Annotated in this window: 78 protein-coding genes, 2 tRNA genes and 2 pseudogenes (1 of these 82 only partly in view); 58 read left to right on the forward strand and 24 right to left on the reverse strand. The window is 64.1% G+C overall.

Annotated elements, in window-relative coordinates; genetic code table 11:
- From AC07VI_RS20670 to tatC, 26 genes are all read left to right on the forward strand, one after another.
- Positions 1–2430: the 3' portion of a glutamate synthase-related protein gene (locus AC07VI_RS20670; RefSeq protein WP_099375467.1), read on the forward strand. 2271 nt of this gene lie to the left of the window's left edge; 2430 of the gene's 4701 nt are visible here — the last part of the coding sequence; the start codon falls outside the window, past its left edge; it ends in the stop codon at positions 2428–2430.
- Between the two features lie 68 nt (positions 2431–2498).
- Positions 2499–3962 (forward strand): glutamate synthase subunit beta, encoded by a 1464-nt coding sequence (locus AC07VI_RS20675; protein WP_086147045.1) that lies wholly within the window; start codon positions 2499–2501, stop codon positions 3960–3962.
- Positions 3963–4202: 240 nt separating this feature from the next.
- Positions 4203–5012, forward strand: a complete 810-nt coding sequence (locus tag AC07VI_RS20680; RefSeq protein ID WP_086137632.1) for an ABC transporter ATP-binding protein — start codon at positions 4203–4205, stop codon at positions 5010–5012.
- Complete coding sequence (mlaE, locus tag AC07VI_RS20685; RefSeq protein ID WP_086147044.1) at positions 5009–5794, forward strand: lipid asymmetry maintenance ABC transporter permease subunit MlaE; 786 nt, start codon at positions 5009–5011, stop codon at positions 5792–5794. Before AC07VI_RS20680 ends, mlaE begins: the two co-directional genes overlap by 4 nt.
- Before the next feature lie 79 nt (positions 5795–5873).
- Positions 5874–6344, forward strand: a complete 471-nt coding sequence (gene mlaD / locus AC07VI_RS20690) for an outer membrane lipid asymmetry maintenance protein MlaD (protein ID WP_086147043.1) — start codon at positions 5874–5876, stop codon at positions 6342–6344.
- Positions 6341–7225, forward strand: a complete 885-nt coding sequence (locus tag AC07VI_RS20695) for an MlaA family lipoprotein (protein ID WP_492991873.1) — start codon at positions 6341–6343, stop codon at positions 7223–7225. The genes mlaD and AC07VI_RS20695 overlap by 4 nt, the downstream gene beginning before the upstream one ends.
- A 72-nt stretch (positions 7226–7297) precedes the next feature.
- Entirely contained in the window at positions 7298–7933 is a 636-nt protein-coding gene (locus AC07VI_RS20700; protein ID WP_086147041.1) for an MlaC/ttg2D family ABC transporter substrate-binding protein, read from the forward strand.
- A gap of 52 nt (positions 7934–7985) precedes the next feature.
- Entirely contained in the window at positions 7986–8333 is a 348-nt protein-coding gene (locus tag AC07VI_RS20705) for an STAS domain-containing protein (protein WP_070219654.1), read from the forward strand.
- Between the two features lie 209 nt (positions 8334–8542).
- Positions 8543–9460 carry an ABC transporter ATP-binding protein gene (locus tag AC07VI_RS20710; RefSeq protein ID WP_086147040.1) on the forward strand — a complete coding sequence of 306 codons (918 nt, stop codon included), beginning with the start codon at positions 8543–8545 and terminating at the stop codon, positions 9458–9460.
- On the forward strand, positions 9457–10218 hold the full coding sequence (locus AC07VI_RS20715) for an ABC transporter permease (protein WP_076569463.1): 762 nt from the start codon (positions 9457–9459) through the stop codon (positions 10216–10218). The genes AC07VI_RS20710 and AC07VI_RS20715 overlap by 4 nt, the downstream gene beginning before the upstream one ends.
- Positions 10219–10264: 46 nt before the next feature.
- Positions 10265–10501, forward strand: a complete 237-nt coding sequence (locus AC07VI_RS20720; RefSeq protein WP_010402134.1) for a BolA family protein — start codon at positions 10265–10267, stop codon at positions 10499–10501.
- 4 nt (positions 10502–10505) lie between these two features.
- Positions 10506–11756, forward strand: coding sequence for a UDP-N-acetylglucosamine 1-carboxyvinyltransferase (murA, locus tag AC07VI_RS20725; RefSeq protein ID WP_076569461.1), 1251 nt, complete (start codon positions 10506–10508; stop codon positions 11754–11756).
- 12 nt (positions 11757–11768) lie between these two features.
- Positions 11769–12449, forward strand: a complete 681-nt coding sequence (gene hisG, locus AC07VI_RS20730) for an ATP phosphoribosyltransferase (protein ID WP_035823105.1) — start codon at positions 11769–11771, stop codon at positions 12447–12449.
- A gap of 26 nt (positions 12450–12475) precedes the next feature.
- On the forward strand, positions 12476–13801 hold the full coding sequence (hisD, locus tag AC07VI_RS20735) for a histidinol dehydrogenase (protein ID WP_086147039.1): 1326 nt from the start codon (positions 12476–12478) through the stop codon (positions 13799–13801).
- On the forward strand, positions 13798–14769 hold the full coding sequence (locus AC07VI_RS20740) for a DNA-methyltransferase (RefSeq protein WP_492991867.1): 972 nt from the start codon (positions 13798–13800) through the stop codon (positions 14767–14769). Before hisD ends, AC07VI_RS20740 begins: the two co-directional genes overlap by 4 nt.
- Before the next feature lie 33 nt (positions 14770–14802).
- Positions 14803–15897: a histidinol-phosphate transaminase gene (gene hisC, locus AC07VI_RS20745; protein WP_086147038.1), complete on the forward strand. Its 1095-nt coding sequence runs from the start codon at positions 14803–14805 to the stop codon at positions 15895–15897.
- Between the two features lie 19 nt (positions 15898–15916).
- A complete protein-coding gene (hisB, locus tag AC07VI_RS20750; RefSeq protein ID WP_010402123.1) occupies positions 15917–16507 on the forward strand; it encodes an imidazoleglycerol-phosphate dehydratase HisB in 591 nt (196 codons plus the stop codon).
- A gap of 38 nt (positions 16508–16545) precedes the next feature.
- The gene (hisH, locus tag AC07VI_RS20755) at positions 16546–17184 is read left to right on the forward strand and encodes an imidazole glycerol phosphate synthase subunit HisH (protein ID WP_086147037.1); all 639 of its coding nucleotides are present in this window, start codon (positions 16546–16548) and stop codon (positions 17182–17184) included.
- Positions 17185–17239: 55 nt separating this feature from the next.
- On the forward strand, positions 17240–18013 hold the full coding sequence (hisA, locus tag AC07VI_RS20760) for a 1-(5-phosphoribosyl)-5-[(5-phosphoribosylamino)methylideneamino]imidazole-4-carboxamide isomerase (RefSeq protein WP_099375468.1): 774 nt from the start codon (positions 17240–17242) through the stop codon (positions 18011–18013).
- Positions 18014–18073: 60 nt separating this feature from the next.
- Entirely contained in the window at positions 18074–18835 is a 762-nt protein-coding gene (gene hisF, locus AC07VI_RS20765) for an imidazole glycerol phosphate synthase subunit HisF (protein ID WP_070290307.1), read from the forward strand.
- A 34-nt stretch (positions 18836–18869) separates the two neighbouring features.
- Positions 18870–19307, forward strand: a complete 438-nt coding sequence (gene hisI / locus AC07VI_RS20770; RefSeq protein WP_086147035.1) for a phosphoribosyl-AMP cyclohydrolase — start codon at positions 18870–18872, stop codon at positions 19305–19307.
- Positions 19304–19675, forward strand: coding sequence for a phosphoribosyl-ATP diphosphatase (locus AC07VI_RS20775; protein WP_034753849.1), 372 nt, complete (start codon positions 19304–19306; stop codon positions 19673–19675). The genes hisI and AC07VI_RS20775 overlap by 4 nt, the downstream gene beginning before the upstream one ends.
- A gap of 15 nt (positions 19676–19690) precedes the next feature.
- Entirely contained in the window at positions 19691–20062 is a 372-nt protein-coding gene (locus tag AC07VI_RS20780; RefSeq protein ID WP_086147034.1) for a histidine triad nucleotide-binding protein, read from the forward strand.
- Between the two features lie 80 nt (positions 20063–20142).
- On the forward strand, positions 20143–20379 hold the full coding sequence (gene tatA / locus AC07VI_RS20785; protein ID WP_086147033.1) for a Sec-independent protein translocase subunit TatA: 237 nt from the start codon (positions 20143–20145) through the stop codon (positions 20377–20379).
- A gap of 48 nt (positions 20380–20427) precedes the next feature.
- Positions 20428–20961, forward strand: a complete 534-nt coding sequence (gene tatB / locus AC07VI_RS20790) for a Sec-independent protein translocase protein TatB (protein WP_086147032.1) — start codon at positions 20428–20430, stop codon at positions 20959–20961.
- A complete protein-coding gene (gene tatC, locus AC07VI_RS20795) occupies positions 20958–21713 on the forward strand; it encodes a twin-arginine translocase subunit TatC (protein WP_035823092.1) in 756 nt (251 codons plus the stop codon). The genes tatB and tatC overlap by 4 nt, the downstream gene beginning before the upstream one ends.
- Before the next feature lie 84 nt (positions 21714–21797).
- On the opposite strand, the gene AC07VI_RS20800 is transcribed toward tatC, so the two are convergent.
- Positions 21798–22199, reverse strand: a complete 402-nt coding sequence (locus tag AC07VI_RS20800) for a hypothetical protein (RefSeq protein WP_157792441.1) — start codon at positions 22197–22199, stop codon at positions 21798–21800.
- A 171-nt stretch (positions 22200–22370) separates the two neighbouring features.
- A complete protein-coding gene (locus AC07VI_RS20805) occupies positions 22371–24023 on the reverse strand; it encodes a DUF885 domain-containing protein (protein WP_319017227.1) in 1653 nt (550 codons plus the stop codon).
- Here AC07VI_RS20805 and AC07VI_RS20810 point away from each other — a divergent pair.
- Complete coding sequence (locus AC07VI_RS20810; protein WP_319017228.1) at positions 24022–24279, forward strand: hypothetical protein; 258 nt, start codon at positions 24022–24024, stop codon at positions 24277–24279. The two genes, AC07VI_RS20805 and AC07VI_RS20810, sit on opposite strands and share 2 nt — an antisense overlap.
- A 119-nt stretch (positions 24280–24398) precedes the next feature.
- Here AC07VI_RS20810 and AC07VI_RS20815 read toward each other — a convergent pair whose 3' ends face one another.
- From AC07VI_RS20815 to AC07VI_RS20825, 3 genes are read right to left on the reverse strand one after another with little or no spacing between them, the layout of a single operon-like run.
- Positions 24399–24887 (reverse strand): hypothetical protein, encoded by a 489-nt coding sequence (locus AC07VI_RS20815; protein WP_492991859.1) that lies wholly within the window; start codon positions 24885–24887, stop codon positions 24399–24401.
- 52 nt (positions 24888–24939) lie between these two features.
- A complete protein-coding gene (locus AC07VI_RS20820; protein WP_492991857.1) occupies positions 24940–29121 on the reverse strand; it encodes a DEAD/DEAH box helicase in 4182 nt (1393 codons plus the stop codon).
- The gene (locus AC07VI_RS20825; protein WP_492991855.1) at positions 29118–31061 is read right to left on the reverse strand and encodes a dipeptidyl-peptidase 5; all 1944 of its coding nucleotides are present in this window, start codon (positions 31059–31061) and stop codon (positions 29118–29120) included. The genes AC07VI_RS20820 and AC07VI_RS20825 overlap by 4 nt, the downstream gene beginning before the upstream one ends.
- A gap of 200 nt (positions 31062–31261) precedes the next feature.
- On the opposite strand from AC07VI_RS20825, the gene hemE reads away from it, so the two are divergent.
- From hemE to AC07VI_RS20840, 3 genes are all read left to right on the forward strand, one after another.
- Positions 31262–32347, forward strand: a complete 1086-nt coding sequence (gene hemE / locus AC07VI_RS20830) for a uroporphyrinogen decarboxylase (protein WP_492991853.1) — start codon at positions 31262–31264, stop codon at positions 32345–32347.
- Positions 32348–33232: 885 nt separating this feature from the next.
- On the forward strand, positions 33233–34903 hold the full coding sequence (locus tag AC07VI_RS20835; protein ID WP_492991851.1) for a sensor histidine kinase: 1671 nt from the start codon (positions 33233–33235) through the stop codon (positions 34901–34903).
- A complete protein-coding gene (locus AC07VI_RS20840; protein ID WP_226936354.1) occupies positions 34903–35592 on the forward strand; it encodes a response regulator in 690 nt (229 codons plus the stop codon). Before AC07VI_RS20835 ends, AC07VI_RS20840 begins: the two co-directional genes overlap by 1 nt.
- 3 nt (positions 35593–35595) lie before the next feature.
- On the opposite strand, the gene AC07VI_RS20845 is transcribed toward AC07VI_RS20840, so the two are convergent.
- From AC07VI_RS20845 to AC07VI_RS20900, 12 genes are all read right to left on the reverse strand, one after another.
- A complete protein-coding gene (locus AC07VI_RS20845; protein WP_086147025.1) occupies positions 35596–36813 on the reverse strand; it encodes a pilus assembly protein TadG-related protein in 1218 nt (405 codons plus the stop codon).
- A 31-nt stretch (positions 36814–36844) separates the two neighbouring features.
- Positions 36845–37249 carry a TadE/TadG family type IV pilus assembly protein gene (locus AC07VI_RS20850; protein ID WP_157792440.1) on the reverse strand — a complete coding sequence of 135 codons (405 nt, stop codon included), beginning with the start codon at positions 37247–37249 and terminating at the stop codon, positions 36845–36847.
- 28 nt (positions 37250–37277) lie between these two features.
- Positions 37278–37733, reverse strand: a complete 456-nt coding sequence (locus AC07VI_RS20855) for a TadE/TadG family type IV pilus assembly protein (RefSeq protein ID WP_086147023.1) — start codon at positions 37731–37733, stop codon at positions 37278–37280.
- Positions 37723–38655 (reverse strand): type II secretion system F family protein, encoded by a 933-nt coding sequence (locus AC07VI_RS20860; protein ID WP_086147022.1) that lies wholly within the window; start codon positions 38653–38655, stop codon positions 37723–37725. Before AC07VI_RS20860 ends, AC07VI_RS20855 begins: the two co-directional genes overlap by 11 nt.
- Before the next feature lie 22 nt (positions 38656–38677).
- Positions 38678–39652: a type II secretion system F family protein gene (locus AC07VI_RS20865; protein ID WP_086147021.1), complete on the reverse strand. Its 975-nt coding sequence runs from the start codon at positions 39650–39652 to the stop codon at positions 38678–38680.
- Position 39653: 1 nt separating this feature from the next.
- Positions 39654–41003 carry a TadA family conjugal transfer-associated ATPase gene (locus AC07VI_RS20870; RefSeq protein ID WP_099375475.1) on the reverse strand — a complete coding sequence of 450 codons (1350 nt, stop codon included), beginning with the start codon at positions 41001–41003 and terminating at the stop codon, positions 39654–39656.
- A 14-nt stretch (positions 41004–41017) separates the two neighbouring features.
- The gene (locus AC07VI_RS20875) at positions 41018–42175 is read right to left on the reverse strand and encodes a CpaE/TadZ family protein (protein WP_086147019.1); all 1158 of its coding nucleotides are present in this window, start codon (positions 42173–42175) and stop codon (positions 41018–41020) included.
- Positions 42176–42186: 11 nt separating this feature from the next.
- Positions 42187–42471, reverse strand: coding sequence for a hypothetical protein (locus AC07VI_RS20880; RefSeq protein WP_086147018.1), 285 nt, complete (start codon positions 42469–42471; stop codon positions 42187–42189).
- The gene (locus AC07VI_RS20885) at positions 42464–43918 is read right to left on the reverse strand and encodes a type II and III secretion system protein family protein (protein ID WP_086147017.1); all 1455 of its coding nucleotides are present in this window, start codon (positions 43916–43918) and stop codon (positions 42464–42466) included. The genes AC07VI_RS20880 and AC07VI_RS20885 overlap by 8 nt, the downstream gene beginning before the upstream one ends.
- Before the next feature lie 52 nt (positions 43919–43970).
- Positions 43971–44810 (reverse strand): Flp pilus assembly protein CpaB, encoded by an 840-nt coding sequence (gene cpaB, locus AC07VI_RS20890; protein WP_099375478.1) that lies wholly within the window; start codon positions 44808–44810, stop codon positions 43971–43973.
- Positions 44807–45355, reverse strand: coding sequence for an A24 family peptidase (locus AC07VI_RS20895; protein WP_086148163.1), 549 nt, complete (start codon positions 45353–45355; stop codon positions 44807–44809). The genes cpaB and AC07VI_RS20895 overlap by 4 nt, the downstream gene beginning before the upstream one ends.
- A gap of 83 nt (positions 45356–45438) precedes the next feature.
- Positions 45439–45612: a Flp family type IVb pilin gene (locus AC07VI_RS20900; RefSeq protein WP_086148166.1), complete on the reverse strand. Its 174-nt coding sequence runs from the start codon at positions 45610–45612 to the stop codon at positions 45439–45441.
- A gap of 432 nt (positions 45613–46044) precedes the next feature.
- Between AC07VI_RS20900 and AC07VI_RS20905 the strand changes: the two genes are divergently transcribed.
- Positions 46045–48066 carry a primosomal protein N' gene (locus tag AC07VI_RS20905; RefSeq protein ID WP_086148162.1) on the forward strand — a complete coding sequence of 674 codons (2022 nt, stop codon included), beginning with the start codon at positions 46045–46047 and terminating at the stop codon, positions 48064–48066.
- 1 nt (position 48067) lies between these two features.
- On the opposite strand, the gene AC07VI_RS20910 is transcribed toward AC07VI_RS20905, so the two are convergent.
- Positions 48068–48958: an ArgP/LysG family DNA-binding transcriptional regulator gene (locus AC07VI_RS20910; RefSeq protein WP_086148161.1), complete on the reverse strand. Its 891-nt coding sequence runs from the start codon at positions 48956–48958 to the stop codon at positions 48068–48070.
- A 129-nt stretch (positions 48959–49087) separates the two neighbouring features.
- On the opposite strand from AC07VI_RS20910, the gene AC07VI_RS20915 reads away from it, so the two are divergent.
- From AC07VI_RS20915 to AC07VI_RS20925, 3 genes and pseudogenes are all read left to right on the forward strand, one after another.
- Positions 49088–50536, forward strand: coding sequence for a dihydrolipoyl dehydrogenase (locus AC07VI_RS20915; RefSeq protein WP_086148160.1), 1449 nt, complete (start codon positions 49088–49090; stop codon positions 50534–50536).
- Between the two features lie 164 nt (positions 50537–50700).
- Entirely contained in the window at positions 50701–51822 is a 1122-nt protein-coding gene (locus tag AC07VI_RS20920; protein ID WP_492991843.1) for an HD-GYP domain-containing protein, read from the forward strand.
- Between the two features lie 650 nt (positions 51823–52472).
- Positions 52473–52577 (forward strand): annotated as a pseudogene (locus tag AC07VI_RS20925) (FxDxF family PEP-CTERM protein); the annotation flags it as partial.
- A 3-nt stretch (positions 52578–52580) separates the two neighbouring features.
- Here the strand turns inward: AC07VI_RS20925 and AC07VI_RS20930 are convergent.
- Positions 52581–53066 carry an SRPBCC family protein gene (locus AC07VI_RS20930; protein ID WP_086148158.1) on the reverse strand — a complete coding sequence of 162 codons (486 nt, stop codon included), beginning with the start codon at positions 53064–53066 and terminating at the stop codon, positions 52581–52583.
- 209 nt (positions 53067–53275) lie between these two features.
- Here AC07VI_RS20930 and AC07VI_RS20935 point away from each other — a divergent pair, with 209 nt between their 5' ends.
- The 24 genes and pseudogenes from AC07VI_RS20935 to ahpF all read left to right on the forward strand — a co-directional run bounded on the left by AC07VI_RS20935 (position 53276) and on the right by ahpF (position 81749).
- Positions 53276–55336 (forward strand): UvrD-helicase domain-containing protein, encoded by a 2061-nt coding sequence (locus AC07VI_RS20935; RefSeq protein ID WP_086148157.1) that lies wholly within the window; start codon positions 53276–53278, stop codon positions 55334–55336.
- Between the two features lie 95 nt (positions 55337–55431).
- A complete protein-coding gene (locus AC07VI_RS20940; protein WP_086148156.1) occupies positions 55432–55914 on the forward strand; it encodes a hypothetical protein in 483 nt (160 codons plus the stop codon).
- 101 nt (positions 55915–56015) lie between these two features.
- Positions 56016–56234, forward strand: coding sequence for a SlyX family protein (locus tag AC07VI_RS20945; RefSeq protein WP_034753936.1), 219 nt, complete (start codon positions 56016–56018; stop codon positions 56232–56234).
- Positions 56235–56388: 154 nt separating this feature from the next.
- Positions 56389–58545, forward strand: a complete 2157-nt coding sequence (locus tag AC07VI_RS20950) for a M3 family metallopeptidase (protein WP_492991842.1) — start codon at positions 56389–56391, stop codon at positions 58543–58545.
- Positions 58546–58769: 224 nt separating this feature from the next.
- Positions 58770–60920, forward strand: a complete 2151-nt coding sequence (locus AC07VI_RS20955; protein WP_492991841.1) for a M3 family metallopeptidase — start codon at positions 58770–58772, stop codon at positions 60918–60920.
- A 109-nt stretch (positions 60921–61029) separates the two neighbouring features.
- Entirely contained in the window at positions 61030–61242 is a 213-nt protein-coding gene (locus tag AC07VI_RS20960) for a VF530 family protein (protein ID WP_034780902.1), read from the forward strand.
- An 11-nt stretch (positions 61243–61253) separates the two neighbouring features.
- Positions 61254–61532 carry a DUF4404 family protein gene (locus AC07VI_RS20965; RefSeq protein WP_086148153.1) on the forward strand — a complete coding sequence of 93 codons (279 nt, stop codon included), beginning with the start codon at positions 61254–61256 and terminating at the stop codon, positions 61530–61532.
- 356 nt (positions 61533–61888) lie between these two features.
- Positions 61889–64150 (forward strand): YgiQ family radical SAM protein, encoded by a 2262-nt coding sequence (locus AC07VI_RS20970; protein ID WP_216356412.1) that lies wholly within the window; start codon positions 61889–61891, stop codon positions 64148–64150.
- A gap of 289 nt (positions 64151–64439) precedes the next feature.
- A pseudogene (locus AC07VI_RS20975) lies at positions 64440–64544 on the forward strand (zinc-ribbon domain-containing protein); the annotation flags it as partial.
- A gap of 168 nt (positions 64545–64712) precedes the next feature.
- Complete coding sequence (locus AC07VI_RS20980; RefSeq protein WP_492996396.1) at positions 64713–65471, forward strand: hypothetical protein; 759 nt, start codon at positions 64713–64715, stop codon at positions 65469–65471.
- A 49-nt stretch (positions 65472–65520) separates the two neighbouring features.
- Positions 65521–66243: a hypothetical protein gene (locus tag AC07VI_RS20985; RefSeq protein WP_492991838.1), complete on the forward strand. Its 723-nt coding sequence runs from the start codon at positions 65521–65523 to the stop codon at positions 66241–66243.
- Between the two features lie 65 nt (positions 66244–66308).
- Entirely contained in the window at positions 66309–67427 is a 1119-nt protein-coding gene (locus AC07VI_RS20990; RefSeq protein ID WP_143450724.1) for a zinc ribbon domain-containing protein, read from the forward strand.
- Positions 67428–67435: 8 nt separating this feature from the next.
- The gene (locus AC07VI_RS20995) at positions 67436–68530 is read left to right on the forward strand and encodes a zinc-ribbon domain-containing protein (RefSeq protein WP_086146596.1); all 1095 of its coding nucleotides are present in this window, start codon (positions 67436–67438) and stop codon (positions 68528–68530) included.
- A 169-nt stretch (positions 68531–68699) separates the two neighbouring features.
- The gene (locus AC07VI_RS21000) at positions 68700–69581 is read left to right on the forward strand and encodes an EamA family transporter (protein ID WP_086146595.1); all 882 of its coding nucleotides are present in this window, start codon (positions 68700–68702) and stop codon (positions 69579–69581) included.
- A gap of 208 nt (positions 69582–69789) precedes the next feature.
- Complete coding sequence (locus tag AC07VI_RS21005) at positions 69790–70749, forward strand: sugar ABC transporter substrate-binding protein (protein ID WP_099375486.1); 960 nt, start codon at positions 69790–69792, stop codon at positions 70747–70749.
- A gap of 86 nt (positions 70750–70835) precedes the next feature.
- A complete protein-coding gene (locus tag AC07VI_RS21010) occupies positions 70836–72389 on the forward strand; it encodes a sugar ABC transporter ATP-binding protein (protein ID WP_086146593.1) in 1554 nt (517 codons plus the stop codon).
- A gap of 18 nt (positions 72390–72407) precedes the next feature.
- A complete protein-coding gene (locus tag AC07VI_RS21015; RefSeq protein ID WP_086146592.1) occupies positions 72408–73379 on the forward strand; it encodes an ABC transporter permease in 972 nt (323 codons plus the stop codon).
- Between the two features lie 9 nt (positions 73380–73388).
- Positions 73389–74438 carry a LacI family DNA-binding transcriptional regulator gene (locus AC07VI_RS21020; RefSeq protein WP_099375487.1) on the forward strand — a complete coding sequence of 350 codons (1050 nt, stop codon included), beginning with the start codon at positions 73389–73391 and terminating at the stop codon, positions 74436–74438.
- On the forward strand, positions 74435–75343 hold the full coding sequence (gene rbsK, locus AC07VI_RS21025) for a ribokinase (protein ID WP_492991837.1): 909 nt from the start codon (positions 74435–74437) through the stop codon (positions 75341–75343). Before AC07VI_RS21020 ends, rbsK begins: the two co-directional genes overlap by 4 nt.
- 13 nt (positions 75344–75356) lie before the next feature.
- On the forward strand, positions 75357–75749 hold the full coding sequence (gene rbsD / locus AC07VI_RS21030) for a D-ribose pyranase (protein ID WP_035823039.1): 393 nt from the start codon (positions 75357–75359) through the stop codon (positions 75747–75749).
- 146 nt (positions 75750–75895) lie between these two features.
- Positions 75896–78730, forward strand: coding sequence for an EAL domain-containing protein (locus AC07VI_RS21035; RefSeq protein WP_492991835.1), 2835 nt, complete (start codon positions 75896–75898; stop codon positions 78728–78730).
- Between the two features lie 178 nt (positions 78731–78908).
- Positions 78909–79304 (forward strand): DUF3597 domain-containing protein, encoded by a 396-nt coding sequence (locus AC07VI_RS21040; protein ID WP_086146588.1) that lies wholly within the window; start codon positions 78909–78911, stop codon positions 79302–79304.
- Between the two features lie 187 nt (positions 79305–79491).
- Complete coding sequence (gene ahpC, locus AC07VI_RS21045) at positions 79492–80055, forward strand: alkyl hydroperoxide reductase subunit C (protein ID WP_071326099.1); 564 nt, start codon at positions 79492–79494, stop codon at positions 80053–80055.
- Positions 80056–80153: 98 nt separating this feature from the next.
- On the forward strand, positions 80154–81749 hold the full coding sequence (gene ahpF / locus AC07VI_RS21050) for an alkyl hydroperoxide reductase subunit F (RefSeq protein ID WP_099375489.1): 1596 nt from the start codon (positions 80154–80156) through the stop codon (positions 81747–81749).
- A gap of 81 nt (positions 81750–81830) precedes the next feature.
- Here ahpF and AC07VI_RS21055 read toward each other — a convergent pair whose 3' ends face one another.
- The 5 genes from AC07VI_RS21055 to AC07VI_RS21075 all read right to left on the reverse strand — a co-directional run bounded on the left by AC07VI_RS21055 (position 81831) and on the right by AC07VI_RS21075 (position 84394).
- Positions 81831–82178 carry a CzcE family metal-binding protein gene (locus tag AC07VI_RS21055; protein ID WP_492991834.1) on the reverse strand — a complete coding sequence of 116 codons (348 nt, stop codon included), beginning with the start codon at positions 82176–82178 and terminating at the stop codon, positions 81831–81833.
- A gap of 134 nt (positions 82179–82312) precedes the next feature.
- Positions 82313–82939: an ATP-binding cassette domain-containing protein gene (locus tag AC07VI_RS21060; protein ID WP_086146585.1), complete on the reverse strand. Its 627-nt coding sequence runs from the start codon at positions 82937–82939 to the stop codon at positions 82313–82315.
- The gene (locus tag AC07VI_RS21065) at positions 82930–84033 is read right to left on the reverse strand and encodes a hypothetical protein (protein ID WP_226936360.1); all 1104 of its coding nucleotides are present in this window, start codon (positions 84031–84033) and stop codon (positions 82930–82932) included. Before AC07VI_RS21065 ends, AC07VI_RS21060 begins: the two co-directional genes overlap by 10 nt.
- 155 nt (positions 84034–84188) lie before the next feature.
- Positions 84189–84265: transfer RNA gene (locus AC07VI_RS21070), tRNA-Asp, on the reverse strand.
- A gap of 53 nt (positions 84266–84318) precedes the next feature.
- Positions 84319–84394: transfer RNA gene (locus tag AC07VI_RS21075), tRNA-Val, on the reverse strand.
- Position 84395: the final 1 nt, after the last annotated feature.

The following is an 84395-nucleotide window of genomic DNA, read 5'->3' on the forward strand; positions in this document are numbered from 1 at the left end:
GGCTTGAACAAGTCGCTGGTGGACAAATACTTCAAGGGCACGGCCTCGAACGTGGAAGGCATCGGCGTGTTTGAAGTGGCGGAAGAGGCGCTGCGCCTGCATGCGCTGGCCTTCGGCGACGATCCCGTGCTGATGGATAAGCTTGACGCGGGCGGCGAGTATGCGTTCCGCGTGCGCGGCGAAGACCACATGTGGACGCCGGACGCGATTGCCAAGCTGCAGCACTCCACGCGCAGCAACAATTTCTCCAGCTACAAGGAGTATGCGCAAATCATCAACGACCAGAGCCGTCGCCACCTGACCCTGCGCGGCCTGTTCGAGTTCAAGCTTGACCCGACCAAGGCCATCCCGCTCGACGAAGTGGAACCGGCCAAGGAAATCGTCAAGCGCTTCGCCACGGGCGCCATGTCGCTCGGCTCCATCAGCACGGAAGCGCACGCGACCCTGGCAGTGGCCATGAACCGCATCGGCGGCAAGTCGAACACGGGCGAGGGCGGCGAAGATCCGAACCGCTACACGCAGGAACTGAAGGGCATCCCGATCCGCCAGGGCGACACCATGGCGTCCATCGTGGGCAGCAAGCAGATCGTCGTCGATATTCCCCTGCAGGAAGGCGATTCCATGCGCTCGCGCATCAAGCAGGTGGCCTCGGGACGTTTCGGCGTCACGGCCGCCTACCTGAACTCGGCCGACCAGATCCAGATCAAGATGGCGCAAGGCGCGAAACCGGGCGAAGGCGGCCAGTTGCCGGGCCATAAGGTGTCCGAATACATCGCCAGCCTGCGCTTTTCCGTGCCGGGCGTGGGCCTGATTTCGCCGCCGCCGCACCACGACATCTATTCGATCGAAGACCTGGCGCAGCTGATCCATGACTTGAAGAACGCCAATCCGCGCGCCTCGATTTCCGTCAAGCTGGTGTCGGAAGTGGGCATCGGCACGGTGGCCGCCGGCGTCACCAAGGCGAAAGCCGACCACGTCGTCGTCGCCGGCCATGACGGCGGCACGGGCGCCTCGCCATTGTCGTCCGTGAAGCATGCGGGCACGCCGTGGGAGCTGGGTCTGGCTGAAACGCAACAAACATTAGTCTTGAACGGCTTGCGCAGCCGCATCCGCGTGCAGGCCGACGGCCAGATGAAGACGGGCCGCGACGTGGTGATCGCCGCCCTGCTGGGCGCCGACGAGATCGGTTTCGCCACGGCGCCGCTGGTGGTCGAAGGCTGCATCATGATGCGCAAATGCCACTTGAATACGTGCCCGGTGGGCGTGGCCACGCAAGACCCGGTGCTGCGCGCCAAGTTCTCGGGCAAGCCCGAGTATGTCGTCAATTACTTCTTCTTCGTTGCCGAAGAAGCCCGCCAACTGATGGCGCAGCTGGGCATCCGCAGCTACGATGAACTGATCGGCCGGGTCGACCTGCTCGACAAATCGAAGGCGATTTCGCACTGGAAGGCGCAGGGCCTGGACTTCTCGGCCATCTTCCACAAGCCGGAAACGACGGGCGAGCAAGCTTGCCGCCACGTGGAAAACCAGGACCACGCGCTGGAAAAGGCGCTCGACCACAAGCTGATCGCGCAGGCGCGCGCGGCGCTGGAAAAGGGCGAGCGCGTTTCCTTCATCTCGCCCGTGCGCAACGTCAACCGCACGGTGGGCACCATGCTGTCCGGCGAAGTGGCGAAGAAATACGGCCATGCCGGCTTGCCGGACGACACCATCCACATCCAGCTGCAAGGCACGGCGGGCCAGTCGGCCTGCGCCTTCCTGGCGCACGGCATCACGATCGACCTGGTGGGCGAGGGCAACGATTACGTGGGTAAAGGGCTGTCCGGCGGACGCATCATCGTGCGGCCGAATACGGAATTCCGTGGCTGGGCCGTGGACAACATCATCATCGGCAACACGGTGCTGTACGGCGCCATCGCCGGCGAAGCCTTCTTCAATGGCGTGGCAGGCGAACGCTTTGCCGTGCGCAACTCGGGCGCCACCACGGTGGTCGAGGGCCTGGGCGACCATGGCTGCGAATACATGACGGGCGGCACGGTGGTGGTGCTGGGCAATACGGGACGCAACTTCGCGGCCGGCATGTCGGGCGGCATCGCCTATGTCTATGACCCGGCCGGCGACTTTGCCAGCAAGTGCAACACGGCCATGGTCAGCCTGGACAAGGTCGTGTCCGCGGCGGAACAGCACGTCGACCGCGACGCCTGGCATACGCAGCACCGCGACGGCGCGCCGGAAGCCGATGAAGTGATCCTCAAGCGCCTGATCGAGCGTCACTTCAAGCACACGGGCAGCACCCGCGCCCGCGTCCTGCTCGACGACTGGGCCGCGGCGCGCGGCAAGTTCGTGAAGGTCTTCCCGAACGAATATAAGCGCGCGCTGATCGAAATGGCAGCCGACGCCGCCATGGAAGTGCAAGCCGTCGCCGCCTGAGCCAGCCAAGATCAATGATATGGGAGCGGCCGAGCCGCTCCCCGCCAGCCAAATACAAAGGAAACATCGTGGGTAAAATTACCGGCTTCATGGAATTCAAGCGCCAGGACGAGCACTATCTGGAGCCTGCCGCGCGTCTGAAGAACTACAAGGAATTCGTCTTGCACCTGTCGGACGCCCAGGCGACCGTGCAGGGCGCGCGCTGCATGGATTGCGGCATCCCCTTCTGCACCACGGGTTGTCCCGTGAATAACATCATTCCTGACTGGAATGACCTCGTGTATCGCGGCGCCTACCGCGAAGCGCTCGATACCCTGCATTCGACGAACAACTTCCCGGAATTTACGGGCCGCATCTGCCCGGCGCCGTGCGAAGCGGCTTGTACCCTGGGCATACACGAAGATCCGGTCGGCATCAAGTCCATCGAGCATAAAATCATCGACATGGGCTGGGAACACGGCTGGGTCACGCCGCAGCCGGCCTCTTTTAGTACTGGCAAGAAAGTAGCCATCGTCGGTTCCGGCCCCGCCGGCCTGGCGGCGGCGCAGCAGCTGGCGCGCGCCGGCCACGCCGTCACCGTGTTCGAGAAGAGCGACCGGGTCGGCGGTTTGTTGCGTTACGGCATCCCTGACTTCAAGATGGAAAAGTCGCACATCGACCTGCGCGTGAAACAGATGGAAGCCGAAGGCGTGGTGTTCCGCACCAGCGTGCTGGTCGGCAAGGATTTCCCTGCCAACGTGAACAACTGGGCAAAGGAAACCATTTTCCCGGAAGACCTGGAAAAAGAATTTGACGCCGTCATCATGGCCGGCGGCGCCGAGCAGCCGCGCGACTTGCCCGTGCCGGGCCGCGACCTGAAAGGCGTGCATTTCGCCATGGATTTCCTGCCGCTGCAAAACAAGGTCAACGCGGGCGACAAGCTCAAGGACCAGATCAAGGCCACGGGCAAGCACGTGGTGGTGATCGGCGGCGGCGACACGGGTTCCGACTGCGTGGGCACCTCGAACCGCCATGGCGCCGCTTCCGTGGCCCAGTTCGAACTGATGCCGCAGCCGCCGGAACAGGAAAACAAGCCGCTCGTCTGGCCGTACTGGCCGACCAAGCTGCGCACCTCGTCCTCGCACGAGGAAGGCTGCGAGCGCGACTGGGCCGTGGCCACCAAGCGTTTCGAAGGCAAGGGCGGCAAGGTGGAAAAGCTGATCGCCTGCAGAGTCGAATGGAAAGACGGCAAGATGAGCGAAGTGCCGAACTCGGAATTCGAGATGAAGGCGGACCTGGTCTTCCTGGCCATGGGGTTTGTTTCCCCTGTGCAACAAGTGCTGCAAGCGTTCGGCGTCGATACGGATGCGCGCGGCAACGTCAAGGCCGGCACGGACGGCGAAGGCTGCTACCAGACGTCGGTGCCGAAAGTGTTCGCGGCCGGCGACATGCGCCGTGGCCAGTCGCTGGTGGTCTGGGCCATCCGCGAAGGGCGCCAGTGCGCGCGCGCCGTCGATGCCTTCCTGATGGGTGCTTCCTCGCTGCCACGCTAACGATTTGAGCTGGATCAAGCCAGGGCCACGGCGTGCAATGCGCCGTGGCCCTTGTTACTTGCTCATGCCGCCGTTTGTGGGCGCGGCGCGCGTGCAGGCTCGCGTTTTTTACAATAAAATATCTGACTTTCGATTCATTAGTGTTGTATTCTCCCCCTGTCCCGGGCTGTCCAGCGGGGTGTCTCAGCAGAGATTGGTGTTTCTGCACTACAATACGCCATTAAAATAGTGAGCTTCGTCGTGCCAAATCTTGTTGAAATCCGTGATTTACACTTTGCCTATGGAGAACGTTCGATTTTATCGGGCCTTCAAATGGATTTCCCACGTGGAAAAGTTGTGGCCGTCATGGGTGGTTCCGGCAGTGGCAAGACGACCGTACTGCGCCTGATCGGCGGGCAGCTGCGTCCCAGTTCCGGCTCCGTCAATGTCGACGGCCAGATCGTGCATACGCTGGGGACGGACCAGCTATACCAGCTGCGCCGCAAGATGGGCATGCTGTTCCAGCATGGCGCCCTGTTTACGGACTTGACGGCGTTCGAGAACGTGGCCTTCCCCCTGCGCGAACACACGGACTTGAATGAAGAGCTGATCCGCACCCTGGTGCTGATGAAGCTGCACGCCGTGGGCTTGCGCAATGCGGCGCAATTGAAGCCGGCCGAGATTTCCGGCGGCATGGGCCGCCGCGTCGCCCTGGCGCGCGCCATCGCGCTCGACCCCGAACTGATCATGTATGACGAGCCGTTCGCCGGCCTGGACCCGATTTCCATGGGCGTGACGGCCAATTTGATCCGCAATCTGAACGATGCGCTGGGCTCCACGTCTATCCTGGTATCGCACGATGTAAAGGAGTGTTTTGCCATCGCTGATTACGTCTATTTTCTGTCATCGGGCAAGATTGTGGCGCACGGTACGCCGGCCGAAATGGCTGTCTCGACGCATCCGTACGTGAAGCAGTTCGTCAACGCCGAGGCCGATGGCCCCGTGCCGTTCCACTACCCGGGCAAGTCGCTGGCCGACGACCTGGGGCTGCACGCGGGAGCGGGCCGATGATCGCGGGTTTCCTGGCGGCGATCGGAGCATGGTTGCGCAATTCGGTACAAGACCTCGGCTTTGCCGTGCGTTCCTTCTTTCTCATCATCGCCTCTTCGGGGGGCTTGTGGCGCCGTCCGCACTTGCTTCTCGAGCAATTGTTTTACATCGGCAGCCGCTCGGTGGTGATCATCGCCGTGTCCGGCCTGTTCGTCGGCATGGTGCTGGGTTTGCAAGGCTATTACACGCTGAGCACCTTTGGCGCGACGCAATCGCTGGGGCAATTGGTGGCGCTGTCACTGATGCGTGAGCTGGGTCCGGTCGTCACGGCCCTGCTGTTCGCTGGCCGCGCCGGCACCTCGCTGACGGCCGAAATCGGCCTGATGAAGGCCGGCGAGCAGCTGTCGGCCATGGAAATGATGGCCGTCAACCCGATCCAGCGCGTGCTGGCGCCCCGTTTCTGGGCCGGCGTGATCGCCATGCCTATCCTCGGCGGCATCTTCACGGCCGTCGGCGTCATCGGCAGCTACCTGGTCGGCGTGGTGCTGATCGGCGTCGATGAAGGCTCGTTCTGGTCGCAGATGCAGGGCGGCGTAAATGTTTGGAAAGATATTGGCAACGGTACCTATGTCAAAAGCTTGGTCTTCGGCATTGCGGTGACGTTCATCGCGCTGTTCCAGGGTTACCAGGCACAGCCGACGCCGGAAGACGTGTCCGGCGCCACCACGCGCACTGTTGTTATTTCGTCACTGATGGTGTGGTGGCTCGATTTCATGATGACGGCTTTGATGTTTAGCAAGTAATTACAGATCAGCAAAAAAAATAGCGGCCTGGGCGGGATCTGCGCAGGTGGCGGCAAGTAAAAATTATTTAGGATTGTTTATGCAACGTAAATCTTTGGATGTCTGGGTAGGCTTGTTCGTCTTGCTGGGCGTGGCGGCGGTGATGTTTCTCGCGTTCAAGGCCGGCAATATGAGCTCGCTGTCGTTCAGCAAGACGTATACCATTACTGCGAAATTCGACAACATTGGCGGCCTCAAGCCGCAGGCGCCCGTCAAGGGCGCCGGCGTGGTGGTCGGGCGCGTGGCGGAGATCCGCTTTGACGACAAGACCTACCAGGCGCTGGTGAAACTGGACATCGAAGACGGTTACAAATTTCCGAAAGACAGCTCGGCCAAGATTCTGACGGCCGGTTTGCTGGGTGAGCAGTATATCGGCCTGGAAGCGGGCGGTGATCTGGCGAACCTGGCAGAGGGCGACAAGATCGCCCGCACTCAATCGGCCACAGTGCTGGAAGACCTGATCAATCAGTTCATCTACAGCAAGGCAGCGGAAGGAAAGGACAGCAAATGAGCGAGTCGACCATGAAATTCCAAGGCAGCCTGGCGCGTATCGGCCTGGCCCTGGCCATCGCCGCCAGCGTGAGCGCGTGCGCCACCGGCACCAATCCGCGCGACCCGCTGGAAGGGTATAACCGCGCCATGTTCAAGTTCAACGATACCGTCGACCAGGTGGCGCTGAAACCTGTCGCCACGGCCTACAAGACGGTCACGCCGTCGTTCGTGCAGACGGGCATCGGCAACTTCTTCGGCAACCTGGCCGATGTGTGGAGCGCCGTAAATAACTTGCTGCAAGGCAAGGGCGAGGCGGGCTTGCAGGACGTCGTGCGCGTCAGCATGAACTCGACCTTCGGCATTTTCGGCCTGATCGATTTCGCCTCGCAGGCGGGCATTCCGAAGCACAGCGAAGATTTCGGCCAGACCCTGGGCTGGTATGGCGTCCAGCCTGGTCCGTACGTGATGCTGCCGCTGCTGGGCCCATCGACCGTGCGCGACACGGTGGCCCTGCCGCTCGACATCACGGGCGATCCATGGCGCTACAAGGACCCGGTCAATGTGCGCAATATCGGCACGGTAACGCGCGTGGTCGACAAGCGCGCCGCCCTGCTCGACGCGACGAACCTGATGGAAGCGGCCGCGCTGGACCGCTATGAATTCATCCGCGACGGCTTCCTGCAGGCGCGCGAAAGCAAGGTTTTCGATGGCGATACGGACCGCCGCGACCGCAAAGTGCCAAAAAACGACACCAGCGATGACGCGCCCGAGTACGATGCGAAACCACAGCCGGCCCCTGCGGAAGCCCCGCCAGCCGTGGCGGCGGCCGATGTTGTGCCCGCCGGCCTCGTAACATCTGGTAGCAATACCGTGGCCGCCGAGGCCAGGCCCCAGGAGTAAACTGCGGGACAAGACCACCACGGCTGCGATCAACGCCAGCCGGTGCATAGCAACACCATGAAAGGTAGAACCATGAAATTGATGAAACAATTGCTGGCGATGGCGACCATCGCCTTTGCCACCGCCGCCCAGGCCGCCCCTGCCGTGGAAGCGCCCGACGTATTGGTCAAGCGCATCAGCCAGGACGTGATCGATACGGCCAAGGCCGACAAGGCGATCCAGGCGGGTGATATCAAGCGCGTCACGGAATTGGTAGAAAGCAAAATCTTGCCGTACGTGGATTTCCAGCGCATGACGTCGCTGGCCGCCGGCCGTTTCTGGCGCGACGCCACGCCGGATCAGCAAAAGCAGCTGTCGGCGGAGTTCCGTACCCTGCTGATCTACACGTATTCGGGCGCCTTGTCGCAGATCAAGAACGAAACCGTGGAATTCAAGCCGCTGCGCGCCGACCCGAGCGATACGGAAGTGGAAGTGCGCTCGCAGGTCAACGTGGCGCGCGGCGAACCCGTGCCCCTGAACTACCGCGTGGCGAAAACCCCGGCCGGCTGGAAGATCTATGACATCAACGTGCTGGGCGCCTGGCTGGTGGAAACCTACAAAAGCAGCTTTGCCAGCGAAATCAGCAAGGGCGGCATCGATGGCCTGATCAAGACCCTGCAGGCAAAAAACAAGGCCCTGGCCAGCCGTCCTGCCGCCAAAGCCAAATAATCGGCTATCATATAGCTCCAGACCCAGCTCCAGACCAGCGCAGCCCGACGCCATGCCCGATTCTCTCGACACCTTGCAGTCCCTGACTTCCCTGACCGTGCACAATGCCACTTCGGCATTGGAGCAGGGTCTGGACGCCATCCGCTCGGGTCAGACGAAGTTCGATCTGCGCAACGTCAAGGCCGTCGATTCGGCCGCCGTCTCCGTCATGCTGACGTGGCAACGCGCCGCGCAGGATGCGGGCGGCGTGCTGGAGCTGAAGAACCTGCCGAACAACCTGAAAAACCTCACCAAGCTGTATGGCGTCTGCTCGCTCGTCTCGAGCACCCTGACGGCTGACGACTGCGCCAGCGCCGGCGGCCACGCCGAACGCAGCCCGTCCGACCTGCATCATCATTGATCCTGTCCCACTCCCCGCATCAGCAGTAGCTTTCAAGCCGGCAAGCCAGCAGCGCCGCCGGATTGAACTCCAAGTGTTCCACGAAGTTTCCAACTATAATTGACTGTTGCGCTACCCTCCACGGAAGGGGCGCCCTGCACCGGCCTGCCGGCCTGGATTGTCCCGGCACTGGCGCATCACACCAGACGCATTACACTTGAAACAAGCACATGACCGCAATTCAAATCACGAATGTAGAAAAGAGCTATAAATCGCTCAAGGCGCTGGGCGGCGTGTCGCTGGCCATCGAGGAAGGCGAGTTTTTCGGCCTGCTCGGCCCGAATGGCGCCGGCAAGACCACCCTCATTTCCATCATCGCCGGCCTGATACGCCCCGACGCGGGCACCGTCAAGATCCACGGCCACGACGTGGTCAAGGACTTCCGCAACGCGCGCCGCAACCTGGGCGTGGTGCCGCAGGAACTGGTGTTCGACCCGTTTTTCACCGTGCGCGAAACCCTGCGCCTGCAGTCCGGCTATTTCGGCCTGCCGAACAACGACAAGTGGATCGACGAGGTCATGGAAAACCTCGACCTGACCGGCAAGGCCGACACCAACATGCGCGCCCTGTCCGGCGGCATGAAGCGCCGCGTGCTCGTGGCCCAGGCGCTGGTGCACAAGCCGCCCGTCATCGTGCTCGATGAGCCGACGGCCGGCGTCGACGTGGAGCTGCGCCAGACCCTGTGGAAGTTCATCTCGCGCCTGAACCGCGAGGGCGGCCACACGGTCGTGCTGACCACCCACTACCTGGAAGAGGCGCAAGCCATGTGCCAGCGCGTGGCCATGCTGAAGACCGGCAAGGTGGTGGCGCTCGACACCATGTCGGCGCTGATCCGCCGCATCGCCGGCTCGCAGCTGCAGCTGCACCTGAAAAACGGCAGCCTGCCGGCCGACCTGCGGCACCTGGTGCTGCACCCGGAAGAACAGCAGGCGCCGAACAAGTTCAGCCTGCGCGTCAACGAATACAGCGAAGTCGAGAAAATCCTCGCCCGCCTGCGCGAGGCGGGCGTCGAAATCGATGAAATGCAATTGCAACAAGCCGACCTGGAAGATATCTTCTTGCAGATCATGGATAAAGGTACCGTATGATTTCGACAGGATTTCGCACCCTCGTCTACAAAGAGACGCTGCGCTTCTGGAAAGTGGCGACGCAAACCGTGGCCGCGCCCGTGCTCACGTCCATGCTGTACCTGCTGGTGTTCGGCCATGTGTTGGATGGCCGCGTCGAGCCCAGCCCCGGCGTCAGCTACACGGCCTTCCTGATTCCCGGCCTGGTGATGATGAGCGTGCTGCAAAACGCATTTGCCAATTCCTCGTCCTCGCTGATCCAGTCGAAGATCACGGGCAACCTGGTGTTCGTGCTGCTCACCCCCCTGTCGCACTGGGAAATCTTCTCGGCGTATGTACTCGCTTCCGTCGCGCGCGGCCTGGCCGTGGGCTTTGGCGTCTTTGCCATCACCTGCTGGTTCGCCGACCTGTCGTTTGTCGCCCCGCTGTGGATCGTCATCTTCGCCTTCCTGGGCGCCGCCATGCTGGGCACCATGGGCCTGATCGCCGGCATCTGGGCCGAGAAATTCGACCAGCTGGCCGCCTTCCAGAACTTTTTGATCATGCCGGCCACCTTTTTGTCGGGCGTGTTCTATTCGATCCACTCGCTGCCCGCCTTCTGGCAGACGGTATCGCACCTGAACCCTTTCTTCTACATGATCGACGGCTTCCGCTACGGCTTCTTCGGCACCTCCGACGTCAGCCCGTGGCTCAGTCTTTCCATCGTCGCCGGCTTCCTCGTGATCCTGGCGCTGGCATCGATCCGCCTGCTGAAGAGCGGCTATCGTTTGCGCCACTAATTGCGGCACATCACATCACTACATTATTCAATATCAAGGACTTATCGTGACCACCACTCCAGAACTGATCCACGGCTACCTGTCGGCCGGCCTCGAATGCACGCACCTCGAAGTGGAGGGCGACGGCCAGCACTTCCAGGCCGTGATCGTCTCGCCCGCGTTTGCCGGCAAGCGCCTGATCGCCCGCCACCAGATCGTCTACGCGGCGCTGGGCGACCGCATGCGCGAGGAAATCCACGCGCTGTCGATGAAAACCCTGACACCTGAAGAATTCCAAGGATAAGCACATGGACAAGCTCCTCATCAACGGCGGCAACCGCCTGAACGGCGACATCGCCATCTCCGGCGCGAAAAACGCCGCCCTGCCCATCCTGTGCGCGGGCCTGCTGACCGCGGGCGACCTGGACCTGACGAACGTGCCGCACCTGCACGACGTGGCCACCATGCTCAAGCTGCTGGGCCAGACGGGCCTGAAAGTGCAGCAGGACGGCGACCGCGTGGTCCTCAACGGCAGCGCCATCACCACCCTGGAAGCGCCGTATGAACTGGTGAAAACCATGCGCGCCTCGATTCTCGTGCTCGGCCCCATGCTAGCGCGCTTCGGCGAAGCCAAGGTCTCGCTGCCGGGCGGCTGCGCCATCGGTTCGCGCCCCGTCGACCAGCACATCAAGGGCCTGGAAGCGCTGGGCGCCGAGATCCGCATCGAGGCCGGCTACATCTACGCCAAGTGCGCCAAACTGAAAGGCGCGCGCATCGTCACCGACATGATCACCGTCACCGGCACCGAAAACCTGCTGATGGCCGCGACCCTCGCCGAAGGCGAGACCATCCTGGAAAACGCCGCCTGCGAACCGGAAGTGACCGACCTGGCGCACCTGCTGGTGGCCATGGGCGCGAAGATCGACGGCATCGGCACCAGCCGCCTGGTGATCCAGGGCGTCGACGCCCTGCACGGCGCCTCGCACGCGGTGATTGCCGACCGCATCGAAACGGGTACCTTCCTGTGCGCCGTGGCGGCCACCGGCGGCGACATCACCCTGCGCAACGTGCGCACCGACATCCTCGACGCGGCGCTCGACAAGCTGCGCGCCATGGGCCTGACGATGACCTTCGGCGCCGACTGGATCCGCGCCGAGATGTCGGCCCGTCCGAACCCCGTCAGCTTCCGCACCACGGAATACCCGGGCTTCCCGACCGACATGCAGGCGCAGTTCATGGCCGTCAACACGATCGCCAACGGCGCCAGCCGCGTCACCGAGACGATTTTCGAGAACCGCTTCATGCACGTGCAGGAAATGAACCGCCTGGGCGCCGACATCACCATCGAGGGCAACACGGCCATCATCGCCGGCGTCAAGCAGCTGCGCGGCGCGCCCGTGATGGCGACCGACCTGCGCGCCTCGGCCTCGCTGGTGATCGCCGCCCTGGCCGCCGACGGCGAAACCCTGATCGACCGCATCTATCACCTCGACCGTGGCTACGACCGCATGGAAGTCAAATTGTCGGCCGTCGGCGCGAACATCGTACGTATTAAATAACAAGGAACGAGCATGAACGGATCGAACAACGGTGACAGCTCCCAGCTGATCCTGGCGCTGTCAAAGGGCCGCATTTTTGAAGACACCATGCCGCTGCTGGAAGCGGCCGGCATCAAGGTGCTGGAAAACCCGGAGACTTCGCGCAAGCTGATTTTGGCCACCAATGATCCGAACGTGCGCGTCATCATCGTGCGCGCCAGCGACGTGCCGACCTACGTGCAGTACGGCGCGGCCGATTTCGGCGTGGCGGGCAAGGATGTGCTGCTCGAACACGGCGGCGAAGGCCTGTACCAGCCGATCGACCTGAATATCGCCTCCTGCCGCATGTCGGTGGCGGTGCAGGCCGGTTTTGACTACGAAAAGGCCGTGCACCAGGGCGCGCGCCTGCGCGTGGCTACCAAGTTCGTGCACACGGCGCGCGAGCACTTCGCCGCCAAGGGCGTGCACGTCGACCTGATCAAGCTGTATGGCTCAATGGAGCTGGCGCCGTTGGTCGGCCTGTCCGACGCCATCGTCGACCTGGTCAGCACGGGCAGCACTTTGCGCGCGAACAACCTCGTCGAGGTCGAGCACATCATGGAAATTTCGTCGCGCCTGGTGGTCAACCAGGCGGCATTAAAGCTCAAGCGCGAGCGCTTGCAGCCGATTATCGAGGCGTTTGAACGCGCCTCGCAAACTGCCTCACAAGCCTAGACACATTCAGTAGCAGAAAGCCGATTATGCCGATACAGATACGCAAGCTCGATTCAAGCCAGGAAGGTTTCCAACAATCGCTCGATACGCTGCTGGCGTTCGAGGCGGGTACCGATGCGGCGATTGAAACGTCGGTCGCAAAAATCCTGGCCGATGTGAAAACGCGCGGCGACGCCGCCGTCCTGGAATACACCAACCGTTTCGACCGCATCCCGCATGGCGGCGCGGCGGAAATGGCGGCGTTTGATATTTCGCAAGCCGAACTGCAGGCGGCCCTGAACGGCCTGCCGTCGGCCCAGCGCGAGGCGCTGCAGATCGCCGCGCAGCGCATCCGCGCCTTCCACGAACGCCAGCGCGAGGAACTGCGCGGCTTTAGCTACACCGAGCCCGATGGCACGGTGCTGGGGCAAAAAATCACGCCGCTGGACCGGGTCGGCATCTACGTCCCGGGCGGCAAGGCCGCGTATCCGTCGTCCGTGCTGATGAACGCCATTCCCGCGCACGTGGCGGGCGTGGGCGAGATCACCATGGTGGTGCCGACGCCCGATGGCGTGAAAAACCAGATGGTGCTGGCCGCCGCCGCGATCGCGGGCGTGACGCGCGTGATCACCATCGGCGGCGCGCAAGCCGTCGGCGCGCTGGCCTACGGCACGCAGACGATCGCCGCCGTCGATAAAATCGTCGGCCCGGGCAACGCCTATGTAGCCGCCGCCAAGCGCCGCGTGTTCGGCATCGTCGGCATCGACATGATCGCGGGGCCTTCCGAAATCCTGGTGCTGTGCGACGGCACGACGGACCCGGACTGGGTCGCCATGGACCTGTTTTCGCAGGCCGAGCACGACGAGCTGGCGCAGGCCATCCTGCTGTGCCCGGACGCCGCGTACATCGCGCAAGTGGAGGCGAGTATCGCCAGGCTGCTGCCGACGATGCCGCGCCAGGCCACCATCAGCACTTCGCTGGCCGACCGCGGCGCGCTGATCAAGGTGCGCAGCATGCAAGAAGCGTGCGAGATCGCCAACAGCATCGCCGCCGAACACCTGGAAATCTCGGCGGACAACCCGCAGCAGTGGGCCGAGCAGATCCGCCACGCGGGCGCCATGTTCCTGGGCCGCTTTTCGTCCGAATCGCTGGGCGACTATTGCTGCGGTCCCAATCACGTGCTGCCGACGTCGCGCACGGCGCGCTTTTCGTCGCCGCTGGGCGTGTACGACTTCCAGAAGCGCTCGTCCATCATTCACGTGAGCGAAGCGGGCGCGCAGACCCTGGGCCGTGTCGCCGCCACCCTGGCGTATGGCGAAGGCTTGCAGGCCCACGCGCGCAGCGCCGAACTGCGTCTGAAGCCGCAGCCATGACGACGATGGCGGACCAGCCGGACTGGGTCAACCGGGTCTATTGCGAAGACGCGCTGGCGGGGCTGGCGCGCATTCCCGATGGTTCCGTGGACCTGATCCTGACGGACCCGCCTTACAACCTGGGCAAGGATTACGGCAATGCCTCGGACCAGCAGTCGGTGGCCGACTACCTGCGCTGGACGGAAGAATGGATCGATGCGGCGCTGCCCAAGCTGAAAGCCAACGGCAGCCTGTATATCTTTCTGACCTGGCGCTATTCGCCGGAGATCTTCGTCATGCTGAAACAGCGCATGGCGATGATGAATGAAATCATCTGGGACCGCCGCGTGCCGTCCATGGGCGGCAGTGTGCGCAGCTTTTCATCGGTGCACGACACCATCGGCTTCTTCGTCAAGCGCAAGGATTACTACTTCGACCTTGACGCGGTGCGCATCGCCTACGACGCGGCCACCAAGAAAGCCCGCTCGCGCTCGATCTTCATCGGCGCGAAATGGCTGGAAGTGGGCTACAACCCGAAAGACTTGTGGAGCGTCTCGCGCCTGCACAAGGAACACCCGGAACGGGCCGACCACCCGACGCAAAAGCCGCTGGAAATCATCGAGCGCATGGTCAAGGCCTCGTGCCCGCCCGGCGGCGTGGTGCTCGACCTGTTCATGGGCAGCGGCACCACGGCCCTGGCGGCCAGGCGCTGCGGACGCGATTTCGTCGGTTTTGAGCTCAATCCCGACTACTGCGCCATCATCGAGCAGCGCCTGGCGGCATTGACGCAGGAGCTGGCCGAGCCGGCCGCGCCGCAGCCTGAGAAAAAGGCGCCGGCCAAGCGCCGTGCCGCGGCGACGGGTGCCGCGCCGAAGGCCGCCAAGGCGACCGCGAAGAAGCCGGCGGCGGCGAAAAAGCCGCCCGCCGTGAAAAAAGCGCCGGCCCGCAAGGCGCGCAACGTTAGCGTGCCGGAAGACGTCGTCGTTTAGTCTCCATTAAATTTCATCAGGAGTGTTTGCAGCATGTCTTTCCTCGATCAGTTAATCAGCAACACCGTGCGCGCCGATGTGCGGGCCGTCAAAAGCTACCAGGTCGCCGACGCCAGCGGCTACATCAAGCTCGATGCGATGGAAAACCCGTATCCGCTGCCGCAGCAGTTGCGCGAGGAACTGGGCGCGCGCCTGGCCGGCGTGGCGCTGAACCGCTATCCGCCGTCCTACGCCAGCCTGCAGCAAGCCATCTGCGCCAAACTGGGCGTGCCGGCCGGCTATGACGTCATGCTGGGCAACGGCTCCGATGAGCTGATCTCCATCCTGGCCATGGCTTGCGCCCGCCAAGAGCCGGGCCAGCGCGCCGTGCTGCTGGCGCCCGTGCCGGCCTTCGTCATGTATGCCCGTTCGGCGCAGTTTGCCGGCATGGATTTCGTCGGCGTGCCCCTGCGGGCCGATTTCAGCCTGGATATGGACGCCATGCTGGCGGCGATCGAAGCGCACCGCCCGGCGCTGGTCTTCCTCGCCTATCCGAACAACCCGACGGGCAACCTGTTTGCCGGCGCCGACATCGAGCGCCTCCTGGCCGCCCTCGGCGACACGGGCATCGCCGTCGTCGACGAAGCCTACGAGCCGTTCGCGCAGCACAGCTTCATGGGCCGCCTGCCCGAATTCGAGAACCTGGTGGTGATGCGCACCGTGTCGAAACTGGGCCTGGCGGGCATTCGCCTCGGCTATATGTCGGCCGCGCCGGCCCTGCTGGCGCAGTTCGAGAAAGTGCGGCCGCCGTATAACGTGAATGTGCTGACGCAGGCGGCGGCCGAATTCGCGCTCGAGCACCTCGACGTGCTCAATGCGCAGGCGGACTTGCTCAACAGCGCGCGCGACGAACTGGCGCTGCGCCTGGCGGAACTGCCGGGCGTGACGGTATTTCCCTCGAAGGCAAATTTTCTTCTGATTCGTGTGGCTGATTCCGACGATGTTTGCGCAAAACTGCTTGCCCGCAGGGTTTTAATTAAAAATATGAGTAAAATGCATGCTGCGCTGGCCAATTGCCTGCGCATCAGCGTCAGCACCCCGGAAGAGAATTCCCTTTTTTACGATGCCTTCAAGGCATCCCTCGTTTAGCTAATCGCCAGAGCCTCCCATGAACCGCACCGCAGAAATCACGCGCAACACCAACGAGACGCAAGTTCGCGTCGCCCTCAACCTGGACGGCACGGGCCAGCAAAAGCTCAACACCGGCGTGCCCTTCCTCGACCACATGCTGGACCAGATCGCCCGCCACGGCCTGATCGACCTCGATATCGAGGCGACGGGCGACGTGCATATCGACAACCACCATACGGTGGAAGACGTGGGCATCACCCTGGGCATGGCCGTGGCCAAGGCCATCGGCGACAAGAAGGGCATCCGCCGCTACGGCCACGCCTACGTGCCGCTGGACGAGGCGCTGTCGCGCGTGGTGCTCGATTTCTCGGGCCGCCCTGGCATCGAATACCACATCCCGTTTACGCGCGCCATGATCGCCGGTTTCGACGTCGACCTGACGCTGGAATTTTTCCGCGGCTTCGTCAACCATGCGGGCGTGACATTGCATATCGACAACTTGCGCGGCACGAATGCCCACCACCAGTGCGAAACCGTGTTCAAGGCCTTTGGCCGCGCGCTGCGCATGGCTGCCGAGCTCGACGAGCGCGCGGCCGGCATCATTCCATCGACCAAGGGCAGCCTGTAAGCGCCGCGCTCGCTATATTGTAGATTCCGGGATTAAACATGAATAAAATTGTGGTGGTGGATTACGGCATGGGCAATTTGCGCTCGGTGGCGCAGGCGCTGCGTGCCGTGGCGCCGGAGGCCGACGTGCGCATTTCCGGCGCACCCGCCGACATCGACGGCGCCGACCGCATCGTCCTGCCGGGCCAGGGCGCCATGCCCGACTGCATGCGCAGCTTGCGCGAATCGGGCGTGCTCGAGGCGCTGTTGCGCGCCGCCAACAGCAAGCCCGTGCTCGGTGTGTGCATCGGCGAGCAGATGCTGTTCGACGCCAGCGAAGAGGGCGATGCGGCCGGTCTGGGCTTGCTGCCGGGCAAAGTCGTGCGTTTCCAGCTCGACGGCCAGGTGCAGGAAGACGGTTCGCGCTTCAAGGTACCGCAAATGGGCTGGAACCAAGTGCGGCAGACGGCATCCCATGCCATGTGGGATGGCATTGCCGACAATGCTTATTTTTACTTTGTGCACAGCTATTTTGCTCAGCCTCAAGTCGCGGCGCACACGGTGGGCGAGACTGTCTATGGCGCGCCGTTCGCCTGCGCCGTCGCCCGTGATAATATTTTCGCGACACAGTTCCACCCTGAAAAAAGCGCTGCCGCTGGTTTGCAGCTGTACAAGAACTTCGTTCACTGGCAACCTTGACCTTGGTTTTCCGGCTTTTTTTCCGCTTCTCACTCACTTTTAAACCACACTGACCATGCTGCTCATTCCCGCCATCGACCTGAAAGACGGTCACTGCGTACGCCTGAAACAAGGCGATATGGAACTTGCCACCGTATTTTCCGAAGACCCGGCCGACATGGCCCGCCATTGGCTGATGCAAGGCGCGCGCCGGCTGCACCTGGTCGACCTGAACGGCGCCTTCGCCGGCAAGCCGAAGAATGAAGGCGCCGTGAAAGCCATCCTCAAGGCGGTGCAGGACTTCGCCGTGGAAAACGACATCGAGGAAATCCCCGTGCAGCTGGGCGGCGGCATCCGCGACCTCGACACCATCGAGCGCTACCTCGACGCCGGCATCAGCTACATCATCATCGGCACGGCGGCCGTGAAAAGCCCCGGCTTCCTGCACGACGCCTGCAGCGCCTTCCCCGGCCACATCATCGTCGGCCTCGACGCCAAAGATGGCAAAGTGGCAACGGATGGCTGGAGCAAGATGTCCGGCCATGAAGTGATCGACCTGGCGAAAAAATTCGAAGCCTACGGCGTCGAATCGATCATCTACACGGACATCGGCCGCGACGGCATGATGGGCGGCATCAATATCGACGCCACCGTCAAGCTGGCGCAAGCCGTCAAGATCCCCGTCATCGCTTCGGGCGGCCTGCACAACATCGGCGATGTGGAAGCGCTGTGCGCCGTCCAGGCCGAAGGCATCGAGGGCGTGATCTGCGGCCGCTCCATCTATGAAGGCACGATCGACCTGGCGCAGGCGCAGGAACGCGCCGACGAGCTGACCGACGCCGCCGTTTAAGCCTGCCCGGCCGGGGCGCGCGCACACGTTCCCTGGCCTGGCGACAATCTGGAACCCATCATGCTTGCAAAACGTATCATCCCCTGCCTCGACGTGACCAATGGCCGCGTCGTCAAAGGCGTCAACTTCACGGAATTGCGCGACGCGGGCGATCCGGTGGAAATTGCCCGCCGTTATGACGAACAGGGCGCCGACGAAATCACTTTCCTCGATATTACCGCCTCGAGCGACAACCGCGGTTTGATCTTCGACATCATCGAAGCGGTGGCGTCGCAAGTGTTCATTCCGCTGACCGTGGGCGGCGGCGTGCGCGTGGTGGAAGACGTGCGTCGCCTGCTCAACGCGGGCGCCGACAAGGTCAGCATCAACACCTCGGCCGTGACGAATCCGCAGCTGGTGTTTGAGGCATCGCAAAAGCACGGTTCGCAATGCATCGTCGTCGCCATCGACGCCAAGCAGGTGTCGCCCGGCAAGTGGGAAGTGTTTACCCATGGCGGGCGCACGGCCACGGGCCTGGACGCCTTCGAGTGGGCGCGTAAAATGGAAAGCCTGGGTGCCGGAGAGATCTTGCTTACCAGCATGGACCGCGACGGCACCAAGGTGGGCTTCGACCTGGGCCTGACGCGCGGCGTGTCCGACGCCGTCAGCATTCCCGTCATTGCCTCGGGCGGCGTGGGCGGCTTGCAAGACCTGGTCGACGGCATCAAGGTGGGCCGCGCCGATGCCGTGCTGGCCGCCAGCATCTTCCACTATGGCCAGCACACGGTGCAGGAAGCCAAGCAATTCATGGCGCAGCAGGGCATTCCCATGCGCCTGGCGTAAAGGCAAGCAGTCAATATCAGCGGGATAGAAGAACATGCAGAACGGAACCATCGTAGCAAGCAATGCCAAGTGGCTGAAAAAGGTCAAATGGGACGAGCACGGGCTGGTGCCCGTGATCGCGCAGGAAGCGGGCAGCAATGACGTGCTGATGTTCGCCTGGATGAACCGCGACGCGCTGGCGCGCACGGTGGAGCTGGGCGAAGCCGTGTACTGGAGCCGTTCGCGCAAGAAACTGTGGCACAAGGGCGAAGAATCGGGCCACACGCAAAAGGTGCTGGAAATCCGCCTCGATTGCGACGAAGACGTGGTCTTGCTGAAAATCGAGCAGGCCGGCGGCATCGCCTGCCATACGGGCCGCCATTCGTGCTTCTTCCAGAAGTTCGAAGGCGACGAGAAAACGGGCGAATGGCAAGTCACCGAGCCCGTGCTGAAAGATCCCGACACGATTTACGCGGAAAGCAAGAACAAATGAGTGAAACCTTGAAACGCCTGGCCGCCGTGATCGAATCGCGCAAGCTGGCCAATGGCGGCGACCCCGCCACCTCGTATGTCGCGCGCCTGTTCGCCAAGGGCGATGATGCGATTTTGAAAAAAATCGGCGAGGAAGCGACGGAAACCGTGATGGCCGCCAAGGATGCGCGCCGCGACAACGACCCGTCAAAGGTCTTGTACGAATGCGCCGACCTGTGGTTCCATTCGCTGGTGATGCTGGCGCAGTTCGACCTGACGCCGCAGCAGGTGCTCGACGAGCTGGCGCGCCGCGAAGGCTTGTCCGGCCTGGAAGAGAAGGCGGCGCGCAAGGATGAGCTGCGCGACGCCGGCGAAACAGACAAACACTGACCTACTGGAGCGTGCGTGGATAACTGTATTTTTTGCAAGATTGCTGCAAAACAAATTCCCTCGAGCATAGTGTATGAAGACGAGGACTTGCTGGCCTTCAAGGACATCAACCCGGCCGCCCCCGTGCACCTGCTCCTGATTCCGAAGCGCCACGTGGCGACCCTGTCCGACTGCGACGACAGCCATACGGAGATGCTGGGCAAGCTGCTGCGCCTGGCGCCGAAGCTCGCTGCCGAGTTCGGCTGCGCCGTCAGCTATGACGCCGACGGCACGCCTGCCGGCGGCTTCAAGACCATGATCAACAGCGGCCCGAACGGCGGGCAAGAGGTGTACCACCTGCACATGCATGTGTACGGCGGTCCCCGCCCCTGGCGCGGCCAGCACTGATTTCGCCGTGCGCCGGGTTCGCGTGTATACTACCGGCATTGGTTGACGCTATTCGGGCACCGTCCCGCAAGGAGAATGTGATGGGTTCATTGAGTATTTGGCACTGGGTGATCGTTCTGGTTATCGTGATGCTGGTCTTCGGCACCAAGAAACTGGGCAATATCGGCGGTGATATCGGCAAGGCCGTCAAAGGCTTCAAGGATGGCGTCAAGGGCGACGATGAGGCGCCTGCCGCCAATACCCCTCCTGCTGCGCCATCGCAAGTGGCCGACAAAAGCACGATCGACGTCGAAACGAAAGAGAAAAGCAAGTCCTGATAGCGTGGCGGGGCCCTTGCCTCGTCCGGTAACAGCCCTTGTCCGCTTATGATCGATCTCGGTCTCTCTAAAATCGCCATCATCGGCGTGGTTGCGTTGATAGTCATCGGTCCTGAAAAGCTGCCGAAGGTGGCGCGCATGGCCGGCACCCTGTATGGCCGCGCGCAGCGCTACCTGAACCAGGTGAAATCCGAAGTCACGCGCGAAATCGAACTGGAAGAGCTGAAAAACCTGCAGAAGGAAGTGCAGGATGCGGCCCATTCCGTCCAGCAAAGCGTGGAGAAATCCATGCATGGCGTGGAAAACTCGATTTCCGGCAACCTGGCCGAGGTGGAAAACGCCTGGCGCGGCGATTCCAGTGCATATGACGGGCATCACGATGCCCATGAAGCCATGCTGCGCGCCACCAACGATGACCTGGCCCGCAAGGCGCGCGAATTCCGCCGCAAGAAACTGGTGCGCAATTCCGCCGTTCCCGGCTGGTACAAGCAGCGCCATGGCGGCAAGCAGCACGTGCAGTCGGCCGCCGCCCGCGTGGCGCGTTTCCGTCCGCGCGCCAGTTCCTCCTCCTTTTACTCATGAGTAGCAAATCTCCGGTGGAAGAAACCTTTATCTCGCATCTGGTCGAGCTGCGCAACCGCCTGGTGAAAGCCTCGATCGGCATCGCCGTCGTCTGCGCCGTGCTGTTTTACTGGCCCGGCCCCTCGCATATCTACGACTTCATTGCCGCGCCGATGATCGCCTCGCTGCCGGCCGGCTCGAAAATGATCGCCACCGGCGTCATTTCGCCCTTCCTGGTGCCGATGAAGGTCACCCTGGTGATCGCCTTCATCGTCGCCTTGCCCTGGGTGCTGTACCAGATGTGGGCCTTCATCGCGCCCGGCCTGTACACGCATGAAAAGCGTTTGATCGCGCCGCTGGTCATCTCGTCGTCGCTGCTGTTCATGGCCGGCGTGGCCTTCTGTTATTTCTTTGTGTTTGGCCGCGTGTTCCACTTCATCAGCGACTTTTCGCCATCGTCGATCGCGGTGACGCCGGATATCGAAAACTACCTCGATTTCGTCATGTCGATGTGCCTGGCCTTCGGCGCCACCTTCGAAGTGCCCGTGGTGGTGGTGATCCTCGTGCGCATGGGCTTGGTTTCCATCGCGAAACTCAAGGAAGTGCGCCCCTACATCATCGTCGGCGCCTTCGTGATTGCCGCCATCGTCACGCCGCCGGACGTGGTCAGCCAGTTCTCGCTGGCCATCCCCATGTGCCTGCTGTTCGAGCTGGGCCTGCTGGTGGCGCCCATCTTCGTCAAGGCCACCCAGGCGCCGGAAGAAGCGTCCTAGACGCTTTACTATACTCGCAAGCAAAAGCCGCTGACCTCCCCCGGGAGCAGCGGCTTTTTTGTTGCCAGGAAAGTGAGTGTGCGCTTACTGCAGCATCAGTTTGCTGAGGATGCCCAGGTTGAGCAGGATCAAGGTGCTCATCATCCAGTACACGCGTTTCATGTCCGCGCCCTGGCGCAAGTCCAGGCGTTCCAGGCGGGCGTCGAATTTTTGCTCCAGGGCGTCTATTTTGGTGTCGAGCCTGAGTTCCAGCGCGTCGATCTTCACCTCCAGGGCGCCAAACTTGGTATCGACCTGTTGCGACACCAGCTTGATTTCCCCCAGCAGATTGCGCTCCAGCGCCGCCAGTTCGCCATGCACGACGACGGCCGAGCCCAGCACTTCGCCCAGCGCCATCGCATGGGCCTCCGCCTGCTGCGTGGGCACGCCCGCCGAGGCGAGGCGTTTGGCGTAATCGAGGGTGTCGAACTGGATGGGCATATGCATGGACGCTCCCGAACTCACCCTAGCAGAAAAATCGGCAATTGCCAGTGAGGAGTGCGGTGGCGCCTGCCTTCCCGTCAGCTTAATCGACAGGGCGGTAGCTGGTTTGCGGCGGCGCAAACGCATGCAAAAAGGGCGCCGCAGCGCCCTTTGCAAGCTGACGGCGAGCGCCGCTTAATTCATCAATTCCTTGATGACTTTGACAGGGGCGCTGCCGTAGCTGAGGAACTGCTCATGGAAATCCTTCAGCACGAACTTGTTGCCCAGCGCCTGCTTGCGCTGTTCGCGCAAGTCCATGATTTCGCTGTAGCCGCTGAAATAGCTAGTCAGTTGCACCGAGCTCAACTGCACACGGCGCCATTTTTCCGTCGCTTCGCGCTTGGTCTGGAAAGCCTGGCGCGTCAGCAGGTCCAGCGCCTGCGCTTCCGTCATGCCCAGCACGTGCACGCTGTAGTCGAGGATGGTGTTGGTGACGCTGCGCAAGTTCCACTTCGAATACATCAGCCACATTTCCGGCGCGTTGTTGCCATAGCCCGATTCGAGCATCATGCGCTCGCCATACACGGCCCAGCCTTCGATCATGGCGCCATTGCCGAAGATGGACTTGACCAGCGACGGCGACTTGTTGGCGTACACGAGCTGCGTGTAATGGCCGGGGATGGCTTCGTGGATATTTAAAATCTGCAAGATCCAGTGGTTGTACTCGCGCAAGCTGCTTTCCGCCTGCTCCGGCGTTTCGCCGTCGAGCGGCGTCACGTTGTAATAGGTGCGGTCCTGCGGGCGGTAGGGGCCGGGCGCCTCGATGCTGGCGCCGGCCACGCCGCGCTGGTAGGCGGGCGTTTCACGCACGACCAGCGGCTTTTTCGGGTCCATCGTCAGCAGATTGTGGCTGCTCACCCATTCCTGCAATTCCGGGATCTGGCGGCGGATTTCCGGCACGAAATCGGCGGGCGCCACGTGCTTGCTCGACAACTTGTCGATCACCATGCCGATCTTCGTCGTGCGGTCCGCCGGCTTGGCCGTGCCGCCCATGGTTTTCACCCACAGCTCGTCGGACAGGCTGTCCATGTGTTCGAGCAGCTTTTCGCGGGCGGCCAGGGCTTTCTGGTACATCTGCTCGGCGCTCACGCTGGCCTGGATATCGTAGGCGAATTTCTGTTCATATAAATCCTTGCCGATGCGGAAGGAGCGCGCATTGCCGTTCTGCGCCAGCGCCGCATCCTGTTCCGTCAGCCAGGCCGCATAGCCTTGCACGGCCGTGCGGGCCGCGGCGATGCGGGCGTTGTACAGCTGCTTTTCCGCCGGCGTCAGGATGGAACCCTGTGCCGTCTTGTTCAGGTCGTCAAGCACGCTGAGCACGCCGGCGCTCTGGGCGATGGCCAGCTGCGTATGCTCGCGCGTGGGGTGATTGATACTGGCGCGCGCGGCCGCATAGTATTGCGGCACGCCGGCGATGCGCTTGAGCAAGGTGCGCAGGCGCTGCGGCTGGGCCGCGTATTCCGTGTTCAGGATGAAATCGATGGAGCCGGCCACGTTGTACTGGGCGGGATTCCATTCGAATTCGCGGAAGGTGGTCAGATACCAGCGGTCCGCTTGCAGCTTGTTCGTCAGCAGGGCCAGGTCGGTACGTTGCTTGTCGGACATCTTGCTGGCATTCAACTTGCCAAACTTGCCCAGCCATTCTTCGATGAAGGCCAATTGCTTCTGGCGGCTGGCCGCGTCAGGAATGCTCAGGTTGGCGGCGCCGTCGTACTTGCCGACCGAAATCGCGCTTTCCGGATCCAGGCGCCACAGGGCCGTGAGGAACTGGCCGCTGAGGTTATTCATGGAACGGTCGCTGCTGTTCTCGCTGGCGACGGCCGCGACCGTGGCTGCCGTCGCAGCCGTGGCGACGACAGCCTTCCTGGCGACGGTTTTCTTCTTGCTGCTGCTGGTGCCTGCCTTGCCGCTTTTCTGCGGTTTCTTGGCGGCGCTGGCCGGCGTCAGCGTAAAGGCCATCATCAATGCGGCGAGCGCAATTTTATTTCTTGTCAGCATAGTTGGTCTCTTGAATATTTGGCTGTTTGTAAAAATCAGTAAATAATAAACTGATAATATAAGTAACAAACAACTATTGAAAGGTTGGCCTTGCTTGCCTGGGCGGCCCAAAGATTAGCATTAATTGCCGCCGCTGCGCAGTTTTTTGCGCCGGGCGTTCCCGCGCTAGACGACGACGGCGCCGCCGCGCAGCATGTCCTGATGGCGCGCATTCAGGTCCGCCACGGCGTCCTTGCCGCGCGCCATGCCGGTGGCGTGGATTTCCGTTTCTTGCGTGTAGCGCTGGCTGACGCGCACCGTGTAGGACTGGAACAGCCAGCTCCAGAAGTTCGTTTCGTAGACGGCTTCATCCATGTCGCGCCATTTGACGCCCGTCAGTTTCTTTTTCCACGGCAAGATGCCGGACGCCAGCCACACGCCTGCCTCGTCGCAATACAGCTGGTAGCTGCGGATGGTCAACAGGCGGTAGCCGACGATCAGGGCCGAGCCGACCAGCACCACGAAGGCGGCCCGCGTGTTGTGCTTGAAGGCCAGCGGCAAGGCGGCAAAGAACAGCAGCACGGCGATGATGAAGGTGCTGACGTAGGCCGTCCAGGATTTGCCGCACAAAAAGGTGGCGCGCTGGCCGGCGCTGGTGGCGATGAAGTCGGTCATGGGGAAATAGGGCGAAGAAACAGGAATAATCGCATGGAACGGGACCGGCTGTTCATTTTTTCAAGCCCTCCTGCAGCATGCCCAGCATGTCATTGGCCGACATGCGCGCGGCCGCGTCGCTGCCTTCCAGCAGACTGTCGGCCAGGTCGCGTTTGTGCTGGTGCAATTCGACGATGCCTTCCTCGATCGTGTGTTTCGCCACCAGGCGGTAAATGGTGACGGGGCGCAACTGCCCCATGCGGTGGGCGCGGTCCGAGGCCTGGTCTTCCACGGCCGGGTTCCACCACGGGTCCATGTGGATCACGTAGTCGGCCGCCGTCAGGTTGATGCCCATGCCGCCCGCCTTCAGGCTGATCAGGAAAACGTCGCCGTCTCCCGCCTGGAAGGCATCCACGCGGCGCTTGCGCTCCTGCATGGGCGTGGCGCCGTCGAGATACTGGTAGCTGACGCCATGCTGCTCCAGGTGCTGGCGGATAAGGGTCAAATGGTCGACGAACTGGCTGAAGACGAGCACCTTGTGGCGGTTTTCCAGCAGACCCGACAGCAGTTCGGCGAAGGCCGCCAGCTTGCTGCTGGCCAGGCCCAGCTCGGGCGCCACCAGCTGCGGATTGCAGCAGGCGCGGCGCAGCTTCATGATTTCGGCCAGGATCTGGATGGCCTTTTTCGACGCCGGCCCTTCCACCATGGCCAGCTTTTCCAGCGCTTCGCGGCGCAAGGATTCGTACAGCGCCGTTTCCGGCGGCGACAGTTCCACCTCCAGCACGATTTCCGTGCGTGATGGCAATTCCGACAGCACTTGCGTTTTTGTCCGGCGCAGGATGAATGGCGCGATCAGGCGGCGCAGGCGCAGGCGCGCGCCGGCCGCCGCCCGCTTGTCCTGATCCTTTTCGATCGGTCCCGCAAAGCGCAAATTGAACTGGTCCAGGGTGCCCAGCAAGCCCGGGTTAATAAAACGGAACAGATTCCACAGTTCGCCCAGGTGGTTTTCCAGCGGCGTGCCGCTGGCCACCATGCGGAAATCGCCTTGCAGGGCCATCACGGCTTGCGAACGCTTGGTGGCGCCGTTCTTGATGGCCTGCGCTTCGTCGAGCACGATCGTATGCCAGCGCACGTCCGCGAACAGCTGGGCTTCCTGCTGCAGCAAGCCATAGCTGGCCACCACCAGGTCGAACGGCTGCAGGGTGTCGAGCATGTCGGCGCGGTCGCCGCTGCCGAACAGCTTCACCTTCAAGGTGGGGGCGAAGCGCTGCGCCTCGCTGATCCAGTTCATGCACACGGAGGTGGGCGCGACGACGAGGGTGGGGCCGTTCGGCGCCCGCGCCAGGATCAGGGCCAGCGCCTGCAAAGTCTTGCCGAGTCCCATGTCGTCGGCCAGGCAGGCGCCCACGCCCCAGTGCGCCAGACGCGCCAGCCACTCGTAGCCGGCCAGCTGGTAGTCGCGCAGGTCGGCCTGCAGGGTGCTGGGCAACTGCGGCGTAAAGTCGTCGAGGGCGCGCAGGCGCAGCAGGTGCTCGCGCCACAGTTTGTCGGCCTTCACGCCGCCCGCATCGTTGGCCAGCTCTTCCAGCGCGAACGCGGCCAGCGGGTGGATATGCACGCCATCGGCATGCGCCTCGCCATACGCGGCCAGTTCCGACAGGCGGCGGTGCAATTCGTCGCTGAGTGCGAGGAACTGGTTGTCGCCCAGGGCCACGAAGCGGCTTTTATTGTTCTGCATCAAATCGAGCAAGGCGCGCAAATCCATCACCTTGTCTTCGTCGATCTGCACGTCGCCGCTGGCGGCAAACCAGTCTTTTTCGCTCCTGATATTGAGGCGCATCTGGCCGCTGTCGATGCGTTTCGATACGCGCATGGTTTCGCCCTCGGGCCAGGCCAGCACGATGCCGGCAGGATCGAGCGCCTGCAGCTCGACCAGCAATTGCAGGCCCAGCGCTGGCTGGCCCAGCAGCCACTCGCCATGCTCTTCATCGGCCTCTTCCAGCACCAGGCAACGTCCGATGAGCTGGCGCTGCGCTTCGCGTTCCGCATTCAGGTCGCGCCGCGCCTGCACGGCACGCCCTGCCACGTCGGCAAACACGCTTTCGGCGCCGCTGCCGGGCGCGTAATAGGCGCCGTTGTCGTGCAGCGGCCGCACGAGAATCTGCATCTTGAGTCCCTGCTGGTAGGGCAGCAGGTGCACGTGCAGGCGGTGGTCGGCCGTGATGACTTCCGCGTCGCCCGCGCCGCCGCCGATGTCGGACTGCACGGTGACCATGGACGAGATGGCGCCGATGGCCTGCATCACCTGTTTTTCCGCATGCAGGGGTACGGACAGGCCCAGGCCCACGATGGCGCCGATGCGCCGGTGTTCGTCGAGGATGTGCACCACGCGCAGGCGCGTCGGCGTCTCGCGCTGCACCACGACGTTGCCGCCGTTGTCGGGCAGCGGCGGCTGCATGCCCAGCCATAGCTGCCCCTCGTGCGACTTGATCAGGAGCTCGGGCGCGCCGGCGATCAGTTCCACGCGCGTGTCGGGGTGATCGAGCCAGAACACGAGCGGGTGGCCCACCAGCAGCACGGCGGCCTTGTCCAGCTCGACTTCATAGCGCGGTGCCGACGAATAGTATTGCTTGAACGGCGCGATGCTGCCGGCCGCGCGGGCGTCCTGCGGCGTGAGGAAATCGATGTCGCCCGCTTCTTCCGCCAGGCGTTTGAGGCCCATGGCGCGGCCCTTGCTCCAGCCGCCGCGCGCGTCGCGCTTCTGCTCGCGCACTTCCACGGCCGTCAGGCCGAAGCGCGGGTCGAACGCCACCAGCCACACGAGGCGCGAGACGCTGCCGACGGCTTCGGCCGGCGCGTTCTGCTGCAGGTTGATCAGGGCGCTCAGCTGGCGCTGCCATGCTTCCTGGCGCTCGAACCACGGCGCCATGTCCGTCAGGCCGTGCTGCGCCCGCTTGGCCGTCGCATAGCGCTCCTGCTGCGGCTCGCTCATCAGGCCCAGCAAGCCGGCCGCCTGCGCGGCGATCAGGTCGTAGCCGGCCGCGTCGGCCTGCTGTACCAGCAATGTCAGTTGGGGTTTGCGTTCGCTCAATTGCGGCAGCGCAAGCCAGTAGTACAGCAAGGCCTGGAACAGCTGGGCCTGCAGTCCCGTTTCCCAGTTGCGCGTGGGAATGCCTTCGGCTTGCAGCACGCCGGCGCGCACCATGCGCAGCATGTTCAGCTGCTGGTAGACGATGCTGTCGTGGTTCGGCTGGGCGTGCAGGGCGATGTCGAGGTAGGTTTCCGCCGTTTTCAGCAGCTTGGCGTCGTTGCCGCGCAGCAAGGCCAGCACGTACAGGTGGCCGCCGATGCCCGTGAAACACAGCTTGCGCTTGCCCGCCTCCTTGCGCAGCCCTTTCAGGGCCGTTTCGAAGCCCGCCACGGCGTGCGCGTGTTCGCCGCGCAAGAGGGCGATGCTGCTGTCGACAAACAGCGCCTGCGGTCCCTGCTGGCCCGCCAGGTAGCGGGCGGCCGCGTCGAGTTCGCCGCACAGCAGGGCGTCCTCGGCCAGGGCCAGCGGCAGGGCGGCGCCGATGTGGTCGCCGGCCGCCGCCTGGCGCGCATGATGGGCGCGCGCATAGGCGCGGATGGCGTGCGCCGTGGCCGGTTCGCGCGGGGCGTTGCCCAGCAGCACGGCGAGGACGTCATCCTGCAGTTGCGGCATGACGAAAGACAACATTTCCGGCTCGAACGGCCGGCCGAAGATCTCGATCAGCGGATGCAGCTGCTGCGCTTCATAGCAGGCCATGCAGGCGGCCAGGATGGCGGCCACCTGGCGCACCTCGTCATTGCGCAAGAGGGCGATGCGCAGGCGCGCCACGCCTTGCCGGTAGCTGCGCAATTCCACATAGCCGTCCCAGTTGCGCCGCACGGGATTGATCAGCTCGATGGCCTGGCACAGGTCGCGGAACACCAGATGCTCGATGGCGGCACGCATGGCGGGCCAGCGCAGCTTCGCTTCGCAGGCGAAACCCCGTCCCACCACCTCGCTGGCCAGCGCCAGACGCGTCAGCCGCTGCAGCATGTTCGTCACCACCAGCAGGGAAAACGGCGTGCCGTCCGGCTCGACGACATTGGCGCGCTGCAAGTGTTCATACACGGCATGCTTGCCCACCGGCTCGCCCGTGATGGCCAGCAAGGCCAGGATCATCTGTTCGTGCTGCTCCAGGGCGGCGAATTCGGCTAGCAGGTGCTGGTCCAAATGCGGGTCGGTCATGCGGGCAGATTGGCGATATGCACGGGCGGCTCGCCGGCCGCCACGGGCAGGCCGAACACGCGCTGGTAGAAATACAGTTCCGCATCCAGCGTGCGCACGATGTTTTCCGCCTTGCGGAAGCCGTGTCCCTCGCCTTCCAGGGGCACGTAGGCGACGGGCACGCCGCGCGCCTGCAGGGCGTCAACCATCTGCTGCGACTGCTGCGGCGGCACCACCTTGTCATCGAGGCCCTGGAAGAAGATCATCGGGCGCGACAATTTATTGGTGTGGTGGATGGGCGAGCGCTCGCGGTACAGGGCATCGGCCTGCGGCTGGGGGGCGATCAGGTAGTCGGTGTAGCGCGATTCGAACTTGTGCGAATCGTCGTCCAGGCCCTTCAGGTCGGATACGCCATAGTAGCTGGCGCCGGCCTTGAAGACGTCGTGGAAGGTCAGCGCGCACAGGGTCGTCAAGCCGCCCGCGCTGCCGCCGCGCACGATCAGGCGTTCGGGGTCGGCCAGGCCGTTGGCCGCCAGGTAGCGGGCGCCGGCGATGCAGTCTTCCACGTCGACGATGCCCCATTGCCCGCGCAGCGCGTCGCGGTATTCGCGGCCGAAGCCGCTGCTGCCGCCATAGTTGACGTCAAGCACGCCGATGCCGCGGCTGGTCCAGTACTGCGTCGCCAGCTTCAAGGTATTGCTGGCCATGCTGGTGGGGCCGCCGTGGCTGATGACGATGACGGGCGGCAAGGTGCCTGCCGGCGCCTGCACCTCGTCATTTTTCGGCGGATAGAAGAAGGCGTGCGCCGTGCGGCCGTTGCTGCTAGGAAAGCTCAAGCTGCGCGGCACGGACAGGTAAGCCAGCGCGGGCAGGGCAGCGATCGACTGCGCCAGCACTTCCAGCTCGTGGTTAGCCAAATCGATGCGCGCCAGTTCCAGCGCGATGGTGGGGCTGCCACCGAGCAGCGCGACGAAGCCGGAGCCCACGCGCAGTTCGCGGATTTCCTGGTACGGGTGGGGAATCGGCTCCAGCTTGGCCGCCGCCACGCTCAATTGCGCCAGGTAGCTGATGCCGGACTGGATATACGTGCAGACGATCTCGTCGTCGGACAGGAAACCGTACATGCTGCCGCCGAAGGTCCAGTGCGGCGTGGCAAATTCCGCTTCCATCGGGCACAGCGCCTCGATGTCGGCGCCGTGCAGGCGGTACAGATTCCACCAGCCGCTGCTGTCGGAAACGAAGTGCAGCAAGCCGTTCGGTGACCATTCCGGCTGGCAAATCGACTCGCGCGCGCCGCCGGCGATCAGGCGCGGCGAGCCCAGCGTGCCATCCGCCTGCACGTCGGCCAGCCACAGTTCCGTGCCCTGCCACGGCAGGCGCGGGTGGTCCCAGCTGATCCAGGCCAGCTGGCTGCCGTCCGGCGACAGGCGCGGCGCCGCATAAAAGTCGTGGCCGCGCGCCAGCACCGTTTCGCGCCCGTCGAAGCCGACGGCGGCCAGGCAGTTTTCCGGATGCGCGTGGCCTTGCTCCGGATGCTGTTCGCGCACGGCGATCAGGCGGGAGCGGGCCGCATCGACGACGAAGTCTGCGTGGCGCGTGTTGCCGCCCGTGGTGAACGCCTCGGGCGCGCCGTCGCCGGCCACGCGGTACAGGCAGTTGTCGGCGAAATGCGAGAAATACACGCTATCGCCGGCCACGGCATAGGCGCCGCCGCCGTATTCATGCACGCGGCTGCGCACATTGAACGGTGCCGGCGTCAGTTCATCGACCCGCGCGCCGCGCTGGCGCAGCAGGGTGTTGCGGCCCGCCTCGCTGGCGCGCCCGGCCAGCCAGAACACATCGGCGCCATCGGCACCGCCCAGGGCCAGCTGCGTCAGCGGCGAGGCGCCGGCGGCGACGATGGCCGCGCTGATCGGCGATGGCCAGATGCCATAAGGGGTGCTGGATGCGGTCGAGGTCATGCGGGCTCCGTGTAGTGAGGGGATCAAGGGCCGCCAGGCAGGATCAGGGCGCGTGGCAGCGTGCATCATCATAATGGAAGGTCAGGCACAACGAAAGTCATCGCTGTGTGCGGCAAATGCTGCAAAGCGGCACCGGAATCAATGAAATGGCGGCGATTGGATGCGATAATACCGCTTCTCCCAGCTATTGATTGCCTTCCATGCCACAATTTGCTCCGCTCCAGAATGACACTTTCCTGCGCGCCCTGCTGCGCCAGCCGACCGAGCACACCCCCGTCTGGCTGATGCGCCAGGCAGGCCGCTACCTGCCCGAATACCGCGCCACGCGCGAGCGGGCCGGTTCCTTCCTGGGCCTGGCAAAGAATCCCGATTACGCCACGGAAGTGACCCTGCAGCCCCTGGAGCGCTTCCCGCTGGACGCGGCCATCCTGTTTTCCGACATCCTGACGGTGCCCGACGCCATGGGCCTGGGCCTGTATTTCGCCGATGGCGAAGGTCCGAAGTTCGAGCGCCCGCTGCGCACGGAGCAGGACGTGAAGGCATTGCAGGTGCCGGACCTGACGTCGCTCGACTATGTCTTCAAGGCCGTCACGCAGATCCGCACGGAACTCAACGGCCGCGTGCCGCTGATCGGCTTTTCCGGCAGCCCGTGGACCCTGGCGTGCTACATGGTGGAAGGCGGCGGCTCGAAAGAGTTCCACACCATCAAGAAGATGCTGTACAACCGCCCGGACCTGATGCACCACATCCTGGCGATCAACGCCACCTCCGTGGCGCAGTACCTGAATGCGCAAATCGATGCCGGCGCGCAAGCCGTGATGATTTTCGATTCCTGGGGCGGTGCGCTGGCCGATGGCGCCTACCAGGAATTTTCGCTGGCCTACATGCAGCAGGTGGTGGCGCAGCTGAAGCGCGACAAGGATGGCGTGAAGATTCCCGCCATCGTGTTCACCAAGGGCGGCGGCCAGTGGATCGAACAGATCGCCGACATCGGCGCCGATGCCGTGGGCCTGGACTGGACCGTCAACCTGGCGCGCGCGCGCCAGCTGGTGGGCCATAAAGTGGGCTTGCAGGGCAATCTCGACCCGGCCATCCTGTTCGCCAGCCCCGAGCAGATCCGCGCCGAAGTGGCGAAAGTGCTCAACGCGTTTGGCGCGCCGTCGGCCGGCTCGGGCCACGTGTTCAACCTGGGCCACGGCATTTCCCAGTTCACGCCGCCGGAATCCGTGGCAGCGATGGTGGAAGCCGTGCACAGCATGAGCCGCGCCATGCGCAGCGGCCAGTAAGCGAGCGCACGGCACCCGGCAGCGCCGCGCGCGCCCGGGCAGAAGGCAGGTTTTCCACAGGAAGCCTGCCTTTTTCTTTGGTGCCATGCAACATGCCATACCGACTTATGCACAATTTTTTTTGCTGCGGAAATAACAGGCAGTGGAAAACCCCTGCCCGGGGAGTGCCGGCAAGTAATTGATTCTTAAGAAGAAAAAAATCTTCCCCAGAGCGATCCTTGCCATAATTGGCAAGGTTGTTCTTCCGCCCGGCAGCTTTATCAGTTCATTGTCCACAAAGTTATCAACAGATTCTGTGGATAAAATTGAAAAGTAATTTGTTAACGGGGGCTTAGCGTGGGAATTCAGGTTTTACTTGAATGTCATGTTGCACCGCATGATATTTGAACAATATTTTGCGCCGACGCTGCGCCGTGCGGCTGGCCTGCCCGGCAAACGCCTATTTTGTTCCTGGGGCGTAAGAAATACATTGATTTGAGTCATGCAAATGGCGTCTATTCTTGTGTGAAAAATTCATGAATAGCTCAGTTATGCACAGACCTGGAGAAAGTCAGGTGTTTTTTTCTCTCCCGGGCAGTGATTTTTAAGGCATTGATTTTAAAGGATTAAATTTTATTTCGTGCCCCCCTTGACGGCGATCAAAATTTTCTATCCACATTATTCTGACAGTTAATTTTGCTTTGTCCACAAAGTTATCCACAGAATTATCTTCAGGATGGGGCGCTGTTTTTGCCTGGGTAAAGGAGTGCGGATTTTCCGGTAGACAAACACTAGTTCCGTGCGTACACTCGACGATTGCAAAGAAAGCAATTTTGCAGATTTGTGCACAGTGGCAAGCGTAACGCTGTGCCCTGTCTTGATGAAATCCCCTAGCGCGGAGGTGCGGTGAAGGACGAAAACGCATTCAGCGTGCAGTTGACGAGCGATACCGCCGATGCTGCCATGGTGTGCGGCATCCGCCTCTTGCTGGCCGTGTTTGCAGTCGTCATCTGCGTCGTCAATCCGGGCGGCGACGTCCATCTGAGCGACCTGGCCACGGTCGTGTGCGGCGCCTACGCGCTGCACAGTGCGGCACTATTTGCCCTCATGCAAATTCGCCTGTCCAGCATGCCGGGCAAGGCCATCTACTGGTATGACGTGGGCTGGTTCGGCCTGATCGTCTATTACAGCGGCAGCAGCAACGGCTATGTCTTCCTGCTGTTCTTTTTCGCCATCCTGGCCGCTTCGTTCCAATTCGGCTTTCGCGAAGGCTCGCGCGTGACGCTGATGTCGGCCGCCGCCCTGATGCTGGTGGCGCTGCTGGCGCAGGCCGCCGAGCAGCGCTGGCATTTGCTGTGGTGTACCAGCTTCCTGCTGGCGCTGGGCCATCTGATCGCCTACTGGGGCGGCATGGGCCTGCAGCAGAAACGCCGCCTGGCCCTGCTGCGCGACGTCAGCCGCCTGTCGAATCCCCGCTTCGGCATCAACCATTCGCTCTCGTCCATCCTGGAGAAAAACCGCGTCTTCTTTCGCGCCAGCAGCTGCATCCTGGTGCTGCAGGATGGCGACTCGGACAAATGGCTGCTGCGCACGGCGACGGCGGCCAATGCGGGCACGTCGATCGAACCGGTGCGCCTGTGCGCGAGCGCCATGCCGGCCCTGCTGGCCTTTTCCCCGGAACACAGCGTGCTGCATGTGCGCCCGCGCCTGACGTGGTGGCCGTGGATGGGCGGCACGCGCGTGCTGGGACGCGGCTGCAGCAAGTGGCGGCGTTTCGGCGGCGATGCGGGCGAGCGCCTGGTCGAGCTGCTCGAGGCGCGCGCCTTCGTCAGCGCATCCTTGCGTTTGCGCAAGGGACAGGGACGCGTGTACCTGATGTCGGCGCGGCATGGCTTCAGCAAGGCCGATGCGCTGTTTCTCAAGCATATCGTGGCGCAAGTGTTTCCCATGATGGAAAACATCGAATTGCTGGACCGCCTGGCGTCGGAAGCGGGGCAGCGCGAACGGCAGAAAATCGCCTGCGACCTGCATGACAGTACTTTGCAGCCGTATATCGGCTTGCGCCATGGCATCAGTGCCGTGCGCCAGGCGGCCGCGCCGGACAACCCCCTCATCGACGACCTCGACAAGCTGCTGGCGATGGCCACCGAAGTGGTGGGCGACATGCGCCACTTCGTCAAAAACCTGAACAGCGGGCAGTTGCGCAAGGAGCCCGAATTGCTGCTGGCCTTGCGGCGCCAGGCGGAGCAGGTGCGCCAGTTCTATGACATCGACATCGCCCTGCGCGTCTCGCCCGCCATCGAAGTGAGCGACCGCCTGGCGGCCGAAGTGTTCCAGATCGTCAGCGAAGGCATCAGCAATATCCGCAAGCATACGCGCGCGCGCCATGGCACGATCGACGTCGATTGCAGCAATGGCTGGCTGCAGATCCTGATTGAAAACGAGGGCGATGGCGCGCCGGCTGCGCCCTTCACGCCCTCGTCGATCGCCACGCGCACGGCGGCGCTGGGCGGGCGCCTGCTGGTCAAGCGCCCCGGCGATGGCGGCACCTCGCTGCAGATTGCGATTCCCCTGTGATGCCGGCCGCGAGCGCGCCCGCATGCGCCGGGCAGGCGATCCGCGTGATGCTGGTCGACGACCACAAGACCATGTTGTGGGGACTGGAAAAGCTGATCGAAGGCACGCCGGAAATGTCGCTGGTGGGTTCGGCAGGCGATGCCGAGACGGCGCTGGCGATGGCGGCTTCGCAGCGGCCGCATGTCATCGTACTGGACCTGGACCTGGGCGGTTCATGCTCGACCGATATCCTGCCCCAGCTGCTGGCCGGCGGCGGCACGCGCGCGCTGGTGCTGAGCGGCACGCGCAGCCAGGAATTGCTGGGCAAGGCCGTGCGCGCCGGTGCGCGCGGCGCGCTGGGCAAGGAAGCGCCGGCCGAGCTGCTGCTGCATGTGATCCGCAAGGTGCACCTGGGTGAACTGTGGCTCGAGCAGACCCTGCTCGGCTCCCTGCTCGGCGAGTTGCTGGCGCCCAAGGCGCCGCCGCCGCACAATCCCGAAGACGCGCGCATCGCCAGCCTGACGGCCAAGGAGCGCAAGATCGTCGGCATGATCGTCGATGGCAATGGAGCGCTGAACAAGGACCTGGCGCAGCGCGCCTTCATCGCCGAGCACACGCTGCGCAATCACCTCAGTTCGATCTATCACAAGCTCGGCGTCGGCAACCGCCTGGAGCTGTACGTGTACGCCACGCGCCACAAACTCGGTTGAGCGCTACTCCGCAATGGCCACGCGCGAGCCCTGGTAAGCCTCGTTGTACACGGGTTTGCTAAATTCCGACAGCATGCCGCCCGTAAACGACATCGTATCGGCGATCAGCATCAGGTAGGGCCGGCCCTTGAGACCGCCGCTACCCACGAGGTTCAGCGCCGAGGACGGGAAATACAGGGTGCCGGCCAGCTCGCCGCTGACGCCGCCCGTGATCTCGTTCTTGCCTGTGACCTTGTCGCGGTCGCCATAGAACAGGATGCCGGCCATGGGGCCCGTTTCCGGCGCCGCCAGCTTGAGCACGCCGCTGCCGCGGATGCTGACCGCTCCCTGCGTATAGAAGGCCACGCCGTCGCCGTGCAGGTTGACGGCGCCGTCGACCGTGAAGCCGCCCTTGAGCACATAGACGCCCGGGGTAAAGTTGACCGTGATGCCGCCCGACAGATTGATGCCGTCGGGATACACGCCGGGCCGCAGGGTGTGCGTGCCCGTGCCCTTCAGCGTGCCGTTCGCCTGCGTGGCGCCGCCCGGCGGTGGCTGCAAACGCGCCAGCGGGTCCAGGCGCGCCGCCTGGCCGACCTGTGGCGTGGGCAGGAAGGCGCTGCCGCCGTCGTGCCGGTAGCCGGGCGCCTGCACGCCGATGCTGTCGGCGCGCACGGTCATGGCGCCGCTGGCCGTCAGGGTATTGGCCGTGCTGCCATTGACGAACATCGCACAGTGTTCGCCCGTGATCTCGCCGGCTCCCGTGACCGTCATCGCCTCGCTGACGTTCTTGCCGTTGAGGGCCAGGAAACAGGTGGCGTCGGGCCGCGCGCCGGCCACCGCGCGCGCCTGCACTTCGACCGCGCGGAAGCCGAACAGGCCCATGAAATGCGTGGGCACGGCTTGCGTCAGCTGCACTTCCACATAGCCGGGGCGCGCCGCCTGGGCGCCGGCCAGGGGCGGCAGGTGCACGCTGGTGCCGCTGGCGGCAAAGCCGTTCAGGGCCGCATCCTGCTTGCCCGCCGCGACGATGTCGGCCAGGCTGGCCTGGCGCTGCATTTCCAGCGCGGCCGAGACGGCGCCCGCATCGGCCGCCGTCTGCATGCGCCGCTTGACGAGATACAGCATGCCGCTGTCGCCCGCCAGGCCGGCAAAGCCGATCAGCAGCGGCAGCAGCAGCGCCGTGGCAACGGGGATGCTGCCGCGCTGGCGGCGGGAACGCAGGGGAGTGGACAGGCGCATGGAATACCTCGCTTCGGCGGATTGGGAAATGTCATTGGGAAATCATCATGCTGGCCGAACTGCGCAGCGGAATGCTGAGCGAGCCGACCATGGCGCTGACGGGATGGAAGCGGTAGCTGGCGCTGACGGTGACGATGCTGCCGGGCGCGTTGTCGCCGCCATCCCAGCTGACGTCGATCGTGTCGAAGCGCAGGCCGACGGCGTGCGCCGCCACCCGCCGCTGTATCAGCTCGCGGGCGCGCTCGCGGCTGTAGCGGCCATCGGTATTGCCCAGGACGCTGCCATAGCGCGCGCCTTCGCGGCTGGCCTGCGACAGGGTGTTGTAGTTCCATACCGCCAGCGCCAGATTGACGATGGCAAACGTCAGCAGCAACAGCAGCGACAGGGTGAGGGCGAATTCGACGGCAAAGGAGCCGCGCTGGCGGATGGGAGGCATGGCGTGATCGTTTCCTTCAGTAGGGCGCCTAGCGCAGGCGCGCCGTGGCGCTGTGCTGCAGCCGCAGCGGCGCCGCCAGCCCTGGCAGCAGGGGATAGCCGGCATCGGCCAGCACGTAGCTGGTGCGCACTTCGACATAGGTCCACGGCGCGCTGGCATAGCCGGGACACTTGCCGTTGCCGGCATACGGGCTGCCGTCGGCGCAGCGCTGGCGTATGGTCACGTCGGGCATGGCCATGCCGGGCGCGTCGTGCAGGGCGTCGCGGCGCGCGGCGGCGGCGATGCGCGCCGTGTCCTGCGTCTGGCCGGCCTGCGCGAACTGCACGCCGGCGCGCGCCGCACTGACCAGCGCCATCTGCAGGTAGTACAGCCGGCTCATGCCCGCGATGCCGAGGAAGATCAGCATCAGCAGGGGCATCAGCAGGGCCAGTTCGACGGCCGCCACCCCTTGCTGGCGCACATGCGCGCGGGCCTTAGCCGGCATCGCGCAAGGCCGGCAGCAGCAGGCGGTAGATTTGCAGGAAGGCCGGTCCCATCAGCACCACCAGCAGCGAGGGAAAGATAAAGAAAATCAGCGGAAACAGCAGTTTCAGGGCGATTTTCGCCGCCTGCTCCTCGGCCCCCTGGCGCCGCCTGGTGCGCAGTTGTGCGGACTGCACGCGCAGCGAGGCGCCGATGCCCGTGCCGAAGCGTTCGGCCTGGATCAGCATGGTGACGAGGGCGTCGACGTCTTCCACGCCCGTGCGCAAGGCCAGGTTGCGCAAGGCTTTTTCCTTGTTGCTGCCGGCGCGCAGTTCCAGAGTGACGAGCGTCAGTTCTTCGCTCAGCACCGCGCTTTTCAGCACGATTTCGGCGGCCACGCGGGCCAGCGCCGCATCCATGCCCAGACCCGCTTCGACGCAGACCGTCATCAGGTCCAGCGCGTCAGGAAAATTTTCGAAGATGTCGCGCTGGCGCTGCTTGACCATGTGCGCCAGCGCCACGTTGGGCAGGTAATAGCCGGCGGCCATGGCGATGAGCAGGCACAGCACCAGCGTGCTGCCACCTGACTGATGCAGCAGGAAGAAGACGGCGGCCGGCAACGCCAGCGCCAGGGTCGTCTTGGCGGCGAAGAACAGCAGCGGCGCGGCGTTCGAGCGCAGGCCCGCGTGCATGAAGCGGCTGCGCAGCGGCGAGCCTTCCCAGTTTTCGGCGGGCGAGGACAATTTGCCCAGCGGTACGGCCAGGCGCAGCAGGCGCGCCAGCCAGCGCCTGCCGCCGGCCTTGCGCCCTGGCGCATGCGCTTCGGCCAGCGCGGCCAGGCGCGATTGCAGGGTCGGCGAAGCGAACGGGCGCAGCAGCAACAGCATGGCGCCGAAGGCGGCGCAAAAGGTCAGCGCCAGGAACAGCAATTGCAGAAAACTCATGACCATCCTTTCGGGAAAAATCTCAGATGCGAATGCGCGTGACCTTGCGAATTATCAAAATACCCAGCGCCATCATCACGCCGGCCGTGGCCAGCATCTTGCGTCCGCCGCTGTCCAGGTACAGCACGCTCAGAAAATCGGGATTGGTCAGCTGCATCATCAGCGCCACGGCAAACGGCATCAGCCCCAAAATCCATGCCGACATGCGGCCCTCGGCCGACAACACGCGGATTTGTCCCAGCAGCTTCAGGCGGTCGCGGATGATGGCGCTGATGCTGCCCAGCAACTCCGACAGGTTGCCCCCCGTTTCGCGCTGGATCAGCACGGCGACGACAAAGTAGCGCAGGTCGGTGCTGGGCACGCGGCTGGCCAGGTTGCCCAGCGCATCGCTCATGGCCACGCCAAAATTGACTTCATCGAAGACGGCGCGAAATTCGCTGCCCAGCGGCGCCGCCATTTCATCGCCGACCATTTTCAGCGCCGTGGGAAAGGCGTGGCCGGCGCGCATGGCCCGCCCCATCAGGTCGAGCGCATCGGGCAACTGCTGTTCGATGCGCCGGAGCCGTTGCTGCTGCGCGCGGCGCAAGTGCAGCAGGGGCAGCGCGGCGCCCAGCGCGCCCAGGCCCGCCAGCAGGGACAGGGGCAGCCCCAGCAGCGCACCCAGCAGCAGTCCGCCCAGCAGGCTGGCCAGGCACCAGCCCAGCAGCTGGGCCACCGTCTGCTGGCGTCCCGCCTGCAGCAGCAGGCGGTCCAGCACGGCCGCCGGCGGCAGCGCCTGCAGCGCGCGCTGCAACAGCGGATGGCGGGCCAGCAGGCGCTGCTTGCTGATCGACAGGGCGGGATGGCTGTCGGCGCTGCCCCTGCTGGCATTGCGCACGCGCTGCGCCACGCGCCCGGGCGCGCGGTTGCGCATGCCGCGCCAGGCCAGGTAGACGCCGCTGGCCAGCAGCAGGGCGGCGCTGAAGACCAGGGTGCCGAAGAGGAACAGGGAGGCCATCTCAGCGTCCCTGCCGCGTCGGTTCGAACAACTGGGCCGGCACCGTGATGCCGAACGTGTGCAGGCGTTCGAGGAAGCGCGGCCGGATGCCCGTCGAGGAAAAATGCCCGAGCACGGTGCCGCCGTCGCCCACGCCCGTCTGGCGGAAGCTGAAGATTTCCTGCATGGTGATCATGTCGCCTTCCATGCCCGTGATTTCCTGGATCGAGGTGACCTTGCGCTTGCCATCCGTCAGGCGCGACACCTGCACCACCACGCCGACTGCCGAGCTGATCTGCTGGCGCATGGCCTTGCTGGGCAGGCTGGCGGCGGCCATGCTGATCATGTTTTCCAGCCGCGTGATGGCGTCGCGCGGGGTATTGGCGTGGATGGTGGCCATCGAGCCTTCGTGGCCCGTGTTCATGGCGCCGAGCATGTCGAGCGCCTCGCCGCCGCGCACCTCGCCCAGGATGATGCGGTCGGGACGCATGCGCAGGGCATTGCGCACCAGCGCGCGCTGCGTCACCTCGCCCTTGCCCTCGATATTGGGCGGGCGCGTTTCCAGGCGCACCACGTGCGGCTGCTGCAGTTGCAGCTCGGCCGCGTCTTCCACCGTGACGATGCGCTCGGTGGCGCCGATGAAGCCGGAAATGACGTTGAGCATGGTGGTCTTGCCGCTGCCCGTGCCGCCCGAGATCAGGATGTTGATCTTCGCCTTGCCCAGGCCCTGCAGGATTTCCGCCATGCCCGCCGTCATGCTGTCGTAGGCCACCAGGTCGGCCAGGCGCAGCGGATCGGCCGAGAAGCGCCGGATCGACATCACGGGGCCGTCGATGGCCAGCGGCGGGATGATGGCGTTCACGCGCGAGCCGTCGGGCAGGCGCGCATCGACCATCGGGCTCGATTCGTCGATGCGGCGGCCCACGCGCGAGACGATCTTGTCGATGATTTTCATCAAATGCGCGTCGTCGCTGAAGCACACGTCCGTCAGCTCCAGCTTGCCGCGCCGCTCCACGTACACGCGCTTGTGGGTGTTGACGAGGATATCGGACACGCTGGGGTCGGCCAGCAGCAGTTCCAGCGGCCCGAAGCCCAGCATTTCGTGCTGGATGTCGCGCGTCAGGTTCTTGCGTTCGAGCTCGTTGATGACCACGGCCTCTTCTTCCAGCAGGCGCTCGACCAGCAGGCGCAGCTGTTCGCGCACCTGCTCGGGCGCGAGGCGCTGCAGGTTTTCCAGGTCCACGCGGTCGAGCAGGATGGCGTGGATGCGCTGCCTGAGCAGCTGGTAGGCGCGGTTGTCGATGGTGCCGGCGCGCTGGTGCGTGTGCAACTGGCCCAGCCGTTCGCGGATCGGGATGGTGACTGCGTTCATGGTGTTGTCCTTGCTCAGGCGCGGCGCAGCAGCCGGCCCAGCCAGCCGTCCTGCGCGGCGATGGGGGCCGCGCCGCTCAGGCGCCGGGCGAATTCCTGCAGCGCCCGCGTGATGGGGCTGGCGGGGGCCAGCTGCAGCACGGGGATGCCCTGGTTGACGGAGGCGGCCGCCGCTTCATAGTGGTTGGGCACGGTCATGTAGACATCGCTGCCGTAGGCCGTCACCAGGTCGTACACGCTGATTTCGCTGCCCCTGTCGTGGCGGTTGACGACCAGGTGGATTTTTTCCATCGGGTAGTCGAGCGACTGAAAGACGTCGAGCAGGCGCTTGCCGTCGCGGATGTAGGGCAAGGTGGTTTGCAGCACGGGAAATATCATGTCGGCCTGGTCCAGCGCGCGGATGCTGATCGCATCGAGGCTGCGGCCGATGTCGAGCACGATGAAGTCGTAGTGCTGGCGCGCCAGCCTGAGGATGGCGTCCACGTGCTCCGGCTTGACGTCGTTGGCCAGCGTGGGGTCGTCGGGCGCGGCCAGCACGCCGTAATTGGGCAGGACATTGAGCATGCTCGAGGCCAGGAACGACGGGTCGAGGCGGTGGATCTGCTGCGCCACGTCGGCCAGCGTGGCCAGAGGTTTCTGGTCGGAAACAAACAGCGAGGCGTCGCCGAACTGCAGGTTCATGTCGATCAGCGCCACGCGGCTGTCGCCCTGCGCCGCCAGCGCATAGGCCAGGTTGGTGGCGAGGAAGGTGGCGCCGCTGCCGCCCTTGCACGAGATAAAGGCCAGCAGCTTGCCGTTGGCGTCGCTGCGCCGCTGCAGTTTTTCCTCGATGCGTTCGATGGCCTGGTACAGGCAGCCGGGCGGGGCCGGATAATCGATCACTTCGCGCACGCCGGCGCGCATGGCTTGCAGCAGGAAATCCGGCGTGTGGTGGCGGCACAGCAGGATGAAGGCGATGCGCGGCTGCTGGTTGCCCAGCCGTTCCACGTTGTCGAGGTCGCCAGCTTCGATATTCGGCTGGTCGACGATCACCACGTCCGGGGCGCTGCCCGCGGGCAGCCTTTTCAGCGCGCCGGCCAGGGTGTCGACCTGGTACGCGGGGTTGCGGCTGCGCAACAGCGCGGCGATGCCGGCCAGGCTTTTTTCGTCTCTCGATATGACGGTGATGTGCACGGTGGCCCTCCCTAGCGCTTGCTGACGCCGATGGTCAGCTCCTGCGCCGGCGCCGGCGGGCTCTGGAACGAGTCCTGGTAGCGCTGGAAGGCGGCCACGCCGGCGCCGCCGTCGATGCCGCCGCGTGCGGCCAGGCGGCTTTGCTCGCGCGCGGCCGCGTCCGGCTGCAGCACTTGCCGCGCGTGCGCCTGCCGCACGCTGTCGCCGAACTGGCTGTCGAGCCGTGGTGTCTGCTGCACGCAGCCGCCCAGCGCGGCGGCGGCCAGCAGGGAAAGAAAGCGGGGAAAATCAATCATGTTGCTGCTCCGGTTGTGTTGCGGCCGCCGCCGTGGCGGGCGGCGCCCTTCCTTCCATTTTTCCGCGGATGAAAAAGTCGGCCCGCGACGGTTCCACATAGCCATCGGTGGGCAGCGGCGGCACGGCCGGCAGCGGTTTCACCAGGTGCGGCGTGACAATGAAGACCAGCTCGCTGCGGTCGCTCTGGAAGTCGCTGCTGCGGAACAGGGCGCCCAGCACGGGGATCTCGCCCAGCATGGGCAAGGCCTTGATATTCGTCGTTACATTGTTCTTGATCAAGCCGCCGATGGCGAAGCTCTGGCCATCGAACAGTTGCACCGTGGTGGCCGCGCGCCGCGTGGTGAACGAGGGCAGCAAGGCGGTGGCATTCGTGCCGCCCGCGCTCAGGCCGATGCCGTCCTTGTTCAGTTCGGAAACCTCCGGCGCCACCTTCAGGTTGATGCGTCCGCCATCGAGCACGGTGGGCGTGAATTTGACGGCCACGCCATATTCCTTTTCTTCCAGGGTGATGGTGGGCGTGCCGCCACTGTTGTTCTGGCTGACGGGAATGAAGACCTTGCCGCCGGCCAGGAAACTGGCTTCCTGGCCGCTGATGGCCATGATGGTCGGTTCGGCCAGGATTTTCACGAGGCCGTCGCGCTTCTGCGCGTCGATGCTGACGAAGTTGCCATTCTTCTTGTTGAACGCCTCGATCAGGCTGCGGTTGCCGCTGAGCAAGTTCGACAGCAGCGAGTGCGTCCAGTTGCCGACTTGCACATTGACGCCCAGGCTGGCGCCCAGCTGGTCGACGAGGCTCTTCGACACTTCGGCGATCTTCACTTCCAGCATCACTTGCTGGGGCGCGGCAATGGCCAGCATATTGATCACCTTGATGCCGGCGCCGCTGGCGGCAGGCATGGCGGCGCCAGCCGCGCCCGAGGCGCCGGTGCCGCTGGCGCGCTCCGCGTACGATTGCGCCAGGGACAAGATCTGGCTGGCCTTGACGGCGTCGGCCACGGTGCCCGACAGGACCAGCGTGTCGGCCGCCGCATGCAGGGCGATCTGCGTCTCGTCGGGGAACAGCTGCGTCAGCTGCAGGCGCAGCGCCCCCGTGTCGATGGTCACGCCGAGGTCGATGATGGTGGCTTGCTTCGCGCGGTCCCACAGGATCAGGTTGGTGGTGCCGGGACGCTTGCCCAGCAGATAGACTTCGCTGGCATTGAGCAGGATCACGTCGGCGACGGCGGTGTCGCCCACGGCCAGGCGGCTGGCCGCGAACGGCAGGCGCAGCAACTGTGATTTGCCGGCCGACAGGCTTACCAGGCGGGGCAGGATGGCGGCGGAGGCCGCTGGGGCCGCTGTCGCCTGCCGGGCCACGTCGGCCTGCGTCTTGGGCGTCCTGGCGGCGGCTGCCTGGCCCGGCAGCAAGCTGGCAGCCAGGGCCAGCAGCAGGGCCGGGTGTTTCATGATGTGTCTCAATTGCTTCCCCAATCTGTACTGGAATGCGTGTGTGGAATGGTCATCGGAGTTGCTGGGCGCTGCGCTCCAGGCCCTTGATGACTTCGATGCGCTCGCCGGCCGCGCGCGCCGGCGGCACTGGCGCGGCCGGGCGCCTGGCCGCGGCCACGGGCGCCTTGGCGGGCGGCTTGAGGTCGAGCAGGGTGGACCTGGTGGCGCCGTCCGTATTGACGGGCTTGTCTTCGATCTGGTTGCGCAGCACCAGCGACAGCGTGCCCACGCTGCGCGCCAGGTCGAGTTTTTCCGCCTGCTCCGGCGTCAGTTCCAGGGTCACCGCATTGACCACCTTGGGCTTGGTGTCGTCGCGGCTCGACTCCTGGGCGATGGCCAGCACGAGTATGCGTTCGAGCACGATCTTGGAAATGGCCGCGTCGCTGGCCTGCGTGCGTTTCTTCTCCGCTTCGTCCTGGGTATGGACCAGCACGTCGACGAAGTTGCCGGGCAGGGCGAAGCCGGCCACGCCCACCACGTCGTTGACGCGCACCGTCATGGCGCGCTTGCCGTCGCCCAGGGCGGCGGACAGGCCGCCCACCGTGCCGGCGGGGGCGAGCTTGCTTTCCAGAACCGGTTCACCGCGGCCGATATTGCTGCGCGCAACCCGTGCCTCCAGCAGCCGCGGGTCGCCGATGGCGCCCGGCGGCAAGGCGCCGGCCGGCCAGTCCACCAGCGTGATCATGTTGGGCGCCAGGCGCGCGCCCAGGCTGATGTCGGCGCTGGCGACGGCCACCTTGCTGCTGCCAGGTGCCGCTTGCGCATTGATCCAGCGCAATGCCACCAGGACGGCGGCCAGGGCCACGACGAAGGCCAGCACGATCAGCGCGATGGCGCGGGTATGTCTCATGAAAAGCTCCAGAAAAAGGACAGGGCGGTGCCGGCCGCGATGGCGATCGCATAGGGCAGGCTGCCGCTGGCGGCCTGGGGCGCATCGAGCCGGGCATTGCCGCCGCTGACGCCGCGCAGCAGGCTGTGGAACAGCATGCGGCAGCTGTTGGCGAGGACCTGGCGCAGCACGCCCGTGCAGGCGGCCACCAGCAGGGACAGCACGCCGCCTGCCAGCAAACTCAGCACGGTAGCCCACAGCACGGCCTGGGGGCCGAGAAACGCGCCCGCCATGGCCATCAGCTTGACGTCGCCGGCGCCCAGCGCGCGCAGCATGTACATGGGCAGCAGCAACGCCAGGCCCAGCGCCAGGCCGGCCAGCGCGGCCGGCAGGCCCAGGCCGCCGGCGGCGGGCGTGAGCACGGCGTGCAGCAGCAGGGCCGCCAGCGCGCCGCCAAAGACCAGGCCGTTCGGTATGCGGCGGCTGCGCACGTCATGCCAGACGGCGCCAGCCAGCAAGGCGCACAGCAGCACGGCGGGAACGGTAAGCGGGAAAAGGGAAGTCATCGGTATGCGGCGGCGTAGCCAGGTGCGGACAGGACGGGGCAGGATGCCGGCCCGGCGGGACGGCATCTGCAAAGATCGCGTGCTTACGGTTTGGCGGCGGGCATTTGCGCGCTGACCGCTTCGAATGCCGATTTGATCTGTCCACCCAGCGTCTTGACGGCGGCGGCCAGGGCCACGGCGATCAGGGCGGCGATCAGGCCGTATTCGATAGCCGTGACGCCGTCTTCGTTGCGGATGAAATTCTTGATAGCTTGCATGATGGTTCCCTTGTGGTAGTGGTGGGGTAGGTCGTCGTTGCCAGCCAAAACGCCAGGCAGATCGATGGTTTGCATGAGCGGTTCCGGCAGGCTGGCGTTGCTTTTATTGCTACAAAATTGCCGAAGCGCCCACTATAGTCGGGACCGCTTTGACGGACATCACACAAAGGTCACTTTTGGCCTGGTACATTCGGCCCCTTTTTGCGGCGCGGGCACAGGACATTCGTACCAGGGGCCGCAGCCGCCCTGGCTTTCCCGTAACACTGTTATTTTTGGTGATAATTCAGATAACTTTCATGGCGGCCGCCCGTGCCGCGCTAGGCGTTTGCGGGACAGACCAAGTATCATGGCCGGCTGGCCCGCGGGGCCGGAACCTGATGCGGCACCGCGCGCCGCGCCGCGCGCGTTTTTTTATTGAGATAGGCTAGACCGATGGCGCAGTGCATCCTGAAAATCGCGCTCGACACACCGCTGAACGCCCTGTTCGACTACGGCTGGAACGGCGACGATGCGCCGCTGCCGCAGGTGGGGCAGCTGGCGCTGGTGCCGTTCGGCCGGCGCGAAGTGATGGGGCTGATCGTCGGCGTGTCCGGCAGCACCGATGTGCCCGCCGCGAAACTGAAGGACGTGCTGGCCGTGCGCAGCCAGCTGGCGCCCCTGTCGGAGCAATGGCTGGCGCTGGCCGCCTTCGCCGCCGATTACTACCAGCGCCCGCTCGGCGAAGTGGCGCTGCCGGGCTTGCCGAAGAATCTGCGCGTGCTGACCACCGTGGCGCTCGACCGCGCCATCAAGAAGCTGGGCAAGCTGGCCGACGCGCACGACGGCACGCCGCTGAACATGCCGGCCCTGAATGCTGCCCAGCAAGAGGCGGCGGACGCCATCGGCGGCGCCCGGGGCTTCAAGCCGACCTTGCTGTACGGCGTGACGGGCAGCGGCAAGACGGAAGTGTATCTGCAAGCGTGCGCCCAGGTGCTGGCGCGCGAGGACGATGCGCAAATCCTGATTTTAGTGCCGGAAATCAACCTGACGCCCCAGCTGGAAGGCAATATCCGCGCGCGCTTTCCTGGCGTCATGCTGGCCACCCTGCACAGCAGCCTGTCCGAAGGCGAGCGCATGCTGCACTGGCTGGCCGCCCACCAGGGCCAGGCGCGCATCATCCTCGGCACGCGCTTGGCCATCCTGGCGTCCTTGCCGAAATTGAAATTGATCGTCATCGACGAGGAGCACGATCCTTCCTACAAGCAGCAGGAAGGCTTGCGCTATTCGGCGCGCGACCTGGCCGTGTGGCGCGCCTGGCAATTGCAGATACCCATCGTGCTCGGTTCGGCCACGCCGTCGCTGGAAAGCTGGCACCATGCGCAGACGGGGCGCTACCGCAAGCTGGAATTGCGCGAACGGGCGGTGAAAAATGCGGTATTGCCGCGCGTCAAGATTCTCGACATGGAGCGCGACAAGCCGAAGGACGGCCTGACGTCGCACCTGGTGGCGGCGTTAAAGCTGCGCATGGAGCGCGGCGAGCAGTCGCTGCTGTTCTTGAACCGGCGCGGCTATTCGCCCGTCATCTGCTGCGAATCGTGCGGCTGGATCAGCAATTGCACGCGCTGCACCTCGTTCATGGTGCTGCACAAGCCCGAACACCGGCTGCGCTGCCACCATTGCAGCCTGGAACTGCGCATCCCCCGCCATTGCCCCACCTGCGGCAATGTCGACCTGCAGCCGCTGGGACGGGGCACGCAGAGGGTGGAAGAGGGCTTGCAGCAATTGTTTCCGGAGGCGCGCATCTTGCGCATCGACGCCGATTCCACGCGCAAGAAGGGCAGCGCGCAGGAAGCGTTCGACACCGTGCACCGGGGCGAAGTGGACATTCTGATCGGCACGCAGATGGTGGCCAAGGGGCACGATTTCAAAAAGCTGACCCTGGTCGGCATTTTGAACCCGGACACGGCCCTGTTTTCCCAGGATTACCGGGCCAGCGAACGGCTGTTCGCGCAATTGATGCAGGTGGCGGGCCGCGCCGGGCGGGCCGCGCAGACGCAAGGCGGCAGCGTGTCCGAAGTGCTGATCCAGACGCGCTATGCGCGCCATCCGCTGTACGACGCCGTCGTCAACCACGATTACGACCACTTCGCCACCACTTTGCTGGAAGAGCGGGCCCAGGCAGCGCTGCCGCCCTACCTGTTCCAGGCCCTGCTGCGCGCCGAAGCCCCGGAGCTGGCGACGGCCATCGAATTCCTGCAGGCGGCCAAGGAATGCATGGAACACCCGCAAGTGACCATCAATGACCCGATTCCCATGAGCATGACGCGCGTCTACAACGTGGACCGCGCCCAGCTGCTGCTGGAATCGCCCTCGCGGCCGGCCTTGCAGGCATTTTTGAAAGAATGGTTACGTGAGTTGCGCGCCATGAAGACGCGCGTGAAATGGTCGCTGGAAGTGGACCCGCTCGATATCTGACTTAAGCCAGGTAGTCGCGCCCGGCCTTGATGATCTGCTCGGACAGCAGCTTGGTGAACGGCGTGTCCAGGGTCCACGCATGCCAGCTCAGCGGTAAGTCCAGGGTGCGGCCCGGCAGCAGATCCACGAGGCGGTCCGTCGCCAGCGCCGGCGCGGCCAGGCGCTGCGGCATCAGGCCGTAGGCCAGGCCATCCTGGACGCAGGCGCGGCGCGCCGCTTCCACCGGCAAAGTGTGGTGCGGAAACGGTTCGCGCATGCTCAATTGTTCCGCCAGGAAACGCGCCAGCAAGCCGTGCTGGCCCACGACGGCCGGCGCCAGCTGCACCGCCTCGGCAATAAAGCCATCGCCGAACCAGTGACCGGCAAACACGGGCGTGGCCACGCAGACATAGCGCAAGGTGCCCAGCGGCGTGACGCTGGTGGCGGCCGCCGCGTCGATCGCCGTGCCGGACTCGGCCGCCACGCAGCCGAACACGGAGCCGTCGCGCACCATCTGCAGGGCGCTGTCGCTGTCGGCCAGGCGCACGTCGAGCTGGCAGCGGGGCGGCGCCAGCAGGGCGGGCAAGGTGTCGGGGAACCAGGTGGCCAGGCTGTCGGCATCGATGGCGATGGCGATTTCCGGCATGCTGACGCTGTTGCCCAGGTCGATGTCGAGCGAGGCCTCCATCAGCTTGACGTTGCGGTGATGCACGATCAATCGCTGGCCCAGTCCCGTCGGCACGGCCGGCTGGCCACGGATGATCAGCAAGCGCCCGCTGGCGTCTTCCAGCGCCTTGATGCGCTGCGAGACGGCCGACTGGGTGATGCCCAGCGCCAGGGCGGCCTTGTCGAAACTGCCATGGCTGGCCACGGCGTCCAGCACGGCCAGCGCGCGATAATCGAGTGATCCCATTAGCTCAGCTTATAAATTTTGAAAATGATTAGTTATACTAATGCATATATTGCTGCAATGTAAAACCTTATTTTCAGCAAACGGGTAGTATCGAACGCTGTGAGCAACCTCAGTGGGATGGACAGCACTATGCAGACGATACAAGTGGATGTGGCCGTGATCGGCAGCGGCACGGCCGGCATGACGGCGCACAAGGCGGCGCGCATGGACGGCAAGCGCGTGCTGATGATCGAAAGCGGGCCATACGGCACGACCTGCGCGCGCGTGGGCTGCATGCCCAGCAAGCTTCTGATCGCGGCGGCCGAGGCGGCCCATGCGGTGGCCGCCGCACCGGCGTTTGGCGTGCATCCCGGGCCCGCGCGCATCGACGGCCGGCAAGTGATGGCCAGGGTGCGCAGCGAGCGCGACCGCTTTGTCGGCTTCGTGCTCGACGGCGTCAACGCCATTCCCGACGAGGAAAAACTGCGCGGCCATGCGCGTTTTATTTCCCCCGGTAAATTGCAGGTGGATGAGCATACGCTTGTCGAGGCCAGCAGCGTGGTGATCGCCACCGGTTCCACGCCCATCGTGCCGCCCGAGTGGCGGGCGGCGGGCGACAGAGTCATCACCAGCGACGCCGTGTTCGAATGGACGGACTTGCCAAAGTCAGTCGCCGTGGCCGGCAGCGGCGTCATCGGTCTGGAACTGGGCCAGGCGCTGGCGCGGCTGGGCGTGCGCGTGACGGTGTTTGCGCGCGGCAATAAGGTCGCGCAGCTGACGGACCCGCTGGTGCTGCGGGAGGCCGATGCCGTGCTGGCGCGCGAACTCGATATCCGTTTCATGACCCAGGTCGCGCACGTGGCAAAAACGCCGGACGGCGGCGGCATCCTGCTGACCAGCCGCGACGACGCGGGCGTGGAAAAAACCGAGCAGTTCGAGTATCTGCTGGCGGCCATCGGCCGCCGCCCCAATGTGGACCATATCGGCCTGGAAACGGCGCAAATCGAGCTCGACCGTCACGGCATCCCTCTGCATGACCCGCACACCATGCAGTGTGGCAACAGCGCCATCTTCATCGCGGGCGACGCCGACAACGCCTTGCCGCTGCTGCCCGAAGCGGCCGACGAGGGCCGCATCGCCGGCGACAACGCGGCGCGCTTTCCTGACGTCAAGCCTGGCTTGCGCCGCACGCCGCTGGCGATCGCCTTCACGGAGCCGCAGATCGCCACCGTGGGCGCGACCTACCAGCAGCTGTGCGCGAGCCATGCGGGGCGCTTTGCCGTCGGCGCCGTATCGTTCGGCAACCAGGGCCGCAGCCGCGTGATGCTGCAGAACCAGGGCCTGCTGCGCGTGTATGCGGAGTTCGGCAGCAAGCGTTTTCTCGGCGCCGAGCTGATCGGCCCGCGGGCGGAACACCTGGGCCACTTGCTGGCCTGGGCTTGCCAGGCGCAGCTGACGGTGCCCGCCATGCTCGACATGCCGTTCTATCACCCCGTCATCGAGGAAGGCGTGCGCACGGCCTTGCGCGAGCTGGCGCTGCACCTGGAAAAGGATCCGGAGCACGCACCGGGCTGCGCCGACTGCTCGCCCGGCGTCTGATGCAATTTTGATATTTACACAATTGTGTAGACAAGCTCACATGATTGCGCGATCATCGCTGCCACATTGAAATATTGATTAAAAGCAAAAAACATTTCAAATGGTTCATGCCCACGATGCCCCGATGGTACAAACAGGCAGTGGCAAGCGATGACGGAGACGATGTGAAGATTCGGCGCATTTTTGCGGGGGAACTGGCGCTGGGCCTGGCCCTGCCCTGGGACGTGCATGGCGAAACGGGCGGCTTGCTGGCCAGGCTGGGCCATGTCATCACGAGCGAGTCGCAGATCGCACTGCTGCTGGCGCGCGGCGTCATCGCCGATACCAGCGAGGATGCGCCGCGCGCGGCCAGGGAGGCGCCGTCGGCCCTGCGCATGCTGAACCAGGCCACCACGGGACTGGCGCTGGTCTTGCCGGCCATCGCCGCCGGACAAGTTGTGGCGCAGGAACAACTGGCGCCGCTGGCGCAACTGGTGGAAGAGGCCGTTGCCCTTGACGCCGACGTGGCGCTGGCCTGCATCCTGCACAATCAGGGCGCGGGCGGCTTTGCCGTGCGCCACAGCGTCGACACGGCCGTCATCGTCACCCTGCTGGCCAGGGCGCTGAAGCAGGACGGCGCGTCCTTGCGCAGCATGCTGCTGGCCGCGCTGAGCATGAACGTGGGCATGCTGGAACGCCATGCGCATTTCCAGCACAAGGCGGGGCCGCTCGATGTGCCGGAGCGCGCCTATATCCGCGCCCATCCGCAAGCGGGCGTGAACCTGCTGCGCGCGGCCGGCGTGACGGACGCCGTCTGGCTGCAGGCGGTGCTGCAGCACCATGAGAATATCGATGGCAGCGGCTATCCGCTGGGCATCACGGGCGAGCAGATCGGCATCGGCGCCCGCCTGATCATGCTGGCCGACCGCTACTGCGCGCGGGTCTCCGCGCGCAGCTACCGCAAGCCCCTGTTGCCGAACGCGGCCCTGCGCGAGATGCTGTCGGCGGACAAGGCCACGCTCGACGCGCCGCTGGCCTCCCTGCTGGTGCGCGAACTGGGCATCTACCCGATCGGCACCTTCGTCAAGCTGCTGAACGGGGAAATCGGCGTTGTCACGCGCAAGGGCTTGAACGCCACCACGCCGCATGTGCAGTCGCTGGTGGGACCGCGCGGCGCGCGCCTGGACGTGCCGCTGCGGCGCGACACGCGCGTGGACTTGCACGCCATCCGCGAAGTGCTCAGCGCGGAGCAGGCAGGCTTGCGCTTTCGCCCCGACCAGCTGTGGGGCAGCAGCGCGCGGGCATGATGTATCATTTATGGCATTCAATTTGCAATAATAGTAATTATTAAATTGCAATTAATGCGGAAAATTATTACTATCGGTTTTCCAATGATGCATACCACATTGGCGGCCGATGTCCGCGGGAGTTCGCCGAACTCTGGCGTCCGACGTCGGCTGAACGTCATCCTGCCAGGAGCTTCGCGATGAAAAAACTGATTTGTCTGATGGCCTTGTCCGCAACCGCCTGGTTGTCCAGCGCACAGGCGGCCAGCGTGTATTCCGCTGACCACAGCGGCCTGGGCGCGATTGCCAGCCCGGGTCAATTGAGCGATACCTTCAATGCCTCCGCTGGTGCCGCCGTGCTCAATTTCGAACTCCAGGGCTACCTCAGTCTCGACGGCGCCAACAACGGCTACACGGACACCTTCAGCCTGATCGTCAATGGCGCCACGCTGTTGACGGGGAGCTGGGACCTGGGCGGCGGCGGCGTGAACGTGCTGTACTTCAATCCGAACAATGCCGTCGTCCATGCCCATGCCACCGGCTACTTCGGCGGCGGCAAGGCCAGCGTGGAAATCCCGATTGCCTTGCTGGGCGGCAGCAACACCATCACCTATTCCTACACGGGCGCGGCCCAGGGCCTGGGCGACGAGGGCTGGGGCATCAATGGCGTGAACGTTTCGGCCGTGCCGGAACCGGGCACCTATGCCATGCTGCTGGCCGGTCTGGGCCTGGTGGGCTGCATGGCGCGCCGCAGGGCAGTGAAAAAAACCGCGTAACGGTCAATTCAACAGACCCGCATCGAGGCGGCCTTCGGCCGCCAGCTCGCGCATGATGCGCACCGTGTCGATGTCGGACTCCTTGTAGGCGGAACGGCGGAAGTCGTCGTACAGGGCGTTGGCCGCATCGGTGGCCGCGTCGTGACCGTCGTCGTACTGGAAGCGCACCCACAGGCTCGCTTCGTCGGGCATCTCGATGGTCATCACCAGCGAGGACGCGCTGATATCCTGTTGCGCCGGCACTTCATAGCGCACCTGCAGTTGCGGCACCAGCACCACCTTGTCGTTGATGACCAGTTCGCCGTAGCGCAGGCTGCGCGCGAAACCGGCATCGCAGCGCTCGCTGATGTGGCACTCGTCCAGGTGCGGCACGAACAGCTTCGGCGATTCGGCGCGCAAGACGAGGCCGCGCCAGACCTGCTCCAGGGTCAGGGTGTCGATCAGCGGGTTCAGCGGATCGTTGATTTCAATCAAGTGTTCAAATTTCATGGGACTGCCATTCGGTAAGTTGGCGCGCAAGGGCGATATAGGCGGAATGGTACTCCAGGCGTGGCCGCGCCGCACGCCCGGGAAGGCCGAAGATGGCGCCAGATGGCGATATATCAATGCCGCCGCCTGTTTTTCAGGCAGATCTTGCCGTGCAAAAGGCGGGCGCGACGCTGTTACAATGGGCTGCTGTTCCCTGCGGAAATACCCTGATGTCCAAAGCGCCACAATTCGGTCTGAATGCTCCCCAAAGCGAAGCGGTAACCTACCTAGACGGCCCTTGCCTCGTCCTGGCCGGCGCCGGTTCGGGCAAGACGCGCGTGATCACGCAAAAGATCGCCCACCTGATCGAAGACCGGGGCTACGACCCGCGCACCATCGCCGCGCTGACCTTCACCAACAAGGCGGCGCTGGAAATGCAGGAACGCATCGCCAAGCTCCTGAAACAGCCGCGCCAGGCCAAGCAGCTGACGGTGTCGACCTTCCACTCGCTGGGCGTGAAAATCCTGCGCCAGGAAGCCAATGGCGTGGGGCTGAAGGACCGCTTTTCCATCATGGACAGCGACGACTGTTTTTCCCTCGTGCAAGACCTTGCCATTACCACCGATAAACAGGTGATACGCGGCATCCAGAACGCCATGTCGCTGTGGAAAAACGGCCTGATCGACCCGGACATGGCCCTGGCGCAGGCCAAGGACGAGGATGAAGCGAACGCGGCGCGCATCTACCGCAGCTATGTGGCAACGCTCTCCGCCTACCAGGCCGTCGATTTCGACGATCTGATCCGCTTGCCCGTGGAACTGTTCCGCAACAACGGCCCCGTGCGCGACAAGTGGCAGCGCCGCTTGCGCTATCTGCTCGTCGATGAATACCAGGATACGAATACCTGCCAATACGAACTGGTGAAACTGATGGTGACGGGCATCGGCAAGAAGCCGATGTTTACGGCCGTGGGCGACGATGACCAGGCGATCTATGCGTGGCGCGGCGCCACCGTGGAAAATTTGAAAACGCTGGAAACGGATTTTCCCGATTTGCGCGTGATCAAGCTGGAGCAGAATTACCGCTCCACCATGCGCGTGCTGAACGCGGCCAATGCCGTCATCGGCAACAATCCCAAGTTGTTTGAAAAGTCGCTGTGGTCCGAGCACGGCCTGGGCGAACCGATCAAGGTGCTGGGCATGCAGACGGACGAGCAGGAGGCGGAGCAGGTCGCCATCATGATCTCGGCCGACCATTTTGAACGCAAGAACAAATTTTCCGACTACGCCATTTTGTACCGGGGCAACCACCAGGCGCGCATCATCGAGCAATGTCTGCGCAAGGAACGCATCCCATACACGATTTCGGGCGGCCAGAGTTTTTTTGATAAGGCCGAAATCAAGGACATCATCAGCTACCTGCGCCTGCTGGCCAACGAGGACGACGACCCGGCCTTCATTCGCGCCGTGACGACGCCGCGCCGCGGCGTGGGCCAGTCGACCCTGGAGGTGCTGGGCGCGTTCTCGGGGCAGTGGCAGTGCTCGCTGTTCCAGGCCGTTTTTAAAGGCGGCATCGAGGCCAAGCTGACGGACCGCCAGCTGGGTCCCCTGCGCGACTTTTGCAACTTCATCAACGACCTCGAATCGCGCGCCAGCCGTCCCGGCGCGGCCGGCAGCGGCGACAACGCGGCCGAAGTGCTGGACGACATGATGAAGGAAATCCACTACGAATCGTATCTGTACGATGCCTTCGAGGAACGGCAGGCGCAAAGCAAGTGGCAGAACGTGCTCGAGTTCGTCAACTGGCTGAAGGAACGGGGCCGGGGCGGCAAGGACCGCGACGGCGAAGAAAAGAACGTGCTGGAACTGACGCAGATGGTGGCCCTGATGACCATGCTCGAAGGCAAGGACGAGGAGCAGGACGCCGTGCGCATGTCCACCCTGCACGCGTCGAAAGGGCTCGAGTTTCCGCACGTATTCCTGGTTGGGGTGGAAGAGGGCATCTTGCCGCACAAGGGCGACGCGGACGCGCCGGCCGAAACCATCGCCGCGCGCATCCAGGAAGAGCGACGGCTGATGTATGTGGGCATTACGCGGGCCCAGCGCACCTTGCACGTTACCTGGTGCAAGAAGCGCAAGCGGGCCGGCGAGCAAGTCCATTGCGACCCGTCGCGCTTCATCAAGGAAATGCAGCTCGACGTGGGCGACGCCGTGCCGACGGAGGCGGAAGTGATTTCGCCGAAAGAACGTCTGGCGCGCATGAAGGCGCTGCTGGCCGCGCCGAAAGGCTAGTGTCGCATGCCGGCGGCGGGTGCCGCCACCACCGTTTTTCCTGCAAATGGTACGGCGGTGCTATACGGAGTATCTTCCACTTTTTTGAGGCTGCCATGACCCATCCATTTGAAGCTCCGCTGACCTTGTCTTCGCTGACCCGTCCCGCGCTACTGTTCACCTTGAGCAGTGCCGTCGCCGGTTTGGGCTGGTGGCGGGGCGACTCGCGCTGGCCCGCCTTGGCGTTCCAGCTGTTGTCCGGCTTCGGCTATCCGGCCTTGCTCACAGTCCTGGCCATGCTGCTGCTTAGCGTGATGGCCATCAAGTGCAAGGGTAGGCTGGCGCGGTTTGCCTACAATGATTTTTACAATCTCTGGCGTTATGCGCAAGCCACGCTCACACGTATCATCGCGGTCTTTGCCGGCATGATAGCGGTCGCCGCGGCGTGCTGGGCGTCTACGGGGAGCGCCAGCGCCATGCAGGTGGTTTTGTATGGCACCGTGTTATTGGCCATGGTGGTGTATTACCTGCTGGGCCTGTCCAGTATGGCGGCTGCCCTGGCGCTGCGTGGCCTGCCTGCCGACCTATCCGCGAAATAGAACCTGGTCACGCTCTGCATCGTTGTCTACCGGCACGATGCGGTCTGCGTGAAGGCAGGCGTTAAAATGCCCCCTTTCAGTCAGGAATCACCGAGAGCACCATGGACAATGCAGAACAGATGGAAGTACGTTTCGTCGATATCGAAATCAAGCTGGCGCAGCAGGAAGACCTGGTCGAGTCGCTGAACCAGATGGTGTACCAGCAGGGCAAGCGCATCGATCAATTGGAAGCGATGCTGCACAAGCTGGGCGAGCACGTGCGCGACGGGGCGCAGCAGGCGAATGGCGGGCTGGTCAACGAACGTCCGCCGCATTATTAAATCGGCATCGTAGTGCGGGGCGCATGAAAACCGTTCATCACTGGCAGGCGCGCTACCACCGGTAGTTGCTGGTGACGCAAGTGTGTCAGGCTGTTATTATTTCAGGCTGGCCCGCGACACAATCGCGGCTCTCTTGCGTTCCTTGAAAGAAGACATGACCCGTCCAACTATGCTCGTCATCGCCGCCAGCCTGATGCTGGCGCCAGCCGCCGCCGCTTTTGCCGCCACCGCCGCCACCACCGTGCCTGCCGCTACCGCAGCCTTGCCCGCCTCGAACCCGTTTGCGCAGGCCAGCAGCCTGCCATTCCAGTATCCGCCGTTCGACAAGGTGCAGGACGCCGACTACGCGCCCGCCTTTACGGCAGGCATGGCCGCCAACCTGGCGGAAATCAACGCGATTGCGAATAATCCGAAAGCGGCCACCTTCGACAACACCATCGTGGCCATGGAACGCTCTGGCCAGTTGCTGGGCCGCGTGCGCACCGTGTTTTCCGTGATGTCCGGTTCGAACACGAATGAGACGATCCAGGGCCTGGAACGCGAACTGGCGCCGAAGATGGCGGCCCACAGCGACGCGGTCATGCTCAACGACAAACTCTTCAAGCGTATCGACACCCTGTACGCCAAGCGCGGCAAGCTGGGCCTGGATGCGGAATCGAAACGCTTGCTGGAACGCTACCACACGGACTTCGTGCGCGCGGGCGCCAAGCTGTCGGCGGCGGACAAGCAAAAGCTGCGCGCCTACAACGGCCAGCTGGCTGCCCTGTCGACCAAGTTCGCACAGAACGTGCTGAAAGAATTGAACGCGTCGGCCGTCGTCGTCGACACGCGCGAAGAACTCGACGGCCTGTCGCCGGCCGCCATCGAAGTGGCCGCCGGCCTGGCCAGGAAGCGCGGCCTCGACGGTAAATACGTGATTGCCCTCGTCAACACGACGGGCCAGGCGCCGTTGTCGCTGCTGACCAACCGCGCCGTGCGCGAACGCATCATGGCCGCCTCGCAAGCGCGCGGCAGCCGTGGCGGCGAGTTCGACAACACCGCCGAAGTGCTGGAACTGGCAAAGCTGCGCGCCGAACGGGCCGCGCTGATGGGCTACCCGAACTACGCTGCTTACTCGCTGGAAGACCAGACGGCGCACGACACCACGGCCGTGAACGCCCTGTTGGGCGAACTGGCCAAGCCGGCCGTCGTCAATGCACGCCGCGAAGCGGACGATATCCAGAAGGTCATCGATGCAGGCAAAGGCGGCTTCAAGGTGGGCGCCGCCGACTGGGCTTTCTATAGCGACAAGGTGCGCGCCGAACGCTACAACTTTGATGAAACGCAACTCAAACCGTACTTTGAAATGCAAAGCGTCTTGACCCGTGGCGTGTTCTTTGCCGCCGGTAAATTGTACGGCCTCACTTTCAAGCAGCGCACCGACTTGCCCGTCTACACGGCCGACATGCTGGTGTACGACGTCTTCAACGAAGACGGCACGCAGCTGGCCATCTTTACGCTCGACCCTTACGCGCGCAGCAACAAGCGCGGCGGCGCCTGGGCGAATGCCTACGTGGGCCAGTCGACCTTGCTGAACCGCAAGCCGGTGATCGCGAATAACCTGAACATTCCGAAGCCGGAAGCGGGCCAGCCGACCCTGATGACGTTTGACGAAGTCAACACCATGTTCCACGAATTCGGCCATGCGCTGCACGGCATGTTCTCGAACGTAAAATACCCGCGCTTCGCCGGCACCAGCGTGCCGCGCGACTTCGTCGAATACCCGTCGCAAGTCAATGAAATGTGGGCGCTGTGGCCGGAAGTGCTGCAAAACTACGCCAAGCACTATCAGACGGGCGCGGCCATTCCGGCCGAGCTGCTGGCGAAAGTGACGGCGGCCGACAATTTCAACCAGGGCTACAAGACCACGGAATACCTGGCGTCGGCCTTGCTGGACCAGCGCTGGCACCAGCTGACCCCGGCACAGATCCCCACCGACGTGCTGGCGTTTGAAAAGGCCGCCTTGACGGAAGCGGGCGTCGATTTCGCCCCGGCGCCGCCGCGCTACCGCACCACGTACTTCTCGCACGCCTTCGCGGGCGGCTATTCGGCCGGCTATTACGCGTATCTGTGGTCGGAAAAGCTCGATGCCGACACGGTCGAGTGGTTCAAGGAAAACGGCGGCCTGACGCGCAAGAACGGCGACTGGTTCCGCAATAAGCTGCTGTCGCGCGGCGGCAGCGCCGATGCGCTCGACATCTACCGCAACTTCCGCGGCCGCGATGCGAAGATCGAGCCGCTGCTGGAGCGCCGTGGCTTGAACGGCAAGTAATCCCCCGTCACCGGCCTGGCCGGTGCTGAACATCGATGGCCGCCCCGCAACGGGCGGCCATTTTTATTTGGCGATTTTCCCCATAAACCGTGGTAAACCGCGCAGTTGGCGTGATGCACCACAGGATCGCCCATGTTGGATGACGCCCGTGTGACAGGCTGCTATGATCTGCCACTGGCCCGCGACGCGATCGCGGCTCTTCCCCGCGCTTTCTGAAAGATGTCATGATCCGTCCACAACTGCTCGTCATCGCCGCCAGCGTCATGCTGGCCCACGCCGCCCCATCCGCCATGGCCGCCGCCGCGAAATCCGCACCGGCCGCCGCCATCAGCGCCCAGAACCCCCTGTTGAAAGCGAGTCCGCTGCCGTTCCAGATGCCGCAATTCGGCCTCATCAAGGACGAGCACTACGCGCCGGCGTTTGCCGAAGGCATGAAACGCCAGTTGGCCGAAGTCAACGCGATTGCCAGCAACCGCCAGCCGGCCACGTTCGAGAACACCATCGTCGCGCTGGAACGCACGGGGCAGCTGCTGCACCGCGTGCAGAGCATCTTCAGCAACATGACCTCGACCAACACGAACAGCGTGCTCGAAGCGGTGGAAGTGGATGTGTCGCCGAAACTGGCCGCGCATGGCGACGCCATCACGCTCAATCCAAAACTGTTTACCCGCATCGACACCCTGTACGCCAAGCGCGACAAGCTGGGCCTCGATGCCGAATCCCTGCGCCTGCTGGAACGCTATCACACGGACTTCGTGCGCGCCGGCGCCAGGCTGTCTGATGCGGACAAGGAAAAACTGAAAGCCTACAACGCCGAGCGGGCGGGCCTGGAAACGGCTTTCGCGCAAAACGTGCTGAAGGAAACGAATGCGAAGAGCATCGTCGTCGACACGCGTGCCGAGCTGGCCGGCATGACGGACAGCGATATCGACACGGCGGCGGCCGCCGCCAAGGAGCGGGGCTTGACGGGCAAGTTCGTCATCGCCCTGGTCAATACCAGCGGCCAGCCGCCGCTGGCCGTATTGACGGACCGCAAGACACGCCAGCGCCTGATGGACGCCTCGCTGAACCGGGGCAGCCAGGGCGGCGAGTTCGACAACCGCGCCATCGTGCTGAAACTGGCGAAACTGCGCGCCGAACGGGCGACCTTGCTCGGTTACGCCAACTACGCCGCGTATGCGCTGGAAGACCAGACGGCCAAGACGACGACGGCCGTCAATACCCTGCTGTCGGAACTGGCCAAGCCGGCCGTCGCCAATGCGCGCCGCGAAGCGGCCGACCTGCAGCAAGTGGTCGATGCGGAAAAAGGCGGTTTCCAGGTGGCGGCGGCCGACTGGGCCATCTACACGGACAAGCTGCGCAAGCAGCGTTTTAACTTTGATGAAAACGAGCTGAAACCGTATTTGGAACTGAACAGCGTGCTGAACAACGGCGTCTTCTTTGCCGCGAACAAGTTGTATGGCATCAGTTTCAAGGAACGGAAGGACTTGCCGGTGTACAACCCGGACGTGCGCGTGTATGACGTTCTGGATGCCAATGGCAAGCCGCTGGCCCTGTTCATCGCCGATTTCTATGCGCGCGGCAACAAGCACGGCGGCGCATGGATGAATGAATATGTGTCGCAATCATCGCTGATGGGCACGCATCCCGTCGTCGCCAACCAGTTGAACATTCCGAAGCCGCCCGCCGGCCAGCCGACGCTGTTGACGTTCGATGAAGTGACGACCATGTTCCACGAATTCGGCCATGCGCTGCACGGCATGTTTTCGAACGTGAAATACCCGCGCTTTGCCGGCACCAGCGTGCCGAGCGACTTCGTCGAATACCCGTCGCAAGTCAATGAAATGTGGGCCGTCTGGCCGGAAGTGCTGCAAAACTATGCCAAGCACTACCAGAGCGGCGCGGCCATGCCGCAGGAATTGCTCGACAAGGTCACGGCGGCGAAGAAATTCAACCAGGGTTTCATGACGACGGAGTACCTGTCGGCGGCCCTGCTGGACCAGCGCTGGCACCAGCTGGCGCCGAGCCAGCTTCCGACGGACGTGCTGGCCTTTGAAGCGGCATCGCTGAAAGACGCCGGTGTCGACTACGCGCCCGTGCCGCCGCGCTACCGCACCACGTACTTCTCGCACAGCTTCTCGGGCGGCTACTCGGCAGCCTATTACGCCTACCTGTGGTCGGAAAAGCTGGACGCGGAATCGGTCAACTGGTTCAAGGAAAACGGCGGCCTGACGCGCAAGAACGGCGACTGGTTCCGCAGCAAATTGCTGTCGCGCGGCGGCAGCGTCGATGCGCTGCAGCTGTTCCGTGACTTCCGCGGCCGCGACGCCACCGTGGAACCGCTGCTGGAACGCCGCGGCTTGAACGCGAAGTAAGCCGTCCTCATCAGAAGCTTGCGTTGCGTTGACATGGCGCACGCAAGCTTTCCGTGCCGGCGGCGTAGAATTGAGTAAGATGTAGACAAGAAGGCAGTCGAAAGAGTATATGAGTCAGCAAGATTTGAATGGCATTACCCTGGAAGGTATCGTGACGCGCCTGCAGGCCCACTACGGCTGGGACGGCTTGGCCAAGCACATCGATATCAATTGCTTCATCAGCGATCCCAGCATCAAGTCGAGCCTGAAGTTTTTGCGCAAGACCCCGTGGGCCAGGAGCAAGGTGGAACAGCTGTACCTGGACACGCAATTTACTGACTGACAGGAAAAAACATGGATAGCAAACTCAAGGAATCGTTACAACAGCTGCATTCGACGCTCGAAACCAGTGGCCCCGTCGATGAAGAACTGCATGGTTTGCTGCAAAAACTCGATGTCGACATCAAGCTGCTGATGGAAAAGCGCGCCGCCCAGCTGGACGAGGAAGAATCGACCACCTACGGCCTGGCCGAGCGCAGCCAGGAATTGTCGGCCAAGTTTGCTGTCAAGCATCCGAAACTGGAGCCGGCGCTGCGCGAACTTGGCGAGATTCTTGCCAATATGGGGATTTGATGCACCTCTGAAAACCTACTGCGCAGCCCACTGCCGGGCATCCGTTGCTCACCGTACCTTCGTACGGCTCCGCTACTCAACCCGGCATTGAGCTTGCTCGCTACGGTTTTGAGAGGCGCCGAGACGATGTTGATGCAATGATAAAAACTGCTCCTCAGTCACAATTTCTCGATAGAAATTCCCCAAGTGATTGAAAAATAAACGTTTTTTGTACTGAAATCCAACAGTAAAAAGCAGGCCGTCAGGTTGGAAATGGCCAATTCCGGTACAATCCGTACCCTATGAGCTCCCCTACCAATTTATTTGCGACCGTTCCCAAGCGGTCTGCCCGCGCTGCCGTGGCGCCTTTCCTGCCGATGTCGCGTGCCGAGATGGACGCGCTGGGCTGGGACCAGTGCGACGTCATCCTCGTCACGGGCGACGCCTACATCGACCATCCGAGCTTCGGCATGGCGTTGGTCGGCCGCCTGCTCGAAGCGCAGGGTTACAGAGTCGGCATCATCAGCCAGCCGGACTGGCTGTCGGCCGACGCCTTCCGCATCCTCGGCAAGCCGCGTTTGTACTATGGCATTACCGCCGGCAACATGGATTCCATGGTCAACCAGTACACGGCCGACCGCAAGATCCGCTCCGACGACGCCTACACGGCGAATGCCGAACCGAACAAGCGCCCGGACCGCGCCGTCACCGTCTACGCCCAGCGCGCGCGCGAAGCGTATTCCGACGTGCCCATCGTCATCGGCAGCATCGAGGCGTCCTTGCGCCGCATCGCCCATTACGATTACTGGTCGGACAAGGTCCGCCGTTCCGTCTTGCCCGATTCCAAGGCTGATTTGTTGATTTTCGGCAATGCCGAGCGGGCGCTGGTCGACCTGACCCACCGCCTGGCCGCCGGCGAACACATCAAGGATATCCGCGACCTGCGCGGCACGGCCTTCATGGTGCCGTCCGGCTGGCTGCCCGGCGACGACTGGGGCGTGCACAATTCCACCCGCGTCGACGTGCCCGGCAAGATCGACCCGCACTACAGCCCCTACGAGATGGTGCAGGAAGACAAGACCGCGTGCGCCACGGAAAATGCATCGAAATCGGCCGAAGTCATCAAGCCCATCCGCATCATGAGCCGCGAAGAGCGCCTGGCCATGGCCAAGGAAAAGCACGACAAGACCGTCGTGCGTCTGCCGTCCTACGATGTCGTCAAGGATGACCCCGTCATGTATGCGCACGCCTCGCGCGTGTTCCACCTGGAATCGAATCCCGGCAATGCGCGCGCCATGGTGCAGGCGCACGGCGAACGCGACGTGTGGCTCAACCCGCCGCCGCTGCCGCTGGCCATGGACGAGATGGATGGCGTGTACGACATGAATTACGCGCGCGCCCCGCACCCGAGCTATGGCAAGGCGCACATCCCCGCCTGGGAAATGATCCGCTTTTCCGTCAACATCATGCGCGGCTGCTTCGGCGGCTGCACCTTCTGCTCGATCACCGAACATGAGGGCCGCATCATCCAGAGCCGCTCGGAGCCGTCGATCCTGCGTGAAATCGAGCATATCCGCGATAAAACCAAAGGCTTTACGGGCACCATTTCCGATATGGGCGGCCCGACGGCGAATATGTACCGCCTGGCCTGCAAGGAAAAAGAGATCGAAGTGTCGTGCCGCCGCCTGTCCTGCGTGTACCCGTCCATCTGCGTCAACCTGGGCACGGACCACAGCAAGCTGATCTCGCTGTACCGCAAGGCGCGCGCCATTCCTGGCATCAAGAAAGTGCTGATCAGCTCGGGCTTGCGCTACGACCTGGCCGTGCGTTCGCCCGAGTACGTCAAAGAGCTGGTGACGCACCACGTCGGCGGCCTCTTGAAAATCGCGCCCGAGCACACGGAAGAGGGCACCTTGTCGAAGATGATGAAGCCCGGCATCGGCGCCTACGATGAATTCAAGGAAATGTTCGACCGTTTCTCGCTGGAAGCGGGCAAGAAGCAGTATTTGATCCCGTACTTCATCGCCGCCCATCCGGGCACGACGGACCTGGACATGCTGAACCTGGCCCTGTGGCTGAAGAAAAACAATTTCAAGCTGGACCAGGTGCAGACCTTCATGCCCACGCCGATGGCCATGGCCACGACCATGTATCACACGCGCAAGAACCCCTTGCGCAAGGTCACGGCAGACTCGGAAGTGGTGGAAACGGCGCGCAGCGGCAAGATCCGCCGCACGCATAAGGCCTTCCTGCGCTACCAGGACCCGGCCAACTGGCCGATCTTGCGCGAAGCGCTGGTCAACATGGGCCGTGGCGACTTGATCGGTAATGGCGACAAGCACCTGATTCCCGCCTGGACGTCGTCGGAGTCGGGCGGCCTGGCCGCCGGCGAACGCAGCCGCCAGACGCATGGCGCCGGCACGCCGGACAAGTTCAAGGTGGCGCCAGGCAAGAGCCGCATCGCCCTGGGCGGCACGGCAGCGGCGCCGAAGGCGACAGCCGTCGAGTCGAAAGTGCGTCCGTCGATCTTGTCGACCATCAAGACGAAGGCCAAGCCGGCCGCCGCGCCCATGGGCCGTGGCGGCAAGCCGCCGGCCAAGGCCAGCCATGCCGCGCCGGCGCGGGGCGGACGCAAGTAAGCGCTCGCACCGATCCCGGCCTGCGGGCATCCCCTGAAAAACCCGGCAACGCATACTGCGTTGCCGGGTTTTTTTACTTCTTTGCACCAACATGGGGCGTCAAATGTCGCGCAGGCAGGATTTTTACCAATATTTAAAAATTGAATAGAGCAAAAGGCAATTTTCCCTTGTGGCAATTTAGTGTTTGAAAATATACTCGTTGAATATTTGGCCGTACGGCAACAAACCTGCCTTTCTGGCAATCGCCAGCGTACGCGACCCCCAGCGTTTAGATGAAAAGAGATGCCAATTGAAATGCCTATCCTGCCAGGCCGAGAATAAGCCGGGCGCCAAATTCTGTTCTTCCTGCGGCACGACGTTTGCAGTTGTTCCTGCCGCGGCCCCGCTGCCGGGCAAAGCCTGCGGCCAGTGCGGCCATGATTGCAAGCCGGACGCCAGGTTCTGCCCCAAGTGCGCGTTCAGCTTTGCCGTGGCGCCCCTTGCCGCGCCGGTGACGCCGCCCGAGCCGGTTCTTGAGCCGATGCCGGAACCAGTGAGTGTGGTCGTTCCGGAGCCCGCTCCAGTGGCAGAAGTGCTCGCGCAAGCTGTTCCGGAAACCGTTCCCGTCCTTATCCCGGAGCCGGCCGCGCCACCGCCGCCTCCGCCCGTGCTGGAAAAGCGTCGTGCCGATTCCGCACCCGCACCGGCGCCAGAACCTGCTCCCGCACCGGCCAGCGTGCCCGATGCGCCTTCCGGCAGCCAGCCGGGCGGCGGCAAGAACAAACTGATCATCGCTGCCGTCGCGGCGGCGGTGGTCCTCGGTGCGGCCGGCGGATTCTATTACATGTCAGGCACCCCAGGCGCGCCGGTACCGCCACCGGAAGCCGTTGCCGCCACGGCCGCGACGCCAGTCGAAGCCGCAGCCGCGGCCGACGCGCCGCTGGCCATCAGCGATCCTGTGCTCGATGGCGCCACGACGGCCGACCTTGCCGCGACACCGGCTGCCGAGCCTGAGCCGGCGCCGGCGCCAGTGCCAGCTCCGGCACCAGCTCCGGCACCAGCTCCGGCACCAGCGCCGGCGCCTGTCGCGGAAAAACCGGCCAAGCCTGTCAAGGCCACGCCGCCACCGGCGCCTGTCAAGCAGAGCTCCGGCCTGGAAAACGTGATCACGGAAAGCCTGTCGGAGGCGAGCCACTGCATGAGCCAGCGCAAATACGACTGCGCCATCGCCAACGCGAATGCGGTGCTGCGCATGGACACGGGCAACCGCCATGCGCTCGATATCAAGCGCAAGGCGAAGGAAGCGCAGGACAAGGCGCTGTCGCAAATCCAGATCGAGTAAGCCGCGCGGCTGGCCTTTCATTCCTATTTTGATCTTCCTGGAGAATAACGTGAAAAAAATGAAACAAATTGCCAAGCCCATGGTGGCGCTGCTGGTCGTGTCCTCGATGCTGGCCGGCTGCGCCGCGCCGGGCGGCCCTGGCGCCACGGGCACCAGTACCGCCAGCACGGAAGCGGCCAGCGGCGAATGCAATACGGCCATGCTGGCCGGCATCGGCGCCGTCGTCGGCGGCTTGCTGGGCGGCGGCAACAACACGGTGCGCGGCGCGGCCCTGGGCGCCAGCCTGGGTGCGCTCGCCTGCGTGGCCCTGAATTATCAAAGCCAGCAAGTCAAGACGGCGCAGCAGGTGCAGGCCGACTACAAGGTGGCCAACAAGGGCAAGCTGCCCGAGCAGTCGACCCTGGTGAAGTACGAGACGGGCTTTACGCCATCGTCCGTGCGTCCGGGCCAGAAGGCGCAGACCAATTCGTATATCGAAGTGGCGGCCGGCACGCGCGATCCGAACCCGCTGGTGGAAGAGGAATTGAGCCTGTACAAGCCCAATGGCGACCTGATCAAAACCGTGCGCAAGGTGGTCAGCAGCAATAACGGCAGCGGCGCCTACAAGGGCGGCTTCTCGATTCCCATGCCGGAAGGCGTGCCGCAGGGCATATACCCGGTGCGCACGGCCCTGTACCTGAATAGCAAGCGCGTCGGCGGCCAGGACGTCAAATTGCAGATCGTCCAGCGCCTATCGCCTGCATCCGACCTGCAACTGGCGCGCGCTGACTGACACAGCATGACCACGGGGCGGCCACCGCGGCCGTCCCATTCCGATTTCTCCCTTCCAGGCCTCACATGACCATTTCCACTGACGCAACAAAACCTCTTCCCTTTTCCTCCGCCGTGGGGTCGCTGATCGAAGCGACCGACGCCATCAGGAACTTCCGCGCGATTGCCCTGCTGGCCCTGACCTTCATCGGCGCCGTGCTCGTCGGCGGCGCGCTGACCATGCTCGCCGGCGGCATGAAAAGTGTCGTGCTGGCCTTCCTGGGCGGCCTGATGGCCTTCCTCGTGATGTTTTACGGTTCCAACGCCGTGGGCATCATGCTGATGCGCGATGTGCAGGGCCAGCCTGGCATGAGCCTGGTGGATGCCGTGCTCGTTTCGCTGTACACGAGCCATCGCCTGATCGCCGTCGTCTTCCTGGAGTTTTTGATCGTGCTGGCGGCCATGATCGCCATCGCCATCATCTTGTTCTTCTGCAAGATCCCCGTGCTCGGCCCCGTGCTGTACGCGGTGGTCTTCCCGCTGTCGGCCATCGTGCTGGGCGTGCTGGTGTTTGCCCTGTTCTACGTGATGCTGCCGCTGGCCGGCCCTGCCGCCTGGTCGGGCGCCACCGTGTTCCAGATCATTGCCCGCCTGAACCAGATCGTGCGCACCAAGCTGGTGTCGGTGATCCTGCTGGAAGTGCTGCTGTTCCTGATCACCTCGTTCGTGGCGCTGCTGATCTTTGGCGTCGTGGGGACGGGCGTGTCGCTGACCACGGGCATGTCGGCCACCATACTCGGCCTGGGCAGCCAGCTGAACATGTATGCGCTGGCCTCGGGCCTGGGCGGCTCCGGTTCCGGCTACATCATCGCTGCGGGCCTGGGCGGCGGCTTGCTGATGGCGGCCGCGGCCGTCGTGCCGGGTTTGATCTTCACTAAGGGCGTGTGCATCATTTACCTGAACGCCACGCGCAACGTCGATTTCAGCGCCTCGGAAGCGAGCCTGAACGACGGCCTGGCCACGGTCAGGAAAAAAGCCGAGGAAGCGCGTGAACGCGCGCGCGCCCTGGCCGAGCAGGCGGCGGCCCCGGCCGCCCCGGCGGCGCCAGCCGCGGCGCCGGCTGACAGCCTGCACTGCCCCAGCTGCAAGGCACCGGTCGCGTCCGACGACGTGTTCTGCGGCGAATGCGCGCATAAACTCAAATAAGGCTGACCATGGCGCAATTCTGTAAACAGTGCGGCACCGCCCACGCGCCCGACGCGCGCTTTTGCGATGAGTGCGGCAAGGCCGTGAACGTGGCGCCTGCGCCCGCACCTGTACCGGCATCTGCACCGGCCGCGGCGCCGGCGTTGTCCGGCGTGAAGCGGCGCCACGTCATCATCGCCGGCGGCGTGCTGGCGGCGGTCATCGTGGCCGGCGGCGCCCTGGCGTGGCTGCTGGCGCCCGAGGCGGCCTCGGCCGGAAGTTTCAGCCGCGCCATCGACGCCCATCTGGCGGCCGACGAGGCGGCGCGCGACAAGTTGCTGTGCCTCACCAACTTGCCGTACCAGAAGGAGGAGATTCGCGTGGCCTCGTACGACAGCTCGACCCGGCAATGGCTCGATATCCTCGTGCGTGGCGGACTGTACGCCGCCCCTGTCGAGCAAAGCAGCGGTGGTTGGGTTGCGCAATCGCAATTTGTCTACGCGCTGGCCGCGCCGGGCAAGGCGGCCTTGCGCGGCGACAAGCTATGCGTGGCCAAGGGCGTGAAAGTGGCCAAGGTCAGCGGCTACGATCAGGTGCGCGACCTGGGCGTACAGCAGGTGGCGATGGCCAAGGCCACGCTGACGCTGACCGATGAGGCGGCGTGGTTCGCCAAATCGCCGGACCGCGCATTGATCCTGCAACGCTTGCCGGACGGCGACCTGGAAGTACGGCTGCCGATGGCGCTGGTCGACAAGCGCTGGCAAGTCATCGATGAAGCGCAGATGAGCCAGGCGGCCATGACCGGTGTGCTGGGCAAAGCGCCGGCCGTGCAGGGCGCGGGCATGCTGGACAAACTGAAAAGCGTGTTCAGCTTTGGCGGCCACCCGCTGGTGGGCAAATGGAAGGGTTCGAAGGGCGACATCCTGGAATTTACAAGCGACAGCATTATCGAGAACGGCAACGCAAGCAAGGCCACGTTTGCCACCGAAGACAATGTCGTGACGATCGTCTCGGAAGAGGGGGGCGGCATGGCCATGCAGATCAGCCTGAGCAACAGCAACAACACGGCCACGCTCACCGTCGGCGGCATGCCGCTCGCGGTGCTGCAGCGCGTGCGCGATTAAGCATCCGGCAGGCGGCGCAGCTTGCCGCCTGGCATCATTCCAGAAGCCCGGCCATGCCGGGCTTTTTTACGCCCGCCCGCGGGCAGGCAGCGGCGCGTCCGTCAATTTATCTTGACATCAAGATAGTTCGCGCCCACACTGGACTTTTATCTTAACGTCGAGATAGTTCATGCCTGCCTCCGCTGCCCGCCCCGCCTGGGGCGACATTCTGCTCACGGCGCTGGCGCCCCTGATCTGGGGTTCCACGTATATCGTCACGTCCGAACTGCTGCCGCCCGACCGGCCCTACACGGCGGCCCTGATCCGCGTGCTGCCGGCCGGCCTGCTGTTGCTGCTGCTCATGCGGCGCCTGCCCGCGCGGCGCGACTGGGGCCGCGTGCTGATCCTGTCCGCGCTCAATATCGGCGTGTTCCAGGCTCTGCTGTTCGTGGCCGCCTATCGCTTGCCTGGGGGCCTGGCGGCCGTGGTGGGCGCCATCCAGCCGCTCCTGGTGATGGGCCTGGCATGGGGCGTGGACGGGCGCCGCCCGGCACGCGTGGCCTTGCTGGCCAGCGTACTGGGCGTGGCCGGCATGGGCGTTCTATTGCTGTCGCCGCGCACGGTGTGGGAACCCGTTGGCATTGCCGCCGCGCTGGGCGGCACGGCCTGCATGGCGGCCGGCACCTACCTGACGCGGCGCTGGAAGCCGGACTTGCCCGTGCTGGCGCTGACGGGCTGGCAATTGCTGCTGGGCGGCCTGATGCTGGCGCCCGTCGCCTGGCTGGCCGACGCCCCGCTGCCGGCGTTATCCATGCAGCAAGTGCTGGCCTACGCCTACCTGTGCCTGGCCGGCGCCCTGCTTGCATATGCGCTGTGGTTCCGCGGCATCGCCCGGCTGTCGCCCGTGGCCGTCTCCTCGCTGGGACTGCTCAGTCCCCTGATGGCCGTCGTGCTGGGCTGGGCCTTGCTGGGCCAGGCCATGACGGGCTGGTCGATGCTGGGCCTGCTGCTGGTGCTGGCCAGCGTGCTGGCCGTGCAGTGGGCCAGCGCCCGTCCCGCAACAACGTCCTGATTTCCGCGCATTTTCCCTCGGCAGGCCGATCGCATCTGCCTGCCTGCTTCCCTCTGGACGCGCCCTTTTTGCTGCACTGCACATACAGTTTTGCTTGCACTGATATGTGGCATTGAGGCACTATTCGTTGCGCGCAAACGTTTGCGCGCAACGAATTTCCACAAAAGCATGCAGTAAACGTGCTTGACCAACCACTCTGGAGACGCTCATGACATCCCGTATTCGCCTGAAAATGATTGCCGCCGCTGTCCTCGTGTGTGCCTTGCCCGCCGTGCCGGCGATGGCGCAGACGCCAGCAAAGCCGAAGGTCGCACTGGTGATGAAGTCGCTCGCCAACGAATTTTTCCTGACCATGGAAAATGGCGCCAAGGCGCATCAGAAGGCCAATGCCGCCAAGTACGACCTGCTGTCGAACGGCATCAAGGATGAAACGGATACGGCCAGCCAGATCAAGCTGGTCGAGCAAATGATCGTCTCGCGCGTCAACGCGCTGGTGATCGCCCCGGCCGACTCGAAAGCGCTGGTGCCGGTGCTGAAGAAAGCCATCGACGCGGGCATCATCGTCGTCAATATCGACAACAAGCTCGACGATGGCGCGTTGAAAGAGAAGGGCATCACCGTGCCCTTCGTCGGACCGGACAACCGCAAGGGCGCCAAGGTCGTCGGCGACTTCCTGGCCAAGCAGATCAAGAAGGGCGACCCCGTCGGCATCATCGAGGGCGTGTCGACCACCTACAACGCGCAGCAGCGCACCCTGGGCTTCCAGGACGCCATGAGCGCGGCCGGTGCGAAAGTGGTCAGCGTACAGTCGGGCCAGTGGGAAATCGCCCCTGCCAATACGGTGGCGGCCGCCATGCTGAACGCCAACCCGAATATCAAGGCTTTGCTGTGCGGTAACGACAACATGGCTATCGGCGCCGTGTCCGCCATCAAGGCGGCCGGCAAGACGGGCAAAGTGCTCGTCGTCGGCTACGACAACATCAACGCCATCAAGCCGATGCTGGCCGACGGCCGCGTGCTGGCTACCGCCGACCAGTTCGGTTCGCAGCAAGCCGTGTTCGGCATCGACACCGTGCTGAAAGCGTTGGCGCAGAAGAAGAAACAGGCCGATCTCGGTGGCGTCATCGAAACCAAGGTCGAACTGGTCGCCAAGGGCGCCAAGTCCTGATCGTCTGATCCCGCCGGGGCCAGCGTCCGCGTCTCTGCCTGAGGCTGCGGCGCCGGCCCCGCCGTCTTTTTCCGCGGAGTTTTATCATGCCCACCGACATCCCCCCGGCGCCCTCAGCCGCCATTCCTCTATTGACCCTGGACAACATCGGCAAGTCCTACGTCGGCCCCGTGCTGGGCGGCGTGGGCCTGCGCTTTGCCCCTGGCCAGGTGCTGGCGCTGACGGGAGAGAACGGTGCCGGTAAAAGCACCCTGTCGAAGATCATCTGCGGCCTGGAGCAAGCCACCACGGGCACGATGCTGCTCGATGGTAAGCCCTACCAGCCTGCTTCGCGCGGCGCCGCCGAGGCGCTGGGCATCCGCATGGTGATGCAGGAATTGAATCTGATTCCCACGCTGTCGATCGCGGAAAACCTGTACCTGAAAAACCTGCCGCAGCGTTTCGGCTTCATCGACCGCACCCGCCTCGAGCGCGACGCGCGCGAACAGATGGAAAAAGTGGGCCTGGGCGGCCTGGACCCGTGGACTTTAGTCGGCGAACTGGGCATCGGCCACCAGCAAATGATCGAAATCGCGCGCAACCTGATCGGCGCCTGCCGCCTGCTGGTGTTGGATGAGCCGACGGCCATGCTGACGCACCGCGAAGTGGAACTGCTGTTCCTGCAGATCGAGCGCCTGAAGGCCGACGGCGTGTGCATCATCTATATTTCCCACCGCCTGGAAGAGCTCAAGCGCGTGGCCGACCGTATCGCCGTGCTGCGCGACGGCCAGCTCGTCTGCGACGACGACATCGCCGGCCATTCCGCCGCCGACCTGGTCAGCCTGATGGTGGGCCGCTCGGCCGACGATGCCGTCGACCTGAGCGGGCGCACCCTGGGCGCGCCGCTGCTGCGCGTGCGGGGACTGGCGCGCGGCAAGGTCGTCAACCCGACTTCGTTCGACTTGCGCGCCGGCGAAATCCTCGGCATCGCCGGCCTGATCGGCTCGGGCCGCACGGAATTGCTGCGTTTGATCTTCGGCGCCGACCGCGCCGACGCCGGCGACGTGTTCCTCGGCGCCAGCGCAACGCCCGCCGCCTTGCACTCGCCGCAGGCGGCAGTGCAGGCGGGCATTGCCATGATCACGGAAGACCGCAAGGGCCAAGGCTTGTTGTTGCGCCAGTCCATCGCCGTCAACACGACCCTCGCTTCGCTCGACACGGTCAGTGGCGCCGGCTGGCTCAACGACGCGGCCGAAGCGACGGTGGCCGACGACTATATTCAGCGCCTGGGCATCCGCTCGCGCAACAGCGCGCAAACGGTGGCCGAGCTGTCCGGCGGCAACCAGCAAAAGGTGGTGATCGCCCGCTGGCTGTACCGCGACTGCCCCGTGATGCTGTTCGACGAGCCCACGCGCGGCATCGATATCGGCGCCAAGTTTGATATTTATCAGGTGCTGGCCGAGCAGGCGCGCCAGGGCAAGGGCCTCGTCATTGTTTCCAGCGACTTGCGCGAACTGATGCTGATCTGCGACCGCATCGCCGTCATGAGCGCCGGCAGCATCGTCGACACCTTCGAACGGGGCGCCTGGAGCCAGGACGCGCTGCTGTCGGCCGCCTTCTCCGGCTATTTGACCCCCAACTCCACTCCAGCTGCGGCCTGATCCGCCGGAAAGATTCCCATGACCTCCAACTCCTCTCCTTCGTATCTGCAGCGCAGCCTGGCCGACCTGAAAAACTATGCGGGCCTGATCGGCGCCTTGCTGGCCATGTGCGTGCTGTTTTCGTTTGCCAGCGAAAACTTTTTTACTTTGGCTACCCTCAGCACCCTGTCGAACAACATCCCGACTTTGGTCGTGATGGCCGTCGGCATGACGTTTGTGCTGATCATCGGCGGCATCGATTTGTCCGTCGGTTCCGTGATGGCGCTGGCCGCTTCCGTGCTGTCGCTGGCCGTCGTGCACTGGGGCTGGCCCGTGTGGAGCGCGGCCCTGCTGGGCATGTTCGTCGCCGCCCTGTGCGGCGCGACCACGGGCCTCATTTCCGTCGGCTGGCGCATTCCCTCCTTCATCGTGTCCTTGGGCGTGCTGGAAATGGCGCGCGGCCTGGCGTATCAAGTGACGAACTCGCGCACGGAATACATCGGCAGCGCCGTCGACGGCATCAGCTCGCCCATTGCGTTTGGCCTGTCGCCCGCCTTCATCGCCTCGATCGCCATCGTTGTCATCGGCCACCTGGTGCTCACGCGCACGGTGCTGGGACGCCACTGGATCGGCATCGGCACGAATGAAGAAGCCGTGCGTTTGTCCGGCATCAATACGAAACCGTCGAAAGTGCTGGTGTTTGCCCTGATGGGCTTTCTGGCCGGCGTGGGCGCGCTGTTCCAGGTGTCGCGCCTGGAAGCGGCCGACCCGAACGGCGGCGTGGGCATGGAATTGCAGGTGATCGCCGCCGTCGTGATCGGCGGCACAAGCCTGATGGGCGGACGCGGTTCCGTCATCAGCACGTTTATCGGCGTGTTGATCATTTCCGTGCTGGAAGCGGGCCTGGCGCAGGTGGGCGTGTCCGAACCCGTGAAACGCATCGTCACGGGCCTGGTGATCGTCGCCGCCGTCGTGCTCGACACTTACCGCCGCCGCGGCGAGCGTTCATAATACTGGCCCATGGCAACCATCAAGCAAGTGGCGCAGGCGGCGGGGGTATCGTTTACCACCGTGTCGCACGTCCTCAACAATACCCGCCCCGTCAGCGACGAGGCGCGCCGCGCCGTGCTGGCGGCGGCGGAGCAACTGCATTACGTGCCCAGCGCGCTGGCACGTTCCTTGCGCAGCCGCAGCACGGGCACCATCGGCCTGATCATTCCGAATAATACGAACCCGTATTTCTCGGAAGTGGCGCGCGGCATCGAGGACAGCTGCTACGCGGCCGGCTACAGCGTGATTTTGTGCAATTCCGATGACGACCCCGTCAAGCAGCGCGATTACCTGAACGTGCTGCTGACCAAGCGCTGCGACGGCCTGATTCTGTCCGCGCTGGCCGACAGCGATGGCGAACTGCTGCGCAAGATGAAGGTGCCGGCCGTGCTGCTCGACCGCGCGCCCAGCGACCTGGCCATCGATGCGGTGGCCGTTGACAACCGCGCAGGCGGCGCCCTGGCCGCGCGCCATCTGCTGGGACTGGGACGCCGGCGCCTCGCCTGCATCGCCGGTCCCCGCGAAGTGAGCATTTCCAACGAGCGCATCGCCGGCGCGCGCAGCGCCATGGCGGACGCGGGCGTGGCCCTGGCCGACACCCTGTGCCGTCATGCCGATTTCACGAGCGCGGGCGGCTATGCGGCCGCGCTGGACTTGCTGGCGCTGCCGCAAGGCCAGCGCCCCGACGCCTTGTTCTGCTGCAATGACTTGATGGCGTTTGGCGCCCTGCGCGCCGCCGCCGAGCGGGGCATTGCCGTGCCCGCGGACCTGGCCGTCGTCGGCTTTGACGATATCGACCTGGCCAGCTTCGTGCATCCCGCCCTGAGCAGCGTGGCGCAGAACACGCGCGAGCTGGGCCGCATCACGGCCGCCTGCCTGCTGGCGCGCATCGCCGACCCCGCCTTGCCGCGCCAGCAGCGCAGCATCGCGCCCGAATTGCACGTGCGCGGCTCCAGCGTGGCCGCCGCGCCTGTACCTTTTACTTCTCCTGCAACTGAACTGATGGGAATGACATCATGATCGTGGTTATCGGCAGCATCAATATGGACCTGGTCTTGCGCGTGCCGCGCATGCCCCTCCCCGGCGAAACCCTGACGGGCGGCGCGTTTCGCACCATTCCTGGTGGCAAGGGCGCCAACCAGGCCGTGGCCTGCGCGCGCCTGAGCGGCAAAGTGGCGGGCGCCCAGCAAGTGGCCATGGTCGGCTGCGTGGGCGACGACGCGTTCGGCGCGACCCTGCGCGCGGCCCTCGTGGGCGACGGCATCATCGACAGCCATATCAGCACCTTGCCGGGCGTGGCGTCCGGCATCGCTTCCATCCTCGTCGACGACAACGGCCAGAACAGCATCGTGATCGCCGGCGGCGCCAACGATCTGTTGAGCCCCGCGCACATTGACGCGGCGAAAGAGCTGATCGAACAGGCCGACATCGTCGTGCTGCAGCTGGAAACGCCGATGGCCACCGTCGTGCACGCCATTAAACTGGCCCGCTCGCTGGGCAAGACCGTGGTGCTGAACCCGGCCCCGGCCGCCAGCCTGCCGCAAGGCGTGCTGGAACTGGTCGACTATCTGATTCCCAACGAAATCGAGGCGGCCATGCTGGCCGGCGTCAGCCCGGAAGGCGCCGATGCCAAGGCGCTGGCGGCGGCGCTGCAAAAGCTGGGCAGCGACAACGTCATCATCACCTTGGGTTCCAAGGGCGTGCATGCGGCCCTGTATGGCGGCGATTACACGTTTCCGGCCGAAGCGGTGCAAGCGGTCGACACGACGGCCGCCGGCGACACCTTCATCGGCGGTTTTGTGGCGGGCCTGGCTTCCGGCATGGACGAGGCCGAATCCATCCAGCAAGGCCAGCGCGCGGCCGCCTGGAGCGTCACCAAGCCCGGCGCGCAAACCTCGATTCCCCACTTGCACGAGCTGTTCTAACGACACCACGCCCATGAAAAAATCACCGCTGCTCAATATTGCGCTGTCGCAACTGATCGCCTCGCTCGGCCATGGCGACATGCTCGTCATCGGCGACGCGGGCTTGCCGTCGCAGCCGGGCGTGCCCCTGATCGACCTGGCCCTGACGCGCGGCATACCCGGCTTCATCGATACCGTCAACACGGTATTGAGCGAAATGCAGGTGGAATACCATTTGCTCGCCAGCGAATTGCCGCAGCACAATCCGGCCATGGCGGCGCAGGTGGCGGCGCTGGCCTTGCCCGATGCGCGCCAGGTGACGCATGAAGAATTCAAGCAATTGAGCAAGGGCGCGCGCGCCATCGTGCGCACGGGTGAGTGCAGTCCGTATGCCAACATCATTTTGGTGGCCGGCGTCGTGTTCTAGCGCAAACAACTGCCAGATTGTTTACCAAAAACCGCAACGTTATTGTCCTCAATGAAATAATTATTCATCGGCAAAAGGTGCGGCTGGAATAGTCGCTACAATAACCTGACCCCTGCCAGCTCGGCAGGCTTCGATGGTTTCCTGCCATGCCGATGGAAGCAGCCCGCGCTTTCCGACTTCCCTGGCCGCCGCGCGCCGGCCGGCGGGTGTTCGGCTGGCTGTGCCTTTTCGTCTTGCTGCTCCATGCCGCGCCCGCGCCAGCGCTGGAGCGCGTCGTCCTGCAACTGAGCTTTACCCATCAGTTCCAGTTTGCCGGCTATTACGCGGCCATCGAGCACGGCTATTACCGCGAGGCGGGCCTGGACGTCCAGCTGCGCGAGGGCGGCGACGGCAAGCGCAGCGAGGCGGCCGTGCTGGCGGGCCAGGCCGAGTATGGCGTGGGCAACAGCAGCCTCTTGCTGAGCCGCCTGGCCGGCAAGCCCCTGGTGGTGCTGGCCGTCGTGTTCCAGCATTCGCCCAGCGTGCTGCTGATGCGCCAGCATGGCGGCGCGCCGGACGTGCACCGGCTGGCGGGCGCTGCCGTGATGCTCGGTTCGCCTGCGGATGTGCCGGCCGCTTCCGATGAAGTCTCGCTCTTCCTGCGGAAAATGGGCGTCGACGGGGCCAGCCTGCGGCGCTTGCCGCCCAGCCACCGGATCGACGATTTGATCAATGGCACGGTCGAGGCGATTGCCGCCTATTCCACCAACGAGCCGGACTACCTGGACCGGGCCGGTTTTTCCTATTACCAGTTCACGCCGCGCACGGCCGGCATCGATTTCTACGGCGACAACTTGTTTACCAGCGAGCATGAATTGCGCCGCCATCCCGAGCGCGTGAAAGCGTTCCGCGCGGCCAGCCTGCGCGGCTGGCAATATGCGATGGCCCACCGCGAGGAAATGGCGCAGTTGATCCGCGTCAAATACAGCCAGCGCCACGACAGCGCCCATCTGCTGTACGAGGCGCAGCAGATGGAGCTGCTGCTGCAGCCCGTGCTGGTGGAGCTTGGCTACATGAATCCCCAGCGCTGGCAGCATATCGCCGATACCTATGCCGCCATGGGCGTGCTGCCGCGCAAGGCCACGGACAGCAGCGCCTACCAGGGTTTCCTGTATCGCCCCGTGCAGGGCAGCGACCTGGGCTGGCTGTACCTGTCGCTGGGCGTGGCCGGCAGCCTGCTGGCCGTGTCGGCCGCCTTCCACTTCAGCAACCTGGCGCGCGAGCGCCGCCGCACGGAAGAAACCATCCGCCAGGGAGAATTGCGCTTTCGCACCATGTTCGAGGAAGCGCCCATGGGCATCGCCCTGATCGATACCCTGAGCGGGCAGTTTATCGACATCAATCCGCGCTATCTGGCCATCGCCGGGCGCAGCCTGGAGCATATGAAACGGTCGAGCTGGATGGAGATCAGCCATCCCGACGACGTGGCGGGCGAACAGGAGCAGGTGGCGCAGCTGCTGGCGCGGCGCCTGCGCGGCTTTCGCCATGCCAAGCGCATCGTGCGTCCCGACGGCGCCATCGTCTGGGTCGACGCTTCGGTGACGGCCATCGACACGATGCGCCATGGCGGCCCGCACCACCTGTGCATGCTGGAAGACGTGACGGACAAGCGCCAGTCGGAAGCGCTGATCTGGCAGCAAGCCAATTTTGATACCCTGACGCAATTGCCGAACCGCCGCATGTTCCACGAGCGCCTGCGCCTGGCGCTGGCCCAGGGCCGGCGCGATGCGAGCCGCGTGGCCATCCTGTTCATCGACCTCGACCATTTCAAGGAAGTCAACGACACCCTGGGCCACCACCAGGGCGACATCCTGCTGATCGAGGCGGCGCGACGCATCCGCGTGGGCGTGCGCGAGACGGACACGGTGGCGCGCCTGGGCGGCGACGAATTCACGGTGATCCTGTCCGATCTTGATGACCTGCAGCAAGTGGACCGCATCGCGCGGCAAATCCTCGACGGCTTGCTGGCGCCCTTCGTGCTGGGGCAGGAGCAGGCGTTCATCTCGGCCTCGATCGGCATCACCCTGTATCCCGATGACGCGGCCACCATCGAGGATTTGCTCAAGCATGCGGACCAGGCCATGTATGTGTCGAAAGGGGCGGGACGCAACCGCTACAGTTACTTCACGCCCGCGCTGCAGGTGGCTGCCGTCAACCGCATGCGCCTGGGCGCGGACTTGCGCACGGCCCTGCGCGAGCAGCAGCTGCAGCTGCTCTACCAGCCCATCGTCGAATTGCGGGGCGGCCGCATCGTCAAGGCGGAAGCCTTGCTGCGCTGGAACCATCCGCAGCGCGGCCTCGTGGCGCCGCCCGATTTTCTTGCCCTGGCCGAAAGCAGCGGCCTGATCGCGGACATCGGCGACTGGGTGCAGCAGGTGGCGGCCGCGCAGCTGCTGCGCTGGCGCGCGGCCGGCCACGCCATCGGGCCGGACTTGCAGCTGTGCATCAATATGTCGCCGCTGGAGCTGCAGCGCGAGGCGGACGCGCCCGGCACGTGGCTGCGCCAGCTGGCGGCCCTCGGTGTGCCGGCCTCGGCCGTCGTGCTGGACATGCGCGAGGATGTGCTGCTCGGCAGCGGCATGGCGCAGCGCCTGCAGCACCTGCGCGCGGCGGGCATGCAGATCGCCCTCGACGATTTCGGCAGCGGCCATGCCTCGCTGACGCAGTTGCAGCAATGCGCCGTCGATTACCTGAAGATCGACTGCGCCCTGATCCGCAAGCTGGCGCCTGACGCCATCGAGCTGGCCCTGTGCGAGGCCATCATCGGCGTGGCGCACAAGCTGGGCTTGCGGGTCATCGCCGAAGGGGTGGAGACGGAAGCGCAGCGCGTGTTGCTGCTGGGCATAGACTGCGATTACGCCCAAGGCCGGCTGTTCGCGCCGCCGCTGGCCATCGAGGCGTTCGACGCGCTGCTGCGCGCACGCCAGCTCTTGCCCCCTTGAAACGGGCGCGCCGCGCCACCAGATTTTACGCAAGCCTGCGGGACAGGGCTCCCGGCCTGAACGGGCTTATACTCGACGGGCTGGCGCCTGCGCCCGGCTCCAGCTGTCACCGGTTCGCCTCATGTGAACCGGGCGCGCAGGCAAACCTTCTTCCATTCACTCAACTCGAGGTGACCTCATGGGCATTTTCAGCAATATCTACAACAAGATCTTCCACCATTCATCCGACGCCGCCCCCGCTGCCACGCCAGCGGCCGCCACCGACGCCCCAGCGGCGGCCGCGCCGGCGGCAGCGCCTGCACCGGCCGCCATGCCGGTGGTCGACGTGGAGGTGGTGCTGGTCGACCTGGCCAGCAAGAATGCGGAAACACTCAACTGGCGCACGTCCATCGTCGACCTGATGAAACTGCTTCAACTCGACAGCAGCCTGGCCGCGCGCAAGGAGCTGGCGCAGGAGCTGCATTTCACGGGCGACACCAATGATTCGGCCAGCATGAATATCTGGCTGCACCGCCAGGTGATGATCAAGCTGGCGGAAAACGGCGGCAAAGTACCGGAAGCGTTGAAAAATTAAAGACCCGGCGGCAGGAAGGGGAACCCTTTTTGTCGCTGTTCAATCCCGTGGGAACTGCCTATCATGAAGTTCCCATGGTGTCATGATAGTTAAAAGCAATTGAAACTATTGTGACAATCAATTTTGCATATGGGTTAAAACCCCTTACACTAGAGTCTTACTGATTCACCACACGAGAGGAAATGAAATGTCGCTCATCAATACCCAAGTTAAACCATTCAAGGCAACCGCATACCACAACGGCAAATTCGTCGACCTGACGGAAGCATCGCTGAAAGGCAAGTGGTCGGTATTCGTGTTCTACCCAGCCGACTTCACCTTCGTTTGCCCAACCGAACTGGAAGACCTGGCCGACCACCACGCAGAATTCCAGAAGCTGGGCGTCGATGTCTACGGCATCTCGACCGACACCCACTTCGCGCACAAAGCCTGGCACGACACCTCGGACGCGATCAAGAAAGTGCAATACGCACTGATCGGCGACCCGACCGGCGCCCTGTCGCGCAACTTCGAAGTCATGATCGAAGAAGAAGGCCTGGCACTGCGCGGCACCTTCGTCATCAATCCGGACGGCTTCATCAAAGTGCTGGAAGTGCATGACAACGGCATCGGCCGTGACGCCGCAGAACTGTTGCGCAAAGTTAAAGCCGCCCAGTACGTGGCTTCCCACCCAGGCGAAGTGTGCCCGGCAAAATGGACGGAAGGCGCCGCAACGCTGACCCCATCGCTGGACCTGGTCGGCAAGATCTAAGCCTTGAAGCAGCAAGCAGCAAACAAGTAGTTACCGCGATGCCGGACCGGGCGTCCGGCCCGGCATACGCCTAAATATTTGTAAAGGAAGAAAAAATCATGTTAGACGCAACCCTCAAAACCCAACTGAAATCCTACCTGGAAAAAGTGGTGTATCCGCTTGAGCTGGTCGCTTCTCTCGATGACAGCGCAAAAGCCCGCGAGATGAAGGAATTGCTCCAGGAGATAGTCCTGTTGAGCGACAAGATCACGCTGGTCGAGCGCCTTGACGCTGGCGTACGGACCCCGTCGTTCAGCATCAACCGTACCGGCTCCGACATCGGCGTGCGTTTCGCCGGTGTGCCGCTGGGCCACGAATTTACTTCGCTGGTGCTGGCGCTGCTGCAAGTGGGCGGCCACACCATCAAGTTCGACGATGCCGTGATCGAGCAGATCCGCAACCTCGACGGCGATTACGAATTTGAAACGTTTATTTCGCTCTCCTGCCATAACTGCCCGGAAGTGGTGCAGGCCCTGAATGCCATGGCCGTGATCAACCCGCGCATCAAGGTCACCACCATCGATGGCGGCGTGTTCCCGCAAGAGGTGGAAGAACGCCAGATCATGGCCGTGCCCATGATGTTCCTCAATGGCCAGCACTTTGGCCAGGGACGCACGAATGTCGAGGAAATCCTCGCCAAGCTCGACACCAACGCCGGCGCCCGTCAGGCGGCAGCGTTGAACAAGAAAGACGTGTTCGATGTGCTGATCGTCGGCGGCGGCCCAGCCGGCGCGGCAGCGGCCATCTATGCGGCCCGCAAGGGCATCAATACGGGCGTGCTGGCCGAGCGTTTCGGCGGCCAGGTGCTCGATACCCTGGCCATCGAGAATTTTATTTCCGTCAAGGAAACCGATGGTCCGAAATTCGCCGTGGCGCTGGAACAGCACGTCAAGGAATACGACGTCGACATCATGAACACGCAGCGCGCCGCCAAGTTGACGCCAGGTAAGTTGATCGAGATTGAAACGGCGAATGGCGCCGTGCTGAAAGCCAAGACCGTCATCCTGGCCACCGGCGCCCGCTGGCGCGAAATCAACGTGCCGGGCGAGAAGGAATACCGCAACCACGGTGTCGCCTACTGCCCGCACTGCGACGGTCCCTTGTTCAAGGGCAAGCGCGTGGCCGTGATCGGCGGGGGGAATTCCGGCGTGGAAGCGGCGATCGACCTGGCCGGCCTCGTGAAACACGTGACCCTGATCGAGTTCGGCGCGGAACTGCGCGCCGATGCGGTGCTGCAGCGCAAGCTGCACAGCCTGCCCAACGTGACCGTGATCACCTCGGCGCAAACGACCGAGATCCACGGCGACGGCAAGATCGTCAATGGCCTTTCCTACACGGACCGGGTCAGCGGCGCGTCGAAGAAGGTCGAGCTGGAAGGCGTCTTCGTGCAAATCGGCCTGGTGCCGAACACGGAGTGGCTCAAGGGCACGGTCGCCTTGTCGCGCCATGGCGAAATTGAAGTCGATGCCCGCGGCCAGACTTCGATTCCCGGCGTGTTTGCGGCCGGCGACGTCACCACGGTGCCGTACAAGCAGATCATCATCGCCACCGGCGAAGGCGCCAAGGCAGCCCTGTCCGCCTTTGACCACCTGATCCGCTCGGATGACGAGGAAGTGGTCGACGAGTCCGCCGCGAAAGAAGCGCTGACGGCGTAAGTATTTCAGCGTTGCGCTGTATCAAGAAAAAAACCGGAAGGGCCGCAAGGCTGTTCCGGTTTTTTTATGCGCGCAGGAAACTTAGCTGCCTGTGTACAGGGGGTTGGCGGCCACATATACCGCGATGCCGTCGACGGGCATGTCCTTCGGTGCGATCTCGGCCAGGGCAAAGACGGTCCTGTTATTAAAAGTCTGCACGTGCCACGTAAAACGCTGGCCGGCGCGCGCGATGGTGACGGTTTCGCCGTGCGTGACATTGATGTGGCGCGTATCGGCCTGCAGTTCGATGCTGCGCTGGGCGGCGCCGTGGTGGGCCGGCGTGCCATAGTCGGCGGCCGTGCCCGTGGGGCCGGCGGCGATCGCCGGGGCGGCACAGGTGGTGAAGGCGGCGCACAGGATGGCCAGGGTGCTGCGGTGGGTGTTCAACATGATTTCTCCAAGAATAAGCCTGGCGCGCCGGGTCAGCGCGCCGTGTTGTCGTCGTGGCTGCACCGGGATCGCCGGTTTTTGCAACACGGCATCGTAAGCGGTTCTTGGCCGATCTGCAAAGCTGTATTTTCTGTCTATATTTCCACCGTGGCCGCCAGCGGCACGTCCGGCGCCAGGTGGCTGGTCAGCACGATGCACTGGCGCGCCAGGCGGGCCGGGTCGGACAGGCGCAGGCGCAAGTAGGCCATGGCGGCCGCGTCGAGACCGTTGAACGGTTCGTCGATCAGCAGCAGGCGCACGGGCAAGGCCAGGGCCAGCGCCAGTTGCAGTTTCTTATGCTGGCCCAGCGAGAGGGCGTTGATGCTTTGCTGCAAGGTCGGCAACAGGGCAAACGCGCTCAGCTCGTCGTTCAGCAGGGCCTCGTCGCTGCCCGGGTACAGGGCCAGATGCAGGTCGAGGAACTCGCGTACCTGCAGCCAGGGCAGGGCGGGGGCATCGCCGCCGCAATAGAACGTGCGCGCGCGGTAGGCCAGCGGCTGGTGAGCGCTGTCGATGTCGTCCAGGCGGATGGCGCCGCGCGCGGGCAGCAGGGCGCCGCCCGCCAGCTTCAGCAAAGTCGTCTTGCCGGCGCCGTTCGCGCCGCGCAGCCAGCTGACGCCGGGGCCGAATTGCTGCTTGAACCCCTGGAAGACGCTGTGCGTGGGGAAATGAAAATCGAGGTGCTCGATGTGCAGGGTGGGAGTGCAGGCATTCAATTCCATAATTCGCTTCCGATGGCGCTCAAGGCAAGGATGGACAGGACGACGAGGGCGACCCTGCCCCGGGCCGTCAGGCGGGGCAGGCCGACGATGGCCAGCAGGGCGACGCTGGCGGTGAGCGCGTACACCGTCGTCACGCGTTGCTGCAGGGCGGCGGGATCGGTGGCGTACAGCAAGACGCCCGCGCCCAGCAGCACGGCAAACGCCGGCAGCAGGCTGGCCGCGCAGGCCAGGCGGAGCAAGGTGGCGCTGGCCAGGGGCCAGGCGGTCAATGCGGGGCGCAGCACGGCGATCTGCTCGCGCACGGCCTTGTCGCCCCGGTCCGTCACGATGACCAGGCTGGCGCTGGCCAGCAGGCCGAGCAGCGGCACGGGCACGAGGGGCGCGCGCAGCAGCCAGGCCAGCATGCTGGCGCCCGCCGTGGCCAGCAGTGCGCTTTGCTGCAGGCCGATCACATTCTCGTTGCGCCAGAACGGCAGCCAGAACAGCTGGCGCCACAGGAACAGGGTAGACCAGCGGGGGTGCTGCGGCACATAGGCGCGCATCGCGGGCGTGCGCGCCCTTTGTGCGGGGCGCGGCGCGCGCAGGCGCCGGGCCACGATGCATGTCGTCAGCAGCCAGGCCAGCAGCCAGGCGGCGATGGTGGCGGCTATGCCGGGCGCGATGATCGGGCGCAGCCAGGGCGGCGATTGCAGCAGCCAGATGCCGGCCGAGACGGCATAGGCGAGGCCCAGCGGCAGCATCAGCAGGCCGGCCACGGCGATATCGGCTTGCCAGCGCAGGCGCGGCGGCAAGGGCATCTGGCGCAGCCAGGCGGCGGTGTGCGCCGGCAACAATCGCTTGCGCAGCAGCCAGGCGGGCAGGCAGGTGAGCACGGCTTGCGTGACGATGATGGCCAGGGCGGCGGGCCAGGCGTGCGTCACGGCGAGAAAGCCGGGCAGGGCGATGACGCTGAGCAAGCCCAGCAGGACGGGACCGGCCAGGAAAAAGAAGATTTCCATGGAACTGGCCAGGCTGGCGGCAAATTGCAGCAAAGCATGATGGGCCAGGCGCAAGCGCAGGGCGGAATAGGGGTGAAGACTGCGGGGCAGGCGCATGCGGGCAGGGGCGGAGTCGGGGTAGCGCTGATTCTAACAGCCGGGGTCTGGCCCCCGGGCAAGTCAGCTTTGGGGTTGACGTTGGTGGTGTTGCGGTCTGACCCCGGAATGGGAAAAGCCCTTCGGTTCTGGGAACCAAAGGGCTTTTCTTTTATTGGCGGAGCGGACGGGACTCGAACCCGCGACCCCCGACGTGACAGGCCGGTATTCTAACCAACTGAACTACCACTCCAAGCTCGTATGATCTGTGTTGCTGATCCATGAAGCACTGGATAATTTTCTGTTTGGTGGGTGCTGAGAGGCTCGAACTCCCGACCTACGCCTTGTAAGGGCGCCGCTCTACCAACTGAGCTAAGCACCCG

The sequence above is a fragment of the Janthinobacterium sp. GW821-FHT03A03 genome (assembly GCF_059421435.1).

Bases quoted from the DNA above. Each gene is read 5' to 3' on its own strand.
- mlaD (WP_086147043.1), top strand. From the start codon at position 5,874: ATGCAACGTAAATCTTTGGATGTCTGGGTAGGCTTGTTCGTCTTGCTG.
- AC07VI_RS21035 (WP_492991835.1), top strand. From the start codon at position 75,896: ATGCCGATGGAAGCAGCCCGCGCTTTCCGACTTCCCTGGCCGCCGCGC.
- AC07VI_RS20945 (WP_034753936.1), top strand. From the start codon at position 56,016: ATGGACAATGCAGAACAGATGGAAGTACGTTTCGTCGATATCGAAATC.
- hisH (WP_086147037.1), top strand. From the start codon at position 16,546: ATGAATAAAATTGTGGTGGTGGATTACGGCATGGGCAATTTGCGCTCG.
- AC07VI_RS21040 (WP_086146588.1), top strand. From the start codon at position 78,909: ATGGGCATTTTCAGCAATATCTACAACAAGATCTTCCACCATTCATCC.
- AC07VI_RS20910 (WP_086148161.1), bottom strand. From the start codon at position 48,958: ATGGGATCACTCGATTATCGCGCGCTGGCCGTGCTGGACGCCGTGGCC.
- AC07VI_RS20860 (WP_086147022.1), bottom strand. From the start codon at position 38,655: ATGAGTTTTCTGCAATTGCTGTTCCTGGCGCTGACCTTTTGCGCCGCC.
- AC07VI_RS20930 (WP_086148158.1), bottom strand. From the start codon at position 53,066: ATGAAATTTGAACACTTGATTGAAATCAACGATCCGCTGAACCCGCTG.
- hemE (WP_492991853.1), top strand. From the start codon at position 31,262: ATGCCACAATTTGCTCCGCTCCAGAATGACACTTTCCTGCGCGCCCTG.
- AC07VI_RS20970 (WP_216356412.1), top strand. From the start codon at position 61,889: ATGTCGCGTGCCGAGATGGACGCGCTGGGCTGGGACCAGTGCGACGTC.
- hisC (WP_086147038.1), top strand. From the start codon at position 14,803: ATGTCTTTCCTCGATCAGTTAATCAGCAACACCGTGCGCGCCGATGTG.
- AC07VI_RS20775 (WP_034753849.1), top strand. From the start codon at position 19,304: ATGAGTGAAACCTTGAAACGCCTGGCCGCCGTGATCGAATCGCGCAAG.
- hisB (WP_010402123.1), top strand. From the start codon at position 15,917: ATGAACCGCACCGCAGAAATCACGCGCAACACCAACGAGACGCAAGTT.
- hisG (WP_035823105.1), top strand. From the start codon at position 11,769: ATGAACGGATCGAACAACGGTGACAGCTCCCAGCTGATCCTGGCGCTG.
- AC07VI_RS21015 (WP_086146592.1), top strand. From the start codon at position 72,408: ATGACCTCCAACTCCTCTCCTTCGTATCTGCAGCGCAGCCTGGCCGAC.
- AC07VI_RS21055 (WP_492991834.1), bottom strand. From the start codon at position 82,178: ATGTTGAACACCCACCGCAGCACCCTGGCCATCCTGTGCGCCGCCTTC.
- AC07VI_RS20700 (WP_086147041.1), top strand. From the start codon at position 7,298: ATGAAATTGATGAAACAATTGCTGGCGATGGCGACCATCGCCTTTGCC.
- AC07VI_RS20845 (WP_086147025.1), bottom strand. From the start codon at position 36,813: ATGCGCCTGTCCACTCCCCTGCGTTCCCGCCGCCAGCGCGGCAGCATC.
- AC07VI_RS20940 (WP_086148156.1), top strand. From the start codon at position 55,432: ATGACCCATCCATTTGAAGCTCCGCTGACCTTGTCTTCGCTGACCCGT.
- hisA (WP_099375468.1), top strand. From the start codon at position 17,240: ATGCTGCTCATTCCCGCCATCGACCTGAAAGACGGTCACTGCGTACGC.
- AC07VI_RS20960 (WP_034780902.1), top strand. From the start codon at position 61,030: ATGAGTCAGCAAGATTTGAATGGCATTACCCTGGAAGGTATCGTGACG.
- AC07VI_RS20705 (WP_070219654.1), top strand. From the start codon at position 7,986: ATGCCCGATTCTCTCGACACCTTGCAGTCCCTGACTTCCCTGACCGTG.
- AC07VI_RS20995 (WP_086146596.1), top strand. From the start codon at position 67,436: ATGGCGCAATTCTGTAAACAGTGCGGCACCGCCCACGCGCCCGACGCG.
- hisI (WP_086147035.1), top strand. From the start codon at position 18,870: ATGCAGAACGGAACCATCGTAGCAAGCAATGCCAAGTGGCTGAAAAAG.
- AC07VI_RS20965 (WP_086148153.1), top strand. From the start codon at position 61,254: ATGGATAGCAAACTCAAGGAATCGTTACAACAGCTGCATTCGACGCTC.
- AC07VI_RS20865 (WP_086147021.1), bottom strand. From the start codon at position 39,652: ATGGCCTCCCTGTTCCTCTTCGGCACCCTGGTCTTCAGCGCCGCCCTG.
- AC07VI_RS20905 (WP_086148162.1), top strand. From the start codon at position 46,045: ATGGCGCAGTGCATCCTGAAAATCGCGCTCGACACACCGCTGAACGCC.
- AC07VI_RS20880 (WP_086147018.1), bottom strand. From the start codon at position 42,471: ATGATTGATTTTCCCCGCTTTCTTTCCCTGCTGGCCGCCGCCGCGCTG.
- murA (WP_076569461.1), top strand. From the start codon at position 10,506: ATGGACAAGCTCCTCATCAACGGCGGCAACCGCCTGAACGGCGACATC.
- AC07VI_RS20710 (WP_086147040.1), top strand. From the start codon at position 8,543: ATGACCGCAATTCAAATCACGAATGTAGAAAAGAGCTATAAATCGCTC.
- AC07VI_RS20990 (WP_143450724.1), top strand. From the start codon at position 66,309: ATGACCATTTCCACTGACGCAACAAAACCTCTTCCCTTTTCCTCCGCC.
- AC07VI_RS21005 (WP_099375486.1), top strand. From the start codon at position 69,790: ATGACATCCCGTATTCGCCTGAAAATGATTGCCGCCGCTGTCCTCGTG.
- AC07VI_RS21020 (WP_099375487.1), top strand. From the start codon at position 73,389: ATGGCAACCATCAAGCAAGTGGCGCAGGCGGCGGGGGTATCGTTTACC.
- AC07VI_RS21060 (WP_086146585.1), bottom strand. From the start codon at position 82,939: ATGGAATTGAATGCCTGCACTCCCACCCTGCACATCGAGCACCTCGAT.
- tatC (WP_035823092.1), top strand. From the start codon at position 20,958: ATGAGTAGCAAATCTCCGGTGGAAGAAACCTTTATCTCGCATCTGGTC.
- AC07VI_RS21065 (WP_226936360.1), bottom strand. From the start codon at position 84,033: ATGCGCCTGCCCCGCAGTCTTCACCCCTATTCCGCCCTGCGCTTGCGC.
- ahpF (WP_099375489.1), top strand. From the start codon at position 80,154: ATGTTAGACGCAACCCTCAAAACCCAACTGAAATCCTACCTGGAAAAA.
- cpaB (WP_099375478.1), bottom strand. From the start codon at position 44,810: ATGAGACATACCCGCGCCATCGCGCTGATCGTGCTGGCCTTCGTCGTG.
- hisD (WP_086147039.1), top strand. From the start codon at position 12,476: ATGCCGATACAGATACGCAAGCTCGATTCAAGCCAGGAAGGTTTCCAA.
- AC07VI_RS20695 (WP_492991873.1), top strand. From the start codon at position 6,341: ATGAGCGAGTCGACCATGAAATTCCAAGGCAGCCTGGCGCGTATCGGC.
- AC07VI_RS20805 (WP_319017227.1), bottom strand. From the start codon at position 24,023: ATGAATAACCTCAGCGGCCAGTTCCTCACGGCCCTGTGGCGCCTGGAT.
- AC07VI_RS20840 (WP_226936354.1), top strand. From the start codon at position 34,903: ATGCCGGCCGCGAGCGCGCCCGCATGCGCCGGGCAGGCGATCCGCGTG.
- rbsK (WP_492991837.1), top strand. From the start codon at position 74,435: ATGATCGTGGTTATCGGCAGCATCAATATGGACCTGGTCTTGCGCGTG.
- tatA (WP_086147033.1), top strand. From the start codon at position 20,143: ATGGGTTCATTGAGTATTTGGCACTGGGTGATCGTTCTGGTTATCGTG.
- ahpC (WP_071326099.1), top strand. From the start codon at position 79,492: ATGTCGCTCATCAATACCCAAGTTAAACCATTCAAGGCAACCGCATAC.
- AC07VI_RS20810 (WP_319017228.1), top strand. From the start codon at position 24,022: ATGGAACGGTCGCTGCTGTTCTCGCTGGCGACGGCCGCGACCGTGGCT.
- AC07VI_RS20855 (WP_086147023.1), bottom strand. From the start codon at position 37,733: ATGCCGGCTAAGGCCCGCGCGCATGTGCGCCAGCAAGGGGTGGCGGCC.
- AC07VI_RS20950 (WP_492991842.1), top strand. From the start codon at position 56,389: ATGACCCGTCCAACTATGCTCGTCATCGCCGCCAGCCTGATGCTGGCG.
- AC07VI_RS20800 (WP_157792441.1), bottom strand. From the start codon at position 22,199: ATGCATATGCCCATCCAGTTCGACACCCTCGATTACGCCAAACGCCTC.
- AC07VI_RS20870 (WP_099375475.1), bottom strand. From the start codon at position 41,003: ATGAACGCAGTCACCATCCCGATCCGCGAACGGCTGGGCCAGTTGCAC.
- AC07VI_RS21000 (WP_086146595.1), top strand. From the start codon at position 68,700: ATGCCTGCCTCCGCTGCCCGCCCCGCCTGGGGCGACATTCTGCTCACG.
- AC07VI_RS20885 (WP_086147017.1), bottom strand. From the start codon at position 43,918: ATGAAACACCCGGCCCTGCTGCTGGCCCTGGCTGCCAGCTTGCTGCCG.
- rbsD (WP_035823039.1), top strand. From the start codon at position 75,357: ATGAAAAAATCACCGCTGCTCAATATTGCGCTGTCGCAACTGATCGCC.
- AC07VI_RS20850 (WP_157792440.1), bottom strand. From the start codon at position 37,249: ATGCCTCCCATCCGCCAGCGCGGCTCCTTTGCCGTCGAATTCGCCCTC.
- mlaE (WP_086147044.1), top strand. From the start codon at position 5,009: ATGATCGCGGGTTTCCTGGCGGCGATCGGAGCATGGTTGCGCAATTCG.
- AC07VI_RS20820 (WP_492991857.1), bottom strand. From the start codon at position 29,121: ATGACCGACCCGCATTTGGACCAGCACCTGCTAGCCGAATTCGCCGCC.
- AC07VI_RS20715 (WP_076569463.1), top strand. From the start codon at position 9,457: ATGATTTCGACAGGATTTCGCACCCTCGTCTACAAAGAGACGCTGCGC.
- tatB (WP_086147032.1), top strand. From the start codon at position 20,428: ATGATCGATCTCGGTCTCTCTAAAATCGCCATCATCGGCGTGGTTGCG.
- AC07VI_RS20935 (WP_086148157.1), top strand. From the start codon at position 53,276: ATGTCCAAAGCGCCACAATTCGGTCTGAATGCTCCCCAAAGCGAAGCG.
- AC07VI_RS20955 (WP_492991841.1), top strand. From the start codon at position 58,770: ATGATCCGTCCACAACTGCTCGTCATCGCCGCCAGCGTCATGCTGGCC.
- AC07VI_RS20740 (WP_492991867.1), top strand. From the start codon at position 13,798: ATGACGACGATGGCGGACCAGCCGGACTGGGTCAACCGGGTCTATTGC.
- AC07VI_RS20825 (WP_492991855.1), bottom strand. From the start codon at position 31,061: ATGACCTCGACCGCATCCAGCACCCCTTATGGCATCTGGCCATCGCCG.
- AC07VI_RS21010 (WP_086146593.1), top strand. From the start codon at position 70,836: ATGCCCACCGACATCCCCCCGGCGCCCTCAGCCGCCATTCCTCTATTG.
- AC07VI_RS20815 (WP_492991859.1), bottom strand. From the start codon at position 24,887: ATGACCGACTTCATCGCCACCAGCGCCGGCCAGCGCGCCACCTTTTTG.
- AC07VI_RS20895 (WP_086148163.1), bottom strand. From the start codon at position 45,355: ATGACTTCCCTTTTCCCGCTTACCGTTCCCGCCGTGCTGCTGTGCGCC.
- hisF (WP_070290307.1), top strand. From the start codon at position 18,074: ATGCTTGCAAAACGTATCATCCCCTGCCTCGACGTGACCAATGGCCGC.
- AC07VI_RS20900 (WP_086148166.1), bottom strand. From the start codon at position 45,612: ATGCAAGCTATCAAGAATTTCATCCGCAACGAAGACGGCGTCACGGCT.
- AC07VI_RS20915 (WP_086148160.1), top strand. From the start codon at position 49,088: ATGCAGACGATACAAGTGGATGTGGCCGTGATCGGCAGCGGCACGGCC.